We start from the raw sequence: 115,343 nt of genomic DNA, 5'->3' as shown, positions 1-115,343 counted from the left end.
GGTGGTGTGGCGGCCACGGCCCAGCCGCAGGCTGATCTCTCCAGTCTCCAGAAGGAGGCCGGGAACGATCCGATTGAGCAGGGTTGACTTACCCACACCCGATTGTCCGGCAAACACGCTGATTCCTCCTGCGAGCCGTCTGTGAACCTCCTCGCTGCCCGCACCTGTTAGCGAACTCGTTACCAATACTTCATAACCGATTTCTTCATACAGGGCCTTCACCGTGGCTGTCGCTTCATCGTCACCTGCCGCCAAATCCTGCTTAGTCAGCACAATTAGCGTATCCAAACCAGAATGCTCTATATGCACCAGGAATTTGTCGAGCAGGTTTAGGTTCATATCCGGCTCACGCAAAGAGAATAATAGCACAGCAAGCTTAACATTGGCCACAGGCGGCCGGATCAGCTCTGAATCCCGGGGAAGAATTTGATCTACCATGCCCTCGCCATTCTCCGTCAAACCATAAATCACACGATCGCCTACCAGAGGAGATATTCCTTTTTTCTTGAAGATTCCTCTGGCCCTACACTGCACCGACGTCTCCTCAGAGACGATGAGTCCGTCACAAAGCGGCTTTACATAATAATAACCGCTCAAAGCCTTAACAATTACACCTTCAGGCATACATAGTGAGCCTTCCTCTCCTGAAATTTACGAAAATGACCCAAGTTGTTATCCCCCGGGTCATCTCGCTCTGCCACTAGCTACTGACCTTTGGTCAGCTACTAATGGCCTCTATTATCTTTATGTTTCCAAGACTTATCTTTGTTCTTGCCATTGTTGCTGGCAACATGCTTTGCACTGTTTCCCTGCTGCCCATTGCCGGGCACGAAGCCCGTCTGATCAACATTCCCAGTTCCGTTCGAACCGTTCTCGCCACCGTTGTTACCAGTGCCGTTGCCGGTACTATTGCCCCCCTGCTCGGGAGCGATAGCCGGATCACTCGTCGGCTGCTCAGATGGCGGTGGTTCCGTAGGCGCCTGGGTCGGGTCTGGTGTTCGAGTCGGCTCTGGCAACGTTGGAACAGGAACCGTACCGTTCTTAGCATCCACATAAGACACAGGATACGTATCGTAAAGTTCACCATCACGATAAATCAAGACCACTCCATCTTTGTTCGGAGCGAGTAACATGTTAATCGAGAGTACTTGATTCTTAGTAATCGTCCGGGTACCCCACTCCTGCTTCTCACCATTGTTGCGGGCATCCGCATACTCAATACGGATTTTGGTCTTCTTACCCTCCTGGGTCGGCGCAACCGGAAGATTATACGTGTAGTTCAAGGCTTCTGGTGGGTATCCTGTACTCAAGGTAATGGTAATCTTTGTGCCAGGAGGAGTCGGAACCCCCTTATCATAAGGCCACTGCTTAACGACCTTGCCTTTGTCAACAGAGAAGCTCGCCTCTTCCTTGACTTCCTCCAGAACAAGCTTCACTGCCTCAAGCTTCGCTCTGGCTTCCTTCTCCGTCAAGTTGATGAGATCTGGCATCGTAACGCTTTCCTCACCTTTACTAAGAATCAGCGTAACCTGCACCGCCTCCGGGTCAAAGTCACTTGTAGGCAACGGATCTTGGGTAATAACCTTGCCAGCCGCCACATCAGAGCTTGTACGTGTATCCTGGGAAATGCGATTCTGGGCTACACCCAGATCAAGCAAAGCTTTGACAGCCTCATCAAAGGTATGGTTCGAGAGGTCCGGCATTTTAGTTAACGGCTTGGCCGTACTGACCGTGAGTTGAATCGTTGTATTCTTCTTGACCTTCGTATTCTCCTGTTTGCTCTGCTTGTAGACAATGCCTTCCCCGAAGTTAGGGTTATAAACCTCGGTGACCGGTTCTTCGACCTCGATTCCCACCTCGGACAGTTTCACCTTGGCATCATTCAGTGACAGGTTAATGACGTTTGGTACCGCCACCTCAGGGATAACCAGTTTCGCATTCACATACCACACTACACTCGCCATCGCGAGTAGAATCAGAAGTGTTAATCCGATCCAGAGTGCCGGACGGCCCCACTTCTTGTTGCCGCTAGATACCGGAACCTCCGGCTCGTCGGAATGGCGCATTCTATCTGCGTTCCCACCCCGGTTGCCTTGTGTTCTCTGAATCGGCTTAATGGCTGGAATAATCCGCGTCTTGTCCTCATCATCGTCATCCTGAAACTCGGCCTTCGGCTCGCTGCGCCGTTCAGGCAACAGACAGCTCTCCAGATCCTGCAGCATTTGTTTGGCTGACTGATAGCGCTCCTCCGGGTTCTTGCGCATGGACCGCAAGATCACGTTCTCCACACTTTGCGGAATCAGCGGGTTGAGCAGCCTCGGCTCCTCGAATTCCTCCTGAAGGTGCTTTAGAGCTACGCTGATCGGGCTTTCTCCCAGGAACGGCAAACTGCCTGTCAACATTTGATAGAGTACAATCCCCAGAGAGTACAGATCTGACTTTTCCCCTGTAGCTACTCCCTTGGCATGCTCTGGTGAGAAATAATGCACCGAACCCACTACGGAGCCTGTCTGGGTAATTGTTGTGGATGTAACCGCACGTGCAATACCAAAATCCGTAACCTTGACACGTCCGTTGCGCCCAATAAGTATATTATGAGGTTTGATGTCTCTGTGTATGATCTGATTCTGATGGGCGTGGTCAAGCGCATCGCAGATCTGGGAGGCAATGCGCACGGCCTCGTCTACCTGCAGCGGAGCTCGCTCCTTAATAATCTCATTCAGGTTCTTGCCTTCTACATACTCCATAACGATATAATGAATTTCATCTTCCTGCCCGACATCATAAATGCTGACCACATTCGGATGAGACAGCGATGCGGCAGATTGCGCCTCCCGCCTAAACCGGCGGATAAATTCCTCATCATGCACAAACTGACTGCGCAGCACTTTGATGGCGACGTTACGGTTCAATAAAATATCATGGGCCCTGTATACAAGCGCCATGCCGCCTCCACCGATTCGTTCGATGACTTGGTAACGGCCTCCCAACTCGTGACCGATCATCTACCCCACTCCTTTGTTTCGGGCACTGCGGCCTCTCCTTGATGTTCTAACATAGCGACGCTTATATTATCGCCGCCACCGGCAAGCAGGGCCAACTGCAGCAGGCGATCCGCCCGTTCTTCCAGCGAGATTTCATGGATTCCCGCTACCTTCGCCAAATGCTCTGTGCTGACGAAATTACTCAGACCGTCACTACACAGTAACAGCACTTCCCCTGCCTCCAGCTTGATAGGGGCCAAATCGACGGAGGTCTCCGCATCCGTGCCCAGCGCTCTGGTCAGCACATTCTTCCGCGGATGGTTGTCTAACTCCTCCAGGCTGATCTGGCCGTTCTTGAACAGCTCATTGACCAGCGTGTGATCCTCTGTTAGTTGGACTGCGTTACCGTCTCTTATCATATAGGCTCTGCTGTCTCCAATATGGCCAATAAAACCGTTTGACCCGTTCAGCAAGACAGCAACGACTGTAGTCCCCATATTATGGTACTTCTCGTCACTGGATGCCTCTTTGAAAACAGTATCATTGGCTTTCAGAATGGCTGAAGAGAGCGTCGCACTAAGTTCTTCGCCGGAAACATCAGGTCCCAGATTATTCAGGGTGTCCTTAATCGTTTCCAAAGCGAGCCTGCTTGCCGTGTCGCCCGCCAAATGCCCCCCCATTCCGTCTGCTATGATGCCAAGTGTGTAGCCGTAACGCGTAACGCCGATCCAGACTGAATCTTCATTGACAGAGCGCACCCGGCCAATGTCGCTGACATGAACTGTCCTGATCAAATATCCTCACCTCAGATCCATATGTTTAGCGCGCAATTGTCCACATGCAGCCGCAATATCATGGCCCTGTTCACGACGAATGGTAACATTCACACCATGATCGGACAATACACGTTGAAACTCAAAGATATCCTTACGGGATGTACGCACATACTTGCGCTCCGGCACATGGTTGATCGGGATCAGATTGACGTGGCACAGCATGTTCTTCAGTACGCCCGCCAATTCCGCAGCATGCTCAGGCTGGTCATTCACTCCGCCGATCAGGGCGTACTCAAAACTAATACGGCGTCCTGTCTTCGCCTGGTAGTAACGCAGGGATTCGATCACATCGTCAAAGGGGAAGCGGCGGTTAACCGGCATCAGCTTGGAGCGGAGCGCATCATTCGGTGCATGGATGGAGATCGCCAGATTGATCTGCGTATCCTCCTCGGCAAACTTGTAGATGTTTGGCACAATACCGCTTGTTGAGACCGTGATGTGACGCTGGCCGATGTTCAGGCCCTTCTCATGAATCATCAGACGCAGGAATCTCATAGTTGCGTCATAATTCTCGAAAGGTTCGCCTGTGCCCATAATCACAATACTGCTTACCCGTTCGCCACGAGTGTCAAGAATCTGCTGGGAGCGAACCACTTGTGCTACGATCTCACCCGCCGTCAAGTCCCGCTTCAATCCGCCAAGTGTTGAGGCGCAGAAGGTACAGCCAACCCGGCAGCCCACCTGTGTGGTAACACAGACGCTGTTACCGTAGTTGTGCTTCATAATAACGGTCTCGATGGCATGATCATCATGGAGACCGAACAGGAACTTCACAGTACCATCTTTCGATTCCAGCTTCGTAATTTCAGTTAAGACGTCAATCGAGAACTGCTCACTGAGCTTGGTCCGCAACCCCTTGGACAAATTACTCATGGATTCAAAATCATTCACACGCTTCACATACAGCCAATCAAAAATCTGTCCGCCCCGAAAAGCAGGCTCTCCGTTGTCTTTCGCCCATTGTTGCAACTCTTCCAAAGAAAAATCATATATTAAAGGTTTCATTCGTATTGGCACCTGTTCTTTCATAAGGATATGCTTATTATTTCTCATTCTTTCTAGTTTAACACAAATTTCGAAGGGGGCAAGTAGAACCGGCTTTGCCGTCCTTTAAGGGACGGTATCCGTTTCAGCGAGAAATATAAGGATGATTTATAGCGTAATACATATACATTCTTATATTTCAAAAGAAAACCCGCCACACCGGGCCCGGTGGGCGGGGTAGTAAAGGTTTTACCTTCGCCTCTACTATATTACAAGATTCGCTGAAGCCGGGCAATATAGAACCCGTCGCTGCCATAATGATGAGGCAGCAACTGTATGCCCTCTCCCGCAGCCAGCGCCGTCCCCTCCAGACGTTTCCAGACCTCTGAAGAGAAGGTTAACGGCGTAAAATCAGGGTTCTGCTCCAGGAAGGAGGTCACGACTTCCCCGTTCTCGGCTTTCTCTGTTGTGCAGGTACTGTACACCAGCACGCCTCCTGGTTTAAGCAGCCGGGAGACCGACTGGAGCAGCTGCCGCTGAAGCGCAGATACGCTCTCGATATCCTCCGGCTGCTTACGCCACTTCAAATCCGGCTTGCGGCGAATCACGCCAAGGCCGGAGCAAGGAGCATCGAGCAGGATTCTGTCGAAGGAACCGGGCTCGAACCTCTGCTCTAGATCTAGAGCGTCAGCACTTCCCGTCACGACACATTCCAGCCCAAGCCGCTGGGCTTGATCCGCAATCAACGCGGCTTTATGCGGATGCAGATCATTGGCATGAATCGTGCCTTCGTCTTTCATCAGCTCGCCCATATGTGAGGTTTTACCGCCTGGTGCGGCACAGCAGTCCAGCACCTTCATACCGGGTTCCGGAGCCACAACCTCAGCCACTAGCATGGAGCTTTCATCCTGAACGGACAGATAGCCGTCCCGGTACCAGGAAGTTAACGCCGGATTGCCGCCTCCCTTGATAACAATTCCGAAAGGACTGATCTTCGAAGGTGAGGCCTGCAGCCCCTCCGCTGTCATTTTCTCCAGCAGACGTTCACGGCTGATCATCGTTGTATTGACACGAACGCTGACAGCGGGAGGCTGATTGTTGGAAGCACACATCGCCTCTGCCGTCTCCACACCATATTCATCAATCCAGCGCTTTACCAGCCACAGTGGATGCGAGTGCCGAATAGAAATACGCTTCGCCGGACCCAGATTCTCCGGCAGCACCGGGAGGTCACCAGCGCGCAGCGCGCTGCGCAGGACCCCGTTGACCATCCCGGAAATCCCCTGATGTCCACGCTTCTTGGCGATATTCACAGCTTCGTTCACGGCTGCATGCGATGGAACGCGATCAAGATACATGATCTGATACAGACTCAGGCGAAGCAGATTCCGTACCCAGGGCTGCAGCTTGGCGATTCCCTTGCTGACGAACTCTTCCAGCACTTCATCCAGCGTGTTCATTCTGGAAATGGTTCCGTAGACTAGCTCGGTAGCCAGTCCCGTATCTTCCCGGCTCAGTGAAGATTTCTGCAAGCTGCTGTTCAGCAGCAGATTGCTATAAGCGCCCTGCTGCTCGACTCTTACCAGCACATCCAAGGCTACTTCACGGGCCGAGGCCGGTTTACCGCCGCCCTTCCCGCTACCTGCACCATTGGCATTGCCGGCAGTAGCGTTCCCTGCGGTTGCCACTTTCCCTGCGCCTACCGTTTTCCCTGCGACGGCGGCTTTCCCTACGTCCGGCGGACGGTTTCCGCTCTGGCGAGGTGAATGTCCGCGCTGGCCATTCCGGCCTGCGCTATTGCCACCGCCGCTCATCCTAGCACCGTGCCAGGTTTCATCGCTGCCCCGCGACTGAAGTCAGCGGCGCTCATAGCTTTTTTGCCTGCCGGCTGCACCGTCGTCAAAAGCAAGCTGCCGTCGCCGGTCTTCACCTCGACGCCTTGTGCTTCCACCGCCAGCACCGCGCCTGGTGCGGCCTGACCGACGTTCCTGGTAGAAGCCAGCGACGGATTAGTCGCTGCCCATACCTTGAACGTCTCCCCATTCCAGAGGGTAAACGCGCCGGAGAACGGCACGAGTCCACGGATGCGGTTATAGATGTCACGCGAAGACGTGTTCCAGTCTATACGCTCATCCTCGCGGCTCAGGTTCGGTGCGTAGGTAGCTTCACTCTCCTCCTGCACCACCGCGTCCACACGACCGGCCGCAAGACGAGGCATTTCAGCCTTCAGCAGATCACGTCCAGCCAAGCTCAGCTTCTCAAAGAGATCACCAGAGGTATCCCCGTCTTCGATCGGCACCTCGACACGAGAGATCATATCGCCGGTATCCAGCCCTTCTGCCATATACATCAGGGTTACACCTGTGACTTTTTCACCATTAATAATCGAGCGCTGGATCGGAGCACCGCCACGATACTTCGGCAAAAGTGAGCCGTGTACGTTCACACAGCCGTTCTGCGGCAGATCCAGAACCGATTTGGGCAGAATCTGCCCATAAGCTGCGGTAACAATCAAATCTGGCGCGTAAGTCGCCAGTTCAGCCACCGCTTCCGGACGGCGCAAACGTTCCGGCTGAAGCACTGGAAGACCCAGTGCCTGCGCCGCTTCTTTGACCGGAGAAGGGGTCAGCGTTTTTTTTCGGCCCTGTGGCCGATCCGGCTGAGTAAGAACGGCTACAACCTCGTAGCCCTCTTCCACCAGCATTTGTAGACTGGGCACGGCAAAAGCCGGGGTTCCCATGAATACTATCTTCATCAGATCACTCCTCGGATTCGCTGCGTTCAGCCGTATATTCGTATACCTTCTCGGCAATGTCTGTGAACAATACGCCGTTCAGATGGTCAATCTCATGTTGAAAAGCCCGGGCAAGCAAACCGCTACCGGTAATTGTAATTTCTTTACCTTCACGGTCAAGACCACGTACGGTCACTGTCTCCGCACGGCGTACATCACCATTAAGGCCAGGGATACTGAGGCACCCTTCTGGTCCAAGCTGCTCTCCCTCGGTAGAAACAATTTCCGGATTGATCATTTTGATCAGTCCATGCTCTTCATCTGCATCTACCACAATCAGCCGTTTCAGAATGCCGACCTGCGGTGCAGCCAGACCTACGCCTTCCGCGTCATACATTGTATCTGCCATATCATCAAGCAACTTTTGTACATTTGGCGTTACAGCCTTTACTTCTTTTGCTATTTTGTGAAGCACTTCATCCGGTTCTTTTACAATCAAACGTATTGCCATTTCAACAACACCATCCCTGTTCTGATACATGTTTGTATTTTTATAAAGATATATAAAAAGCATTTAAGAACACGACGTCATTTCGAAAATGACGCCGACGTCTAAATAACGGCCTTCTTGTATCCTACGGGCCACTTTGTAGCTGGAGGGCCACTTTGTAACCTAAGGGACAATATGAAACCTTCGCTCACAAAGATTTCACTCATTCAGGTGACTAACGCGCCGAAAAGCTCAGCTCCACTCGATAGGGGCATGGAAATAACAAGAATAACGGGAATAACTCCTGTTATTTTGATTTCATTCTCTTCTTTTCTTAAAATAACTGGAAAAACTCCTGTTAATCACCTCATAACTAGACAATTACGGTGAAAAAGAGGTTTTTAACGGGAGAAATTCCTGTTATTTATAACAAATAAGGTGAACGGAGAGAATTAACGGTATATTTTCCTGTTACCAAAGCACCTGTTAAGCTCGAACGTTAGCTCAGGCGAATATTCCCGTGAAGTGTGAACTGCGGTCGCTGTTGCTCCCCAATTCCGTCCAGAATGTTAGATTCTCAAGTTCACATTAATAGCCCTGCAAACATTCTTTTGCCTATTGTAACACGATCCAGCCTTACATCAACATTTGCGGATCTACATCAATACTGATTTGAAGCCCTGTATCCCGCGCGGAATCTTCCAGCTCAGCCGCTACCTGTCGCGCCAATCCTACCGCATCAATACTCCCGCGCCATTTGATCATACACTGGAACCGGTATCTGCCCTTCAGGCGCGGCAGCGGCGAAGCCACCGGACCCAGCAGATCGAGTGCATCTGCAGACAGCTTGTCCAGACTTCCGTACCATCGAAGCTGCCTCGCTTTGCCCTGAATATTCAGCGCATAATTCTCAGCCAGCCGCAGTAGCAGCGGAAGCTGCTCATGGGACAACGTCACCAAGATAAGACGGCAGTATGGCGGATAATGCAGGCCTCTGCGATGCTTCAGTTCGTCGCGGACGAAGGCATGATAATCATGCCCGCTAGCATGAATAATCGAATAATGCTCCGGCGTATACGACTGAACAACCACTTCGCCCGGGAGCTGATGGCGTCCCGCCCGACCGGCCACCTGTGTGAGCAACTGGAACGTTTTCTCGGCTGCGCGGAAGTCCGGTAGATTTAGCGCCGAATCCGCTGTGATGACACCAACAAGAGTTACATCTGGAAAATCTAGACCTTTGGCTACCATCTGCGTTCCCAGCAGCACATCAGCTTTTTTATCCCGGAACTGGCCCAGAAGCTTCTCATGCGAACCCTTTTCCGTGGTGGTATCCACGTCCATCCGAATGACCCGAATACCGGGAAAAAGCTTGCCCAGCTCTTCCTCGACACGCTGCGTGCCGGTCCCGAAGAAACGAATATGCTCACTTCCGCATTCTGGGCAGAGCTGCGGCGCCGGCTCGGCGTGACCGCAGTAGTGACAGCGCAGGTTGTTGCTGCGACTGTGGAAGGTCAGCGAAATATCGCATTCCGGACAGGTAGCTACATACCCGCAGCTCCGGCACATGACGAAGGTGGAAAAGCCCCGGCGGTTCAGCAGCAGCACGGTTTGCTCTCCCCGCTCCAGGCGTTCGGCCAGTGCTGCATGCAAACTACGGCTAAACATCGAGCGGTTGCCATCCTTCAGCTCCTCACGCATGTCCACAACCTGCACTTTCGGCAATGGGTTGCCGAGTGCACGACTGGGCATTTCCAGCAGCACTGGCGAGAAGTGAATGTCACTTTGCGATCGTGCGGCATGGTAGCTCTCCAGCGACGGTGTCGCAGAGCCCAGAATAACGGCAGCTCCGCATTGCTCCGCCCTGCGTACCGCGACATCACGGGCATGGTACTTCGGATTCTCTTCTTGCTTGTAAGAGGTCTCATGCTCCTCGTCCATGATAATCAATCCCAGGTTAGTAAACGGTGCAAATACCGCTGAACGCGCTCCGACAGCAACCGTTGCTTTCCCCTCGCGAATCTTGCGCCATTCATCGTACCGCTCTCCGGCTGACAAGCGGCTGTGCATTACAGCCACACCGCTGCCAAAGCGGCCTTTGAACCGCTCCACCATCTGCGGTGTAAGGGAAATCTCCGGTACCAGCACCACAGCCTGTCGATCTTGATCCAGACAGCGCTGTATGCATTGGAGATAGATCTCTGTCTTACCGCTGCCGGTTACACCATGCAGCAGGAATACCTCATGCTGCTGTTCATTCACTGTAGCCGCAATGCGCGAGTACACACTTTGCTGCTCCAGTGTAAGCGGCAGAGGTGCAGTTGGCTTGAAGTCACGTCCCTGGTAAGGATCACGGTACACCTCAATCTCACCGATCTCGATATATCCCTTTTCCTCCAGTCCTTTCACTGTGCCTGCCGTCACCTGCAAGACCGCTAGCACTTCCTTGAGAGGCAACGGCAGCATAGCAGCCATCTCAATCAGGAAGGTCAATACTTCCTTCTGCCGTGCAGACCTTGCCGGAAAACCGGCTAATGATTCACGAGCCGAATCGACATCCATAGTCAGGTCTACGACTTTTATCTTCTTCTTGCCCATCTTATCCTTAATGCTCTGACTCTCCGACAGGACACCCCGGCGCAGCATGAACTTCACCGTCTCCGCAGCATCCGGGAAGGACCGAGTCAACTGCTTCATGGATACTTCCCCGGCCCGCCGTACAAATTCGGTAATCTCCCGCTCTTCACTTCCTGTATCGGTAAACATCGAGAACAGCTCTTCTTCAGGGAAAAATCCGTCAGTTCCATCCGCTGAGGACAGATCATCAGCAGACTCGCCCAGTGAGATCAGCCGTTCGGCTTTGCCCTTCAAAGCGGTAGGCAGCATCGCCTGCAGAGAGGATATCCTCCTGCACGCATACTTCCGGCTCATCCAATCCGCCAGTTCAACCAGTTCCGGCGACAGTGGAGGGATGAGGTCCAGGACCTCCTGAATCGGCTTCAACCCTTGCAGTGAGCCGGTTTCTCCAGATTCCAGGGATACAACGAACCCTTGCACCGTACGATGCCCGAAGGGAACAGCAACACGGCTGCCGATTTCAATCCAGAGCTTCAGCGATTCGGGGATACTATAGTCAAAAGGCCGGTCAGTGCTGCGTACAGGTACATCGACAATGACCTTGGCTATATCCATTATAAAGAGGCTCCGGAGGTTCGTTCTGCCGCCAAAATAAGCAGTTGCTTAGCAACCTCATCCTTGGACAATAGTGGCAGCTCTTTTACCAGTCCATTCCGATCATAAATAGATACTATATTCGTATCCGTCCCAAAACCGGCCCCTGGGACAGCTACATCATTAGCAACAATCAAATCACAGTTCTTACGGACTAGCTTGTCCTTCGCATACATCTCCGCATTACCCGTCTCCGCCGCAAAGCCGATCAGGAACTGTTTGTCTTTCTTCTTACCCAGTGTTTCCAAAATATCCGTTGTTTTTACAAGTTCAAGCGTCATCGTGTCTCCGCTCTTCTTGATCTTGGTGTCTGCACTGAACTTTGGACGATAGTCTGAGACGGCTGCAGCCTTGATCAGAATATCGCAATTTTCCCAGTGCGCTATCACAGCATCATACATATCCTCGGCAGATTGCACCTGCACCACATGGATGCCTGCTTCTTGCGGCAGCGCTTCATCTGTACGGGCAGCAATCAGAGTGACTTCAGCACCCATAAGCCTTGCTGCACGGGCCAGGGCAAAGCCCATTTTCCCGGATGAATCGTTGGAAATATAACGAACTGGATCAATCCGTTCCACGGTCCCACCAGCGGTGATAACCACTTTTTTACCGGTTAGAGCTCCTGATGTCACCGTCTCCTGCTGGGCAAAAAAACGTTCAACACATTGCACAATCGTTTCCGGCTCTTCCAGTCTTCCTTTACCCACATAACCGCAGGCCAGCATGCCCTCACCTGGTTCAATGAACCCAACACCCCGACGGGCAAGAATATCAAGATTGTTCATAACAGCAGGATGCTGGTACATATGCACGTTCATAGCCGGAGCCACCATGATAGGGGCTGTTGTAGCCAGAAGTGTGGTAGACAGCATATCATCTGCCAGGCCATGGGCCATTTTACCGATAATATTGGCTGTGGCTGGCGCAACCAGCACCAAATCTGCGCTGCCGGCAAGATCTATATGCGCAAAGAGAGACGGGTCTCGCTCCTGAAACGTATCACTGTACACCAGGTTTTTGGATAATGACTGCATCGTCAGCTCTGTGATAAACTGTTTGGCCGAATTCGTCATAATAACATGTACATCGGCCCCTTTCTGGGCCAGCTTGCTAGTTAAAGCAGCCGCCTTGAAAGCAGCAATCCCTCCGGTTACGCCAAGTATAATCCTTTTCCCCTTCAAGCTATTCAAAATGATCCTCCTCCTCATACTCATCCTGCAATTGAACGATCATGTGAGCAAGTAGAAACGGCTCTGCCGTCCTTTAAAGGACGGCATCCGTTTCTGCGAGAAATATAAGGATGATTATTAGCGTAGAACATATACATCCTTATATTTAAAAAAATAACAACCTTCCGGTTGTCAGGAACAGCCCGGTCCGGGCTATTATCGCTAAATTGTCACTTCAACCTTTAGCTTCTTCACTCAGAAAAAAAACGGCAGCGCCCGCCTCTTGAGGAGGCGGCGTCCGTTTATGCTGAAGCTATTGGGGACTAGTTTTCTTCCCCTTTTGTTACGATAATACGGTCCTCATAGACTTCTTCAAGAGCAACCCCAACGAACTTATGGGATCTAGGAGATTTAATATCTGTCTTTCCGCCTTCGCGCAACTGTCTAGCACGGCGGGATGCAGCGACAACGAGCGAGTACTTGCTGTCCACTTTGTTCATCATTTCATCAATGGATGGATATAACACGTGAGCACCTCTTTATAATTTACTGTGGATAGAACCGACCTACAGTTCTCTGATCTTACAATGTTCGGCGATAATGATACTTTCTATTCGCTTGCAGGCCAGATCGATCTCATCGTTAACGACAGCATAGTCATAATGCTGCATCAGGCTGATCTCATCCTCTGCCACCGACATACGGTGATTGATGACATCGGGATGCTCCGTGCCACGGCCGCGAATGCGGTCCTTAAGTTCATCCATGGACGGCGGAAGCAAGAACACAAAGATACCTTCCGGGAACTTCTCCTTTACCTTCAAGGCGCCTTGCACCTCGATCTCCAGGATAATATCCTTTCCACTCTCGAGTGTCCGTTCCACAAAATCACGCGGAGTACCATAATAATTACCCACGTATTCTGCGTGTTCGAGCAATTGATCGGCTTCGATCATAGACAAAAACTGCTCTCTGCTTTTGAAAAAATAATTGACACCGTCTTCTTCACCTGCACGCGGGCTACGGGTTGTAGCCGATACGGAATAAATCAATTCCGGCATCTTTGGCCGCAGCGCAGTACAGACAGTTCCTTTACCAACACCGGATGGGCCGGATAATATGATCAGCAATCCTTTTGACATAGTACACTCCATTTAATCGTTATTCGTCGTTATCGTCGTCTTTGCTGGACAAGCGGTGCGCCACAGTCTCCGGCTGAACCGCAGACAGGATGACATGATCACTGTCCGTAATGATGACGGCACGGGTACGGCGGCCATAGGTGGCATCAATCAGCATATGCCTGTCTCTGGCCTCCTGAATGATGCGTTTGATCGGCGCCGATTCCGGGCTGACAATGGAAATGATACGGTTTGCCGACACGATATTTCCAAAGCCGATGTTGATAAGTTTAATGGCCATGTTCCGTTTGTTCCCCCCAATAAGTTACATCTTCGCTTGTGGATCAAGGCTTCGGTTACTCTAAATTCGCCGCCTGTTCCCGAATTTTCTCCAACTCCGCTTTCATTTCCAGCGCACAGCCAGCCAGTGTCAAGTGATTACATTTGGAACCGATGGTGTTCGTCTCCCGGTTCATCTCCTGAATGAGAAAATCCAGTTTACGCCCTGCCGGTTCGTTCTCTCTTAAAAGGCTTCTGCATTGTTCGAAATGACTGTGGAGTCGGGTCAGCTCTTCATCAATATTGCAACGGTCGGCAAAGATGGCGATTTCCATTCCGAACTTATGCTCATCAAAAGGGAAGGTTCCGTCATTCAGTTCGCCAAGTCGCTGACGCAGCTTGTCCCGATATTCACTTACAACCGTTGGAGCCAGCTCCACCATATCGGCATGAAGCTTCTCCAAATGGCTTAGTCGCTGTTCCAGATCTGCACCCAGATAGCCCCCCTCACGGACACGCATCTCCATGAGGGACTGCAGACTCTGATCCAAGCCCTGCTCAAGCATTTCAGACAGATCCTCGGGGGATACCGGGTCAAAACCCGCAGCTCCCTCCCTGCTTTCCATCACGCCAGGCAATGAGAGCAGGTCGCGCAGACTGAGTTCGCCTTTAAGTCCGAACGACTCTTGCAGCGTATCCGCAGCTTGAAGATAGGACTTCACTATGGACTGGTTCAGCACCAGTCCAGTAGAGGCTTCCTCGTCGCGCTCCCTGTTAATAACTACATCCACCCGTCCCCGTTTGATGTGCTGCTGCACCTTGCGCTTCAGTACATCCTCATAAACCATCCAATCCCGGGGCATCCGCAGCACAACTTCGCAGTACCGGTGATTCACCGATTTGACTTCGAACGTAATCTTGTAACCGCCGAATTGCAGGGACGATTGACCGTATCCGGTCATGCTAAATGACAACGGAATCACATCCATTACACTATTGTAATTGATTATACTTAACGAAACAAGGGGGACAATTTGCGCCCGGACTTCTGCCATACATACTCCAGCAGTTGTACGCTCATATCGTAGAACATGAAAGGCGTCATCAGGTAAATTCCGTTAAAATGCTCCGTAGCCGCATCTAGCAGCTCCTTGGCAATGGCCACACCCTCGGCTCGTCCGGCTTCCCCTTCCAGCCCACTCATCCGATTGCGAACTTCTTCGGATAGCTGAATACCCGGTACCTCATTGTGCAAATATTCAGCGTTACGGCCGCTCGCAAGTGGCATAATGCCGAGGAATACAGGCACGCTGAGATGTGCTGTAGCTTTGCCTATATTGGCAATCAGCTCTGGATCATAGACTGGCTGGGTCATGATATAATCCGCGCCGGATGCGATTTTTTTCTCCAAACGCTGTACCGCTTTGTCCAAATGCTTAACGTTAGGGTTAAATGCAGCCCCGATCACGAAATTAGCTTTCTGCTTCAGCGGCTTGCCCGAGAATGCGATGCCATCATTCAACTGCTTAATCATTCTTATAATTTCAAATGAGGTCAGGTCATACACCGAGCTTGATCCCGGCAGATCACCGAAGCGAGCAGGGTCACCGGTTACAGCCAGAACGTGGTTGACGCCTAGGGCATCGAACCCCATCAGATGGGATTGTGTACCAATCAGATTGCGGTCCCGGCAGGCAATGTGCACCAGCGGGCGCAGCCCCGTCTTGGCCTGGACCAGATGCCCTAAGGCCATATTACTCATACGTGTAACCGCCAGCGAGTTGTCGGCTAGCGTCAGTGCGTCTGCACCGGCGCGGCGCAGTGCTTCCGCGCCTTTCATGAACTTGTTAATATCCAGATCTCGCGGCGGATCAAGCTCCACTATAACAGTATGGCGTTCCTTAACGAGGTCAACCAGCGTCGGCTCTCCTCCGTCATGTCCTGTCTCGTCGCTCAAATGCTCTGTAATCGCAATACGCTCAACAGGCTTCACTGTCGGCTCCGGCAGCGCCTCCGGCTCGTAGCCCGCCAGCGCCTTCGAGATCTCGGCAATATGCTGCGGAGTTGTTCCACAGCAGCCCCCGATAATTCGGCTGCCCATCTCTGCAAAGGTCATCGCCATCTGGCCAAAATACTCCGGCGACGCCCCATATTTGTACTGTCCATCCACATAATCCGCTATACCTGCATTCGGGTATATAGAGACCGGCAGCGTCAGGCTCCCCTGGAGTGTGCCCAGAGCACGCTTGATCCCCATCGGGCCAGTACGGCAGTTGAAGCCAATAATATCGGCACCGTCTTGCTCCAGAATCCGAAACGCCTCCGGCAGCGTCAGCCCATCCAGTGTCCGGGCTGTATCATCCATGGCGAACTGGCAGATCACCGGCACCGAACTGTGTTTGCGGATCGTCTTGAGCGCTAAATGCATTTCCTCGACATCATAGAACGTTTCCAGCATAATGCCGTCTACATCTTCTTCCAATAATGCGGTAATCTGCTGTGTGAAATATTTTTTAAGCTCCGAAGAGGAGAGATTGGCCCGCTTCCCGGCACGGATAGAGCCAACGGCCCCAACAACATAGCCAGCCTCTCCAGCGGCACGCCGGGCAATCCTCACACCTGTCCGGTTAATTTCTTCGACCTTGGATTCCAAGCCAAATTTAGACAGTTTATCATAGTTAGCCGAATAGGTATTGCTCTCCAGCAGCACCGCTCCCGCCTGAATATAGCTACGGTGTACTTCCTCTATAACCTCCGGAGAGGTCAAGTTCAATTCTTCATAAGAGATCCCTACAGGGAAGCCTTTCTGATATAAAAATGTACCCATCGCACCATCGCCGACAAGCACTTTGTTTCCCCATGCGGAACGTAAATCCGGCTTCACCGCAAGCCCTCCCCTGACATTAGTTTCATACTAATGTAACATAAATCGGGATGAATGATAAGCTTTCGCAGTAAAGCAATTTCTCATCGCTGCTGAAGATGCATGTCCCTGCAGCAAATGCTCCATACTATCTGAAGCTAGAACAAGGGAGAGGTTCCAATGAAGAACAAAACAAGAAAGCTTCTACTTCGGAAATACGCAATCCTTCTGCTACTGTGTGGGCTGAGTCTGCTCTATCTGTATTTAGGAGACTGGATGTTCGGCTATGGCCTGGATAATATTTCGTATATCCTAAACTATTTGCTCTACACGACTTCCGAGAAGTTGACAGCTGTCATTATGCTGCTGTGTCTAGTCATTCCCGATATCAAACTGTGGATCACGGGACATCAGCCTGAGCGGGGCGGCGAACGGTGACCTCTTATGAGAGAGACCAGGATCAGAATGGCAGGGAACAGCAGCATAAAGAAGGGATATATCGTATACAGCAGCTTCCCTCCCTCCTGCAGATGCTCTGTAAAGCTGCGGGCGTCCAGCATGGAGCTGAATAGTATGATCAGAGAAACAGGATAGACCATTTTCCGGTAAGGTACCTTGAACAGCTCTGAGAGCCCTACCAGTGCTGCTGCGAAAAAAACCGCCATTTTGAAGAATACACCGATAATAAGCACCATCACAACCAGGATATCGACTCGCTGGATAAAATCCGAAATGGAAATTTTGCTGATGGTAGGCATCAGAGGAAGCGGAGACCGTTTTGCGATATCTGCGCCAAGCACCGAAATATTCAAAGCCATCGTAAAACTGAGCAGCAGGCCGGATAAAAACACCGTTGCACCGATGACCCACGGCCCTTTTTTACGGTTGCTTAAGTACGGCATTAGCATGGTGAAGCTGATCATTTCCCCAAATGGAAACATGAAATTCTGATGCACAACAGAAGACAGGACGGGCTGAATCCCATTTTCCAACACTGGTAACAAGTGGTTGATATTGATCGACCCGGACAGGACCAGCAAAATTGTGCAAAAAATTCCGATAGACAGGACAATTACCCCGAATATCAGCGATGTCCGCGCCAGCACCTCCACGCCCTTATGCAGCACATAGGCACAGGATAGAATCATGAGCACCGAAATAATAAACAACGGCGTCCGGTGCATGGTCGCCATAACGAGCATCGTACTTCCATCCCGCAAATCGCGCCCCGCCAGATTCATGAACAGAATAACGTACAGCACGGATACCACCGCGCCGATATATTTTCCGAGGAGCTCCCGGGTATAGCCCGTCAAGGGCAGCTTTGGATAACGCCTGTAGAGAAAAGCATACCCCGCAAAAACAAACAGACCGATGCAATCCCCAATCAGTATGGAGAGCCAGGCATCTTTTCCCGACTCCAAGCCAAGATTCACTACCAGTGCCGTCCCAAGCTCGAACAGCAGGGTCAGTGTAAAGATCTCGAATAAACCAATCTTGACGCTGCCTTTATTCATAATCTCCCCCCTTAATCTAGACTAATTTGCTTGAAAAGAGCTGCTGCGCATATCTGTATGTCTGATCACTGCATCAATCTCATACTTGACCCGGCATTTTTTGAATATCTGCTCCCAATGATTTTCGACCAGCTTCCAGCCCTTCTTGTTGTCTCTCTTCACGGCTTCCCCAAAGCCCAGAAAATCACTATTCATCCTGCGGGCTGCTGTCAGTGCCGCCGTCAGTTGCTTCTCCGTTTCTTGCTCCACTAGCTTTGAGAGGTCGTTCAGCACCTTGGGATTAGTGAGATCCAGGTTATTGGGAGATTCCTTGAGGCCTGCCTGCTGGGTGATTTTAATCGTGATCAGGGGATCTTCGGGATTGTCTGCCTCTGCCTCCACCTTGACCTGTGAGAGATAGACGTTAAACGCCACGTAGTTTCCCTGCCCTCTTTTGACTAGCAGTGGCATCTGTGTGATTTTGTTCTTTATCAACGCTGTGCCGACTGCTTCGCTGCCTTCGAGCCAGCCCACTAGTTTGTCTGCTTTAAAAGCGGCTATGCCCGTCACTTTTAGTGTTGCTTTAGGAGCAATGCTTTTCAGATTGTCATTGGTATCAGACTTCTTCTCATCCCCGGAGACCAGTACACCATTGATCAGTGGACCCCCTCCCGGAATCTGAAGCCCCCGGACCACATCGTCCACTTCCATCTTGAAGTTGTACCCAAACTGCCTGGAGGTGGTCTCAAGCTTCTCCACCAGATCATTAGCAGGAATCTTGCTAAACACCGTCATAGTGGTCATACTATCCTTTGCCGTCTGCCCTTTGGAGATGAACATAAAACTCGTCAGCCGTGTCTCGCTCTCCCTTTCCAGTACGTCCATAATATCTTTGATGCCCTCTCTCCCAAATTTCTCGGAGATAACCAGTACCCGGACATGGCCCAGTGACAGAAAGCGAGCGGTTTGACGGGAAGCATCGGCAAGGGCTTCGAACATGGAACGGCCCCTGCCGGTATATACGGCAACAGGTGAGGTGCCCCGGGCGTTTTTGCCGGAAATCTCATCCGCGACGACAACCTGGAAGGAAAGCTCGTATTTCTCCTCCTCCGATGGCCCCCTGTCAATAGCTACTCCGGTGACCACAGCCCTCCGGTTCAGCTCCACACTGTCCCAGCAGCCCGTCAGCCCGAGTAGTGTGATGCAAAACAGCATTGTCACTGCTACCCTTAGGAATCGTCTATTCATGCTGCTCCATCCCTTCCATGGGACCGGTTGTTTCGGCATGTTCCTCCGGGATCTTGGGCGAGAGATTCTCTTCATGTCCACTGTTGATCATCTTGCCTTGTGGAACGGATACCCCCGTCGTATGCTGTGATTTGCTAGCTCCCTTGGCCCACAGCGGAAGTCTTAAAATGGTGTCTTTGCGGGATTTCAATGAAGGTGGAACGATCGGCGACAAGTAAGGAATACCGAAAGAACGCAGGCTGTTCATATGTGCGACCAGAACAATCATGCCCAGTGTGATTCCGAAGAAACCGAACATCCCGGCGAGAAACAGAAAGACGAAGCGGATTAACCTACCCGCAATCGACATATTATAGGCGGGAATAGCAAAGCTTGCGATCCCCGTCAAGGCGACCACGATAACCATTACTGGTGTAATGATCCCTGCCTCCACCACGGCCTGGCCAAGAATCAAGGCTCCAACAACGGACACCGTCTGCCCTACTGCACGAGGCATGCGCACCCCCGCTTCCCGCAAAATTTCAATGGCTCCTTCCATCAACAATGCCTCTACAAAAGCTGGAAAGGGAACGTTCTCTCGCTGTGCCAGAAGGCTGATCAATAGCGTGGTGGGAATCATTTCATAGTGATAGGTAGTAAGGGCGATGTATACGGCCGGTCCAAGCATCAGCACGATAAAACTGATATACCGGATAATGCGCATTAACAGGGAAATATCAAACCGCTGGGCATAATCATCAGAGGATTGAAAGAACTGGGTAAAAACAGCTGGTAGTACCAGGATAAATGGCGTGCCGTCCACAATCAGCACCACACGTCCCTCCAGCAAATTTGCAACTGCGGAATCGGGTCGCTCCGTATTGTAGACCGTCGGAAATGGCGTGAAAGTCTTGTCCTGGATAAGTTCTTCGATGTACCCTGACTCTAGCACTGCGTCGATCTTGATCCGGTTCAACCGCAATTTGACCTCAGCCAGTAGCTTGTCATCCACTGTGTCCTGTATGTACATCAGAGCCACATAGGTTTGAGTAACACTACCGATCTTCATATATTCCAGCCTAAGCTTAGGCGATTTGATTCTCCGCCGGATGAGCGATACATTTGTGGCAACCGACTCTACAAAACTGTCTTTTGGACCGCGGACCACAAGCTGGGAACTAGGCTCGCCGACAGCGCGCCACTCTCCGCCCGTTGTCTCACAGGAAATCACTGTAGAATAGCCGTCAAGCAGGATCAGTGTCTCTCCCGAGAGAAGAGCCAGGAGTACCTCTTTCCACACTTCCATTCTGCTTGCCTGACCGATCTCCAAGGCTCGATTCAGTATACAGTCCGGTAGATTCGCGCTCCCTCCTTCATCATTCCTGAAAGTGTCAACTGAGACTTCCAGCAGTGACCCGATCACAAACTGGTTGACACTGTCCGCATCCGCCAGTTCGCTGAAATGAACAGCCGCTGCTTTGACTGGTACCGCTCCGGCGAGAAGGACATGGCGGATTTTAAGATCCGGGCTGTTGCCGAGCTCGCTTTTAATATTGTCCAACGTCTCTTCAAGTACGTCGCTAAGTTCAGGTGTACTACTGCTATTTCCATTTCCGGCATTTGAAGGCCCTGTCGACGACTTCCCCTCGCCCTCATGGCTACGCCAGAACCTGCCGTTTCTGTTCACCTGATCTCCCCCCTTTCTAAACACTGGAGCTTATTATTCACGGCGGACTCTTCCATTATTCGGCTGATTTCTGGCTGTATCATGACAAAAAAAGCCGTCACAATACGTGACGGCTTGGCTTACTACTAGCTCATATGGATGATTAATGGTTCACTTATGCTTCAACAGTACCTGTGTATACCACTTCAGCGGGACCTGTCATATAGACATGATTGTCTTCTTCATTCCATTCGATAAAGAGATCCCCACCCTTGAGGCTAATCCAGGCTGATCTGTCGGTCAGACCATTCAGTACGGACGATACAAGTGTTGCGCAGGCTCCGGTTCCACAGGCCAGTGTCGGTCCGGCGCCACGTTCCCAGACGCGCATATCCACCCGGCCCCGGTCGAGTACAGTCGCGAACTCCACATTGACTTTTCGCGGAAAGAGGGGATGCACCTCCAGCTTCGGCCCCCATGTCGCAAGATCAAAGGAAACCGCATCTTCCACGTAGATTACACAGTGTGGATTGCCCATGGACACCGCGGTGAATTTGAATGCTGCTCCTTCCGTTTCAATCGGCTGGTTCAGCACTGGTTCCGCATCAATCGCAACCGGAATCTGGAGACCGGACAGTACTGGCTCGCCCATATCCACGGTTACGGTCTCGACTATGCCGTCCTTAACCTTCAATGTAACTTTCTGCTCACCGGCTCCAATAGTCTCAATGACGATCTCCTCCGAGTCCACGAGGCCATGATCATATACATATTTGGAGACACAGCGGATCGCGTTGCCGCACTGCTCCGCTTCCGATCCATCCGAGTTCATAATACGCATCATATAGTCCCCGCGCTGGGAGGGCAGGATGAACACTAGTCCGTCCGCCCCGATCCCGAAGAACCGGTTGCAGAGCGTTACAGCCAGCTCAGAAGCATTGCTAGGAAGCTCTTGTTCCCCATAGACGATAATAAAGTCGTTGCCGAGTCCGTGCATTTTAGTAAATTCCATATTCAGGTCACTCCTTGAGAGATAGGCTGGTCATATTGGGCCATATTAGACTTCTGCCGATGTCCAGCACAGAAGCATACAGGCCTTAGCTGCAACAAGCATACCGTAAGGAATGAGCTTATGCTATTGACTTTATGCCGAAATTTTTGTACTTTTTATCACCGAGCGACCGCCTCTGTTCATGCTGTGACGGTTGCGTCTGCCCCCCCATACGCTGCCTGCTCCCATGAGGAAGGTAGGGATGCCGGCAGCTACCAGCACCAGGCACCATTCGCGGAAGTTTAGCGGCACTGTCTTGAAGACCGGTTGCAGCACCGGTAAGTACATGACGGCCAGCATCAGAATAATGGAAGATAATACGGCCAACACAAGATACTTGTTCTGGAACGGATTGCGATGGAACACCGAACGGGAACTACGGCAGTCGAACACATGGAACAGTTGGGCCATAACCAATGTGGCAAAAGCAACCGACTGCGCCCGGATCAATTGATCCGGATTCTGCGGCGCGATACGCAGTGTCAGCCAGAAGGCCCCTAACGTGCACAGGCCGATTAGTAAACCGCGGCTGATAATCTTCCAGCCGAGGCGGCGGGCAAAGATATTCTCTTTGGCGCCGCGCGGCTTGTGTTCCATGAGGTCCTTCTCCGGCTGATCGACGCCCAGTGCCATGGCTGGCAATCCGTCCGTGACAAGATTAACCCACAGAATCTGAATGGGCACGAGCGGCAGGGGCAGCCCTAACATCATGGCGAAGAACATCGTCAGAATCTCCCCGACATTGGAAGCCAGCAGATAGCGGATGAACTTGCGGATGTTCTCATAGATGTTCCGGCCTTCTTCAATGGCCGCCACAATCGTAGAGAAATTATCATCGCCAAGAATCAGCGAGGAAGCCTCCTTGGTCACATCTGTTCCGGTAATCCCCATTGAGATCCCGATATCCGCCGCCTTGATAGCAGGGGCGTCGTTGACTCCGTCACCCGTCATCGCTACGACGTGGCCATGTCGCTGCAGCGATTTGACGATCCGCAGCTTGTGTTCCGGCGACACGCGGGCGTATACAAACACGTTATCTGACACCTTATCCAGTTCATCATCATCCATCCGGCTGAGCTGCGTACCGGTCAGCACCGTACCGCCCCGCTGTAGAATACCGAGCTGATGGGCAATGGCTTCCGCCGTTGTCCCGTGATCACCGGTAATCATAACCGTCTTAATCCCTGCCCGGCGTGTAATACTGATCGCATCGCGTACCTCGCGGCGCGGCGGATCGATCATTCCCGCAAGTCCGACGAAGATTAACTGAGACTCCGCTTCCTTGTCCTCGCCCACGACCTCATTCGCACGCAGATCACGGTACGCCATGGCCAGCACTCGAAGTGCGCCTGAAGCCATCGCTTCATTGGCATCCATCACTTTCTGGCGCAATGTAGGCGTGAAAGGAACTACCGCACCCTCCCAGAGCAGGTAGGAGCAGCGGCTTAGCAGCACATCAGGCGCGCCTTTGGTGCAAACCATACGACCACCGGGATGCTCTACAACAACAGACATCAGTTTGCGCTCCGAATCGAATGGAAACTCCTTCTCACGGGTATATGTGCCCGCCAGAAACTGCGGAGTCAACCCCATCTTAGAGGATAGTGCAACCAAAGCCCCTTCCGTCGGGTCGCCCTTTAGCTCCCATACCGCCTGACCCTGCTGTTCCTTGTCCCCATCACTGTCCTTGCCTTTTTTGCGCTTACCCTGGTCCTCAGGAAAAGTCTCTACGATTTCCGCGTTATTGCAGAGCGCGCTGACCTGAAGCAGACGGCGCAGACTCTGATCATTCTTAAGCTCAACAGCCCGACCCTTCAGCAGAATCTGACCGGTAGGTGAATATCCCTCTCCTGTGACCTCCAGACTGCGTCCCCCACTCCAAACCTGGGTCACGGTCATCTTGTTCTGGGTCAGCGTACCGGTCTTATCGGAACAGATCACTGAGGCGCAGCCCAATGTCTCCACCGATGGCAGTTTACGCACAATCGCCTTGCGCTTGATCATACGCTGAACACCCAGTGCCAGCGCGATCGTGACGATAGCCGGCAAGCCTTCGGGAATGGCTGCAACCGCAAGACTGACGCCAGCCAGGAACATCGCCGTGGCGGGTTGTCCGTGCATAATACCGGCCAGCACAACCACAATAGTCAGACCTAGCGCAACATAAATCAGAATCTTGCCGAGCTGCTCCAGCCGATGCTGGAGCGGGGTTTCCTGGGCGTCCGTGTTCTGGATCAGATCAGCGATCTTGCCCATCTCCGTATCCATCCCGGTGCGTACAACAATAGCCTTGCCTGTCCCGCGTGTGACCATAGTTCCCATGAAGCCGATATTCTTCTGGTCACCTAGTGGGATCTCTTCAGCATGGATCGGCTGCGAATGCTTGGACACCGGCAGGGATTCCCCGGTAAGTGCAGATTCCTCCGCATAGAGCGCACTGCATTCCAGCCAGCGGACATCTGCCGGAATCCGGTCCCCGCTCTCCAGCAGAAGGATATCACCGGGCAATAGCATTTTGGCGGGAAGGGTCTGACTTTTACCATCACGAATAACCTTCGCTGTGGGCGCTGACAATTGCTTCAGCGCCCGCAAGGAGCGTTCAGCCCTGAATTCCTGCACGAAGCCCAGCACCCCGTTAAGCAGAATAATCGCAATAATAGTGATCGCATCCAGATACTCTCCGAGCAGGCCCGAGATAAACGTTGCCCCCATCAGGACAAGCACCATGAAGTCTTTAAATTGATTCAGCAGCAATGTCAGCGGAGAGATGGCCTTACCTTCAGTCAACTCGTTGTAGCCGTTCTCCTTGCGCCTTTCCGTGGCCTCCTCCTCTCGGAGTCCGGTCTGCGGATGAACACCGAAGATTTTCTGCAGTTCCTCTGCACCGAGCCGGTGCCAACTGTTTTGTTCCATGTCTTTTCTTTCCCCTCCCGGTCGTTTCTTGACTTCCGGCGGCGCACAGCTTTTCCACCTGTTCATGACCAAGTCTATTCGGGGTCGTCCCAAAATATCACCCTGCGAACTTCTCCTTTTGCACGAAGACCGCGAAGTGTGGCATCATAGAGGGATAACAATTTCAATTTTATGGCGACAGGAGATCTATATTATGGCATTGGACGGCATTGTTACCCGAGCTATCGTGCAGGAATTGCAAGCCTTTACAGGTGCACGCATAGGCAAAATATATCAACCCACCACTCATGACCTCATCTTTATTCTGAGAGGACAGGGCGGCGGTGGAAAGCTGCTTCTATCTGCGAACCCGACCTATCCCCGTCTGCATCTCACGGAGAGGAACAGCATCAATCCACCCGAAGCGCCAATGTTCTGTATGCTAATGCGTAAACATTGCGAGGGCGGAACTATAGAAAGTATCACCCAAGTGGGCATGGAGCGGATTATCCATATCCACATTAAACAGAGAGATGAGCTTGGTGATGTTTCCGCCAAAAAAATCATCATCGAGCTGATGGGCAGACACAGTAACATCATTCTCACAGATATGAATGGCACAATCGTTGACGGCATTCATCATGTTACGCCTTCTATCAGTAGCTACCGGATCATTATGCCGGGCTTCGCCTACACTGAGCCACCCCAGCAGCACAAGCTAAATCCTCTAGAACTTGGACGCGAGGAGTTCCTGGAGCTAGTTGCTTCTGCTGAGAGAGACGCCGCCCTTCAAGTCACTGATAGTGATGAAGTTGAGTCTAACGAACTCTCCCTAACCCCGCAAAAAGACGGTTCGGGCGGACCCGCACCTTCCGCCGACCCTATCGGGTGGATCGTGCATGCTTTTAGCGGCCTCAGCCCACTTGTCGCAGGCGAAATCGTGCATCGCTATCATCAAGTGGCAGCCGGTACAACAGAGGCAGAGCGCTTATGGGACGCCTTTCATTCGGTCATGGAGCCGGTACGGAATTTTTCTTTCTCGCCGATCTCCGGAGCCAATGCAAAAGGTAAGCTGATCTTCTCTGCAATTCCGCTTACTCTCTCTGATGAACAAGCGAAGCACTATGATTCCATCAGCCAGTGCATGGAAGATTATTATGGGGATAAGGCCGAACGGGATACCGTCAAACAGCGGGTCAGCGACCTCATCCGCTTCCTGGGCAACGAACGGACGAAGAATGTCAAGAAGCTGGCGAAGCTGCAGGAAGATCTGGAGGAAGCCCAGGAAGCAGATCGCTACCGGATTTGGGGCGAGCTGCTATTCGCTTCACTGCATGCAGTATCCAAAGGCGATAAGCAGGCGGTGCTGGTCAACTACTATGACGAGAATCAGGCAGAGATTACGATACCGCTCGACCCGCTCCTGAACCCTTCGGACAATGCACAGCGCTTCTTCAAGAAGTACAACAAGTACAAGAACAGTTTGCTGGTCATTGACGAGCAATTGATCAAAACACATGAAGAGATCGCCTACATGGAGAGCCTGCTGCAGCAGCTCGACCACGCCTCGCTGAATGATATCGAAGAGATCCGCGATGAACTAGTGGGACAAGGATATCTGCGGGACCGAAGCAAGAAGGGCAAGAAGAAGAAAAAAGCGACCCGTCCCACCCTTCAGGTGTTCACTTCTTCAGAGGGTATTGACATCTATGTCGGCAAAAATAATCTACAGAACGAGTACCTCACGAACCGGTTGGCCTCATCGAACGATACTTGGCTGCACACCAAGGATATCCCGGGTTCGCACGTCGTTATCCGCAGTGAGAGCTTCGGGGATGCCACGCTGGAAGAGGCTGCTCAATTGGCTGCGTACTTTAGCCAGGCTAAGCAATCGAGCAGTGTTCCTGTAGATTGCACCCTGATCCGCCATGTGCGTAAGCCGAGTGGCTCCAAGCCGGGGTATGTCATCTATGATCATCAGAAGACCCTGTTTGTGACCCCGGTAGAAGATACGATCAAGGCCCTACCGAATACACTGAGAAGCTAATTGTAAGAGATAGCACATGTCAAGATTGTAAGAGACAGCGCTTGTCATAAAAATAGAGCCTCCGGTCATCATCCATCAATATGTGAATGGGCCAGAGGCTCTTTTATTATTGCGCATACGTCTGGCTATAGCAGCCAGGGAATTCTTTTAACATAAACGCACTTGAGTTCTACCTTCTACCTATCAGATCCAGTACATCTACAGGGACGTTCACACTACCGAGTTCTCCATGAAAGACAACACCCTGACGTTCGCCGTGAAAGTCCGAGCCCCCGGTCACAGCTAGAATATAGTCCTGTGCCATCGTCAAATAGCGCGTTTCTTCCTCACGTCCATGATCCGAATGATAGACTTCGATGCCGGTGAAGGTCCCTTGCTGTAAAATGCTGCGCACCAGTTCATCATCACCATAGAGTCCCGGATGGGCTAGCACTGCCTTGCCTCCGGCTTCACCGATCCACGCGCAGGCCTCTTCCGGCGAAATACGCGGCGGCGAGACAAAGGCTGCGGCCCCTTCGGCCAAATACTTGTCAAAGGCCTCCCGCATATTCTGTACAACGCCCAGACGCACCAGTTCATCGGCAATATGCGGACGTCCAATACTCTCATCTGGCCGCAGTTCTCGCCCAATTCCCGCAACTACCTTTGCCAAAGTAATCTCGATGCCCAGTTCTCGCAGCTTGCCCACAATCTCTTCATTACGCCGGTCACGGGTCTCTCTAAGTCCAGCCAGGCGAGAGAGGAATCTTTCATCGCCTGAATCAACATAATAACCCAATACATGGATATCCTTTCCACCGGCACGAGTGCTGATTTCCACGCCCGGAACCACCGTGATCCCGTACTCCTTCCCTGCCTGAAGCGCTTCCGCAATGCCTGCCACGGTATCATGATCCGTGATCGCTACCGCCCCAAGTCCTTTCTCCCGCGCCAGTCTAACATTCTCTGCCGGTGGCTGCATGCCGTCCGAAGCCTGTGTATGCGTATGCAGATCACAGCGTCCCGCAAGAGCCGAACGCTCTGCCGCCTTGTCTTCCTTATGCTTTGTATCATTTCCCATACTGCCACTCCGTTCCAGGTTTATAGGTTCCTGCTAATCTAGCATTTCCGTCAATGTTCGCCAGCATGCTCCCGCAAAAAAGTCAGGAACGTGACTGCTGAGATTGGCAATAACGTTGATTTGAGATGGATCGCATAGAACTGTCTTTTAAAAGACGCGTCCGAGATATTCACAATTTTCAACAAACCCAGCGTAACTTCATGCTTCACTGAGGAGGTGGAGATCATCGTTATACCGAGTCCCGCTTCCACTGCTGATTTCACAGCTCCAGTGCTGCCCAGCTCCATTACAATTTTCATCGATGAGGGTTCGAGACCTTTGTCCAGAATTTGTTCCTCCATGACACGCCTTGTACCGGAGCCCTGTTCGCGCAATACGAATGGATAGGCCAGCGCTTCCGCAAGTGTGACCTCTTCCCTTACAGCCAGCGGATGGTCCCGATGTACAATCAGCTTCAGCTCATCACCCAAAACAGGCTCGATCACCATATCTGGATGGGTCACAGGGGCTTCAATCAGACCGAAGTTCAACTGATGCTTCGTAATCTCCTCTATGATCTGCGTGGTGTTGATCACTTTCATCATGATCGAGATGTGGGGATATTCCTTGGCAAAAGGACCCAGTAACCGGGGCAGGACATACTCCCCGATCGTCAGACTGGCGCCAAGCTGGAGTCGTCCCTCTAGCATATGAGTGAATGCCGACATCGCCTGATCGGTCTCGCGCATAAGTTCAAGGCTACGTAGAGCATAAGGCATGAGCGTCTGCCCCGCCTCGGTCAGCATTATTTTTTTGGTGGAACGATTGAACAGCTTGGCCCCAAAATAGTCCTCGAGCGCCTGCACCTGCATAGTGACCGCAGGCTGCGTCATATGCAGCGTCTGTGCAGCCGCCGAGAAGCTGCCCCGTTCGGACACGGCATAAAAAATATGCAGCTGATGAAAATTCATGCTCGCAACTCCTTCGTCCATCCTAATTCTGCCCTGCTAGCAGCTTATAAAAAAGACATGCGGCTTACACCGCATGCCCCCAGCTTTCTGTACCCGCTATCTTCGTTTACGGTTTTTTCTGGCCAGCTGCATGCGGCGGGAATGACGCAGCCATGAATAGTACTGCTGCAAGTCCCGCAGCTCGGGAGCTTTCGAGAGAGAGCCGAGAAACGAAATGACGTTCATGATATACAACGGATGACCGGAGACGGTTCGTTCACCCTCCAGCGCCGTGAATTCGGCTATGATCACCACGTCGTCATCAATGAGGTACGCGCTCTGCTCACTACCGGAATAGGCCCTCATCCGCTTCTGCTTCAGACACTGCCATAACCAGACAGAAATCTGACCAGGGTCGGCAGCCTCTTCGCTAATCCGGTCCAGGTAACGGCTTCTTGCATGATTCGTGATCACAATATCTGCGATCCTGTAGTCATTCAGCATGATGTGGAAGGGCTCATAGGTGCCCCACCGTTCCGTACCCTTGTCGCGCATCATCATCACACTCCACCGTCTAGGCATGCACTTATTGTTGTCATCTTACCTCATTTGCTGTAGCTTGTACAAGCGTCCTTGACCTCTGTGTGGAGAATGGCTCACGCCCTCTGATATAACTTTACTGTGACCGGTATTGTTCCTCACCCTGAGATTACTTTAAATGTACGGGCTCCGCATCATCGACATAGCAGCTTCCCGGCACCAGCTTGCATTTTTTCTTGACCCGTGCGGCTTCCCCGGCGATATCCTCAATGGAATCAAACTGCCGATACCGATTGGTTACCACCGCAACGGATATAGACACCAACGGAATTTCCCCGACAAGCCCCGAGCGATCCTCTGTCAGCACATATTTCTGAGCCAGATGCTGAGAATGATAGAAATCCTTAATCGCTGAATCAAACTCTTCAATGAGGATTCTACAAGCCTCGGTATAGTGATGGTTGTCTATGATAACGATAAAATCATCCCCGCCGATATGACCTAAGAAACCCTCCAGACGCAGCGCGCAGTGCTTCGCAATCTCGGCGGTGGCCTGAATCATCCGATCGCCTTCCTTGAAACCATATGTATCGTTATAGGCCTTAAAGTGGTCAAGGTCAATATAGAGTACACTGAAGCGCTCCTGATGCAGGCATTTGACCAGACATTCATTGATGCTCATGTTGCCAGGCAGACCTGTTAACGGATTAAGAAAGCTCGCCGCCATTGCCTGGATTTCGGCAAAATTCAGCAGCAGATCCCTGACACTTACGGCGCCAAACATTCTTCCTTCATGGGTGACGATGACATAGTCGTACAGATTCTCCACCTGCCGGTTCATGGCCAGCTTGCTCACCTCGGTGATCGGTGTCTTATATTCCACGATTAGCGGGTCCCTGTCCATCACCAGGGATACCGGTCTTCCCATATACAATGTATACCCGTACAAGGTACCGATCTGCTGATAGAATCGAATTCTCATAATCAGGGCCACCGGATAATCGTTGTCGATTACGACCACTCCCTGAAGCTGGGGATCACTTTTGAAAATATGATCCACGGTCTCGCATTTGCTGGCAGGAGAAATCTGCGTGATATGCTCCGCAATATCCCCTATCTGGAGCAGCATATATTCAAAACCTCCTCCCTAGGGTGACTTTCCCCCAGCATACACAGGTTATATTAACCCGAGATAAACTATGTAAAAAGAATCAACTCGCCGCCTCCGAAAGAGGCAGGTTACTACTCTCCGTAAAAACTTTCGGCTTAACGCCTCAATAAACCTCTATCGCTGTACAAAAAAACAGGCGCAAAGCGCCTGTCCATATCACAACAGTTACAGCCCGTAATAACGGCTCTTGTCCGGTCCGTTGCTGGTATATTCGGTCTTCAGTTCGTTACGGTAAGAACGTTCGATCTTCCGTACGTAGGAAAGTCTGCGGACGTTCTTCATCACTTCCTCGGCCCGATCCGAATTGACATACATTACTGCATAATGCATCTTCCGGGACACATAATGCAATGTGCCGTATTTCTCCAGATTGCGCGCCGCCTTAACGTCGCTGACCCAAACAATATATCCTGTACGTTCCGGAAACATAGTCTCATCCAACCTTTCTCTCTCTTCTGGTGACGCTATCCGCAGGAGCACTTCCCGCCGCTGCCACAGCCGCCGCCCTTCGGCGCCGGATCATTGCTTGGAACCTTGATGCTCTCCGATACGGAAAAAGCAATCGCTTCCGACATGGAATGAAGCATGTCATCCAGCGTCTTCTCCGCTGTCTTGAAGCGGACAACCTCCTCAAATTGTTCCAGCTCGGTTTCCACAATCAGCACCTCATCCTTGGCAGAATGATAGTTGGGATGAAAATGCCCGAACCGCTGGGTCTCTTCGAATAAATCCTTCTTGCTCTGGAGCTTTCTAACCATAACCTGGATCTGCGGGTTGGCATCAACCCGGCCTTTCCAGTATAGATAATCCGACACTTCGGCGGATTGATTAATCATATCGCCCAATTCATAGGCGTATGTCAGCACTTCGGCCATGTCAACCGTGTTAATCTCCGCTACGCTCATGAACTTCAACTCACTTCTATGTTAATGTTCTACCATCAGCAGTAGACTTTTCTATCATAACATAACCGGTTGCTCCAGCAGAAGAGGAATTTCTAGCAGTTGCCGGGAGAATAAGCTGTATTTCCTTCCACGCTGCAGCCGTGAGCTCCACTTCTTCCACTTCATGGTCCAGATTCCGCAGCAGATGACCGGTCACGCGCCACGGATTATGCTGGATACGGTGAGGAATGAAGTGACATTCCTGTTCCTGCAATGAAATACGTACCTTCACGCCCCAGCGCAATCCCTGCTCCATCACCTTCTCTGCCGTCGTGACATGATAGGCCCGCCATTCCCGGCTCCACATAGGTGATACCTGACCCTCATCCATAAGGAATGACGCCTCCGGCTCTGGATCAGCGAGAGGTAAATAACGAAGCGCATTTCCCGTCACCGCTGACAACAGTCCCTGCTCCCAGGGTGGCACGGCATAGGCCGTAGGTTTTTTTTCCCTTTCTCGATGATACAGCGGCATCTCTGCCGCCCTCTCCGGATCCCGCCCATTGATCGTTCCCTGCGGCGCGAGGCCTGCCTCCGCTAGCTCCTGACGTACATCCTCCTCCCGCACTCGCTGCACCAGAAAGTGCAGCGGACCAAGGCGGGTGAGTTTGTCCTGCAACCGGGGATGGGCGGCGATCATCTCGGCTTCTACTTCACTGAAGCAAGACAAGAGCCGGGCATCCTCAATGACTGTACGGCCAATCTCCCGGCCCCACTGCTCCAGTGAATACTCCACCTGCTCGGGGAGCCCACCGGGCGTATGGTCCTGCAGCCAGGAGAAAACCTCTCCGGGCGGCATCCCTTGAACCGCGGCATGCTCCAGCATCTCCCGGGTCAGGCGGAAGCTCCAGAGCACATCACACTGGAGCAGCTCTGCACAGGCTGCCAGCGTCCAGCGCATGGCATAAGGAACTTCGGGGGGCACCAGCACCTCGAAGTCGGGCTGGACGATAAAGGCGGCAGCCGGGGGCTGTTCTTCCGCAGCACCCGTAGGAGCTGGCAGGACGCCTTGAATCTGGGGCTTGGCGGCCGTCCAGCGGAAGCAAAGCTCCCCGGTTCGCAAGCTGCCCAGCTCGGCCCAGCCGAAGCCGGCCAGGGCGCGCAGCCAAGCCAGGCAGGCCGCTTCCAGGGCTGTCCGCTCTAGCAAGGCGGCGGGATTCATCGCCGCCAGCCAGTCCAGCACCCCGGCCAGAGCATACCACTGGCCGGGCAAGATGTCCTGGCGGGAGATCAGCAGCCGGAAATGCTGCTGGACCGGTTCCCGGCTGCCGTAACGTTCGGCTGCCGTTTCGTACAGGATGCTGACCATCTGCGGCTCCGGCAGTTGCAGCCAAGTCCTCAGAGCTTCCCGCTCTAGCACATAGCCCGTCACTTGACGGCTGATCAGCCCGAGACTCAGCATGAGGTCCATTATTAACGTCACAGCAAGAGGATAGGTACCCGTGGTTTGGCCTATGCTTCGCCCTTGCTTTCCCCCAAGTCCTTGATCTGCTGCTCTCCCTTGCTCCAGTGTCCGTCTATGTTCTACTACTCGACCTTGAACCAATGTCCGTTCGTGTTCTGCTGCTCGATCTTGCCCCAATTTCCGTTCGTGTTCTGCCGGTCGGCCCTGCCCCAGTGCCCGGCCTTGCTCTTGCGAATTTCCTCGGCCTTGACCCTGGTCCGAACTAAGAGCTGTCAAGCCTTGCAGATGCTCAGCTCCAAATGACAACTGCGCAGCAAGCCGGCTGACTTGCTTCTTGTGAATACTCCCCTTGGCCGTCACGGGCAGTCCTTCCCGGGCGGTGAACAGCAGCGCCCGGAACAGCTCGCCGGACAGTCCCGGTCCGGCTTCCATAGACAGGCTTACATCACCGGCTGCAAGCGAAGCCGGGCTATAGGGATAGAAGTGGAGGGACACAGCATCCAGTACCTCTGCCGGGATATGATACAACTTCTCCCCCCATAGTTTCTGCCGGGCCATAAGCAGCCCGGCCCGGCGCAGCTCGGAGAGCGCCAGCCGCTGCTCCGCCCGACTAAGATATGACGGCCGCAGTTGCTCTTCTTTCCCCTCTTCGAAAGGCTGGCCACCATACACGGCGCAGATTCTGCCCAGCAGCTCCAGCGCATCAGGCGTCAAATCCTTCATGTTATCTCCTCCCCGGGCTGGTGTTCGATTCGTACCTGATACTCATACCCCTGCTCCGTCAGGAACATCCGGCGTTGCCGGGCAAATTCCTGCTCCCGGCTGTCACCGGACACCAACGTATAGAAATACGCCTTGTTCTCCCCTGCCTTTGGCCGCAGGATGCGTCCCAGTCGCTGCGCCTCCTCCTGCCGGGACCCAAAAGCACCGGACACTTCAATAGCTACGGAAGCATCCGGCAGATTCACAGCAAAATTCGCCACTTTGGACACGATCAGCACGGGGAGGGTGCCTTCGTTGAATGCGGCGTACAGTTCCCCCCGCTCCCGCTGCGGGGTCTTCCCCGTAATAAGCGGTGCTCCCAGGGCAGCCGAGAGCTGAGTCAACTGGTCCAAATACTGTCCGATGACCAGTACACCCGCCCCCTGATGCGCCTCCAGCAGGCGGGAGGCCGCATCTATCTTGGCCGGATTCACAGCCGCAAGCCGGAATTTCTCCCGTTTCCCTGCATAGGTGTACTCCCTCCTCCATTCGGGGTTCATCGGGACCAGCATTTCCGTACACTCCACAGAGGCGATCCAGCCCTGCTGCTCCAGCACCTTCCAGGGAAGTTCATAGCGCTTCGGCCCGATCAGGGAGAATACATCCCCCTCCCGCCCATCTTCCCGGACAAGAGTTGCCGTCAGACCCAGACGACGCGTAGCCTGAATATCTGCTGTCGCCCGGAATACCGGGGCCGGCAGAAGGTGAACCTCATCGTAAATAATCAGTCCCCAGTTCCGTTCATTGAACAGGTTCATATGCAGGAACGGTCCGCCTTTGGAGCGGCGGTGGGTGAGAATCTGATAGGTGGCGACCGTTACCGGGCGCACCTGACGCTTTTCCCCCGAATATTCACCGACTGCATCTTCCGTCAAATTCGTACACCGCTCTAGCTCCTCTATCCATTGCCTGACAGAAGTGGTATTGGAGGTAAGAATCAGCGTCTCACACTGGAGCGCCTCCAGCACTGCCATACCCACGACCGTTTTGCCAGCTCCACAGGGCAGTACCACCACACCGCTTCCCCCGCTGCCGACTGTACCCTGAAATTGTTTCACCGCTTCTTGCTGATAATTCCGCAGCCGGAATGGGATGCCGTGCTCTCCCTCATCTCGCCATTTCACCTGCAGCGCCTGTCCTTCATGGTATCCAGCATAATCGAGAACAGGATATCCGAGCCGGGTCAATTCCTGCTTCAATTCACCCCGAAACACTGCCTTACAGGATAAGTCCAGAGCTCCCGTTCTCCAGAGCCCCACACCTTCCAGCCCTTCGCGCTCCATCAGCTCATCAAGCAGCAACGAATCTTCGCTTCTAAGGACGATATCCCCCGGATCTCGGGCTGAGCTGTGTAGTGTCAATTTTCCATACCGAGACAGAAGAAGCCTGATCTCCTCCTCTAATCCCGCCGGAATATCCCATCTGGAGAGCTTATGCAATTGTTCAATAATGTTATCGGCGGTAGCCCCAAGCGCCGCTGCATTCCACAGGGTCAAAGGTGTGATTTGGTAAGTATGATAAGCTGGCGGACTCTTGACCAACTCGGCGAACACTCCCAATTTCCGTCCCGCCGCCTGAGCGTTTGGATGAGCGCAATCCAACAGCACCGTTCGGTCCCTACGTACAATACAGGACCCTGTCTCATTCATGCCCTTCCCTCCTCGCATTTAACTATTCTATGGTCAGTATGTACGTACTCTGCTGTCTGATTAACAGGAAAAAGCCCACCTCCGCGAGCACGGACATGAGCTTCCTGTATGAGTATTTAATGCAAGGTCTGCTGCGAGATGCTGCTAAGCGCTTCTCCCGCTTCATTGGCAAAGATATTCCGTACGGCTAGGTCACCGATCGACACGATGCCGATCAGCTTCTTGTCGCTGACTACAGGCAGACGTCGAACCTGTCCCGCAGCCATAATTTCTGCAGCTTCATCTACAGAAGTATCCTCTGTCACCGTGCGCAGCTCCTTGCTCATCACCGTCTCTACAGCAGTGGAGCCTGAATGCTTGGCTGCATACCCCCGGATGACAAGATCGCGGTCTGTAATAACACCGATTAGTTGATTGCTGCCTTCTGAGTCGACTACGGGAATAAAGCCGGTACCATGGTCTCTCATTTTGACAGCAACCTCATAAATATTATCCTTCAGCGTAACCGTCACTGGTCCCGCTGTCATGACTTCCTTGATTGTCTTCAACTGGAATCCCTCCTAAATCTCGCATGTTTCGCGATTAGGTTGTCCAGCTGAGAGCTGCATTATTCTTCAGTAGTTTCTTTAAGCCGGGAATCCGTCATGGCAATGAGTAGCTTGATGCCGTGCAGCATAGCGTCCTCGTCAAAATCAAAGCGGCTGTGATGATGCGGATATATGGCATCCTTGTCAGGATTACCTGCCCCCACGAACATAAAGCAGCCAGGCACATGGTGCAAATAGTAGGCAAAATCCTCCGCTGGCATCAATTTCTCCAGCGTCACAACCTGAACCTCTTCACCCAGCGCCCCAGGTGCTGTTGACTTAAACCGGTTGAATTCCTGTTCGTCATTCACTAGCGGCGGGTAACCCGTCATGTACTCCATTTTCGCTTCGGCTCCATATGTAGCTGCGACGGCCAACGCTATCTCTTCAATTCTGCGCCGAATCAGCTGACGACTCTCATCATCAAAGGTTCGAACCGTCCCTGTTATCCGGCACTGCTCTGCAATAATATTCTGGGCGGTCCCGCCTTGAATGGTGCCCACAGTGACCACCGCTGGGCGTAGCGGATCAACGGACCGGCTAACGATGCTCTGGAGCTGTGTCACCAAGGCCGCAGCCGCGACAATGCTATCTACAGCGCGGTGCGGAATTCCGCCATGACCGCCCTTACCGATGATGTTGATGAAGAACTCATCGGTTGACGCCATCAAAGGTCCCGGGGCGCTACCGACGGTTCCCACAGGCAGTGGTGTCCACAGATGAAGGCCATAGACAGCATCTGCCCCTTCCAGCACACCTTCGGCAATCATGCCAACCGCGCCACCGGGACACACTTCCTCGGCAGGCTGGAAGAGGAAGCGAATCTCCCCTGCCAGTTCACTGCGCCGGCTGCTGTAGTAAGCTGCTGCCCCTAGCAAAATTGCTGTATGCCCATCATGACCACAAGCATGCATAACCCCGCTTTTGGTCGAGGCATATTCCACTTTATTCTCTTCCTGTATCGGCAATGCATCCATATCCGCACGGAGTACAACTATCTTACCGGGCCGAGCCCCTTTTAGAATTCCTATCAAGCCGTAACCCGAAGTACTTCTTCTAACTTCAATGCCTAAGCCTTCCAGCTTGGCCGCAACGTAAGCGGATGTTTCCTTCTCCTGATATGACAGCTCAGGATGGCTGTGCAGATGACGGCGCCACTCCACCATATCGTTCATCAATGCTTCAACTGTTGGCTGCTTCATGCCTGCTCCATTCCCTTCCTAGACAACCGGGCCTGACAAGAGATGACAGCGTACTGCATTGCTGCTACCTTGCCTAAGCGGCTATATTTCTTCTATTGTATCAGAAACCAAAAAAACTGGGTATGTATGGCTAAACCCTGTCTTGCAGAACCTCTGGAAACATACTATCATGAGAATGAACGTCTGTAAGCGGATAAACAAATTAATCATTATACTTCATAAGGGGGAAAAGTGCGCTATGATATTTGAGAACACGGGTCTCGTAGGCTTAAAAAGCGACCTTCTTTATCTGGACGAAAGTGCAGAAAAGGCCGGTTTCATTCGCTGGCAATGGGAATATTACCGGGCTACATACGACTGCAAGATTGAAGACCGGAATAACGGCGGAGAATACTTCCTACGTGTCAACACACGCGCAGTGGAGGGTAAGTTAGAGAAGCCCGATGCGGTTCTCGCCATTGAGGCTGTATACCTTGGCAAAGCAACCTTCCCTCATGGACTGGAATACGAATCACCGGTACCTCAGCCTGTACTGGACGTTGCTGCTGAACGGATCCTTGAACTGAAGCAGTTGCTTGAGGCTTGAGTAACCGTAAGGGAAAGACGAATGCCAAAGTCAACCTGCCCAAAAGAGGAACACCCGACTTCCTGTTATTGATTCTGACCCTGCTGCTTGTTGGCTTCGGACTGATCATGGTCTTCAGCGCAAGCTCCAGTCTATTCTTCAAAAATGATCCGCTCTACTTCGTTAAACGTCAGATCATCTGGGTTGTCTTGGGATTATTCGCTATGTTCGTGACAATGAATATCCACTACAGCAAGTTTAAAAAATGGTACGCACCGATGTTCCTGGTGACTCTCATTCTGCTTCTATTCGTAGCCTCTACCGAACGAATTAATGGCGCAAGTAGCTGGCTTAGCATCATGGGACTAGGGATTCAGCCTACCGAGTTAGCCAAAATAACGATCATTCTCTACCTCGCTGCCTTGATTACCAAAAAAGGGGAACGTCTTCGGGATCTCCGGACCGGTTACATCCCGGTTATGGTGATCGTTGGAATTGTAGCGGGCCTGATCATGATGCAGCCCGATTTCGGTTCATGTATGATCCTCGTTGCTACCAGCGGACTGGTCATCTATGCAGGCGGCGCCAGCATGAAGCATATTATGGGTTCGATTGCCCTGCTCGTGCTGGGTGTGGGAATTGTACTCGGAGCCAAGGCGGCTATCGATTCGCTGTCCCCGCCTGCACCTGAAACAAAATTGGCTACGAATTATAAAATGGGCCGTATCACTGCCTTCATAGATCCGTTCCAGGACCCAACCAAAGACGGATATAACATTATTCAATCCCTTACAGCTATTGGTGAAGGTGGTATTAGCGGAGCTGGACTGGGTAAAGGCGTGCAGAAGCTCCATTACCTTATCAATCCGCAGACGGACTTTATCTTTGCCGTCATGGGCGAAGAGCTAGGTTTTATCGGGACACTCGTGTTCCTGCTTATTTACCTCTTCTTCATTTGGCGAGGGATTATGATTGCCCTCAGGTGTACCGATCCGTTCGGGACGCTTGTCGGCATCGGCGTCATGGGGATGATTGCGATCCAGGCCTTTATCAACATCGGCGGGGTCACCAAGGCTATTCCGCTCACCGGTGTAACACTTCCCTTCATCAGCTACGGGGGCTCCTCACTGCTGATGACCATGATGTCTATGGGTATCATGCTCAACATCTCCCGGGAGACCAACCGGCCGGCTAAAGAGGAAGTCACCAAGTCTGTAACCACTGTAAGAAAACTCAGAGAAGTCCGTGGGCGCTAATTGCGTTGATTACGTATGAACTGTCAAGCAAACCCATCAACGGATATAAAAGTGTTCCTCAGCTCAGGACAAGCTGGCGGAACACTTTTTTTGCATCCATCGACATAAACATAAGAAAAAGGTCTCCCAAGCCTCATTCGGCTCGAAAGACCCTCTTTCTTTGGGCGATTATGCCCCTGAATACCCAAATCCTAATTAATGATTTACGGCGTTCTTACGAAATTTCGTCATTCTTGAACGCTACGCCTTCAACCTTGACGTTTACTTCAACAATGTGAAGGCCTGTCATGCTCTCCACAGCTTCGCGTACGTTCTGTTGCAGCATCCGGCACACTTCGTGAATCGGAGTTTCATAGAGGACGATAATCCGCAAATCGACTGCCGCTTCGAGCTGTCCGACTTCAACGGTAACACCCTTCTGCACGTTCTTGCCGCTCAGGCGCTTTCCCCAGCCTTCCGACAAACCGCCGGACATGGCCGCAATCCCAGGAGTCTCCAAGGCTGCCAGCCCGGCAATTTTCGAGACGACGTCGTTTGAAATCCGTATATTCCCATTTTCCAGTTGAAGTTGTTCTGCCATGCCATATCCCCCCTACACTCAATATCAATTATTGTAATTCCAAAACAGGCTAAAAAGCAAATGACTTTCTCGCATCTCCGTTTACAGAGTGGAACATTTTGGGTATATTGAGTATGAAATCAACATACATACGTAGACTGGAGAGTGCCAAATTGAAAAAATGGATATCCCCGGGGTTGCTGGTGGTGACTTTCCTCCTTAGCGCCATCGGACATTTTGCGGGCTGGGATCATACGCTGCAGTTCATTCTGTCGGCGGTCGCAGTCGTATTCGTGGCCGGTTTTCTGGGCCGAGCTACCGAAAGTGTAGCCCATTATGCCGGACAGCGGTTGGGCGGCTTCCTCAACGCCACCTTCGGCAATGCTGCAGAGCTGATCATCGCATTTTTCCTCGTGAAGGAAGGTCTGTTCGACATGGTTAAGGCAAGCCTCACGGGTTCCATCATCGGGAATCTGCTACTGGTACTGGGCCTCAGTATTTTTGCCGGGGGTATGAAGTTTAAAGTGCAGAACTTCAATGTCACCCTCGCCGGTATGAATGGCTCCTTGATGATTGTCGCGGTCATCGCCCTATTCGTACCTGCCATGTTCTTCAACACACATTCTATTACGGCAAAAGATACAGATGTCCTTAGCCTAGTGGTTGCTGGCATCCTGATTGTCTCTTACATCGCCTGGCTCCTCTTCTCGATGATCACACATAAGAAGTATTTGGCGGATGTCACCGAAGATAGAGCGGAAGAACTCCCCAATGAGCATGCTCCTGCTTGGTCCAAAGGCAAATCCATTATGTATCTGATTCTTGCCACCGTCATGGTCGCTTTTGTCAGTGAATGGCTCGTAGGCACCTTGGAGACCTTGACGGAGCGCTTTGGCTTCAGTGAGCTGTTCGTGGGCGCCTTCCTGGTTGCGATTATCGGAAATGCTGCGGAACACAGTGCAGCCGTTCTGCTTGCCATGAAGAACAAGATCGGCGCAGCCGTGGAAATCGCTGTTGGCAGCAGCCTTCAGGTCGCGCTGTTTGTAGCGCCGGTGCTGATTTTCGCCAGTTATTTCATGGGCAACACCATGGATATTGTCTTCTCCACCATAGAGATTGTAGCGATCGCTGTCGCTGTATTCATAGCCAAGTCTATTACGCAGGATGGGGCCACCAATTGGTATGAGGGGTTGCTCCTCCTGGCGGTGTACCTGATTCTTGGGGTTTCCTTCTATTTGGTGTAGAGACAAACCCTTTAGCTTCACTTATGCAACAAAAAAGCGCACAGGAGGAATCCCCTTTCCCTCGTGTGCGCTTTATCATTTTCGGATAATGATCTTGTCCGATAGAACGGCTGCAACCTATGACCCTAGTTAGCCTTATTGTTCAGAGCTTCATACAATACGGCCAGATTACGCTCCAGTTTGCTCACCAGCTGTTTACCAGTAAGTTCAGGCACCAGTCCTGCACGGACAGCGAAATCGACCTCTTTGGAGAAACCATACATTTGGGTATCCAGCACTTCCTCATAGAGAGGGCAGTACCGTGTGGCCAAATTCTCCATCTGCACTTCGATGAGCTTCTGAATTTTATCGGCATCTTCTTGTAGAAGAGTGATCGCTTTAAGGTTAAGCTGTTCCTGCAAATCTGATGAAGTCATGCATCTTCCCCCCCATGTCCAAAAGTTACTGCTGCTTTTGCCATTTTATTTAATATTAGTCGAAATCGGATGCCAATACAAGAATTCAGTTTGGTATATTCGAAAATCAGCCCTATTATATCAAAATACCTCCATAAAGTGGAGCCTGCTTTTTAGAAATATAAGAATATGTATAGATTGAACTTAGGATTCTCACATGGGTTTAGGTCGTCATTGCGGAGAAAGTTTGGACTTCCGGACGCTGTCGCTCCTACAGTTCCAAAATTCCCCTCCACTCCTCTTCCCTTTAGTTAAATTTTATAGTTTATTCTATACACATATAAAAAACGCCCCGCCGCTAACGGCAGGACGTCTTCAACCATCCATTATTTTACTCCGCGACTACTGAAAAGTTCAGACCGTGCTTCGCGAATACTTCACTCATTGCCTTCTTAGCTTCTTCAGCGTCCGTTCCATGGACATGAAGCTCATAGCTTTGGCTTGAAACCAAAGTAGTGAACAAACCAAGGATACTTTTAACATCAATGTACTTGTTGTCCGCTTGAAGAACGATGGAAGAGTTAAATTGGCTCGCCGTTTGGGCAATTTCCACGATTGCAGCATTGTTATTGGACATAGGAATCCCTCCGAAACTTATTATAAACTAAGTAATTACTAATCCATTCCATGATACCTTGAATCCGCTTACTCACGCAAGGAATTTTCTTGTTATTACATTTTATTTCAAGTTTTCTGGATTCAGACCTTCCAGCTCCGGAATGACAAAGATGCCATCCTTGCGGATCAGAACATCATCAAAGTAAATTTCTCCGCCGCCGTAATCCGGACGTTGAATTAGCACCAGATCCCAATGAATCGAGGAACGATTACCGTTATCCGTAACGTCATAGGCCTGACCTGGCGTGAAGTGCAGACTGCCGGCGATCTTCTCGTCGAACAGGATGTCCTTCATCGGGTGCAGAATGTACGGATTGAAGCCGATCGCGAACTCGCCAATATAACGCGCGCCCTCATCGGAATCGAGAATTTCGTTCAACCGGGCTGTATCGTTACTGGTAGCTTCTACAATTTTGCCGTTCTCGAAGGTGAACTTCACATTCTCAAACGTGACTCCATTGTAGATGGAAGCTGCATTGTAGCTAATTGTTCCGTTGACGGAATCGCGAACCGGGGCTGTATAAACCTCTCCGTCAGGAATATTCTTCTGCCCAGAGCATTTCTCTCCACCGATGCCTTTGATGGAGAAGGTAAGCTCCGTTTCTGGACCAGCAATGCGTACCTTGTCGGTTTTTTTCATAAGATCAGCCAGTGCGTCCTGCGCTCTGTCCATCTTGGCATAATCCAGATTACACACTTCGAAATAGAAGTCCTCGAATGCTTCTGTGCTCGTATTAGCAAGCTGAGCCATGCTGGCATTCGGATAACGCAGAACCACCCATTTGGTGTGCTTGACGCGCTGCTCGCTATGTACCGGGTGCGAATACAGGGAATTGTAGAGCTTCATATTTTCTTCAGGCACATCCGCCAAGTCATTAACATTCTCGCCGGCACGGATGCCAATATAGCAATCCATTTGCTTCATGCGGTTCAGATCAATCTCGGCCCAGGTCTGAAGACTTTCACGGGTTGCATATTTTAGCATGCTGCGCAGGACGGTACGGTCAGTCAATTGCACAAAAGCGTGACCTCCGGCTTTACCGACCTCCTCCACAACTGCTTTAATCAAATCTCTTTCGTTGCCAATCATTTCGACGAGCACGTTCTCGCCCGGCTGGACGTTCACGGAATAGCCTACAAGGTTTTCCGCCAGCTTTTGAATTCTGGAATCTTTCATTCTTTCTCTCTTCCTTCCTCTTCGAAGCGTAAATAAGCAAGCCTTACTATTGTAGCACGACCGTTATAGAGCGCAAGGCCTCATGTCATTTGCTGTCTTAACGATATCCATAGAAATTGACCTGGACTACCAAAGACTCTTGGTCCCCAGGTTTCTTCCCGTTGGCATAGCTAACGGTTCTGGTCCAGTCCAGCTTGCGGGGCAGATTCTGCTTCTTGTCCACAGTCAAATGATACACAGCCTTTACGTTAGCCTTGGCAAGCTGCCGCTCCATCTCATTGTTCTTCTTCTGCCATAGCGCCTCAATGGCCTTATCTGCTTTGGCCTGATTTCTATTCTTAGCCTTCACGCCGCTGTTAACAGGTCGGAGAGAATTCATTTCCTGTTCCAGTTCTCTCGACAGTAGCGCCCGCGCCGCTTCCGGGGTCAATTGTATTCGCAAAACCCTAGTGCCCCTGGCCGCACCAGTCTCTTCTGTAACCGTCTTGTCCACCTCTTTCAACTGCTCTAGCTGAAGCAGCGGGTTCAATCGGGGAAGCGGATTGTCTTGGTGGTTGCCGGAGGCTTTGGACAGCTCTTGCCACTGGCCCTCCCGTTTCTCAAGCTTACTGGAATAAGCCTTCTCGCCGGAATGAATATGTGTTGTCACACCATTTTTCTCCAGCTTCCGAATACCTTCTGTCGCGGCCGTTTTGGAAGTTCCTTTGTCTGGAAGCAGTGTGTACAGACTAAGCTGATTATGGTTCTCCATCTTACCTCCATAATACTGACTCAGCGCAGGCGTCGCCTCTCCCTCTCGAAGCAGCGCAGCTGATCCTTCGAAGCTGACCCCATCACTCCCGGCCATCCCAGCCAGCGCCAGCGATAAATCCTTTGGTGCCGGTTTATTGTTTACTTCCGTGCAGCCACTGCCCAGAATACCAACTAACATTACTGCGATCATTCCGCTATAAGCTATGCTTGTCCTCATGGTCTTATATCCTTTCATATTTGAAAGTGGATTGTTATCAGTAGTTAGGGTTCTCTCTGGCCCGCGGTCTTATGCCATTTATACAGAATTGTTCCTGATGCAAAAAGAATCCTTGAGGCAGGGCCTCAAGGATTCTTCAATCGTTCTTCCGATTTCTTCTTGTCCATCGCTACCCGATTACGACCACTGTTCTTTGCATCGTACAGGGCCATGTCGGCCCGGTAGAACAGCGACTCCACACTGACACGGTCATCCGTCCAGCTCCATTCAGCGATGCCACAGGAGACGGTGACGGCTGGTTCAGTCTCTTCCTGCACCCGTTTACGGATGCGCTCGGCCACATAAGCCGCCTGCTGCACGCCAAGCTGGGGGAGATAGACCGCCAACTCTTCACCGCCCCACCGGGCAGCTATATCGCCTTGGCGGATCGAGGATTTCACAATTTCACTGACCTGCTTCAGAATCTTGTCCCCTTGCTGATGGCCATAGGTATCGTTCACCATTTTGAACTGGTCGATATCTACCACGATCAGCGTTCCGCAGAAATCGGTAGTCTGCCTCTCCTGAATCACTTCGTCCAGATAATGCCGGGCATACAGACCGGTCAGGGTATCACGATTCGCTAAACGTCGTACCTCGGCATGCAGCCGGGCGTTGCCCACTGCAAGTCCAATATGACCCGCCATTGCTTGCAGCAATCTGTAGTTGTCATAAGAAAAATAGTGAGTCTCCCGGTGTGCCAGCATGATGGCACCACGGATCTCTCCGCCTACATATAGTGGTGTCGCAATCAGAGACTGTGAGCAGGTGGCCTCCATCAGTTTAGAGTTGACCTTCGGATTCTCCAGATAATCCGAGAGGATCAGAGACTCTCCAGTAGCATACACTTGGCCGCCGAGTCCTCCTCCTACATCCAAAATCTCATTCAGCAGCGGTGTATAGTTGCAGGCGATCACCTCAAGACCGCCTTTCTCTTCATTGAGATGCATGATGCAGCAGTAATCCGCCTCGAACATCTCCAGCAATTCCTCGAATGCAAATTGGAAAATGTCCCCGAGCCGCAGGCTCTGGTTCAACCGCTGAGTAAGTTCATTGCTCATGCGCAGCTCGCGAATGAGCTGGTTCGAGCGCTCATACAGCTTGGCATTCTCAAAAGCCGTTCCGGCCGTATCTGCCACCATGGAGAGAAACCGCACGTCAACATCGGGAAAATCCGGGTTATCCAGCACCATATGAAATACGCCGTATACCCCCTGTTTTCCACCGAGCGGAAGTCCAATCTCTACATAACGCCCGCCTTCTCCACTTGTATGAATAGCTACCCTGCCGTCTTTAAAAGCGATTGCACATACGTCGTCACTCGTCCAGAGCAGCGGCAGCGGCTTTACCTGCGGGTGACTGCTCCGGTGATCCTGTGACATGAACAAGTCCAGACGTGCACCCGGGTACATAGCAGAGATGCTGTTGATCACCTCGCTCAGCACTGCATCCACATCAATATTGTCATGCATCCGCTGGACGATCTGGAACAACAGGGAACGCCGGTTGCTCTCCCGCTCCGCATGCAAGTGAACTCCTGCCAAATCAGAGACAAATACATGCTCAAATTGGTGGTAAAAACATGTCCGGTAATGCTGCGCCATGGCTTCAGCAATATGCCTGCCTCCGGCTTCATATTGCGCTGTCGGCATCATACAGCCGAGCAGGGCGAAAATCTCCCCTCGAGTGCGCGTGACAACCGGGATCGTCAGGATGATCTTTTCTTCCCCATCCTCCTGGATGGAGAGGACCTCAGGGTGTCCGGAGGCAAGACTGTGCGCCCCCGTCTCCTCCCATACCACTCTCAGACGTTCCTGTTCTTCATTTATATTTTCTATCCATCTGGCTTCAAAATTCAGGACACACCACTCCCACTCAGCGGTAAATGGCAAGATAGCTTGTCCTCCCTGCCACTCATGGAAGCTGCCTATAATCAGATCGGCTGCATAAGGGAGATCGTGGGATACGATATCTGTGTCCCTTAGCCAGGCGGCAGGATCTTGCGAATCTCCACCTGATTGCACATTATCCTGTAAGAGCATACGATTGCTGCGGTGACCGCATGCTTCTTGTTCTGACATAAAGAGAATCCCCTTTGCAAATCAATTAAAATACGTACTTTCCGGTAACTTCTAAGTGGTTATATTTTACTCTCTTTTTCTCGGTAATGCATTATATTTTCCAGATTTCCGGGATTTTTTTTAGGACCAGAGAACTATCGACAAAGATTGACAAATTCACTTTTAATCTCTACTTGACTTTACCTGTTATTTTCATATAATATTTATTGTTGAACAAGACCGTAATGGTCTTTTACTTGGGCGTAACGTTGTGTCACCCTCACGCTTTTCGTTACTGTCGGGGCAGCGGCTGAACTTCCCGGGCAGTGTGGACCTATTAAACCTCCACTACATACGTTAAGCGGCGCAAATAGGCCCTAACCTGAAATTTCAATTATAAAGGAGTCTACTATAACATGGCACGTTACACCGGACCTAAATTCAAACTCAGCCGCCGTCTGGGCATTTCCCTTAGCGGTACAGGCAAAGACCTGAAACGCCCATTCCCACCAGGACAACACGGCGCTAACCAACGCAGAAAAGTAAGTAACTACGGAATGCAGCTTTTGGAAAAACAAAAACTGCGTCACATGTACGGCTTGGGCGAAAAGCAGTTTAAAACTCTTTTCACCAAAGCACAAAAGCTTCCAGGTATCGCGGGCGAAAACTTCATGTTCTTGCTTGAAAGCCGCCTGGACAACCTCGTTTACCGTCTTGGTTTTGCTAACTCCCGTGCTGGTGCACGTCAGTTGGTATCCCACGGTCACGTAACTGTTAACGGCAAAAAAGTTGACATCGCTTCTTACCGTTTGGAACTGGGCGACGTAATCGGTCTTCGTGAAAGAAGCCAAGGCTTGACTTCCATCAAGGAAGCTCTTGCTAACCGTTCCCACCTTCCTGGTTACCTGGAATATTCCGACGCTTCTTTCGAAGGTAAATTCATTCGTTTGCCAGAGCGTGCTGAACTGTCCCAGGATATCGATGAGAAACAAATCGTCGAGTTCTACAACCGTTAATATTTCGCTTACGGCGAGTATGCTGAAAGCCTCCGGATTTATCCGGGGGCTTTTTGTTATCTTAGGGAACCCGACGATCCCTATGTTTTAAGCACACACCTTGTTTTATGATCCTATCTTCTGTCTGCTCTCCTGTATTCGCTCCTCTCCTTAGACCAATGTCAGTTTCGCAAATTCCCATCTTCCCCACTTGTATTACACCACCCACCTGCACCGTAACATCAAATTTTGTATCCTTTAGCTTCGCTTTGTTCAGCTTCCGAAAACAGGTTACAACGGGAACGCATTCAAAATCGTCAATTTGTGCTATAATAGTTCCGTTAAAAGGAGGATTATCGTCGATGGTTGAGGAGAACAAGAAAAAAAACGCTAAGAAGCGTCCCGCCCGCAGATCCTGGCTTCGTAGATTTGGTTCTGTTGTGAAATGGATGTTCATTCTCGGCGTATTGGGTATTCTGTTTGCCGGAGGTGCGATGGCCGGTTACATTACATCAATCGTGAAAAGTGACCCGGTTCGCTCCGAGCAGTTTATCCAGCAGCAAGTCAGCCAGAATGCTATCACCGGATTTGCCTATTTCCGTGACGGCTCACCGATCGGCCAGCTTCGCACAGAAGAAGACCGAAGGCTGGTTGAGTACAATAATATTCCCCAGATTGTGATTGATGCGGTCCTCGCGATCGAGGATAATAATTTCTACCAACATAAAGGAATAGATCTCAACGGTACTCTACGTGCCATCAAGCAGAAGCTGCTGAACGAATCCGTTCAGACGGGTGGCAGTACGCTGACCCAGCAGCTGGCTAGACGCGTATTCCTTAATCTGGACAAAACAGAAGATCGCAAAGTTAAGGAAATTCTGCTCTCGCTGCGATTGGAGCGTTTCCTGTCCAAACAAGAAATTATAACAGCTTATCTTAATAAAGTACCATTTGGCAACGGGTCCAACGGATACAACGTATACGGGATCAAAGCCGCAGCCAAGGGAATATTCGGTCAGGATAATCTGGATAAGTTGAATATAGCTCAGGCAGCTTATTTGGCGGGACTTCCGCAGCTTCCTTCTGCCTATTCCGCATTCAGCGGCACTGGCGAGTTCAACGAAACTGCATTTAACCGGGCTATGGACCGTCAGCGGCTTGTACTGCGCCGTATGCTTGAGGAGAACAAGATTACAAACTCCCAGTATGAAGAAGCGCTGACCTTTGACATCAAGGGCTCACTTGCTCCGTATACTAAGAAGGCTTATGCTACCTACCCGTACCTGATGCTGGAGACTGAACGCAAGGCTTCGGAGATCCTTCTGTCACTGAATCAGAACAAGACGGATAACACAGGCACAAGCAAGACCCCAACAGACAACAAACAGCTTCTGGAAGCAGCAAGACAACAACTGATGACTGGTGGGTACCGCGTCTACACTACCATTGACAAGAAGGTCTACAGCGCGATGCATAGCATCTCCGAGGATAGTTCCAACTTCACCAAGGATAGTAAAACCAAGGGAGTCGAACAGACCGCGGGGATGATGATCGATAACAAGACCGGGGCCATCCTGGGGATGATCGAAGGACGCGATTTCAACATTGAGCAGATGAACTATGCTACACAGATGGTTCGTCAACCGGGGTCCACCATGAAGCCAATCGCTGCTTATCTGCCGGCTCTGGACGCCGGTTTGATTCAGCCAGCAGGGATACTGGATGATGCTCCGATTATTTTAAAAGATGGCGGGAAAGGCTTCCACATTCCCAAGAATGCTAATAATCGTTATCAGGGCCTTGTCACTGCCCGATATGCACTCAATAAATCGCTCAACCTGCCGGCCCTGAAGCTCTTCAATGAGAAGGTCGGAATTGATAATGCCTGGGCTTTTGCGAAGAAGCTTGGGATTACAACGATTCAGGAACAGGATTATAGTGCCAAAACAGGGGTTCTCGGCGGATTGCGCTATGGTGTATCGGTCGAAGAATTGACCAATGCCTATTCGGCAATCGGCAACAAGGGTGCTTTTAACGATGCCTATATGATCGATAAAATCGTCGATTCGGAAGGCAAAATCGTCTATCAACATAAGGTTAATCCCGAACAGGTATTTTCCGAGCAGACTGCTTATCTTATGACGGATATGCTGCGTACTGTGATTACAGACGGAACGGCCAGCACCGTCAAAAGCAAATACAAGCATTTCAAAGATATTCCGATCGTCGGCAAAACCGGCTCCACGCAAAATTATGCGGATGTTTGGTTTATGGGCTACACGCCTGATGTAACACTCGGAATGTGGGTCGGCTACAAAGAGCAGATTAACACACTGCAAGGCGACACTCAGAGGCGTCAGGCGCAATCCTTGTGGGCCAAGGTCATGAATGCGGTCATTGACAAACAACCTGATCTGTTCGTCACTGATAAATTTACACAGCCGGAAGGCATTGTGAAGAAAACAGTGTCTGCATATAGCGGCAAGCTGCCGACCAGCCTGACGGACCGGTTCAATACCGATTTATTCAATGCCAAATATGTGCCGACCACCAGCGATGACGGCATTTCCAAAGCCAGATATATCACCTATAATGGCGTCAACTATATTCCACATGATGGGACGCCTAATGATTTCCTGAAAGAAAAAATTGTTGTGAAACGCGAAAAGCCAATTCAAAATTTGGTTAAAGAACTGCTGGCTGCTTTCACAAAAATGAAAGATCATGAATCGCTGTCTTATTACATGCCAGCGGATGCGAAGAGCGATGTGCCAACTGAGGTAGATCCGCGTGTAGATGATGGCAATCCGCCAACCCCTCCGGGGAATGTCAATGTGTCTTACAGCACTGGCAAAGCAGTAATTTCCTTCACACCAAGCGGTTCACCGGATGTTGTAGGCTATCGCCTGTACCGTTCATTGAACGGCGGCTCCTTCCAGAAGCAGGCAGTACTCTCAGTAGGTGAAGGCACTGTATTCCAGTCAAGCACACCGGCTGGTGCCAATGCTTCCTTCTATGTCACTGCAGTAGACGTAGGCGGACATGAGACAGCTTCGGGTACTATTGCTGGCGGTCCGATCGCTACACCGGAACCGACGGATCTGCCTGAATCCCCGGATAACGGCAGTGAGCCTACTCCAGGCTCCGATAATCCGGAGGTAGGCAGTCCGGATGACCCCGGTGTGATTTTACAGCCACCGGGAAGTACGGACGTCCCACCCGCGGGAGGCACCAATACGGGGAATAATAGCGGAGCCAACTCCGCGGGCGGAACCGGCGCCAATACGGGTAGCGTGGCTACTCACTAAAGACCTCACTGCTTTTGCACCTGCTTTAATTACGGCAAGCCTTTCAGAGCATACCAAAAACACCGTTCCTGATTTCCAAAGGAGCGGTGTTTTGATGTGCAGCCAATATGTCCTAATCCTCGATCGTTGACAAGTCACCTGTGGGAAGATGTAGCTCCCAGGCTTTGAGCACCCGACGCATGATTTTGCCAGATCGGGTCTTGGGCAGCTTCTCCTTGAACTCGATCTCACGCGGCGCTGCGTGGGCTGAGAGCCCCGCTTTGACGAAAGCCGCGATTTCCTCCTTCAACGCCGCTGTAGGCTCGTAGCCTTCGCGCAGAGAGATGAAAGCCTTGATGATCTCGCCTCGTGTCACATCCGGCTTGCCGATGACACCAGCTTCCGCTACCGCCGGGTGCTCCACCAGCTTGCTCTCCACTTCGAACGGGCCGATCCGCTCACCCGACGAGTTGATGACATCGTCAATCCGGCCCTGAAACCAGAAATAGCCCTCCTCGTCCATGTAAGCCGAGTCTCCCGAGATGTACCAGCCCGGAATACGGAAGTATTCCTCATACTTGGCCTGATTGTTCCAAATGGTACTCATCATGGACGGCCAGGATGTCTTGATCGCCAGATTCCCCATCGAATACGGCGGCAGCACATTGCCTTTGTCATCCAGAATAGCAGCCTCTATGCCTGGCAATGGACGGCCCATCGAGCCTGGCTTGATGTCCATGGCCGGGTAGTTGCAAATCAATTGTGCGCCGGTCTCCGTCATCCACCAGGTGTCGTGAATACGCTGATTGTAGAACTTGTCGCCCCAGCGTACCACTTCTGGATTCAGCGGCTCCCCGACAGATAGAACATGGCGCAAACTGCTTAGATCAATGTCCTGCAGGAGGCTCTCGCCGGCTCCCATCAGCATGCGGAAAGCCGTAGGCGCACTGTACCATACCGTGACAGCATTGCGTTCAATCGTCTTATACCAGTCCTGCGGACTAAAGCGGCCGCCCCGGACCACATTCGTCACTCCGTTCAGCCATGGAGCAAAAATCCCGTACGACGTGCCTGTAACCCACCCGGGGTCTGCGGTACACCAGTAGATGTCGTCTGGACGCAAATCTAGCACTACCTGACCTGTATAATAATGTTGGATCATTGCTCGTTGTACATGGTAGACCCCTTTGGGCTTGCCCGTAGAGCCTGAAGTATAGTGCATAATCAAGCCATCATCCAGCGTTAGCCATTCCGGTTCCAGCTCCGGTGATGCTTGGGACATTTCTTCCTCATAGCGCAAGGTTCCCTCATAAGCATCCGTGCTGTCTCCCACCAGAATAATATGGCGCAAGCCCGGAAGTTCCTCCCGTTTCACCCGGTGAAGCAGACTGGGAGTTGTTACCAACGCTACGGCTCCGCTGTCTTCAAGCCGGTCCTTGACCGCCGTCTCCATAAACGCTTCAAAGAGCGGACCCACTACGGCTCCGACTTTTAAAATACCCAGCAGACTGAAGTACAGCTCCGGCTGGCGCGGCATAAAAATAAACACCCTGTCCCCTTTGCCGATTCCGTACTTCCGTAGCACATTTCCAAACCGATTAGATCGCTCCCGTAGATCAGCAAAGGTATACCTTTCCGCGCGTACAGCATCGCTATAGAGCAGCGCTGTGGCGTTTCCCCGTCCTTCCTGCACATGCCGATCCACCGCTTCATGGGCCATGTTGACCTTGCCTGTCTCGAACCAGGAGAACTGTCTGTGCACATCCTCCCAGCGAAAATCGGCTACTGCCCGGGCATAATCCGGCATATTGGAGCTTTGTACACGCCCCGGCAAAATTTCGCTGTGAACTTGACCCATCACTCTTGCCTCCCTCACTTCTTTGAATTAAGCTTTAAGGGTAAGACTTCTTTCATAATTAATGATGTCAATGCAGCATTTGTGAATATTTTATGTCTGAATCAGTATATCATAGCAAACGGTTACATTCCATATTTTATAATGTTTTTGAAAGGAGTCGGTTATGGAGCACCGCAAGATTCCGGTTAGCCATTCCCTAGATTATAACGGCAGAACACTAACTGTTAACGGTCCCCTATCGCCTGAAGCTATCAAAGAGCTCGACATCCACCGTGATCTGGATGCTTTTCGCAAGCCTTCGGAGCAGCTAGAAGCATTAATCGAAATTTCTGGACTGCCTGAAGGACGTATTGTTGCTGCAGTAGATCAAGGAGTTATCATAGGTTATGTAACTTTTCATTATCCTGACGAAATGGAACTGTGGTCTCAGGGCGGTATGAAAGATCTTGTCGAACTGGGGGCAGTTGAGGTTGCCGACGAATATCGTGGAGCCGGTCTTGGCAGGCTGATGATTTCCACCGCTTTTGAAGGGGAGCAACTGGAGAACTGCATTGTGTTCACTACAGAATATTATTGGCATTGGGATTTGAAAGGTAGCGGGCTGGATGTGTGGGGCTACCGGCAGATGATGGAGAGGCTGATGAAAACCGTAGATATGGTGTGGTATGCGACAGATGATCCAGAAATTTGTTCCCATCCGGCCAATTGCCTCATGGTGCGCATTGGCCGGGAGGTACCGATGTCCTCACAGGAAACCTTTGACCGCGTCCGTTTCAGACAGCGGTTCATGTATTAAGGGAGAGTAGAAATTACAGGGCTTGCAGCATTTGTGCCAGGATAGCATGAGAGCGCTGAGAAGCTTCAATGGTAAACTCTTTATAGTTAACCTCTGCAGAGCCATCGGCACGGTCAGACATGGAGCGGATAACAACAAAAGGTGTATCGTTCATGAAGCAAACCTGAGCAACCGCCGCTCCTTCCATCTCAACACAAGCGCCATCCATTTCTTGTCTCAGCGAAGCTACTACCTCTCTGCTGGCAATAAATTGATCCCCGGACAATACTTTGCCGATCTCGTAGTGGCATTTCAGCTCACGGCAAGACTTTTCAGCCAGTGCAATCAAGCCAGCATCCGCAGGGAATGAGGATACTTCCTGATCCGGGATGATCCCTCTTTGATAACCAAGCGGTGTGACATCCATGTCATGCTGCATACATTCCGAAGAGATCACAATATCTCCGATGTTCAGATCTGGGTGTACTGCACCGGCTACGCCTGTGAACAGGACTTTGGATACCCCGAAGGAATCATGCAGGATTTGTGTGGTTACTGCCGCATTGACTTTGCCGATTCCCGATCTACACAGAACTACAGATTTGTTGAAAATAGTACCCACGTGGTAGCTGATGCCTGCTTTGACCACTGTTTCACTGTCTTTAATTTCTTTCAACATCAACTCAATTTCTTCATCCATAGCCCCGATAATTCCGATAACTTCACTCATATGTAGATTCCTCCCGTAGTTCTATAAATTTTATAGTGTATAAAGCATAAAAAGCTCCAGAGGGAGCTTTCCATGCTATGAATATCCAAATCCGTAATTACTTATTCAGATGATTAACAGACAGCCGGAGAATCGTCTCATGCGGCAAAATAACACGGGCGTTCTCTACAGTCTCTTTCTTCATAAGCTTCGTTAAAAGTCTCATTGCTACCGCCCCCAGGTCATACATCGGCTGAGCTACGGTTGTTAGCAACGGACGGACCATGGAGGCCATCCGAATGTTGTCGACACTGATGATAGAGAAATCGTCAGGGACTTTCAGACCTTCGTCCTGAATACTATGAATGGCACCAATCGCCATTTCATCCGTTGCAGCAAAGATTGCGGTCGGCTTCTTCTTCAGTCCGAGGAAATACTTCATAGCCTCGACACCGGATTCGTAGCGGTAGTTACCAATACGTACCAGATCCTCCTGATACTCAATGCCAGCTGCTTCCAAGGCCTTCTTGTACCCCTGGAATCGAGCATAACCGTTGGCCGGGTCCTGCAGAGTGCCACTGATCATAGCAATCTCACGGTGTCCATGTCGGATCAAGGTGTTCACTGCGTCGAACGCTGCCGTTTCGTGGTCGATATCCACAGATGGATATGTGCCCTTCTCGTCACGGGTTGCACAGAGTACAATTGGCACAGCAGAAGTCTGGAATGCCTGAATATGCTCATCTGTTACTGTACCGCCCATGAAAAGTAGCCCGTCCACTTGTTTCTCAAGCAACGTGTTAATAACACGAATTTCCTTCTCTTTACGCTTGTCCGCGTTACAGAGAATGATGTTGTAGTGATACATGTTGGCAATATCTTCAATCCCGCGTGCAATTTCTGCAAATATCGAGTTGGAAATATCAGGAATGACGACACCGACAGTTGTCGTTTTCTTACTGGCAAGTCCTCTTGCCACGGCATTTGGACGATAGCCCAAACGTTCAATCGCTTCAAACACTTTCTTCCGGGTCTGCGGTTTCACGTTGGGGTTATTGTTCACAACCCGTGATACCGTAGCCATAGATACGCCTGCTTCTCGCGCTACATCGTAAATGGTTACCGTCAAATTACTCTCTCCATTGCGATAAATTTTATCGTTCGACTAATTAAAATTATGATACGACACTTTGTACATTTGTGCAATGATAACGCTTCATTTTCCTTTCAAAAATCTTTTCATAGCGGAAGGTTATCCCGGAACGCATACTACCTGCGTCCCTATTAGTGCAATCATGTAACCTCTTTCTATCGTAACAAAAAGTGCATGAAAAATCCAACTTTCGTGAAAAATTTTCATTGATTTTGCAGAAAAATTTCTTGAAAACAAGAAAACATCCACTGAGCATCCTTTTCCTGTAACTTATTTGGCAATTTGTGTCGATCGCAAGGTTAATTGTGATAATCGTTCACCTGTTTCCTGCATCCATTCAGCATCCCCGGAGTCTCCGGCGAACCTATAAGTATCCAGCAAAAGATCAATTCGACCCTGGAGCGTCTTGCGGATCTCCGCTTCAAGTTCCGGTAGGCTGTCACCACTAAATTTAGAGAATGTCTCTTTAAGCACAAAGGCCCACTCACTGCAATCCGTCAAGGAAACCTTACTGCCCGCAATCCCCTCTCTACCCAATTGCTGCACTAGTTCGCCCAAAGCCGGCTTGATGGCCAATAGCGGTTCATAACGTGAACAGCTCTCACAGGTATACACGGGGACGTCTGTGATTTTGATCTTTGTGTTGTACACTAGCGTGTGCATATGTATGGTCATGTCACCGCCGCAATTGCATGCTTTTTCCAATACGTCATCTTTCCACATCTGCCACACCTCAAGCATAAATTAAAAAGCACGCAGGTTCCGACTTTTTATTTCTATATTCGACTTCGCTCTACAGAATCCTTCTCATTTGCATATAATGATTTATTTGGCAATTGAACTATCCATATCCATCGCTTATGTGACTTAAAATTTTAAATTTGATAGAATAAAGAAGAATAGATGATGGATGCAGGAAGGAGACCCCAATAATGAGACTCGACGGCAAGAAGGTCATTGCATTAGTGGATGATGAATTTGAGGATTTAGAGCTTTGGTACCCTGTCTACAGGGTGCGGGAGGAAGGCGCGGAGGTTCATCTGGCCGGACTTGAAAAAGACAAGACCTACATCGGCAAATATGGCGTTCCCGCCAAAGCCGAATATTCCTGGGACGAGCTTGACGCCGCCGATTATGACGGCATTCTGGTTCCGGGCGGCTGGGCGCCCGATAAAATCCGCCGCTACAGCAAAGTGCTGAAGCTCGTGCAGGATTTCCATGCAGCCAAGAAACCGATCGGGCAGATTTGCCACGCCGGCTGGGTGCTCATTTCAGCAAAAATCCTGGAGGGTGTGACCGTTACTTCCACTCCCGGAATCCGCGATGATATGGAGAATGCAGGCGCCATCTGGAAAGACGAGCCTGTTGTGACGGACGGACATATTATCTCCGCACGTCGTCCGCCTGATTTGCCACCATACGGCAAAGCCTTTTGTGACGCGCTGGCTGGGGAATAAGGCCTGACCGTCAATAAGAATACATAGCAGGCCCTGCTCTCAAGTTTCTCTTGAGGAATAGGGCCTGCTATTCTTTTCAGCATCAATCAGCGCAGCGGGATGGTCTTTACGTCCTTAATGGCGTTCGGATAGCTGTCCAGGGTAAAGGTCAACGGCTGCGGGAGTTTGTCTTTCCCTATAAAATACAAATTATTACCAGCCACTGTCGGTCCATCCTTTTGGGGTATCAACAAATCATTAAGGTTAAATTGGTTAGGGGATTGATCATATTCATGTATTCCTCCCTTACCATCCTTGAATAAGATGTTCAATACTAAATTACCGTCACTGTTTAATTTATTAGTATCTGTCCAATGACGCTTCAATACGATTACCCTATGCCCATCGGAAGCCTCTTCTACGTTTACTGTGAGGGTATCATCAGGAGCCTTCATAATTTGCTGCTTATCTGTGTCAATAATTAATTCTCTTTTCGAAGACTCCAAGGCGTAGATTCCATCAACAGTCAGACGCAGCGGCGCTTTAGGCTTGGTGCTATCATTTTTGAATACGTTGAATGTTCTCCCCTCTTTCTGGACTTGCTTCGGTAGATAGAACCCTTCGGAATCCCTGTCATCTCCTAACAAAATTCGCGGCTTAAGCATTCCGAAAATGTCTTGTGTATTGTTTTTATTATAGGCTGTTTCCAAATAGATGCCGGTACTACCCGTATACATCTGCTTGAGATCTATCGTTTGCCCTGCAACTACTAATGCTCGATTGAGTGTAATGGATTGCCCAGCCTCTTCCATGGCTTTCTTGTCTAGTCTGATGGGTACGGATAGATTTATAAGCTCCTCCGGATTTGCAGAATACGAATTGTCTCCGGCGTTCGTGGAAACCGCAAGCAGGACCTCCACCTCTTCCGGCAAATCCTTAGCTTCACCTCCCCATGTCAGGCGCGTTATATTCATTGTGCTGCCTAACTCGAGTTTCTCGCGCATTTCAATTACCTCTGAACCTTTAATCGTCCCCGTATTATCTGTTAATGACAGATGATCGACCCGCGTTGTGTGTTCTGTTTTGTTGTCTACCGAATACAGAATAATGATTCCCATCTCATCGGCTATCATGCCATCAACGGTCAGCACATGCCCCTCCTTCTCCATAGAAGAGACACCTACCTGTTTCATCAACCTCGCCTCATAAGCCGACCATACTGTCGTATCCTGAATTACTAAGGGAAGATATGCTTCCAATCGACTCATCTTCGAAAAAGGCTTTAGGGCATTCCGCAGCCCGCTCCCTTCCCCCATCCATGATCCCGCAGAAACTAGCAAGAGCACTGTAATTACCACAGCAGTTGTGGCTGTCCACAAGCGCTTTTTCCATAACTTCCTGACATGTTGTGACCCCCTGTTTAGGGCAAGATGAACATTCGCATGAATCCGAGACTCCGGTACCCGTTCCGCTTCCAATGACAACTCGTTAAAATAATCTTCAAGAAGTTTCTCCTCGCGCAGAGACATATCATGCATCCCCCTTATTTTTCATCTTGCCACGCAAATGCTTCAGACCTTTGTTCAGCCAGGTTTTAATCGTGCCCTCCGGCCGATCCAATACTTCCGCGATCTCTGTTACGGTCATGTCCCTGTAATACTTAAGTACAAGAACCTGCCGGTATTTTGGCTTCATCCCATCTAATGCCAATTCCATATCCAGCCTAAGATCACTTTTCATTTCCATCATGTCGCTAACCGATCCTGTAGGCTTCACGGTCAGCACCCGTTTTCTCCGTTTAAGCTCATCATTACAGCAATTGATGACTATCCGAATGAGCCAAGGGGTGAACCGTGCCGGATCTTTCAGACTCCTGCGTTTGATCCATGCCCGGCAGGTAGCCTCTTGCAGCACTTCAAGTGCATCCACTTCACTTCGCAAATAGCTGTAGGCTATACTGTAAAGAAGTCTTTGTTGCTCCTTCACCATTAGCATGAACGCTTCCGCTTCGCTTGTATCCACTGTTTTAGCTTTCATAATACTCTCCATTGCCCGGCGCTCCTCCCTCCATGCAGAATTTTCGCCACGCCTTCTGCATTGTGTTCTCCTATGTAATGACTGTGCTAGGCCACAAACGGTTTTTCTATTTGGAAAAATAAACCTTTAATCAATATAAACAGGGGATTGTTCCAAAAGCGAACGCTCCCCTTCAAGCAAGACAGCAAAAAAATAAATGCCCCTTGAACAGAGTTAATCCTAGACGAAAACGCTCCTTTCACGCTAAACAGATATAATTATAACCCCCACTACTCCAAGGGGAACTTTATCATACTAATTCAAAAAGTGGATGCGGTAGAGCAGGTACCAGTTCAAACGCAAGACCAGAAGCTCAGGAACTGCAAATGGAACGAGACCTTGAACCGCCGTGCGCATGTCGTGCAGCATGATGGACTGATCAGAGCCCGGTTTAGTTCCTCACGCTCTAGCTTGGAAGCTTGGCTCTGATTTAACAGGAAAATGTACCGTTAATTCTCCTCTTTCAAAGGTTTTACTCGAATTAAAGGGAAATTCTCCAGTTATTCTTCCTCTTATAAGAGAATCGAGGGGGATTCTATAGAATAACGGGTGTTTTTCCAGTTATTTTTGGAAACACTTCTTTTTCCGAATCAATAACGGGAGTATTTCCAGTTGTTTAAGCGCTGTATAACATTCACTTTTATTGTACCGGATCTGCACACCTGATGACCGAGTGGCTTTGGTTTGCCTATCCTATCCCTTGCTCCAGAAGGTGGTCGTCGAACACAAAAAGAACATGGCGGGTTCAGGAATTCTCCTGAACACCGCCATGTTCTTTTTTCGCATTATTTTTAAGCAAATGGTCTTCTCATCAAGGAATATACCTTTTATAGGAGAGTCCCTTAATCAAGTCTCTCTATTTGTTGCTGACGCTGCACAGGGGATTCAGCAGCCTCAGGAGGTCTTCTCCTTCGCTTCCGAACTGCTGCCAAATGCACTTCCGCTAACCTTGGCATATGCACTGAGTTTCGCTTCCGTCTCCGAGCTTGTACGCATCCGGAAGCAAGCCTTTGCCACTTCCCGAGCCTCAGCGGCCACGGTGTTCAGCGTGCGGTGCTTCACCTTCAGCAGCGCTTGTGGGGACATGCTGAGATTGTTAATGCCAAGCTCCAGCCACAGCGGCAGCGAACGCTCGTCCGCAGCCATTTCCCCGCATACGCTAACCTCAATTCCAGCATGCTTCGCCGCTTCTACCGTCATACGGATCAAGCGGAGAACCGCGGGATGGTAAGGATGATACATATGGGCGATTTGCTCGTTCATACGGTCTACTGCCAGTACATACTGAACCAGATCATTCGTGCCGATACTGAAGAAATCCACTTCCTCGGCCAAAATATCCACGATCATGACTGCCGCCGGTACTTCGACCATAATCCCGACCGGAATATCCCGGTCAAACGGCACGTCCCGCTGTTCCAGCTCCTCCATGACTTCGGCCAGCACGGCTTTGGCTGCCTGCACCTCTTCTAGAGAAGAAATCATGGGGAACATCATCTTGACCTTTCCATAGACGCTAGCCCGCAAAATCGCGGTCAACTGGGTCTTGAACATGTCCTTCCGGTCTAGGCTAATGCGGATCGCGCGATACCCCAGGAACGGATTCTGCTCCTCCGGCAACTGGAAGTAATCCAGATGCTTGTCGCCCCCGATATCAAGGGTACGGATCACCACCGGATGATTGCCCACCTTCTCCGCCACCAGTTTATACACCTCGAACTGCTCTTCTTCACTCGGGAAGGAATCGCGATCCATGTAGAGGAATTCCGTGCGGAATAATCCAACACCTTCCGCGCCGTATTTCAGCGCCAGATTCAGTTCTTTCACCGAACTGATATTACCAGCCAGACGCAGGTTCACCCCGTCTCTTGTCACAGCCTCCACCGTCGCCAGCAGTTCTAGCTGCTCCCGCTTTTTATGCTGTTTATCCCGGATAGAAGTGTAATCGATCACCATAGCCTCGTCTGGATGTAGTTGTACCGATCCGTTATCTCCGTCAATGACCAGCATATCCCCCGTCTGAATTGGGTTTGAAAGTTTGTTCTCGAGCCCTGCTACTAGCGGAATCCCCAAGGCCCGGGCCATGATCGAGGAATGCGACGTTTTGCCGCCCATCATCGTCACAATGCCAAGGACGTAGGTAGGATTCAAATGAGCCAGCTGGGATGGAGACAACTCCTTGGCGACGAGAATATACGGCTGAGTGTCGGACGGGAGGGTGACCTCAGGCGCGCCTAGCAAATGCTTCAGAAGACGATTGCCGACATCCTTGATGTCCACCGCTCGCTCCTTCATATATTCATCGTCAAGCAAGTCGAACATGGCTACAAAATGATCAATGGCTTCCTTGACCGCCACTTCCGCCGCCTTGTACTGACGTTCAATAATCCCTCGGATCTCACTCATGAACACTGGATCATCAAGGATAGCAAGGTGAGCGTCGAAAATACTGGATTCTTCCGGTCCGACGACTTCCCTGAACTCTCTTTTGATAAACTCAATTTCATCCTTGGAGGTGCGGATACCTTCGTATAAACGCTCAAATTCTTTAGCGAGATCTACCGGATTGACCTGCGTATCCGGCAGACTCCATTCCCAATTGGGCAGGACAAAAGCCTTCCCGATGGCAACACCTGCTGCGGCGCCTATGCCTTGTATCATGCTTCAATCCCTCCAACATTGCTTTCGTGTAATACAACGGACATTACAGAAGTTTGCCCCTTTTTCACATTTTTGAATGGAGCATAGCTCCAGGATTTGACACGGTCAGGGTTCGTGATTACCATCGGTGTAGCGAGTGAAGCCGCATGCTCCCGCAGATAGCCAAGGTCAAATTTGACCAGCAGCTGACCTGGTTCCACGCTGTCTCCCTCCTGCACAACCGCCTCGAACGGACCTTTTAGTTGCGAGGTATCTATACCGATGTGCATAAGCACCTCCAGCCCTTCCGGTGTTGAGATGCCCACGGCATGCATCGTTGGGTACACGTGCATGACCTTCCCGAAGACCGGAGAGACCAGCTCGCCCTTTTCCGGGAAGAAAGCCACCCCGTCGCCAACCAGCTTGGCCGCAAAAATATGATCCGGTACTTCCTCAATCGGCAGCATCCGGCCCTGCATCGGGGCACTGAACAGCACCTGCGGCAGATCGCGTAGCAGCAGCTTATTGATCTCCTCGCGGATCAACTCCGAGTAGGTACCAAATACCACCTGCACATTGCCGCCACCGAGCTTGATGATCCCGGCAGATCCAAGGCCTTTGAGCGCCCCGGCATCCACATAACGGTCATTATGGACAGTCAGACGCAACCGGGTGATGCACGCCTGTACCTGTACGATGTTCTCCTTGCCCCCAAGCGCTTCCAGAATAAGAGGAGCCTGATACGGTATATTACCCGCCCAATCGCCAAGCTCCGAGCCTTCCTCACGGCCAGGTGTCGGGATCTGAAAGCGGCGGATCGCCCAGCGGAACAAATTATAATACACAATGCCGTAGCCGATTCCGATCGGGATCAACAGCCACGCCCGTTGGGATAGGTGCAGGTTAAGGAAGAAATCTATAGCCCCGGCGGAGTATGAGAATCCGTGATGAATACCAAGTGAATAAGTCAACACCATAGCGAGACCCGACATTACGGTATGTATGGCGAACAGATACGGCGAAGCGAACAGAAAAGCAAATTCGATCTGCTCTGACACCCCAGTCAGAAAGCAAACCAGTGCCGCACGTAAAAAAGTCTTCTTAATCTTCGGCTTTAAGTCCTCGCGGGCTTCTTGAATGATTGCAAATGCAATGGCCGGGAGCGCAAACATCATGATCGGGAATAACCCCGCCATAAAAATCCCCGCTGTAGGGTCACCTGCGAAAAAGCGCGGCAGATCGCCCTGTACAACAGCACTTCCGTCAGGCGTCGTGTACGTGCCCATCTGGAACCAGAACACATTGTTCAGGATATGATGTAGCCCAAAGGCTGTCAGCACCCTATACAGCACCCCGTACAGGAATACGCCATAACCGCCGGTCCTTAGAATTCCCTGAAACAGGTGATCCAGCCCGCTCTGAAGGAGCGGTGCAATCCCGAGCATTACCCAGGCGAACAGGGCGGAGAACAGCCCCATGAACAGCAAAACAAAGCGCGACCCGCCAAAAAACTGAATCGCTTCTGGAAGCTTAATATTTTTGAACCGGTTATGTGCTACCCCGGCGACAATCCCGAGCAGAATTCCGATAAGTGTTGCGGGCTGAACATGGCCATCCCCCATCCCCGACACGATCCGGTCGTAGGTGAACATGCCTGCGAGAGCGGCCAGCCCTGCCGGCCCGGCCTGGTTAGATAATCCCCAAGCCACCCCTACTGCAAACAGATAGGGCATAAAGTAGAATACCCCTTGCCCAGCATATGTAGCCACTTCGGATACTGAAGAAAGTCCCCATGCAGACCATGGCAGGCTGCCCAGACTCAGCAGAATGGCTGCTGCCGGAAGCACCATGGTAGGAAGCATTATGGCTCTGCCCAATTGCTGCAGTGATCCGAGCCAATTCAAGGCGACCCTCTCCTTTCTTACTATAATAAATGGTACGCGCTGTGGCAGGTTTTGTCAAAAGAATACATTTAGCATTTCCTAGATTGCTCACAGACATCTATTATACTGAATGTCCGCTTGTTTGTGCAGCGTTTATTTATCTAAAAAACGTCCTTCACCACAAATCGCTTGCGGTAGAAGGACGTTTTCAGGCCTACTCAGATTCCATTGAGCTTGATGCAGTGCTTACGCGCGGCTTCGCCCGTGCATCGTGATGGCTTCCTCCACCTTGATACAACGATCCATAATGGCCGTCATACCGCTTCCTACCGCGATATCGGCCGCTTCCTGGTTGATGATACCTTGCTGCAGCCAGAGCACACGTGCGCCGATGTCAGCCGCTTCCTGCGCGACCTCTGCACAATACTCACTGCGACGGAAGACATTGACGATATCTACCTGTTCAGGAATCTCCGCCAGCGTGTGGTAACACTTCTCGCCAAGGATTTCTCCATCTACCGTAGGATTTACCGGGATAATCCGGTATCCTCTGCTCTGCATCGCCCCTGCCACCATATAAGAGGTACGATCAGTTTTATCCGACAGCCCTACCACCGCAATGTTCCCCGCAGAGGCCAGAATATCTCCGATCTGCTCCCGGGAAGGATTCTCAAATCCCATGTTCATAACCCCTTTCCTAAGTAAGGTATAGTTATTTTACCCATTCCACATCGGCACCAAGCGCCTTCAGATGGTCAAAATATTGCGGGTACGACTTGGCCACATGGTGCGCATCCTTGATCCGCAGCGGCTGGCGTGCCCGCAAGCCTACAACGGTCAGCGCCATGATTACTCGGTGATCGTAGTGAGCGTTAATTGTCACTCCACCCTCAACCCCGTCCGGCTGTCCGTGTACAATAATCTCGTCGCGGCGCTCCTCGACCTTCGCTCCAGCGCGAGTCAACTCTGCCAGATAGTCAGTGATCCGGTCACATTCCTTGTAACGCAGATTCTCTACATTGTAGAAACGGGAAGTTCCTTCCGCAAATACAGCAGCAGCTACCATAGCCAGTACAGCATCCGTCGCCGCATCTCCATCGAACTCAACAGCCTTTAGGATGCCGTTACCCTGTACATGTACAACGTCATTCTCATGGGTAAGAGGAACTTCCATCATTCGCAACACATCGACAATGGCTCTTTCTCCCTGCTTACTCTTCTCCGCAAGACGCTGAATCGTCACGTCGGATTTCGTAACTGCGGCAGCAGCAAGAACAGCTGCAGAGCCCGGATAGTCTCCCTGTACCGTGTAAGTCTTGGCAGCATATTTCTGACCGCCCGGTACCTTGAACGACATGTAGTCATCAGCAGCATGCACTACGATTCCCGCCTGCTCCAGAACTTCCAGCGTCTGTCCTACAACCACCTTCGATTTCAGGTCATCCAGCACGATAATCTCGCTGTCCTCTTCCAGCAAAGGTGTCAGGAAGAGCAGTGCACTGAGATACTGGGAGCTGACCGCACCGGAAACAGTGATTTTTCCACCTTTTGGCTTGCCGCCGCGAATGGTAATTGGTAGTTTACCTTCGTTATGCTCTACCTCTACGCCAATCTGGCCGAGAGCGGTAATGAGATCGTCATGCGGGCGCTTGCCCAGAGAATCTGGATACGTGTTCACGAATGTCACTTCAGGGCTAAGCGCAGCGACAGCCATCAGGAAACGCAGCACCGCTCCGGCATTGCCTACATTCAGTTCCTTAACGTTACTCGGGCGTGCACCGAAGCCCTGCACTACAATCTTCTCGTCATCTTCCGTCAGCACTGCGCCGAGATCGGCGATACAGCGGCGGATAGCATCGCTGTCCTCACTGTGAGCCGGATGATAGATTGTGCTGATTCCTTCGGAAAGGGCAGCAACCAGCAGGTAACGGGTCGTGTAGTTTTTAGAAGAGAGGGCTCCGATTTCACCTTGCAAGTTTGGCGTAGGTCTGACAATAACGTCCATAGTAATTAGCGCTCCTTTTATTATAATAAGTCTATGTATGGCTCCGTTTGACACGGTATTCCATGCTTGTGTTATCATTAAACCATTCTTCTGACGAAAAGAGGTCACATCCATGAATCCTATAACCCAAATTACAGCACAGGAATTGCGGCAGCGTCTAGCCACTGGCGAAGACCTTGTCCTTATCGACGTGCGTGAAGATGATGAGGTTGCCTTCGGCATGATTTCCGGCGCACAACATATCCCGATGGGCGAGATTCCGCAGCGGACAGAGGAAATTCCCGCCGATGCCGAAGTCGTCTTCATTTGCCGTTCCGGTGCCCGCAGCCAACGTGTCTGCGAATACCTGCAGCAGTTCGGCTATAACTCCGTTGCCAACCTGAGCGGTGGCATGATTGATTGGAATGAAACCGCGGAGGACTAAGCCTCACCAATATACTTAAAAGCTCAACCGCGGTGATGTATTAAAATATGCTGAGACACTTCTACAGCAGTAAGACCCGTTGTATCGACCGTGCAATGCGCAAAACGGTAAGCATCCCGGCGTTCTTGCATGATGCGTGCAATCCGTTCCTTCGCGTTGCCGGCGAGCAGCGGACGATCCAGATTTTCACTGACCCGCGCCAGAATCTCTTCCTCGTCAGCTGTGAGTGCCACTACCAAGCCGTTAGCCAGCATTAGTTCGGCATTTCCAGCAACAAGTACAGCGCCTCCGCCTGTGGAAATCACTCGTTTCTCCCCTTGCAGCATACGCTCCAGTGTTTCTGATTCAAGTCTTCTGAAGTAGCCTTCGCCTTCTTCTGCGAATATCTCTGGGATACTCCGGTCTTCGCTCTCGGCAATGACATGGTCGAGGTCGACCAGTTCATAGCCCAGTTCCTCTGCTAAAATAGCTCCAACCGTAGACTTTCCCGTGGCCATCATGCCTACTAAAATAATGTTATTTGAAGTCATTGCGTTCCTCCAAGCCGCGACATTTGTCATATCATAACACAGGGTTAAAAGATTAGACAATCGGCTTTCCTTGTTTCGCCAAGCGGAATATCATGTGGGATAAAATATATAGTTTTAAAAAAAGCCCGGAAGGCTCCCCTTGTTGCAGGGCCTTCCGGGCCGCCCGTTACGGCTATGCCAATTGTCTTACTCAGCAGACAACCAGTTGTGGTGGAACACGCCTTCTTTGTCCACACGTTTGAAGGTGTGAGCGCCGAAGTAATCGCGTTGTGCTTGCAGCAGGTTCGCAGGCAGACGCTCTGTGCGGTAGCTGTCGTAGTAAGCCAGCGCGCTGGAGAAACCAGGAACGGGAACGCCAAGAGTAACCGCAGATGCGATAACTTTACGCCAAGCATCTTGGTAAGAGCTCATAATGTCCTTGAAGAACGGATCAAGCAACAGGTTCTTCAGATCCGCATTGTTTTGGTAAGCATCGGTGATGTTCTGAAGGAAACGGGAACGGATGATACAACCGCCGCGCCAGATTTTAGCCAGCTCGCCGTATTTCAGATCCCAACCGTATTCATCAGAAGCTACGCGCAGTTGAGCAAAGCCTTGAGCGTAAGATACGATTTTACTTGCGAACAATGCTTTGCGCACGTTCTCGATGAACTCCGCTTTGTCACCTTGGAATGGAGTGGTCTCAGGTCCGCTCAGCACTTTGCTGGCTTCAACACGCTCATCCTTCATCGCAGACAAGAAGCGGGAGAATACCGATTCAGTGATCATGGACAATGGCACGCCGAGATCCAGTGAGCTTTGGCTTGTCCATTTACCTGTACCCTTTTGGCCAGCGGAATCAAGAATAACGTCCACCATTGGCTTGCCGGTTTCTGCATCATATTGTGCGAAGATGTCGGTAGTGATTTCGATCAGGTAGCTGTCCAGCTCACCGCTGTTCCAGTCCTTGAAGATGCTGTGCAGTTCTTTTGCATCCACACCAAGTACATCTTTAAGCAGTTGGTAAGCTTCACAGATCAGCTGCATGTCGCCGTACTCGATACCGTTATGCACCATTTTCACATAGTGACCAGCACCGTCCGGTCCGATATATGTAGAGCAAGCCTCTCCGTCCACTTTGGCGGAAATAGCTGTCAAGATTGGTTCTACGAGCTTATACGCGCTCTCTTGTCCGCCTGGCATGATGGAAGGTCCTTTAAGTGCGCCTTCTTCACCACCGGATACCCCTGCGCCGATGAAACGGAAACCTTTTTCTTCCAAATCTTTACTGCGACGAACAGTATCAGGGAAGTAAGCATTACCTCCGTCGATGATGATATCGCCTTGGTCAAGATGTGGCAGCAAGGACTCAATTGTCGCGTCAGTTGCTTTACCAGCTTGTACCATGATCAAAATTTTGCGCGGCGTTTCTAAGGAAGCTACAAACTCCTCAACGGAGAAGGCACCTGTCAAATTCTTGCCTTCCGCTTCTTTCAGAAGCTCATGAGTCTTCTCAGGCGAACGATTGAATGCCGCTACGGAAAAGCCTTTGCTCTCGATGTTTAGAGCCAAGTTCTTACCCATTACCGCCAAGCCAATAACGCCGATTTGTTGTTTTGCCATCTGGTCCTCCACCCTTTGCACCCTATATTTTTGTGAAATCCATTTTCTCGCAGAATCGAGAAGAAACGACATTGTCTCCCTTTGTAGGTACTGCCTGTCCGTTCCTGTCGAAATATAGACAAGCTTGACTTGCCTATATGTAAGAATACCACCCTTTGCCAGAGACTGCAAAGCACATGGCGAAATAGAAAAGCGTTTTATTCTCATGCTCTCGGCAGGAATAGATTCACAATGACTATTTTAACGTTTTTACGCACAGAAGTGAACCCCCTGGACGTATAAATTCAGCACAAACAGAAGACACCCCCAACCACAGGGTGCCTCCGGATCTGCTCTTGGTGTCCGCATTCACCATTCCAGCATGTTCAATTCCTTCGTCAATAAAGCAAGTTTCTCCTTGCACCGGGCAGCCTGTACGGTGTCTCCGGCAGCCAGCGCCTCATTCAGCAGATCCAACTGCTCGTCAACCTCAATCCGGCAAGAACGAATCCGCTCCTCTCCTTCTACCGAGTAGAACAGCTTCGTCAGCTCCTGATCGGACAGCAGCGGACCCTTCTGGTACAGCACACGCTGCTGATAGCCGGAGATTTCCACAAGTCGGATCACTTCACCGAATAAAATATTCTCAATGATAATCTGCCGGTCGCGGAACCGCTTGACGATGGCGTGACCCCGCTTGTCACCGATCAGCTTCTCCATCCACTCGGACAGGCGGGCATCGCGGATCATATAGTCTCCGACCAGTTTGTAGCCCTCCTTGATCCGCTGAAAGCGCAGCTTCACTAGCTTGCGTCCCGTACGCACCGATATAACAAAGACACTCTCGTTCTCGCTCCAATACAGGGAATAGCCTTCTTGAATCAAATCCTTAATCAGGTCCTGGATATGCTCTCTCTCAAACCTCAGCTCCAGATTGCAATACTCCACCTCGTCGTTTTTGTTCATGGCACTCCCCCCTGACTGCTTTGCTCCGGCAAAGCCAGCTTCACAAGCCTAAGCTACGTTGATGCGGAAGCAACAATGACCGCAGAACCTCTACTGGCAACAAAATGCGTTTTGCGTTCGTCTTACACTTATTTTATACTCCAGTTTATGTAGCGGTAACTTGGTTTATTGACTATTTTTACCCGCAACGGCCCTGCTCCAAACGTTTTTTCTTACAATTTAGAATTCCTTTCAACTTCATCTGCTCTAATATGTATAAAAAGCCGCCTGTTGTACGGAAGTCATCCGTGCAACAAGCGGCTAATTTATGTTTTTAACCTGCCTGATCTAACAGCTGATCAGAGCGCCTGAACCTTCCTACCCGTTCTACGAACGATAAGCAGGTGTAAACCGAACAACAGCAGCATCACAAAAGCGCTGACCAGGAAGGGCACTCCGTGGCCTACCGAATCCCAGAGCTTGCCCGATAACACCGGGCCGGCGACCATTCCGGAACCTTGGAGGGTCAGGAACAATCCCCATACCGTCCCGCGTTCCCCCTTGGGCACCTGCTTGGCCAGGAAGGCGTTCCAGGCCGGGAGGATAAGCGCATAGCTGATACCGACCAGAGCCACGGCGCCGAAGACAAATGGCAGCCAGCGTACCATTGAGAATAGTGTCATAGAGAACGCAGCCAGCAAGAAGCCGATGTTTAGAAACAGGGTGGTACCGATACGGTCTACAAGGCGTCCTGCCGGAATAAGCGTCAGCACCGTGATCCCACCTCCGGCAATGAGCAGGAGGCTGAACTGATTCGGCGAGACATGTAGCTCTGTACGCGCGAACAGCGTGACTACCGGTGTCATTAGTCCGATGGCGAACGCCTGCAGAAAGAGAGCCGGGTAGAGCAGCCTGCTCACCTTGAGGGTGGTTTTGAGCTGCGTAAACGTACGCTTTAGGCTCTGCAGCGGGTTCATCTGTTTGGATGATGATCCTCCGCCGTCCACTGCATTGGTATCCTTGACGGGTGACGGATGAGCTGGATCGATCCGTTTAGGCAGTAGAAGAGCCACTGCAACGACAGCCACTGCGCAGGCCAGCAGAACGAAAAAGGTCGTGCGGTAACTGTATCCGCCATGATCCATGAGAAAGTTCACGGTAATAGGACCGATGCCAGTCCCGGCCAGAGAGGCCATTTCCACGGCGCCCATAGCTGCGCCGCTGCTGCCACTTTGCGTAGAGCCGGCCAACTCCGTTACACCAGTCATGACGCAAGGCCAGAGCGGAGATGTGCCGATCCCCAAAATGAGGCAGGCCAGCGACAGCCACGCCGCATTTTTAGCAACGATAATCAAGGTTAACGCAAGCAGAATCAAGAGCAGCGCGCCGGTCATTGTCCAGCGGTACCCGATCCGTTCCATCACCCAGCCTGAAGGACTGCGGAACAAGTTATCCCCGAGATATTGCAGCGCGAAGGAAAAACCGACGACGGTGACCGACAGTCCCAGAATATGCTCCATATAGACAGGGAGCAAGGCAACCAGCAGAGATCCTTTTACAAACTCCACTAAAAAGATGATAACCCACATTTTCACGATAAACGGCGAAGTCAAACTAATATGCATTCGCTGTGCTTTGCCGGACATTCTATCACATCCTAGTATTATGGTCATTGATTTGTTATACTGATGTCTGCTTGAAAAATTACTCTTCACGAAAGGTTGTGACAGCATTAAATGAATCAACACCGTACTCCCCTCTTCAGCGCTCTAAAAAAGCATGCCGCCGGCAATCCCGTTCAATTCCATATTCCGGGGCATAAGAAGGGGCAAGGAACCGATGCCGAATTCCGTGAGTTTATCGGCGATAATGCTCTATCCATAGACCTGATCAATATTGCGCCACTTGATGATCTTCATCAGCCCAAAGGCGTGATAGAGGAAGCTCAAAAGCTGGCTGCACAAGCTTTTGGCGCTGATTACACGTTCTACAGCGTACAAGGCACGAGCAGCGCCATCATGACGATGATCCTCTCTGTATGCTCGCCCGGTGATAAAATCATTGTGCCACGTAACATTCACAAGTCTATTATGTCGGCCATTATTTTATCCGGAGCCAAGCCTGTGTTCATCTCTCCTGTTCAGGATGAGAATCTAGGGATAGATCACGGCATAACCACCAGCGCCCTGGAACGGGCCTTGAAGCGTCACTCGGACGCCAAAGCTGTTCTGGTCATCAATCCAACGTACTTTGGCGTATGTGCCGATCTACGTTCCATTGTGAATCTGGCCCACAGTCACGGTATTCCCGTACTAGTGGACGAGGCGCACGGAGTACTGATTCATTTTCATGAAGATCTGCCGATCTCGGCCATGCAGGCCGGTGCGGATATGGCAGCAACCAGCGTACACAAGCTGGGCGGCTCCATGACACAGAGCTCAGTGCTGAATGTCAATGCGAAGACTGGTCTCATTAACCCTCAGCGGGTGCAGACCATTTTCAGCATGCTGACTACGACATCAACTTCCTACATTCTGCTTGCCTCTCTGGACACGTCCAGACGAAATCTTGCCCTGAACGGGCACAAGATCGCAGCGGAAGCCATTCGTTTGTCCAATTATGCCCGCGATGCTGTCAACGGCATTGATGGTCTGTACAGCTTTGGCAAAGAAATTCTCGGTACGGAAGCAACCTTTGATATTGACCCCACTAAATTAAGCATTCATGTCCGCCATCTCGGAATTACCGGTTATGAAGCGGAGAACTGGCTGCGCGATAAGTACAACATCGAAGTCGAGCTTAGCGACATGTATAATATTCTTTGCCTGATTACCCCTGGTGATACCCAAGAATCTGTGGACAAGCTCATTGCTGCCCTCCGGGTATTGTCCGCCATTCATTACAGTAAAGGTGAAATCTACGAACTCAAGGTACAGGTGCCGGAAATTCCGCAGCTTGCCTTGCTTCCGAGAGATGCGTTCTACGCAGATACTCAGATTGTTCCATTCCGGGAATCAGCCGGATATATCATCGCGGAATTTATTTATGTATACCCGCCAGGTATTCCTATTCTGCTCCCTGGTGAAGTAATTACCCAGGATAACATCGATTATATCATCGATCACGTAGAAATCGGTCTGCCGGTTAAAGGTCCCGAAGATCGCAACATCAACTTCGTCAAGGTCATCGTGGAGGCTGATCCGATCTCTTGATCGGTTCCTCACTCCCCGGGCCCGCTGACAACCATACAAAAACCCGATACTGCAAAGTATCGGGTTTTTGCTTATGAGAATCAACTGCCAGGAAAATCCTGGAACAGTCCTTTTCTATCACCGAAAATCTATTCTTGCTGGGCAAGCAGCTCGTTGTATGCTTCTTCAACAGCTTTCCATTCAGCTTCATCTTCGATATTGTAAAGCACCGTTTCTTCATTCTCTTCTTCCAGACGCAGAATAATACCATCCGCCTCAGGGTTTTCGCGTTCCAACAGCAGCGCGTACAACTTCTCGCCTACGTCGAACGTTTCTACTAGTACCATCTCTACATCTTCGCCCTGCTCGTTCGTCAAGGTCAGCACAAACTCCTCGTGCTCATGGTCGTGATCATGTCCGCAACCGCATGCTTCCCCATGTTCATGGCCATGCTCATGTTTGTGATCGCTCATTGAAATACCTCACTTTGAATTGTATTAGCCTACAAATCGTATCGTAACACGTAGGACAACTTCAGGTCAATTTTGGGAGTAGTCAAACATTATTAATTTAGCGCAGTTATGACTTTCTCCGACACAAGAACATAGTCTCCATTCTTGGTTGGTCTGATATAGAAGCCTACCCGGTATTTTCCCGTTTCCTTGAAATCATACGTAATCTCGGAGCTGGAGAACCAGAAATCCTCTTTCTTCGTTCCTTCCATGTTGCGGGAGTCGATGTCTTTGCTATTTCCTGACGGGTCCGTGATCGTCACCTTGACCGAGGAAATCTCGTCTGTCAGACTATCTACCTGCGAAAGCACCTTAAACTTAAGCTTGCCCAAATTCACATTGCCGAACACTGTGTCTCCCTTGAAGAGGACAATATGCACATTCGGTTTGAGAATGGTTACTTTACCGGAGCCATCCCAGATTACAACTCCGCCTGCCTCCCGTGCAGGAATGTACGTCTTCCCGTCAATCAGATATCCGCCGTCCGTAATTTCTTTTCCGTTGCTCCAGACTTTAATCTTCTGGCTCACCGAATCAGCGAATAGTAACGAGCCGCCCATCAGGGAAAAGACGAGCACACATAAAGCTATTTTTTTCCATCTCATCGCTAGAAACCCCCAAGTAATTCATACTGTTAATGTATACTAGCTTCTTACCTGCAAGTTGCGCTTGTGGCAGGAAAAAGTTTCATTCCTGTCCCTCATCTAGATAACATCACGCAAACAAACCCATGATATAGTATGTCTATCCCTTACTATTGGAGGTTCTTCCGATGAGTATAAGCCTGCAGATGCTTGGCACCGGCAACGCCTTAGCCAAAAACTATTTCAACAACAACGGGCTTCTCCTGGACAAGAATTATACCTTAATGATTGACTGCGGCGTTACGGCCCCGCTGGCAATGCACGAGCTGAACAGATCCTTCCGGGATGTCAACGCCACCCTGATTACCCATATCCATGCCGACCATGTCGGAGGACTGGAAGAACAGGCCCTTACACTGAGGCATAAATATAATCGCAAGATGACCCTGCTTTTGCCGGAAGCTCTGGTGGAGCCCTTGTGGGACCATACGCTAATGGGCGGCATGTATCAGCAAGGCGTTGTGTCCTCACTGGAGGATATCTTCGAGGTTAGACCGCTATGTCCCGGTATCCCCCACCGTCTGTCGGAAGATATTGTGCTGGAGTTGCTACAAACCCCACATGTACCGGGCAAAGATAGCTATTCCCTGATCGTGAATGACAACACTTTCTACAGTGCAGATATCATATTTCAGCCCAAACTGCTGATCGACATGGTACGGGAACAGGGCATCCGCCGGATTCTGCACGACTGTCAACTCGCCGGAACTGGACATGTTCACACGACGCTGGAAGAATTGTTATCCTTGCCGGAAGATGTCCGCCGGGTGATCCACCTCATGCACTATGGCGATGAGAAGCCGGATTATGTAGGCCATACCGGAGAGATGCAGTTTCTGGAGCAGCATGTGATGTACACCCTATGAGCATGGTCCTATGTATAATAAAAAGGCCGAACAGCAACGTCTTTCGAGAAGACGCCTGTCCGGCCATGACATATCACCGCTAAAATAACGGAAGCTGATCCAAATTGTTGGTCGGGTCACCGTCCGCATCTCCGCGGATATGCAGAGCACCGTCCTTGCTTTTAAATACATTGACTCCGGCAATTCTGCCAGCCTGTACTTCCTGCAGAGCCTGCTCGTAACCAAGCACCCGCCCGGACGAGGTCTGAAAGCTCGTCAGATCCCCATCCCCATTCTTCTGGGTCGCTATAAAACGTTCGCGTTCATCGCTGATCGTCACGCAAGATCAACTCCTTGGACATGGATTTGCCATCATCAGGCAACCTTTAGCATGTCCGCAGCATCTTTGAAATATGCGCTTGGCCAGGCTGACACTAGAGTGTTTTTTGCATCCGCACATGCAGAATGCCTGCATCGTAGAACGGCTCTGTTGAGATCACTTCATATCCCAGCTTGCGATAGAAATTCTCAGCCTGGCATTGTCCGTCCAGAATGGAGTATTCTAGTCCCAGCTCACGCGCAAGCTCTTCCAGCGCCAGGAGCAGCACCCGTCCATATCCCTTGGAGCGGTAATCTTTCATCACAGCGATCCGTTGCATTTTGGCCGTAGCTGCTTTGTAATAGATCAATCGGCCTGTCGCCACCGGAATTCCGTCATCTATCAATAGGATATGATGCACATCCGGGCTAATCACATCATACTCATCGATCTCTTCTTCTTCCGGCACCTTCTGTTCTTCCACGAACACTTTCATGCGAATATCAAACCCCTGCCGGAGCTGTTCTTCATTCGTTACACGTACGATTTCTGCCGCCATGACCTAAAAACTCCTCTCTATGTAAAAGACAATAGTCGGTCTATTATACAGAATATTCGTTTTTCTGTATAGTTAAGGCCTAGCTGGCAGCACTGGCAACACGATATAGACTAATCGCCGGAATAGACCTCCTGCGGGATCGAGCGGTCGTAGACATCTATCAGCACCGGCGAAGGTTCCGGGGAGTGCTCAAGCTCTCCATCCAGCGTAGATAACTTGTTGACCTCTTGGTATCTCAAAGCCGGCGCATCCGTACTGCACCCGGTTAATCCGATAAGCGCAGCAGCGCATAGACCTAAGCACCACGCTGACAGTCCCCTACGCCGATAAAATTGTGTATTCATTGGTATTCTCCTTTCGCCCTTTCCTGCAGCTCTTTCTCTACAGTTTTGACGATTCAGAGGTTTTTATAACAAGGCCCTATTAAGTGACATTAAATTCAAACAGAAGATCATATAAGACGAACTTACGGTTCCCACTCAAGGCTTGGCCGTCACCTCTGTGAATGTTTGGAATTCCGGTTGCTGTTGTACCCAATCTCCTGTACCCGTCTTCTTAGCAGTGGAAAATAGTCCATCTTCCCAACTAAGAGCATTTTTGTACCTTAATTTCCAAAAATCGTGCTAAAAGAGGCATTACGGAGGATTTAACATACAATATTGCACTTAATTCCCACTAATCCTTAGCTACAGAGTATTTAGGGTACAAAAATGCCGTTAATTGCACTTCGGGAATCCTTATTACTGCCCGTTCTATAGAATGGATTAGCGGGTTCGAATATGAGGTATCAGTAAACCGTGCTATAACTTCTCAATGGGGAAAAATAAAGACCAATCACCGTTATAATCTTGCCTAAAACAAAACCCCACCCTCCGCTTGCAATCGAAAAATGGGGTTCAGCTCATATTGCATTTCTTATCTATATATGTATATCTGCAGTCGAATTTCTTCTATCCTTCTGACCATGTAATCGTGATTTCAGTGTATCCTGCCTTGGATGCAGACAATCCCCCGATGATCGACACCGGGCTTTTCCCGCCCAGCTTACCGGTAATCACCAGCGAACTTTTGTCTATAACCTTCGAGGCTTGGGTGATGTTCTTGCCATCGACGTAATCGGTATACTTTTTCCCCAGAGTCTCAATACTGTCCTTCGTCAAATAAACCAGTACAACCTTTTTCTTACCATCCACTACACTATCGGTCAAATCTGTAATGATGGCATCCCCGGCTACCGGAAAATCTGCAGGCAGATTCTTCGATTTCTTGACACTACTTGTCGGTGAACCGCCTGTAGTTCCCAAGTCACTGCCGATGATCACTTTGTTGGCTCCTGCATCATAAGACACGGGAACCCCAAGCGCTCCGGCAATAGCACGGGTTGGCAGATAGGTCAGACCTTCATAAGTAATTGGCGTGAGCTTCTTGCCGCTACTATCTACTGGTGCATAAGCAGTCCCGTTGACCTGAATAGCGATGCCATAATTGAGAAAGGCTTTAATCTGCTGCAGATTGCTGCCAGCATATACGCCTGCCGAACCTGTAACAAGCATACCGACAACCGCGGAAGCGATACCCCATATTTTTTTCAACAAAAATCATCTCCAGACGTTAATCATTGTCGAAACATAATCTATTAACCGTTCTGGAGATTTTCAAACCTCTGAATTCCTCTTACCGTTCCATTAAATATTCACATTCCCCACCAGGTGTACCATATACATCATGCCGCCCAGGAAACCCGCCAGCGCAAAATAAGCTATTCCGTACTTCCAGCGAGTGGCGGCAGGCACATCATAATATTTATCATTTTCAAAAGGCGTACATTCAATCTCACAGCTCATCTTCAGATGCAGCCCATTCTCCAGTTCGACCCGCTCCAGTTGAGTGACCTTCACCTTCTCAAGGATGACCTGCTGCGGCAGCATAGCTGTACCATAATAATCCAGACTATCCCACTTCACCCCGATGTATTGCTGGTGGTTCAAATCGCTATAAGTTGTAAAGGGTAGCTCCCGCTTGTGTTCCGGCCCCGGAATCATATACCCTTCCTGGATAAGACGCTCCACAGGAATCATGAAGCTACGAGTTACGAACTGTCTCTTACTCTGCTTGCGCCGTTTAATGTATTTGGTATACAAGTCATAGGCGAACAAGCCCCAGATAATCAAAAACAAAATGGATTTCAGATAAATAATGACCGCAAGTCCGCCCACAAGTCCAACGAGCCATAACCAGCGTGTAACCGCCGTGACAATACGTCCGCCATCCAGCGGATGAATCGGCAGCAAATTAATCAGATTCAGCAAAAATCCCACGTAAGCCAAGGAGTACAGCAAGGGGCTATCCAAGTAATACGCGGCCCCGAACACGGCTGTCGCCCCAACGCTGCCCAGTATAGGACCACCGAAGGCAATGTACGCTTCGCTCTTGGCGTCAAGCGGCTGCCGTTTCAACGCGATCAGAGCACCCATAAACGGAATAAATAACGGTGCGCTGACGGGGAGCCCCATCCGCTTAGCCGCAAACACGTGACCCAGCTCATGGACGAGCAGTAGCAGGACGATACCAATCGAGAAGCTCCACGGATAAATGAACGCATACGCCCAAATGGACACCATCATCGAAAGTAACGGGCCTGCAATCTTGCCTATCTTCAACAGCGACAGAATCGCCTTTCCCTTCAATAGGATCATTGCTGCCCCACCGCCCAGCCATTTTAGCGGAGTGGAAGATTTTTTGTTCGGCACATTTTGCGGCAACAGTCTCGAGCTCCTTTGTCGTTCTAGTATGAATGATAACCACCAAATTCCGGATACAACACGTATATTTATGTATTTTAACATAATTATCTGGGAACTCCTTCTATTATAGAGGAGCAATTATATGCGTATCGGGTAATACGGTGGGGATGGAGAAAGGGTTTCAGTCTGGAGCTCCGAAAATGACGATGATGGATGGTAGGAATACTTTCAATTTTATAAAATCACAAGGACGGGACGAGCTATGATGGAAAACACAAGGCCTATGATGATTCACATGAGACCTATGATAAAACGTATCTTGACCATGTTGCTAAGCTGCAGTCTTTTATTATGTGTTACTGCAAGTGTGGGGAGAAAAGTTGATCATCTTTTTTACAGCGAGCTCCTTTTGTCTACTCTAAATCCGGCCATCCAGAGCGCTGTTGCCACTTATTATGGTTCTCCGAGATTATACGGACTCTATGATGCCAAAATACTGGATGTTGAACGGTTGCAGCCGGGCCGATTCGCATTCAAGGTTACTGTACAAGTCAATACATTTGTAGGACCGCATAACCCTCCTTACGGCGTAGAGACTATGACCATCGCAGTGAACACGGGCTCTTCCAAGGTAATTCAGTATCGGCATGAAGATGAAGAAAGCACGGTAAAATCCGATCCTACAACCCCGGTAAGATCCGGTGGTGCAGGCAGTTATCTGAACAGCTCCCCCTCTGATCAGGATGTACATGTCAGCGTCATTATTCGCCTATCGTAGGGTTCTGTTCTATTAAAGCTTGCTTCTTTCCCGTGCCAACTGATACATATTTTAAAAAATAGTAAATATCACCTTATTTCAGTATAATCATTAACATCATATATAGGGGGCAAAATAGAGATGTGGATGTTTATCGGTATCTTAGGCTTTCTTTCGGCTGTAGTGTTTTTAATACTAGGGCTGGTAGCAAGAATAAGAAAGCAAAGCACGACAAAAAAGTATTTTATTATTGCCGGATTGTCTTTAATCATTATGATACTCGGGGTTGCAAATGATGATTCAACGACAACAGAGGTAGCCGATCCAGTAAGCACTGAAACTGCTGTTCCAACGACAGCGCCTACAGCGGAGGTTACATCAGAATCAACACAGGTAAAAGATGCGGACCAAGTCCCCTTATCAAAAGACGATGTTCTCGCGTATGCCGCAAACCTTACTGGTGGAACATTCATCCAAAAAGTTGATGTGGGAACAGATAACATTAGAGTTGAATATTTTTCAAATTTCAAAGAATTCCAAGATGCTAAACCTAATTCAAATATCACAAAAGAACGTTATGAGGACTATTTTTCTACTGGCGATAAGATCAATAAGTTGCTAATGGAGGAAACAAGCCGCTTATTCAAACAGTTCCCTGGCGCCGCTTCGATTGACATGATAGTACCATTCGCCGGAAAAACCTATTCTGTTGCATTAACAAAAGGTGAAGTAGAAAGCTTTTATAATGTGGATTTCAGTACACTTACCTCAAATGAAATCTGGAGAGAAAAAATTAGTGATCCCCACTTTAAGAAGGCCGACAGACAAAAATTCGCAGATGCATTCGTGAAAGTAAATTAAGCACAAGAGCTCCGGGTATATCCGATCAAATGAACTAGCTTGATTATCGTCGTTGTGTCATGTTACTGGCAGTTAAACAGAAAGAGCTGACTCATAACCATGAAGGGGGGGTGAGTCAGCTCTTTGTTTCGATCTGGGATGCCACGCTTCTCCATGTCTGCGAAATATTCACTCGTCACTTTGCGGAAAAGATGATTATTAACATTCTTTATGACCAAAGAACTCTTCCGAAAATCTTCTCCAATCTGGTAATTGTCTCCTCATAAGATTTCTTCGAGGACTCGGCGCTAATACCTTGAAAGCTAATCGCGTTTATCGCCAATTGTTTAACTGCTTCAAAAATTTCTAATTCTGCACTTGAATGAACTGCTGGATTCTCCGGATTAGCATATTCTCCGATTCGTTTTGGAAGAGTCCTAACTGTAAATAGAAATAACATGATAATTATTAATACTGGTATTACTTTTCGCATGACCTAGTCCCCTTACAGAAATAATTATGTAATCATTCAACACTATGATAGAACCAGTTTTAACTAATACCCACCTCCGCTGAATAAAATATAAATGTTTATTAGCATTTCATATCCCTTATAAGGAATGTGTAGCAATGGTTAAAATGCAACTATCTTTTCTTTTTTAAAAAAACAATTGCATTCTTTGCCCAATCTATGATATATTATTTCTTGTCGCAGGACGGTAGCTCAGCGGGAGAGCACTATCTTGACAGGGTAGGGGTCATGGGTTCGAACCCCATCCGTCCTATATTACACGCTGTACAAGGGTTTAAACGCTTTATAAGGTGTTGATTAGATAGTGTTCATGTCAGGACACTTTTCCAATCCAAGAAGCCACTTACTTATCAGGACATCAAATTCTGATTAAGGAGTGGTTTTTTTGTTACTTAAATTTGCTGTTCAGGAGTTTAAGGATGATCGAGAATACAAAAATCTATCCCCTAAAACAGTTGCCGCCTACTTCCTTACGTTAAAAGAGTTTCAAACTTTTTGCGGTCAGCAGGAAATTGTTAATGCTGAGGATGTTACTCCATCGGTTATTAAGTCCTACCTGCTGTATTGTCAAAAGGAACGTGAAAACAATCCTACAACCAGAAACTCTAAACTCCACACAATCAAAATTCCCTTCAATTATCTTGAAGAAGTTGAGATTCATCGAACCCAAACAAAATCCGATTAAACGTCTTTCCTATGTCAAAGAAGACATAAAAATTGAAGCATTTAGTGATTATCACATTACTCAAATGCTAAATTACTATCGTCGTATCAATAACAGGAACAGAACGTTCCACGCCTACCGTGACTCCGCTATAATATATTACTTTGTTAGGCACTGGTGTACGTTTAGGCGAATTAATCAATCTGAAATGGAATGATATTGATTTCAAATCTGGCACAGTTACGGTTTACGGCAAAAAACGTGAACAGTCCTCTATTCCGCTCACTGATAAGTTGATCAAAAAATTATCTGAATACCAAGTGTTCTGCCGCCAAGAGTTTAAAACATTATCTGAATATGTCTTTACCAGCAACAAGAAGAATGAACAACTTAAAGTTGAATCTGTTAAATCACTCTTCAGACGATTGAAAGCAGCGATGAATTTTAAGGATGTCCGACTTTCTTGTCATACGTTCAGACACACATTCTCTCATAGAAAGTTAATGAACGGATGTGATGTATTCACTTTGCAAAAGATGCTTCGTCACAGTCAAATTAATATCACTCAAAAGTATCTTAGTATTTGGGGAACGGCCCTGCGTGACCAGAATTCCAAATTCAATCCGCTGAACAACTTGGATATATAGTCATGCCAAATCTAATGAATAATCTCATGTATTCACAAATTTCCATAAATAGTTTATCATGGATTTCAGATGATTAAACCGCTGACTCTCTCCTATTGCTTACACAAGCCCATTTAAGACTGGTACAGGAAGCAATAGAACCGTCTTGTCATGGTGATAGGAAAGGCGATAGAGGGCGAGATGCTAGCCCTAATAATGTTGAGAGAAAGCATTATCCAACAGTTTGAAAAAACTATATGCAACTACAATCTGAGGAGTGATTTGGATGGTTAATATGCAATGGGTTAAAGAAAACCTCTCCGAAATTGGTTATACAACATGTACTGGAAAGCCAAATAATTTAGTGAAAACTTTACATTTAAAAGATGAAAAATTGAGTTACGAAGGTTCATTCGATGAACTACAAATATTTCTCACTTCTCAAAACTTCATTCGTATTGATCGTGGAGTTGTCGTAAACATTGATCAAGTTAGTTTTGTTGATTTGAAAAAGAGAGAGGTTAATTTAAAGGATATGGCAGATATTTTACAAGCAACTGTATTAACAAGTAAGATGTTGGCAAAAAAATTAGCAATTTAAAACTTGAAAGGCACGGATAATCTCCCTGTCTTTTTTTGATTTCACGACTATTGAGTACTCTCTATTCCACTCCAAAAGAGCCATTTTCAAGGGCGTTTTTAAGCAAAAATACCACACTTTAAAATAAAAATATGTATTTTTCCCTTATGACGTATTAAAAACCCAGGCAATATCAGAGCCGTGCAATTAGATGTTCGATTTGATACTTTTAAACGAAAATACCTCATCAGTCGCCTGAGATGTTATGTTAATAGGGCACGACGACAGGCCTACTGCATCAGACGTTAATTAAATACCTTCTATTAAATTGATCATCTTGGCTGTAATTCCTGATCTGCCATCCACTGAGGTAATACGTGTGCTTACCGATCTTCGCATTCTTGCCGACAGGGTTGAACCCCACGACTATTGATGAGGTCGCTGATAGAAATGGAATACGATACCGTGTCCTCAGATCTGATACGTTTGGTCTGATGGTCACCGCCTGTAACGTCAACGACAAATAAAGAAGCCTTGCTCTAACTCTCCGACATATTCCCTCTGTAATCTCAATCAAATTCCTATCCGGATCATCCAGCATAAAGCAGTAATACGGCTGCACAACATTGATATATAGAATTTCGGTTACGGTCCCAATATTTAATGACTGAATTCGCTCATACTCTTCCTGCAAGTCAGGAACATTGAAGTTTAAAATCACATTATTACCATATTGGGTAGCGTGATCTTGTTTAAATTTCAAATACGCTTCATTAAAATGAGAAGGTACATCCCCACTGTTCTTTAGAAGTTCTTAGTCGTACTCCAGATTCCACAGGGCAATGGTATTCCGCAATGAAATTGTGCTCATGTCCTTAACAACTAAATAAGTACATCCTAATTGCACTCCACATCATCTCCATATGTTTTCTTCCAAGTATTTACTTTGAATAATAGCGAACATACGATCCTATTACAAACTAAAAAAGGCCCGACCAATGGGTCCGGCTTTAATCACGTTTAGCCTCCTACTTCCTAACATAACTACTCTCTTTTTTCCTAAAATCCCTTTAAGCCAACACCTGCAGCACATCATCAATCTTCCTTCTATGCGACAACACCCCATAATTCATCCAGCTGAGAAAATCCACCTCGTACACGCGCTTATTCCGGACCGCGGGCAAGCTTTGCCATAGCTCCGTCTGGAGCAGTTCCCGGCCCTCCCCTTCGCCTTTGTCAAAGGTAATGAACAGGTGATCGGCATCCAGCCGGGCTAACAAGTCTGGCGGAAGGTTGATGCGTCGCTCGCCCCGGGCTAACTGCTGCACCAATGGGTGCGGCTGGAGGCCCAAGTCCTGGTGCAGTACGCCTGCCGTGTAGCCCAAGTCTTCGCTGCCATACAGCGTAATCCCGCAAGCCGAAAGTCGAAGAAAGGCTACTGTCTCATCGCTAACAGAACGGATAAGCAAGTGTCTGGCTTCCCGGGCTTTGCGCTCGTAGCTGCTGATGATCTCGTCTACCTGGCCGGTTCTTCCGAACACAGAAGCCACGGTCATCAGGGTGGAGCGCCAGTCCTCACTGCTCATCATCGGCACCTTGAATAGTGGAGCTACGGAGCGGCATTGCTCCAAGCTCCAGCGTTGGTACCCGTCATTCAGCAGGATCAGCTCAGGCTCATAACGGGAGAGCGACTCCCAGTTCCCTGACGAAATCTCGAACGGCGGAACCTGGTGCAGGCCGAGATAGTCTTGCACGCCCCACTGGGCGTGTGCATACTGGGCAACGGGAATGATACCAAGTGCCAGCAGATAGTCCTCCATAAATGGGGCGAACACGCGGATATTCTCCTGATGGGTGCGGCGGTATTGTCCTGGTGTAACCCCTACTGCCCCTTTAAATCGCCGGTTAAAATAATACTCGTTGCTGTAGCCTACCGTCTGGGCAATGTCGTAAAGACGGTCATTCGTCATCAACAATAGTTGTTGCGCACGATCAATACGCAGATCATTCAGGTGATCCAGAGGGAATTGCCCCGTAATCTCCTTGAACATTTGGGTGTAACGGGAACGTCCAATCTTGGCTATGTCTGCCAAACGGTCTACCGTCCAGACCTCATTATAGTGCTGTTTTAAATGCTCAATAGACTGCTCTACAGCACTTCGAACGGTATGCTCATGCTTGTCCGTTGTCCTCTGCCGATAGAGCAGCAGCAATAGCTCCAGAAAGTGAATATGACCCATAAGACGGGCAGCCTCTCCGCTGCTGGCCTGATCTTGGTGAAGGGTCTCCAGCAGCAAAAGGCACTTAGAGAACGGTTGGCAATCCACTGGTCCAGGCACTACCAGTTCTCCAGCTTCCGCCAAGCTAACCCGCCTATATCCCACCTCACTTTGCCCAATCACTTCAAAACCAATCTGATAATAGCGGAGTCCCCGCGCCCCGCATTCCAATCCCCCCGCCATGCCAGGAGAAAGCAGAAATCCGGTACCTTGCTTTAGAGAAAATCCCGTTCCATCTGCAACCAGCCTTCCCTGTCCTTCTACTGCCACCACTAGGGTCCATTCCTGAAAGAATTTAGGCATATCTTTGGAATGTGCAGGTCTGTTTAACAGTTCTATTTGGTTCAAAGCGTATAACAACGCCTCCTTGTCCGGTGGCTCTCTATGATCCACGGCGTTCTTCCGCCCTTCTTAATTGAGAATGATTTTCACTAATTCAGTGTAAAGCAAAAAAGAAAGCTCTTCAACCGGAATCGAGAGCTTTCTTCTGATATTTGTTTTACTTCACCATGTATTTCAACAGGTCGTCCAATTTCATAGAGTTCGCGGTGATGGCGCCCGTTTGCCAGTGGGAACGCTCCATTTTATACACTTTGCCATTTTTGATCGCCGGGATGTTTTTCCATAGCGGACCTTCCAATGTCTTGTAAGCTTCCTGATTCTCCGGGTCTTCCCAGGTTCCGTTGGCAGGGAATACGATAAGATGATCTGCTCCCAGCTCAGGAATAACCTCTTCAGAGATAATCGCTTGATAATCCGTCATGTTAGCTGCCATAGGTATTGGAGTAAGTCCAAAATCCTTGTAAATCACGCCAGTAAATCGGTTCTTAACCCCGAACAGAGCCAGTGTCTTGTCAGCAACATTCAGCCGGATGACCGCCACGGTTTCTTTTCCAACCGCCTGTTGCAGCTTAGTCTTTCCGTCTTCCACCTTCTGCTTGTATTCGGCCAGCACTGTCTCCGCTTTCTCCGGGATGCCCAGTACATCTGCAACAGCCTTCAGGATCTCCGTAGAGTCCTGCAGAGTTGCTTCCTTCAACCGGTAGGTGGGTGCTATTTTGGAATACTGATCGTACTTCTCCTTGTCTACGCCCCCATCCACGATGATCAGGTCAGGGTCCTGGTCCAGCAGTGCTTCCAAGTTGCCGCTAAAATCAAACAATGGAACATCCAGATGAAGATAATCCTGTTTGCCCCAGGTCGGATGATACCATTGGACCACCGGTGTGACACCCAGTGCTTTTAGATAATCTTCAACATATAGACCGACTACACGCTTCGGATGGACCGGAATTTCCACCTCTCCGAATTCATCGGTTACTGTCCGTGTTGCATTGTCTTCAGTTGTGTTCTCGGCCTTGCTAGCCGTCTCAGCACTTGGCTGAGTCTTCTCTGTATTATTCGTTGCAGCCGCTTCTTTAGGCGTATTATTGGCCCCGCAAGCTGTCACCCCAAGTACTGCTACCATTAACAAAGCTGTCCATGCAGCCTTTTGACCCCATCTAAGCATCCTTCTCCACCCCAACTGTAATTGATTATCATTCTCATATGATGACAAGAACAATGGTAACCTACAGCTGATCCTTTGTTCAATGCACTTTTTCTCCCGATTTCTTATACAAACGATCGTAATGTCAACATGAGATCAGACCCGTTCATCTGTGAAGCACGCTTCAAATAGTCCGTAACCTTATATCATTGCTCCTGCTTGACGACGGTGGCGTCATTATGTTGTGGTTGGGCTACATTCTCGTGTTCTGCCAGCCTCAACCGCCTGTCAGAACACGAAATTCATACAACTCCCGGCTGTATGACAACCCACGGATGCGAACACAATTAGGGGTATACTCGCAGATCCGTCCGCCAAGCTCCAGAATATCCTCTGCTTCTCCGCCTTTGACAGCCACTGCTACAAGCGTCTCGGACAGCGCCGAGGCTAGTAGGTCGATATCACTTTCCAGCACTTTATATGTAAAATCCATCTTCTTCTATTCGCTCCTTGACCTTACCGCTCATTTAATAGTAATTATTACTATTAATAATATAGCCTCATTTATCCACTGCTGCAAGCCTTAAATTCCCTCCCTCCGTATAGTGGAATAAAACAGTTGTTGCCGGACAAGCTATTTACACGATCATAAACTATTTATAAAGGAGCAATACGCAATGGGCATTCTAAGTGGCAATCCCAAAGACGAACCCATGCACTATGGCGAAATATTCGGTGTGTGGCAATTTTCCGCCAAAGCAAAAATGACGTTATCCGCCCTCCAGGCTTACCATTATCATGCAGGCGATCAGGATTTGAAGAAAATTATTGATGACCTGATGGATCAGGCCCAGAGGGAGATCAAGGAATGTGACAAGCTCCTTAAAACCAGCGGCGTCTTCCCTACCCCTACGCTGCCGGATCGACCTTCCACCAAGCTCGCAGATATTCCTGCTGGGGCCCGTTTTTCCGATCCCGAGATTGCCGCTGCGCTGTCTGCCGGGGTGGCCATGAGCCTCGTCGAATGCAGCCAGATTATGGGCATGTCTATCCGTGAGGATGTCGGCGCCCTTTTCATGAAGATTCACGCCGCCATGGCCTCCCTTGGACTCGCACTCCTGCGGATCAACAAGCAGAAGGGCTGGCTCATCCCGCCCCCGCTGCAGCTTAAACGTCAGGAACCCGTTCCGGTCTAATCCCTTTCTTCTGATCCTGCGCAAGCAGGGTCTTTTTCCATATTAGAAGGTGTTCGCTGCTTACGCGTCCCATGGTAATAACAGGTTCACGGTAAGAGTTTTTCTTCTTTCACAAGCAATTTTTTACCAATGACAAGCATATTCATATGACATGCCTAAATGTGGAGATGTTGAATATGAGGTCATGGTCCAAATACGCCATCATTTTGCTGGGAAGTTTGCTTATTGCCGCAGGGACCAACTTTTTCCTCGTCCCTTATAAAGTTCTGGATGGCGGAATTATCGGCATAGCTCTCATTATCAACTATTTGTATGGTATCAATATCGGAATCGCCATTGTGGTCTGCAGCCTGCCTGTGTTTTTGCTGGCCTGGCTCAAGAACCGCGATGTCTTCCTCAATAGCCTGATTGGTCTGCTGTGCTCATCCCTGCTCATTGAAATCGTGGCCCCGTTCCAGTATTACTTCCTCTATTACATAGAACTTGGACCCATCTCAAGTGCAATTATCGGCGGATTCCTGATGGGACTCGGCCTGGGGCTGATGCTGCACTTTGAAGCCAGTACTGGAGGCACAGATCTGCTTGCCCACTTTATTACCCGTTATGTGCCACTGAACGTCGGGGTCATCATCTTTGTGACGGATGCTATGATCATTGGCGCTGGCGGCCTGCTAATCTCCAAGGAGACCTTTGTTCACTCCCTCTTCACCATCGCCTCCGGCGCAGTCGCTACCGGACTTTGCACCCTGCAAGACTGAAACGAATGGAAATAAATATGCATATACACGACCATATGTTCGTATTATAATAACAATCAACGATCCCGCCCGTCAAAATAACGTCTCTGCGTATCTGCTTCTACTGCCTTTACCTGGAGAGTGACGAATATGAATAAAGAACGCATCATTATGCTGTCCGACTGTCAAAGCTTCTATGCCTCCGTGGAAAAGGCCGCCAATCCCCAATACAACGGCAAACCCCTCGCCGTTGCCGGAGACCCGGCCAGACGTAGCGGTATTATTCTCGCCGCCTGTCCCTTAGCCAAGCAACTGGGTGTAAGCACTGCTGAGACACTGAAGGAAGCTCTGGCCAAATGCCCTGAACTCATCGTGGTCCGGCCCCGCATGCAGCATTACATTGATGTCTCCGCCCAAATCACTGACATTCTGCGCACCTTCAGCGACCTCGTGGAGCCCTACTCCATCGACGAACAGTTTATAGATATTACAGGCAGCACCTCCCTGTTCGGCAGTCCGCAGCAGATTGCAGCCGCTATTCAGGACCAAATCTCCAAAGAAACCGGCGTATATGCGCGGATCGGCATCAGCTACTCCAAGGTCACGGCCAAGATGGCCTGTGATTTGTGGGCTAAAAAGATCAAGGGCGGCCTCTTCACCCTGGCACGCGAGCAGCTCCCGGAACTGCTCTGGCCGCAGCCTATCGGCAACCTGTTCATGGTGGGCCGCCGCATGTCAGCTCATTTTCACAGCATGGGCCTCGCAACGATCGGCCATCTCGCCCAAATACCCCTGGCAGAACTGAAATGGCGCATGCGCGAGAAGTTCCACAAGAACTGCGATATTGACGCAGAGCTGTACTGGCGAATCGCCGGTGGGATCGACGATAGCCCCGTGCATCCGGCGACCTACGAGGCTCCGCCCAAGAGTGTCGGTCATCAGATGACACTGCCCCGCGATTATTACACGCTAGGAGAGATCAAGACCGTGCTCTTGGAACTGGCGGAGCTGGTATGCAGACGCTGCCGCCGCCTCGCGGTGAATGGCGCCGTCGTATCTGTTGGCTGCCAAGGTGCCAGCTTCGAAGCGCCGGCCGGCTTTTCCAGACAAAGCAAAATGAGTGATCCCACCAACGCCACAAGCCTTGTATACGAAGCGGCTGTCGCCCTCTTCCGGCGGCATTGGGACGGCCAGCCTGTACGCCGGGTGAACCTCAGTTTGTCTGAGCTTAGCGATGAGAACCAGTACCAGCTGACTTTGTTTGAGTCCCGCCCCCGGTACCGGGAGCTGGAGCGGGCCACCGACAACCTGAAGAACAAGTACGGTGACACGATTATCGGGCGGGCGGCTTCCTTCACAGACTCCGGACTGATCAAGGACCGGGCGGGCAAAATCGGCGGACATTACAAGTGATCCCTCTGCCTCGGAGATATGCCAGAAATTAAAATTCGTAAATACGTATTTTTAGGGTTGATATTTTCCGGCGATGAGGCGACAATCGGATATATATCATTCCAGGGGAGGATCACAGAAAGTTGGAAAGTACAGGCATCATCAGCAACAGTTCCACCCATGAAATTATCGACCTTTGTCTGTTAGCTGGCAAAATCATGCTGCAAAGCGGCGCAGAAACCTACCGTGTCGAGGATACGATGATCCGCATAGCTGATGCTCTAGGATTTCCGAATGCGCACAGTTATGTGACACCAACCGTGATCGTATTCGCGACCAGCCGGACGGAACCCGCCAAGCTATTCCGCATTGCCGAGCGGACCACCGATTTGCAGAAGGTATCGGAGGTCAATGACATCTCGCGCCGCCTCTGCGAACGGCAAATCACGGCAGAGGAAGCACGAACGCGGCTTGGGGTAATAGACAATGCTGCCCATGCCTATCCCATATGGATGCAGATCATTGCCGCGGCACTGACAGGCGCCAGCTTCACCGTAATGTTCAAGGGCAGTCTCTGGGACGCGCTCCCCGCACTGTTCGTCTCGGGCCTTGGTTATGCGGCAGTCATCTACCTGCACCGGCTCGTCCAGGTCAAATTTTTCGCGGAATTCGGCTCGGCCTTCCTGATCGGTTTATCGACCTTCTTTTCGGTCAAATATGGCGTGGGACGCGAAATGGACAAGATCATTATCGGCTCTGTCATGCCGCTGGTACCGGGTCTGCTTATTACCAATGCAGTCCGCGACCTTATGGCCGGCCATCTGGTCTCTGGGCTGTCCAAGGGTGCGGACGCCTTTTTAACTGCGTTTGCGATCGGGACAGGTATCGGACTTGTGCTGTCAATGCTATAATCACCTTTTGAAAGAGGTTAGCGACTCATGATTTTGCAACTGATTACCAGCTTTATTGCCGCCGCCACCTTCTGCATCCTGTTCAATGCGCCACGGCGTGCGCTGCTGCAATGCGGAACTTCTGGTATGGTGGGCTGGCTGGTGTACTTATTATTAGACAAACAATGGGATACGGTGATTGCCACCTTCTTCGCGACGGTCGTAGTCGGTGTGGTCAGCCAGATTTTTGCCCGCTCCTTCAAGATGCCTGTCATTATCTTTAGTGTCGGGGGCGTCATCACGATGGTGCCCGGTGGCATGGCTTATGATGCAATGCGCAAATTCGTGGAGAAAGACTACATTGATGCCGTGCAGATTGCTACGCAGGTATTGATGCTCTCAGGAGCCATCGCTACAGGCCTTGTGTTAAGTGAGGTGCTGGGACAAATGTTCCGTCGAAAGAGAAAGCAAGGACTGTAGGGGGACAACATATACAAAGAGCCGCACGGGCTGTCCCGGCGGCTCTTTGTGTTTTACATTAATCCTCCCATATTGAAGCTTCTAAATGGTCTACAAAATGACGCAATCTGCCCGCAACCTTCCGGTTAATCGCGCCCTCCTGGTACATCTGCTGCACCTTATCGCGCTGCTCCTGAATGGCTTTCAGCTTCACTTCCAGCTTTCGGGCATCCACCAAACCATCTGGGGTCCATCCACTGTCTCCACCAAGCCTTGCCACCAGCATCTCATATCTGTCGATAACATGCTGGGAGGCTTCACGGTTCTCCTCATTCATATGGTCCCGGATCGCTGCAACGGCAGCCTGCGACATGACCAGTTTGGCTTTGCAGGAGACTTCCTTATACTGCGCGGCGGCAGCCTGCCAGCCTTCCACTTGACCACGCTGCCCTGCGAACATGCCAGAGAATACCCGCCCTACCTCAGACAAGGACAGCCGAATCTGCGAGTTCAGATGCTTGGCGAAGAAGGCTTCCGTATAATCCAGCATCTCCATCATTTTCTCCGCTACACCCGCCGGAACCTCTTCCTTCTCCATCAAAGTATTCAACGCCTTGCGCTCAGCATGCAGCCCGACGATGCGTGCCTCCATGCCCAGTTGACGCATTCGTTCCGCTGCAGGATCATCATCCTGCCCCGGCAGACTCATTTTCTGAATTTTCTCCCTGAATTCGTTCAAAGCAGGCTGAGCCGAATCCCGCGAATCCCCATCCATCATACTGCGCATCATCGCCATTCCGGCATCAATGACCACTGACTTCGCAGCCTGCTCAGAGCCTTCTTCCGAGCCAGCGCCTTCTTCTCCTTTACCCGCCAAAGCCGGCAAAAAGATGCTGGCGATCAGCAGCGACATCAGAATACAGCCTGCCGCCAGGAAAATCATCAGGTTCCGTTCGGGGAACGGCGAGCCATCACCCAGCACCAGCGGAATCGAGAAGGCACCCGCCAGCGTAACCGCCCCGCGCACTCCGGAAATCGAGGTGATCAACACCTCTTTGAGAGATCTCTTTTCAGCCTTTTCCCCGCGATGCATCCATAGCGTAAATCCATACACCCATAGGAACCGCAGAACAATGAGCAACACAGTAATAGCAAGTACATAACCAAAGACCATCCAGTTATCTACGGCGCTGTCACGGTAGACTACGCTGATCACATCTGGAATGGATACCCCGAGAATAAGGAATACCATCCCGTTGAGGATAAACAATAGGACCGACCAGGTACTGGCTGACACGAGCTGAAGCTTATACTGCGGCGATACCGCCCGGTCTTTCTCAATGGCATGGATAACACCACCCGCAACAACGGCAAGGATACCAGACAGGCCTAGTTCCTCACTCACGAGATAAATAATAAAAGGAGTCAAAATTTGTAGCAATGTATGTACTGTTACATCTTCCATACCCAGTTTACGAATAAACACGCTCAGACGAATAAGCAGGAACGCCAGCACCGCACCCGCCACCAGCCCGCCAGCCGCAATCAGAATGAAGCTGAATGTCGCTTGGCGTAGGGAGAACACACCAGTTACCGCTGCCGCAATCGCAAATTTGAACGCCACCAGACCAGAAGCGTCGTTCATCAACGACTCACCTTCAAGCACCCTGTGAATACTCTTCGGCAGGTGAACACGTCCGGCAATAGCACTGACCGCCACCGCATCGGTAGGCGACAGAATGGCTGCCAGGGCAAAAGCCGCTGCCAGTGGAATGCTCGGAATCATCCAGTGGATGGCATAGCCCGCTACCAGAACGGTTGCAAATACCAGACCCAGCGCCAGCATCAATATCGGCGCCCGCAGATTCCACAGTTCGGCCCGCGGCGTACGCCTTCCGTCATTGAACAGTAATGGTGCAATGAATAATACGAAGAACAATTCAGGTTCCAATTCCATATGTATCCCCGGTGGGATCAATACAACGAGTACCCCGAGGCCAATTTGTATTAGGGGAATAGGTACGAACGGTATAAACCGGTTCACAATATTGGATACTGCAATTAACCCAAGCAGCACCAGTACAGCAAGTAAAGTCTCCAAGTTGATCATCTCCTCCAAGTAATCCCATTATTATAGCGTAAACTTAACTTCTGGCAAAATCGCAGGCCGGGGCAGATTCGTTTTAGAGTGAAAGTTCTCCCCTCCTAAGATCAGAGTCTCCTAAAATGCTCTCGGGCCACCCCTCTCAATAAATGTAAAAATACTTTGCATTTTCCGACCTGAGAATGCCTTTATTGAACATTGACAAAAATATTTATTTGTGGTATGATTTAGTATTTACATATTGAATTTAATGTTCAAAATGCTATGATATGCATTAGCCACACGGCAGTACTCTTATCCATAAACGGAGGGATACCATGCATATTGCCAAAGGAATAGACATGCTGGAGATCACGGCACAGATTATGGGCGGAAGTGATACACTCTACCCTGTTCTGCTCCATGACGAGAACACTGCGGTATTGATCGATACCGGATACCCGGGTCTACTGGAGAATTTCCAGGTGGCCTTCGACAAGGCTGGCGTTCCCTGGTCCAAGCTTGGCACCATCTTAATTACCCATCAGGATCTGGATCATATCGGAAGTCTACCCACCATTCTGACCAGCCTCGGAGAAGCACCAACTGTTCTGGCCCACGCCTTAGAGAAACCCCATATCGAGGGTGAAAAAATGCTGCTCAAGCATACGCCGGAGGCGCTCGCTGCCGCCGAAGCTATGCTCCCGCCCCATGTGCCCGCGGAATGGCGGCAAGCCTTTCTGTCCGTATTGAAGAACCCGCCGAAGGGGAAAGTAGATGACACGCTTACAGACGGTGAACAGCTCCCTCTAGCGGGCGGAATCACTGTCATTCACACACCAGGACACAGTCCCGGACATCTTTGCCTATACCATCAGGCCAGCCGGACACTTATTGCGGGTGATGCCCTGATCGTCCGGGAGGGTGAGCTTCATGGACCGGATAGCTCGTCTACCCCTGACATGGCAACAGCGGTGGCTTCTTTATCCAAGCTGGCCGATTATCCCATAGACACAGTGATCTGCTACCACGGCGGGATATATCGCGGGGATGCCAGTCGGAGGATTGCTGAATTGTCCGAAGGACAACAGTAAACGCAGGGTCAGCAACAGTAATTACAGGGTCAGCAAAAAGGCAGGACCGGAATTAGCCGGCCCTGCCTTTTTTTCAAAACTAATCAGTCTTATTGATCCACGATCAATCTTATTGCTTCACGATCAATCTGATCCCGATATTCCACGGGTCCTTGATTGCTGGCACGCCAGCTTGCTCTTCCACAGCATATCCTGCCTGACGGACACGTTCTACTACAGCGGCCCGTTCCTCTTCGCTAGGCAGCAACAAAGTGAAATAATCAATGTTCGGTGCATCCGCTGGCGCTGCTGGCGCGCCTTCTCCAGCCCAAATATTTAGTCCGATATGGTGATGGTAACCTCCAGCCGAGATGAACAGTGCCGCGTCGCCATAGTGAGCCACCTGTTCGAATCCCAGCAGATCTATATAGAACTTCCGCGCCTTATTCAGATTTCCCACATGAAAGTGTACATGCCCGATCACTGTACCTGCAGGAAGCCCCTCCCAGGGCAGACCTTCCGAAGCAGCCAGTAGGCCGTCCACATCAACAGCATCGGTGGTCATGATATAGTTTCCTTGCGGATCCCGTTGCCAAGTCTCGCGAGGACGATCCCGGTATAGCTCAATTCCATTATTATCAGGATCCTGAATATACAACGCCTCGCTGACCAGATGATCTCCCTGTCCTACATGAGTCTCGGATGCAATCAGGTTGCGTAGAACGAGGCCCAGGCTCGGACGGTCTGGCACCAGAATCGCAAAATGGTATAGTCCTGCTGCCGAATTACGACGAAGCACTTTGGCATTCTCAATCTCCCTCAGAATAACCAGCACGGTCTCCCCGTCAGCTGTCAGTTCAGCCTCATGCGCTGTCTGCCGCAACACCTTGAATCCGACAACATTTTGATAAAATGCAAGGGAACGCTCCAGATTACTGACCCTGATCTGTACAAGTCCAATTTCGGTATCCTGATGCAATATTGCTGTAGCAGTCATATCAATTCCTCCTAAAGGTACGGTACGAAGCCTATCTCCATAAGTATTCTTTCCAGTTTTCTCAGCTCGCTCGCTTCACATTCATATTTGTAACCAACAAAGTTACATATTAACTATAATTAGTATAGTAACATTCCATAAGTTTGTCAATTACCTCCACGAAAACATGCAAGTAGAAACGGCTTTTCCGTCCTCTGAGGAACGGCGATTAGAATTTATCTACACTTCCTCAAGAGGACACGCTAGAAATCTTTCCGCACAAATTCCATCGTACGCCTTTCCTTGAAGCCAAGACTGTCATACAGATTTCTGGCATCATTCCCGACGACACACCAAAGGGTAACGTCTGCGTTGCCACGACGGTAAATTTCGTTGCATAAATACATCACAAACTTTCTTCCTATCCCTAGCCCCTGTAAGTCTGCACGAACGGAGACACTGCTGATTTCATCACCGCAGATATGGCTATAAGCGACAATTTCCCCATTCATGATGTAGACAAAGCGATCTTTTGCATCCTTTTCCCATACACTTCGTTCCTCTTCTCTCGGCTTGGCAATCACAGAATCAGGAAAGAACCCGACACGAACACGCATTTCATGAAAAGCCGTGGCATACAGCAACTGACTCGCCATATAGTCACCATCCACATACGCTCTCACAGGGAGCTCGTCAAGAGAGAAGGGATCACCGATTACTCTCAACCCTTTCTATTCTGAAATTTCATCACTTGCCGCAGGCTTCTTCAATCCATCCCTCAGCGTAAAAAAGACCAGCGCTATGTTCGCACATATCGCTGGTCTTACGCGTACCCATCTCTACTCCAAATGCTCAGATAACCGGCATTTCACTGGCAATCTCGGCGAGCGTGACGCCCTGCAGCACACTCTCCATCGCTGTTTGCGCACGGCCAAAGACCGGTACAATCGCTCCGGCGATGTTCTTTCCAACCGGGCAGTCAGGGTTCGGATGCTCATGGATGGCAAACAGAGAACCTTCTTCCACGGCATTTACCGCTTTATAAATCTCAAGCAGGGTAATCTGCTCAGGATCGCGCGCCAGCTTGGCACCCGCCACTCCCGGGCGTACATCCACAAGACCCGCTTTATTTAGCATCCCTGTGATCCGCCGGATCACCACGGGATTCGTGTTGACACTGCTGGCAATCCACTCTGAAGTGCTTTTGCCATCCTTGTTGCTGTCAATCAAAGTCAGAATATGAATAGCAACCGCAAACCGGGTGCTGATGTTCATGTTGATCTCTCCTCACAGTAGCATTCTCAGATAAGGGCGTCCTTTTCAATGCAACAGTAATAGTTACATTCTACTCCATTGTTAACCTTATGAGAAGAGACGTCCATGGCTGTTAAGCACGCGTCAGGATCACCGGCTCACCCTTGGTTACAATAATCGTATGTTCATACTGCGCCACTCGGCTGTCATCTGCGACACTGAGTGTCCATCCATCCGCTTGCGGATCTACATACTCTACACCGGTAGAGAGGAACGGTTCCACAGTAAGGACTTGCCCATCTTTTAGAACGGTGGTTATACGAGGCTCATAATATGGCAGAATTTCATTCGGCTTATCATGCAGGGATTTCCCAATTCCATGGCTGCAAAGATTACGGATCACTCTGTATCCACGCTTACGCGCCTCGCTCTCCATGACTCTGCCGATCTCATTGACCTTCATGCCGGCCCGGAGGTGGTTGATTACGCTCATCATCGTTTCTTCGGTGCTGCGGCACAAATGCTGAAGCTTCTCATTATAAGGCGGGAGTTGGAAGGACACTCCGGCATCTCCGTAATACCCGTTCAATTCTGCGGACACATCAATGTTGATAAGATCCCCGGCCTGAATCACTCTGGAGCCAGGAATACCATGAGCTACCTCCTCATTAACGCTGATACAGGTCGCTCCTGGAAAATTGTACGTCACTTGGGGAGCCGACGCCGCCCCGGCCTCTTTCAGAATTTTCGCGCCAATCTCATCAAGTTCACGCGTGGTCATTCCCGGCACAACACTCTTTTTCATCTCGGCAATGGTGTGGCCTACCACTTTCCCTGCTGCCTTCAGGCCTTCCAAGTCTTTCGCTGTATTACATATCATTAGTTCACATTCCTCTCGCACACTAAAATCTCTTTATGTTGCAGCCATTGCTCGTCAAGAATTCCTCTCCTGCGGCTGCATTCCTGCTTTATCCCATCATATGCGGCAATACTCCATGTTTGCCTTCTGCTTGAGCGAATCCTTCCATTTAACCTTATGTATGGAGACAAGAATCCTACAGTCTGCGTTATGGATCGACACGCTGAAATTCAGTCCCATTCCACTGGTACAGGGTATGAAGCTCCTGTCCGACCGAATTGTCGTAATACGTTGTCTTGAAGCTACTCTTATCCACTTGGTCCAGCTTAACAGAATATCTCTCTGGACTGCTGATAAACATCTCGCCAGTTGGCTGGATGGGGAGTTCCCGGATGACATGATTCTCTCCCAATGAGAACAGCTTGAAGATGTAACCATTGCTCGAACCATACTGTCCGATCGTGAAATCAGGATCGCCATCGCCATTGTAATCACCGAACTCCAGCTGAAAAAAATCACCGAATTCCAAATCCTCTTGAAAATGACGGCTCAGTGGAAATGTGCTTAGTACCTTGTCCTCCGCATCAGTAACAACCAGCTCAAACGTTCCACTCCAATGTCTTCCCCAGAGCGGCCCCAGTGTAGCCCAATCCTCATTATACTGTCCTTGAAGAAGGCGCAGATTCAGGTACTCCTCCCGTCCCGTTAACGGGAACAGCTCATTTCGTGATAGGGTAACGGGGCCTGTCACGACAACAGCAGCTTGAACGGATTTCGCAGCCGGTTGTTCACCGTCTGTACTGACTGCCCCATATATCATGTCCCGGAGTTTGTCAGCATGCTTCGCTGGTATCGAATAACCTTTACCGCTGTTAACGCTAGCAACGAGCAGCCCGTTATGTCCCTTCTCTTTTCCAAGGCCGAGGGCATATTCTTCAGTATATCCGTCCCCGTAAACCAGCTTCATTGTAAAATCAGGGGCATAATCAAGCTCTCCCTGGAGCCGCTTGCTCTTGTTCATCGCCTCCGCTACCGTCTTTATCAGGGCTGCATCGGAAATGGGCTCCGGCTCAACCAGCGCTGCTTGCTGCTCCGGTTGTTGGTCCAGTTGATGATAGGTCAGGTTGATCTCATGAATCCACTTCGCATTAATATATCCAAAAGCATTCTGGCACCCGCTTAACACCATCACTGCAAGAAGGGATACGCTCAGAAAGAAACGACGAATGAAAAATCACCTCCAAAAAACTGTACAATCCATTATAAACGATAACACTCCATGAATGAAATTTTGTACGGCAAAATGTTATCGGCAGCATCAAAAAAAGACTGAATCGGTCAATTGGCCCGAATTCAGTCTTTCATTTATGAGTTCATATGTAGTTCGGATGCAACAACCCGTCTGCTCTGTGATTATTCCGCGCCAACGGTCTTCAACCAGGCATCGGCAATCAGTCCATGACCCGCGGAAGACGGGTGAACGCCGTCCGGCGCCCAGTATGCAGGCTCAGCTGTGGCCGATGCTGCAGCGAACAGGCCATCAAGTGGCACCAGCAACGCTTCGTATTCACGGGCAAGCTCACGTACCACATGAATTTTAGGGTCCAGGTCCTCGCGCCAGCCCTTGCGGTCTTCCGGCACAGGCAGTACAAACGGCTCAACCAGCACCAGCTTCGCGTCAAGCGTCTTCTTCGTACGTTCAATCAAATCACGATAGGAAGCTTCAAACTTCTCCGCCGAGGTCGCATCCCCGGAATCATAGCGGCGCCAAGTGTCATTAATCCCGATATAAATAGAGACCCAGGTTGGCTTCAGTTCAAGACAATCCTTGTCCCAACGTCCCTGCAAATCTGCGGCACGGTGGCCGCTAATGCCCCGGTTAAGGAAGGTGAGATTCTTCTCTGGATAGAGATGTCCAAGCCGACTGGCGATCAATAAAGGATAGCCGTAGCCCAGCGATAAAGCGTCTTCATAAACACGCCCTGCGTCTGTAATACTGTCGCCCTGGAACAGGATGACGTCATTTTTCTGAAAAGCCATGAATATAATCCTCCTCTGACTGCATCTGTAGCGTAGCGTGACCACCCGTCCTTTCCTTACAGCCGATCACCTCTAACGAAATCTATTATAGCAGACCCTTGTCAAAAATGTCATACGCTTTCATAGTGAGTCTTATGATTTCATCATTGACGAACAATAAAAGGTGTGATACTTTAAGCAAGTAACTATTAGTAAGTTTATTATTTAATACTAGCTGTTGATTATTAACCACTACATATATCTTTGGAGGCGTTCAATATGAGTACATTTACAGATTTGGTTCAATCCCGCAGATCGGCTAACAATTTTGTGGAAGGCATCAAGATTCCCCAGCATGAACTGGAGGAAATGTTCTCTCTAGCCCGCCTAGCTCCATCTGCGTATAACCTGCAGCACACCCACTACAAAGTCGTTGCCAGCGAAAAGATAAAAGAACAGATTCGCGAGGCAGCCTACGGTCAGTACAAGACCCATACGGCATCTGCCGTCATCGTCGTGCTGGGTGATAAACATGCCTATCTCCAAGCTCCGGAAATCTATGGCGGTCTTAAGCTTCTCGGTGCGATGTCAGAAGATGAATATAATGAGCAAATCGAGTCCATTAACGGTGCGTATATTGGCAATGAGGCATTCCAACGTGACGAAGCCATCCGCAATGCTTCCCTATCTGCTATGCAGTTCATGTTGATTGCCAAAGACAAGGGCTGGGATACATGCCCGATGATCGGGTTCGATCCGGCCGCTGTAGCACAAGTCCTGAATCTGCCGGACAACCTCGTTCCGGTGATGCTCATTACCATCGGTAAGGACAACCAGCACAAGATCAGACCCCGCGGCTACCGTAAGCCGGTCAATGAGTTTGTTGAATTTTTTTGAGCCGATAGCTTGAGGTAACGGGATTAGCTTTAAGTAATTAAAAAAGACCCGCAGACAGAGAGACTCTTACAAAGTCCTCTGCTCTGTGGGTTTTATGGACTTCAGACGCTTCGTTACAGCTTAATCGCTTTCCAACAAGCTTCTAGCGTCTCCTTCTCCCTCTTTTCATCCAGATCATATTTTTGAATATAATAGCCCTTTAATACCGAAGCTACAATCCCATAGGTAATCTGATGACACAACGGGGCATCCATATCCCGGATCAGACCTTGTTTCTGCCCTTCGGACAAGATGGACATAATCTCCTGGATCTCACCTGTTTCATCCATATTACGCAATTCCGGTGGTATATACGGCGAAAAGGAATAGCTGTCGCTGAACAGAAATTCCTTACGGTATTTCATTCCAAAGCGTATTCGATTCCGATGAAGACTGGTAAAGCGCTCATACAGACTGGCATTGGAGTCATAGCCCTCCAGCAGACTATAGCCCATCTTATTTCTTGCTAATCTGTATACTTCGTGGACCAGCTCGTCCTTGGTTCGAAAATAATTAAATAGCGTGCCCGATCCTACCTTTGCCTTTTTCAAAATCTGGGCAATGGTAACCGACTGCAACCCCAGTTCGTCAATCAAATCGAGCGTGGCGTCGGTGATATCTTCTCTTTTCCCCAATTCCATACATCCTTTCCATTCCTCGCACAAACTCAATATTTAGATTCGCTTTGTTCGCACAAGTAGTCAAGCACTGGATTTCAACTTCAACTTTAAGGTTTATAAAAATAATAACAGCTTTAGCCCATTTATACTTTAATTATTCTGAATTAACTTAATTTGAACTGACGCCAGAAGGGTACACCCTATAACTGCAAGTGGAAACATTACCGAGGAAGGGCCAGCAGATATAAAAAGATGACTTCCGAAATATCGGAAGTCATCTTTTTGGCCTCACCTAAAGTTTGGCTGTATCAAATTACCCTTGCACTTTTCTAAAACGCCAGAGCAAGCTTTGGAAGTCTCCGTGAAGATCAGGCAGTGGCAATCCGGCATACATAAGCAGGTCCCCGCCATATACGCCGCCGCCTTCAACCCACTCATAATCCGCCTCAGGGTCAAGTCCCTTCAGACGCAGGTAGTGAAGCGGATCATTCGGCTCGGCAAGTACACGCGCATACACCACTACAGCTTCAGATTTATCCTCAGCAGCAATCATCCAGGCGGTCTCATTGCCTTCAAAAGGACTTAGCAGTCTGTACTGCTCACCGAACTGAACCAGGGAACGCAGCTCTTTATAGAGCGCTACTTGTTCCTTCACAGCAGCCTTCTCTTCTTCGGTAAATTGGGTCAGATCCAGCTCATACCCGAAGTTACCAGACATCGCGATATGCCCGCGCATTTCCAGAGAAGTAGAGCGGTGCACCTGATGGTTCGGAACCGCAGAGACGTGGCTGCCCATAGAACTAATCGGGTAGACGATGCTGGTTCCGTACTGGATTTTCAGTCTGCTGACGGCATCTGTATTGTCGCTTGTCCAGGTTTGCGGCATGTAATACAGCATCCCTGGGTCAAAACGTCCGCCACCACCGGAGCAGCTCTCGAACAGGATATTCGGGAATTCAGAAGTAATCCGCTCCAGCATGCCGTACAGACCCAGCATATAACGGTGCGCTGTCTCACGTTGTCTTTCCGGTGGCAGCAACGCAGAACCAATCTCGGTCATGTTGCGGTTCATATCCCATTTAACATAAGTGATCGGTGCACTACGCAGCACTTCCACGATCTGGTCGCCAATAGCCTGGCAAACATCCTCACGGGAGAAGTCCAGCACCAATTGGGTACGGCCCAGGGTACGGCGACGGTCCGGCACATGCAGACACCAGTCTGGATGCTCACGGTACAGTTCGCTGTCCGGGGAGATCATCTCCGGCTCGAACCAGAGGCCGAATTGCATGTCCAGCTTATTCACGCGTTCTGCCAGATCTCCGAGACCTTCCGGCAGCTTCTTCCGGTCAACGAACCAGTCGCCGAGCGAGCTGCGGTCATTATCACGGTGTCCAAACCAGCCGTCATCTAGTACGAACAACTCGATTCCCAGTTCAGCGCCAGCACGAGCGATATTCTCGATCTTCTCCGCATTGAAGTCAAAATAAGTTGCTTCCCAGTTGTTAACCAGCACCGGACGGGTGCGATCACGGTAAATCCCGCGGGCCAAGCGGGTACGATACAACTTATGGTAGGTTCTGGACATCGCTCCGATACCATCTGGGGAGAATACCAGTACCGCTTCCGGGGTCTGGAACGACTGTCCAGCTTCCAGCAACCAGTTGAAATCGAATGAATTAATCCCCATAGACAAGCGGGTCGTCTTGTAAGAGTCCACTTCTACCTGCGCGGAGAAGCTTCCACTATATACGAGGCTGACACCGTACACTTCACCGTGGTCTTCATCTGCGCCATGGGACAGCAGGGCTACGAATGGATTTTGGTTATGACTGCTTGATCCTCTGCGGCTCTCTACTGCCTGCATGCCAGAAGCAAGCGCTCTGCGCTCTATATACCGCTCACGTGTCCATGTGCCAGACAAATGCAGCAGTTCGTAATCCGAAGTACGGAAATCTACGCTCATACTATATCCACGCAGCAGGTTGAGAGAGGCTTGTCCTTCATTCACAAAACGAACAGAACGAGTAACCGCGTTCAATTCCTCAAATACGGTATAGGATAAAATAATGCGGAGCCCTGCAACAGCGTCTACCAATTCAAGCTCCAAGGTCTCGGCTTCATCTTCATGTTCTGTATACGTAGCCGGGAGTCCTTCCAGTGCCGGTTTCCCTTTGTAAATGCGGTGTTTATCATACAGAGCCTCAGAGGCAGTAGTTCCATTCTCAGCCTGAATCTGATAGGCCGGATTGCGGAAATCGCCTACACCGTATGATGGATATTCCTGAGCAAGCGTATCATAGGAAAGCGTCATATCGTCCGGAAACGGACTTGGTGAGAAAGAACAACGCTCTGTGCGTTTCAGAATGGATGACAACGCACCGGAACGAATCTTGCGGCCCCAATACACATGTGCCGGGATTCCGGTGTGGAGAAGTTGAATGACATAGCTGGTTTCTTTACTCTGTAGATGAAAAATACGTTCTTCTGCAAGATATTGAATTCCCATTATACCCTCCGTAGGTGTTACGCTAGTAATAAATCAACCTTCATTATATTATGAAATCGCTTCATTTACGATATAGTAATATTTCACTTGGCATATTGTAATATTGCAATGGCTGCACGTTCACGCCGCGCCGGATCAGGGCTTTTCAGTGCTTTTTTCAGGATATCAAGGGCTTCAGCTACTGTCTCTTCATCTACACAAACCCCTTTATTCAAGAGATTTCCGGACGTCTCAGTGTCCCTGATCCAAAGATCCAGACGCGCTGCGGCAATGGGTTCTTGGAACATTGAGACTATTGCCTCTTCAGCGAGCAGTGCTTTTACAACAGGATTCAAAGCCGCATATGGAATGCTCGTCAGCCACGTCACCCCGCGCCGGTGGCATCTGCCATCTCCCTCTATATCAAATCGTTCATCGTAAAAATAGTCGCCTAGATCGCCTAGATGTACCCAGTCTCCGTCCGCAACGAGTAGATAATCCCCATCTTGCATCGTATGGACAAATAGGTTGACGACCTCTGCATGCCCTACCAGCTCCTGCCCCTGAAATCCGTATGCCTGCTGTAGTCTTTCATCTAGCTCATCCCGGTCAATTCCCTCCAGGTCCCCAAGACCCGAATAACCGATGCATACATAATGATCTTCCAAAAAGGCCTTCAGCAACTCTACTTCTTCTGACTTCAGCTGGAATAAATTCATCCCTGTCGCTCCCCTCTTCGTTCTCCTTAATAGTATCCAGGGGCATTGTTACAGTTTAATGAAGATTAATTTGAATATCCCCAGGTAGTTATTAGAGCCATCCAAGACAGGCAGCTTGAAAATAGAGAACAAAATGTAGTTCTCCCGTTCTGTGACCGAGTTAAGCACAGGCTTGCCGATCATATTGGCGATTCCCGCTCCCAATTTGCCGCCGCTCTCTTCGCTTATATTTTTGATGGCATAATCCACAAAATCCTCTTTACCAGGATTCGTAGCGAGCAAAGCAACTAACAACACAATAAGGAATAAAAAAAATCTTCCCGCCCCGCCTCTTCTGGTGCTTCTTCCCGTGTAAGGCCGATCAAACTCGTTCATAGTCATCCCTCCTATCTGAACAATAGAGCATTTGGGACAATCTGTAAATCAAAACCAACTCCAATCTTCCACCAATCAAGAAGCTGCAGGCTACTCCTGCAGCTCTTGACGTAAAAAATGGTATAGCTTAGCGCTGGAGCGTATCAATGGATATTCTGCAGTCTTACACAGGAGTCCGCAGCTCATATCAATGTGGGCTCCTGCAAGTTGCCGGGACACCGTACCGGTCGGCACCGAATTGAGCATTACCGCCGGCACGAGGGCGATTCCAAGACCAGCTGCAACATAATCTTTAAGCGCTACCATGCTTCCGATGACCATTGTATCCAGTGGAGGGCCACCGGATTCCTGCAGAACACTCTCCAGCTTTTTGCGGTAAGGGCAATGGGCTGCGGTAATCAGAATACGGTGTTCCCGGAGGTCTTCCGGGGTAATGCGCGGACTAGTAGCCAAAGGATGTCCTTCCGGCAGAAGCAGCAAGAATCGCTCTGTGAACAGCGGCTCAAAATAAAGTCCGGTGCCCAGCTCCGGGGCAGAACACAACGCCCAATCCAGCTCTCCACGCAGCAGTCGCTCACTGAGCGCCAGTGTTCCGGCAATCTCCACCTCGATCTTCACCTTGGGGTGTCGGTTAAGGAACGTCTTCAGCAGACCCGGCAGCCGGTAGGTGGCCGTCGGGTCTGTAACACCCATCCGTATGCTCCCGGCATCGCCAGTATGCAGCTCCGCCAAGTCGCTTTCCAGCCGTTCTATATCCTTAAGAATCTGCCGTCCTTGTTCATGGAATAGCCGCCCCGCCTCGGTCAGCACAATCTGTTTGCCGCGTTCAAGCAACTGCACACCCAGCTCGGCCTCCAGCTTCTGTATTTGCATAGTGACTGTCGATTGGGCATAATTCAGCTCCTCGGCTGCACGGTTGAAGCTCCCGGCACTGACTATAGCTTGAAAGGTTTTGTATGCTTTAATATCCATCTGGCTCCCCCGCTATTCCACAGTAATGAATTCAAAAAAAATGAACGAACTATTCATATCATTCAATTATACATAATCTCAACGCAGTTATAAAATAATAGGTATCCACAACAATAACAAGGAGAGAACCCAACATGGAATTAAAACATAAAATAGCCATTGTAACCGGAGGCGGAACGGGTATCGGCAGGGCCACCTGTCTGGAACTGGCGCGACGCGGCGCAACGGTTGCCGTCAATTATAGCCGCTCCAAGGCTGAAGCCGAGGAGACTGTACTATTGATTACCAATCAGGGAGGTCAAGCTTATGCCATACAGGCCAACGTCGCGAGTGATCAGGAAGTACGGGGTATGGTAGCAGATGTCGTAGAGCGATTCGGGACCGTTGATCTTCTCGTCAATAACGCCGGGATCACTAGGCATATTCCATTTCCTGACCTGGAAGCCGCTACCGAGGAGGTATGGGATGAACTCTACGACACCAATGTCAAAAGCATGTTCTTCTGTGCCAGAGCCGTGTCCACTTATATGGTGCAAAACGGCCAGGGCGCCATCGTTAATCTCGGTAGCATTGCCGGTGAGACCGGCTTCGGGTCCTCTCTGCCCTATGCCGTATCTAAGGCGGCCGTACATGGGCTGACCAAGTCTCTGGCCCGGGCCCTCTCGCCTCATATTCGCGTCAACTGTGTCGTACCGGGAGCTGTCGCAACACGGTGGTGGAATGGGCGGGAAGACCAAATGCAGAAGTTAGCTCCCAACCTCCTCCTGCAGCGGATTGCGGAACCCGGAGATATCGCCATCTTGATCTGCGCTGCTCTGGAGCAGGAGGCGATGACCGGGCAGATCATCACCGTCGACAGCGGCCAAACCTTATAAAAATACAATCATCTAGCCCCCACTACTCCCTGTATGTTACATTCAAAGGTAAAGGGAGAGATGAAATGGGGATCAGTATATTGAAAATCATAGGAGGGCTCTGTCTTGCCCTCGTGTTGGCGCTTGGCTGTTTTCTAGTCTATGTTACGGTGACCGATTACAAGCCCGCCGAAGTTACACCGCTCACAGTCTTCAACAACAGTGGATCTGTGCTACAGCAAGGGCAGCCTTTACAGGTAACGACCTTTAATATCGGTTACGCCGGACTGGACGCGGGTCAGGATTTCTTTATGGACGGCGGCAGCATGGCCCGCTCCAGCAGCAAGGCCCAGACGGTGAATAATCTTGAACAGATCACGTCTTTTCTGAAGACTTCGACTTCGGATATCTACCTGCTGCAAGAAGTAGACGTGAAGTCTTCCAGAAGCTACAAGGTGAACGAGGTCTCCTATATTACCTCAGAAATGCCGGATTACAGCCATGTTTTTGCCTTGAATTATTTAACGCCGTGGGTTCCGCTTCCGGTCCTTCATCCGATGGGTTCTGTACAGAGCGGGTTGCTAACCTTGGCTAAGCCCAAAAGCAGCAGCCAACTCCGTTATGATCTGCCGGGCAAAGAAAGCTGGCCTTATCAGCTATTTGAGCTGGATCGTGCGTTCATTGAGAGCAGGTTCCCAGTGGACAACGGTAAAGAATTAGTAATACTCAATGTTCATCTGTCCGCTTATGACAAGGGTGGCCACATCCGTAAGCAACAGTTGGAATATCTTAGTGCTTATATCGAAAAAGAAAGCCAGCACGGCAATTATCTTATCATCGGCGGGGACTGGAATCATACCTTGCCCGGCACAGATTCAGAGCTGTTCGAGACCACTCAGGGATGGCCGGCTTGGCTTCAGCCTTTTCCAGCAGACTTCCTTCCGGAAGGTTTTCATTGGGCGGTTGATCACGCAACGCCTTCTGTCCGCACCCTTGATGTACCTTACAGCGAAGGTGTGAACTTCCGGGCCGTCATTGACGGTTTTCTCGTCTCGCCGAACGTAGAAGTCACAGTAGTCCAGGGTCAGGAGCTGAATTTTGCGAATAGTGACCATAACCCGGTGACCGCGCAGTTTGTGCTTAAGTAGGTATATGTATGACAAAAGGACCCTGACGGGTCCTTTTGTTTTTTTGCATTCCCGCGAAAAGGAAGATTCAGCGATCTCCCTTCGCAGAATTCAATTTCAATCTGTCTCATGCCATGCTCGTTAAACAGCCTATAGAATCGACCTTTAGCTTGCTCCTATTATCTTATTCCGTCTTGAACCTGGCGGACGACTTCGCCAGATCCTTGGTCAGCAGGTCAATGGTTTCCACCATTTCGGCAAGCTGCTGCACCATCGCGGACTGATCATGCATCGTCGCTGTCACTTCCTGGACAGAAGCAGAGACCTCTTCCCCGGAAGCAGACAGGTTCTGCGAGGATTCCAGCATTTCTTCTTTATCCTGCTGCATACGGGATACTTCATCCGCCATTCCAATGATCTGTGCATTGATATCTTGTACATTCTTATACACAGTACGGAAGGCCTCTCTGGTTTTGCCTACATATTCATCTTGCTGGGAGGTGATATCTTTAATTTCCTGTACACTTTGATGATTCTCTTCCACGAACGCCAGGTTTTGTCCGATAATTTCGTTAATTACGCTTGCTTGTCTAGTACTTTGTTCCGCGAGCTTGCGAATCTCGGCAGCCACTACCGCGAACCCTCTGCCGAACTCTCCGGCTCTGGCAGCCTCGATGGACGCATTCAAGGCAAGCAGATTGGTCTGTTTCGCGATATTATTGATGGCGCCAGTAATTTTACTGATGTTATTAGAGCTTTCCTGCAGCTTCAGGGTGATAGCTGAGATTTTTTGCACTTCCGTTCCATTCTTCTCGCTAATCTTCCCAAGTTCCTGTACGATCAGACCGCTGGTATGGAAGACTTCCACGATTTCATCCGCCCGCTCTTTAGCCGATTGGGCTTTTTCATTCATAGAGACAAATTTCTCGCCGAAGCCGACGAACTTGTCTACGATCAGTTCGGTATCATTGGCCTGCGATTCCATCGCCTTGGCAATTTCCGTCGAAGTAGACGTCGTCTCGGAGATGGATTGCGCCGCCTGTCTGGAGGCATTGTCCAGATCGTGGGTACTTTCATTCAATACATTTATCGAAATGTTCATATTGGAGATCAATTCCTTGTTCTGCCGTACCATTTCATTGAAACTATCCGCCAGTTCTCTGAATTCACTATCGTAGCGCCCCGTTGCCGTTACCGACAAGTCCCCGGAAGATAGCTGGCGGAACAGCTTACTAAGTTGGGAAACCGGTCTTGTGATCGAGCGGGAAATTAGAAGTCCGCAAACGATAGCCAGTATAATCGCAAGCGCCGTTACCACAATGAGCTGATTCAGCATCAATGCAATCGGTTTCTTGATATCTTTATAGGTGTCGACAACGGCTACGATCCAATCCGAATCCGGAATTTTGTTATAGCGCACATATTCATTATCCGCATCAACTACACCTGTTACGATATCGCCTTCGGGCTTGATCGCCAACAGATCCTCAACGCCTTCGATCTTGGTTCCGATCAGCGACTCGTCCTTGGAGTTATATAGTTCTATACCACTGCGGCTTACAATTTCAATCATGCCTTCCCCGTTGATTTGAATCTTGCCGAGTTTCTCCGTGAAGAAATCGGAGGCAACCGTGGATGCATAGACACCGATCACCTTCCCATCAGGCCCCTTAACCGGCTGGGAGAAGACAATCACGATCTGGCCCGAGCTCTTAGACTTGATCGCATCACTGATAAATGCCTGCCCTGTAATAGCCTGCTGGTAATATTCCCGCTCTGATAAGTTACTGCCAATCAATTCCTTGTTGTTCCCAGCGACCATAATTCCTTTGGCATCCAGCAGAATCATGGACTGGTTGCCCGTGGTCTCCTTCTGGATCTTGATCAATTTCTCATTAGCAGAAGTCAATAGTGTGTTCTTGTCAGAGAAAAACTCCGTGTCTGATAAGGTGCCCGATGCTCTGAGCTTAAGTAGATCACCTAAGAGACTGTCCGTCGATATCAGGTACGAAGCCTGCTTCTGCAATTGAGCAGCCGTCCACAGTCCTTCCCCGATACGATCGGCGCTTGCAATAATTTCATCCTTGCTTTTCTTCAGCAGTAAGTTTGATCCCAAACTGTACACAGCCATCGACAGTGCGAACATGGCGATGATGACCAACCCGGTGATCAGTGCAGGAAGTTTGATCCGAAGAGACATGTTTCTGATAGTAAAGACCCCTTTTTTTAACTGGTTCACTTTGGTTAAACTCCCTCTTCTTCAGATGTGCATACATTTTTATGCTATTTCTTTCATTTTTATCGGAAGAAATTGATCTTAATTTAAGAGGAGTTTTTATTTAATACACAAAATTAAAATAAACCCTGACGCCATGTAGGACATCAGGGTTTATGAGGGATACAAATAGTGTATTGAGAGCGTGCGCTTAGGCCTGGCGGCGTCTGAATAGTCCAATGACTGCCAGAATCAAGGCCAAAATAGAAGCAATTAAAGCAATATATCCGACTGGAGAAGTAGATGATTCCGTAGCCGAATCAGTATTCTCTCCCATATCCATGTCCATGCCGTGGGAATGGCCGCCTGCCGAAGCAGTACCGGAGATTTCTGTAATGGAATGCGGACTCTCGCTGCCTTCTTCACCGGACCATTGTACAAGGGAACCATCTGCATAATGCTGATAAGCATCCCAAGCTACTTTGCCAGCCTGATCCGGATTTTTGGCGGTAAACGTGAAGCGCTGGAACTGCCCGGACTGAATGCCGTCTCCTGTAGCGATCCAGCTCACTTTATTACCGTCAATGCTTACTTTCCAACCTGGAGTGGTCTCATATTGCTTAAATTCCACGCCTGCCGGCATACGAAGATCTATTTGCACAGTGGGTGAATCTTTCTCCACAGGTACCTTTAAGGTGTAAGTCTCCCATGCGCCTACGCCCGATTGGGATGGGGAAACAGTAACATGCGCGCTCGCTACAGCTGCGAAGAGCAGTACAAGTGCGACGGATGGTGCGATTAGAGTCATTAGTTTGCGATAAAGATTTTTCATAGTAGCCCCTCTTCTAAATCGTGTGATATTTATGATTTGTCTTTGGGAAATTGCAAGGATCGTGATGCCAGTCCCTGCTCTAATGCGTATCTGGTCAACTGGGTCCGGTTCTGGAGCTGAAGCTTTTGCAAAATATTCTTCAAGTGGTTCTTCACCGTATGCTCCGATATGCCCAGAATGACACCGATCTCCCTATTCGTGGAACCGGACGATACACAGTCTAGTATCTCCTTCTCCCGTGCGGTTAATGCCTCTCTCTCCTCTATCACAGAGGGAACAGCAAATTCCTTAAGGATCTGCACGGCCAGCTCCCGACTGAGCGGGACCTCTTCATGCATAATGGACTGCAAATATTGAATCCAAGTCGACGGCGCGAGATTTTTCAGCAAATATCCCTGTGCGCCCTGCTTCAAGGCTTCGAACAAATAGGAGATTTCATCCGAGACGGTGACGATCACGATTTTCACATAAGGATATCCCTGTTTAATTCGCCGGGTAGTCTCCAGCCCGTCCATCTCTGGCATCTGAATATCAATCAGAATGAGGTCAGGCATCCACTGCTCTGTAAAAGCTATGGCTTCCGCCCCGCTCGCCACCACCCCTATGACTTCAAAGCTATCATCCATGGATAAAATCTCACTCATCGCCTCACGCGCATGAGCATGGTCATCTACGATCAGAACCCGGAATCGCTTCATGCCGGAACGCCTCCTTTGGTAATCTCCACCACGGTTCCCCCGTCTCCTGAATCTACCCGCAGTCCCCAGCCCATGCCTTCCGCACGTTCCTTCATGATCTGGAGACCATAACTGCCGCTCACCTCAAACGGATTATGCCGGAACCCTTCGCCATCGTCGATCACCGTCACTCGCCAATGGTCCTTGTCGCCCTCGCCGGAGATCGACACCCTGGCTGCCCGCGTATGCTTGCGTACATTAATGATGGCTTCACGGATGCATGACAGCAGCTCGGCTTTCTCTTTGGCAGTGAACGCCTGATCCGGTAGCCTCCAATCCAAAGAGACGTCGATCATGACCTCGCCTGCAATTTGTTCCAACTGACCTTTGACAGATTGCTCCAGCGAGAATGGAACTTGGTCTGAGACCGGAATTTTGAGATTGGCTATCGCCTGACGGACGTAGCGGTCCACTTCATGTACCGTCTTCGTAATCTGACGCACACTGTCCTCGCTGACCTCACCATTCTTGCGGTTGTTTTCCAACCGATCGATTTTAACCGACAGCAGAAATAGCGATTGCGCCATTCCGTCGTGCAGCTCCTTGGCCAATCTTTCCCGCGCCTCCATGGCGTTCTTGACCGCACGTTCCTGTTCCAGCTCCCGTTGACTCCGCTCCATGATCGAGAACAACGGGACCAACAGCACAATGCTTAGCAGAAACACAAGCACCGGTGTCAAGTAATTTCCCATATCCATAGAGATGTAATCCATCAGAAATTGATGGCGGACAATCTCCCAGACCCCAACCATAATCGTCGGAAGCAGCAAGATCATCAGCTTGATTCGTTTATACGTGGCTGTCCCCTCCCAAAAACCTTAATATCTACCATATCACCGCAGGGATGTCGTCGGCATGACTCGAAAGGGCTATACGGTCCCTATAATTGTTACAATTTTAAGTATTTAAAATAAAGCAAAGTTAAACATCAGCTGTTGGCGCTGGGTGAGGCCGCTGCGGGTTCGGGGGGTTCTTACGATCGCTGTTAAAGCCCGATTACTGGATTGTAAAAGGAGTTAACGGTTGTAATCGGGCTTTAAAGGCGACCACTATCGTTTCTTCAGAATCCCCCCGACCCTCCGCTCTGTACGTGCATCTCAAAATGATATTAAATAGAGCCTTAATAATTGGGGCTTTTTATAAGTAGGCTATTTTCAAAAGGACTTATCTTCTATTCCGATTCATCCATTCTAAGGCGTAATCAACCATTTCTCTCTGCGGTATCAGATAACTCTTAGCTTCTCCTACTAGTCCCTCTTTTACCAAGTCACTGTTGGACTTGAAGTCATCAAAAATCTGACCGAAATCGTCAGATTCATTATTAATGTCATCATAAGTAGACCACTGTTCAACTCCATCCACTAACATTTTCACTCCCCAGACTTTCGGTCGAATAAAGGTATTCTTCTGTCTGTACTCCGCTAGATGTAATGAAGTATTCGTATCCGCTGGAACGCCAAGGAATAGAATATATCCCTCTAATTCATAGATCCTACCCAGGGGAGAGATCTCGCTTAACCCATAATCCAAACTATGACTGTCCGTTATGCGCTTAGCATTCTTCCCCCACGCAGCAAATGAAACATGAGGATGTGAACTTCGGAGCACTCCGTTTTGTTTTCTAAACGTTTCAGGAATGAATCCCATATATGAAGTTGGCGTAATATCAGGGTAATAGATAGGCATATTTTCTTTTATTATTTGTATTTCTTCTTCAGTCAAACCATCATTATACTCCATCGATTCACACAAATGTTCAGTTTGTGTCGGCATAACAATATTTCCATTCAGCCCTACTGCTTCTTCCAACGCTAATATAACAGTGACAGGTCCCCCTACAACTTTTCCTAAAGCTTTCAGGGAAGCATGGACGATCAATGTCATGCCCTCTTTAACACCGATTTGTTTTAGATCTTTAATGATTGAATTTTTCGTTTGCAAAGCATGGGAGGGTTGCATTTTTGGCTCCTTGAAAATGTATTTAAAAGTAAAGCGGGATTGTCTGATAATAGAATATGTTTATTGTATCATCTAATGGGAGGATGTTATGCGGGATACTATAGTTAAAACAAAAAACTCCTGCTGTGTAAGCAGGAGTTCCTGTAATAGATGATTCATAGAAGTATCTCATCGATGAGGAGAACGTGTAGAGTATAACTAGCCCTACTCAACAGATAATAAGACAGGTGTTATTCTCCTATTTTAACATTATCAAAAATATTTTTCCAAACAAAAGAACCGATTCACTGGATAATGTACGTATTACAACAAGTACCCTTAAACAATCTAGCCTGTTCTACCATAATATGACGTTTAAGTGGAGTCCTAATCTTCCCGAGTTGGCTTAATATAATCAATGATTCTTGAAGCAACAAAAGCCAGTACCACAATTTCAAAGGCTTTTGAAATAACTACATGAATCATGTATAGTAATTGAATTGAATTTTCATTTGTAATAATATTTCCATACTCTTCTATTGTCTTACTAACTGGTAGAGAATAGATAAGAGAAAAACTAAAATAAATGGATTCAAAAAGTGTGATATTTTCTGCCTTAGAAACAATTCCCCAAAATGAATAAATTAAAGCAAATACTAAATGAGGTATTGTAATAAAATAAACCAAATAAAAAAATAGTCTGAGTCTTTCTATTGTTGCATTATTAGTAGTCTCATAAAGTATCTTCCGTATGCCCTTAATTGCACTAGTTATCAAAATAAAGAATAAAACTAAACTTGCACTTGTAATTGTTAAATAGAACAAAATCCATCCCCAAACATCAAACTTATTATAAAACATTGGATAAATATTGTATGCAGTTACAGCAAACAATAATTGTAATAGAGGTGAGTAATATAAGAGTAATTTAATTGGCCCTCTTAAAAAAAACACTATAATAACTGGAAGAAATACTGCTAGTAAACTAAAAAGTAATGATAGTATGCTTTGCAAAATCATATCTTACCCCCATAATACTAAGTTTTCACATAACTTTTTTATGTATTCCTGACCCGTTAGTTTATTTGCCGATCTCTACTTTTCGCAATAATATCTGCAGCCAAGGAGTGAATACGACTAAGCAGGAGTATCCTATTATATGCCCTTCCTTTTCTACTATTTCTTCTAGTGTCAAAAATCTAAAGTGCAGAGACTTATGAAGTTCGTTGCTTTTCTTTTCGGTTATTTTTATTGTTCCCTAGAATCTAAATTGATTCTATCAAATTCAATGATCTATAGCTTAAAAGGCTTCCAGTTTGGGTTTCATAATAAAAAAGCACCTCAAGAACTTCCTGTAGAACTAAAACTTCAATATATTTATTTGTTTTTTTGCTTTGAGGTATTTTTAAAACTTTGATTTACTTAGTAATATATAAACGTCTTATTCCCTACAACTTGACCCTCTGGGAGTTTTCTTGAAATTTATTTTTTCTGTTTTCATAAACCGTCAAGCCCGCCGCGTGAGTATCATACTATACACGCAGGCTCGACTTCTTTGAAATCACCTTCGAATTCCAGCTCATTTACATCCCGCTTGTTATTCTTCCTTTTCAGTGTCACTTTCAAATTCCTTAGGATTATAGTTTCTTATTTCAATTCCTGCCTTTCGTAATTTTTCTAGATCTCTTTTCCAATATGAAAACCAATTTTCACCATTCCCAGACTTACTATAAGGATGTAAATGATAAATATTCTCTCCTATTCCGGCTAATAACACATCCTCAAACCTAGAAAGTTGTCCTTGACGCGTTCCCCAAATAACTCTACTAATTAAATCATCGTTTAATCCATTAATACAGTCATCTATTTGTTTGAAGTTAGTAAAACCCATCTTGATTAATATATTTGCCTCGTGTTTATAAGAGAAAGAATTAATACGACCGTCTGTCCCAAATTTCTTGTTAAGATACTCTTTTAGGGCATCTGGCGTAATTTCCACATCTTCTAAACGCCCTTCTTGAACATTTGTTCTAGATTGATATCTAAGTCTTTCATCCTCATCTTGAATTGATTGAAATTCACGGTCAGCTATTTCAATTAAACCTGCCAAATCCATAAACCTACGCTTTATGGTTCTAGGTATAGCAACATTAGATTTATATTGAATATCATGCTCAATTTCAGCCCATGCGTGTTGTAGGATAGTCCTAACTTGGATTTCAGCTAACAAACCATGAAAATTTTTGTATTCAGCAAGACTATTTCGAGTTGTATTAAGCTTTATTAGATAATGTATACTCTGATATCCTAATCTTTCATCCAACAATTCACTTTTATCACTTCGTTCAATAACTTCAAATTCACTATTTATCAACTCGTCAACAAGTTTAACTGTTTTTGGGAAGAAAGTGATAATTCTAACCCCGGCTAGATCAGTAATTTCTTTAAGAGGGTCTTTATATTTGGGCTTGCGAGGATCTTCATTAGAAGGCTTAAAAGCCTTTTTCCCAAAACTTTCAACCTCTTTGGATCTCGACTCAATTGAATGATAATACACATCATTAATTTCAAGACAATTTCTCAATATACTGTCTAACGCTATGCTAAATGCTTTGTAAAGTGGTTGAATCTTCATGTATTCGTATTCTGCCTTATGTCTATGCTCTTCAAAATTAAAACCAATTGTTTCTAAGCTTTCGTTATCCTCTAACATTTTCTGGTCTCCCTTACTTGTATATTTAATTACTTGACATAGTTTTCTTGGGGTTACGTATAACGCAATAGTTTGAATTTCGCCTGAAATCGTTAGTAGTTAAAAAAGCAGATATATTCGTCAACGGCTTGATGGATCTCTGTTTGTGACTTACCCTGGTAAAGATACAATTTTTCTGTCTTCAGATGTGAAAAGAAAGATTCAATACAGGTGTTATTCAAGCAGGTTGCTTGCGAGAATGGCTACCCTGACCCTATCGTGTGTTGTACGCCTCAGACGTGTATTGGAGGTCAGGGTCCGAATGGAGTACGGCTTCCAATACATCTCTTTTTCGTGCCCATTGCTCAATCGTATCCAGTGCTAGCTTTAACATCATTACGTTTATATACTCGCCAAGAACTCAATCTCATTCTTAAAGATATCCTGAACAACGGATAGGTAATAAAAGTGAGTACCATTCAAGGGATACGTGATATCCGTCATAAGCTTCTGCTGATTAGCTGTTGCATGCAACTGGTGCTTTAATCGGTTAGAATAAAACACGGAAGAAGCATAGTTGGAGCGATTCCTTTTCTTTCGAATGACGGACTGAATCGAGAGCTCTCTCATAAGCCGCCATACCTTCTTATGGTTAACAGAGATCGCCTGCCTCCCACAGGGGTGTTCGCATTCGGGGATATCCAAAATAGGAATGGACTAAGTGAATGGTCACCATATGCTCTTTATAATTTCTTGC

Annotated in this window: 105 protein-coding genes, 1 tRNA gene and 1 pseudogene (1 of these 107 cut by a window edge); 26 read left to right on the top strand and 81 right to left on the bottom strand. The window is 49.5% G+C overall.

All coding sequences use genetic code 11. From position 1 onward, the window contains the following. The 14 genes from rsgA to ACFVRY_RS01275 form a co-directional block, all read right to left on the bottom strand. A protein-coding gene (gene rsgA / locus ACFVRY_RS01340; RefSeq protein WP_387496275.1) for a ribosome small subunit-dependent GTPase A crosses the window boundary here: on the bottom strand, nucleotides 1–624 show its 5' portion. It extends 282 nt beyond the left edge of the window; the window shows 624 of its 906 coding nt (coding positions 1–624); its start codon is at nucleotides 622–624; its stop codon lies beyond the left edge, outside the window. A 101-nt stretch (nucleotides 625–725) separates the two neighbouring features. After that, nucleotides 726–3,005, bottom strand: a complete 2,280-nt coding sequence (pknB, locus tag ACFVRY_RS01335) for a Stk1 family PASTA domain-containing Ser/Thr kinase (protein ID WP_387496272.1) — start codon at nucleotides 3,003–3,005, stop codon at nucleotides 726–728. After that, nucleotides 3,002–3,778, bottom strand: coding sequence for a Stp1/IreP family PP2C-type Ser/Thr phosphatase (locus tag ACFVRY_RS01330; RefSeq protein WP_387496269.1), 777 nt, complete (start codon nucleotides 3,776–3,778; stop codon nucleotides 3,002–3,004). Before ACFVRY_RS01330 ends, pknB begins: the two co-directional genes overlap by 4 nt. Nucleotides 3,779–3,784: 6 nt before the next feature. Next, nucleotides 3,785–4,825: a dual-specificity RNA methyltransferase RlmN gene (gene rlmN, locus ACFVRY_RS01325; RefSeq protein WP_387496266.1), complete on the bottom strand. Its 1,041-nt coding sequence runs from the start codon at nucleotides 4,823–4,825 to the stop codon at nucleotides 3,785–3,787. 248 nt (nucleotides 4,826–5,073) lie between these two features. Next, nucleotides 5,074–6,618 (bottom strand): 16S rRNA (cytosine(967)-C(5))-methyltransferase RsmB, encoded by a 1,545-nt coding sequence (rsmB, locus tag ACFVRY_RS01320; protein ID WP_387496263.1) that lies wholly within the window; start codon nucleotides 6,616–6,618, stop codon nucleotides 5,074–5,076. Further along, nucleotides 6,615–7,559, bottom strand: coding sequence for a methionyl-tRNA formyltransferase (fmt, locus tag ACFVRY_RS01315; RefSeq protein ID WP_387496260.1), 945 nt, complete (start codon nucleotides 7,557–7,559; stop codon nucleotides 6,615–6,617). Before fmt ends, rsmB begins: the two co-directional genes overlap by 4 nt. Nucleotides 7,560–7,563: 4 nt before the next feature. Further along, nucleotides 7,564–8,049: a peptide deformylase gene (gene def, locus ACFVRY_RS01310; RefSeq protein ID WP_379201767.1), complete on the bottom strand. Its 486-nt coding sequence runs from the start codon at nucleotides 8,047–8,049 to the stop codon at nucleotides 7,564–7,566. A 615-nt stretch (nucleotides 8,050–8,664) separates the two neighbouring features. Next, nucleotides 8,665–11,220 carry a primosomal protein N' gene (gene priA, locus ACFVRY_RS01305; protein ID WP_387496257.1) on the bottom strand — a complete coding sequence of 852 codons (2,556 nt, stop codon included), beginning with the start codon at nucleotides 11,218–11,220 and terminating at the stop codon, nucleotides 8,665–8,667. After that, nucleotides 11,220–12,470 carry a bifunctional phosphopantothenoylcysteine decarboxylase/phosphopantothenate--cysteine ligase CoaBC gene (gene coaBC, locus ACFVRY_RS01300; protein ID WP_387496254.1) on the bottom strand — a complete coding sequence of 417 codons (1,251 nt, stop codon included), beginning with the start codon at nucleotides 12,468–12,470 and terminating at the stop codon, nucleotides 11,220–11,222. Before coaBC ends, priA begins: the two co-directional genes overlap by 1 nt. 284 nt (nucleotides 12,471–12,754) lie before the next feature. After that, nucleotides 12,755–12,958: a DNA-directed RNA polymerase subunit omega gene (gene rpoZ / locus ACFVRY_RS01295; protein WP_387496252.1), complete on the bottom strand. Its 204-nt coding sequence runs from the start codon at nucleotides 12,956–12,958 to the stop codon at nucleotides 12,755–12,757. Between the two features lie 39 nt (nucleotides 12,959–12,997). Further along, nucleotides 12,998–13,573 carry a guanylate kinase gene (gene gmk / locus ACFVRY_RS01290; protein WP_387496249.1) on the bottom strand — a complete coding sequence of 192 codons (576 nt, stop codon included), beginning with the start codon at nucleotides 13,571–13,573 and terminating at the stop codon, nucleotides 12,998–13,000. Nucleotides 13,574–13,592: 19 nt separating this feature from the next. After that, nucleotides 13,593–13,853 (bottom strand): extracellular matrix/biofilm regulator RemA, encoded by a 261-nt coding sequence (gene remA, locus ACFVRY_RS01285; RefSeq protein WP_006209218.1) that lies wholly within the window; start codon nucleotides 13,851–13,853, stop codon nucleotides 13,593–13,595. Nucleotides 13,854–13,908: 55 nt separating this feature from the next. Next, a complete protein-coding gene (locus ACFVRY_RS01280) occupies nucleotides 13,909–14,805 on the bottom strand; it encodes a YicC/YloC family endoribonuclease (RefSeq protein WP_387496246.1) in 897 nt (298 codons plus the stop codon). A gap of 38 nt (nucleotides 14,806–14,843) precedes the next feature. Beyond that, nucleotides 14,844–16,715, bottom strand: a complete 1,872-nt coding sequence (locus tag ACFVRY_RS01275; protein ID WP_387496243.1) for a bifunctional homocysteine S-methyltransferase/methylenetetrahydrofolate reductase — start codon at nucleotides 16,713–16,715, stop codon at nucleotides 14,844–14,846. A gap of 159 nt (nucleotides 16,716–16,874) precedes the next feature. Between ACFVRY_RS01275 and ACFVRY_RS01270 the strand changes: the two genes are divergently transcribed. Beyond that, on the top strand, nucleotides 16,875–17,132 hold the full coding sequence (locus tag ACFVRY_RS01270) for a hypothetical protein (RefSeq protein ID WP_387496240.1): 258 nt from the start codon (nucleotides 16,875–16,877) through the stop codon (nucleotides 17,130–17,132). On the opposite strand, the gene ACFVRY_RS01265 is transcribed toward ACFVRY_RS01270, so the two are convergent. From ACFVRY_RS01265 to ACFVRY_RS01245, 5 genes are all read right to left on the bottom strand, one after another. Then, a complete protein-coding gene (locus tag ACFVRY_RS01265; RefSeq protein ID WP_387496237.1) occupies nucleotides 17,105–18,211 on the bottom strand; it encodes a GerAB/ArcD/ProY family transporter in 1,107 nt (368 codons plus the stop codon). The genes ACFVRY_RS01270 and ACFVRY_RS01265 overlap by 28 nt on opposite strands. Nucleotides 18,212–18,232: 21 nt before the next feature. Continuing rightward, the gene (locus ACFVRY_RS01260; protein WP_387496234.1) at nucleotides 18,233–19,438 is read right to left on the bottom strand and encodes a Ger(x)C family spore germination protein; all 1,206 of its coding nucleotides are present in this window, start codon (nucleotides 19,436–19,438) and stop codon (nucleotides 18,233–18,235) included. Further along, nucleotides 19,431–21,104: a spore germination protein gene (locus tag ACFVRY_RS01255; RefSeq protein WP_387496231.1), complete on the bottom strand. Its 1,674-nt coding sequence runs from the start codon at nucleotides 21,102–21,104 to the stop codon at nucleotides 19,431–19,433. Before ACFVRY_RS01255 ends, ACFVRY_RS01260 begins: the two co-directional genes overlap by 8 nt. A 154-nt stretch (nucleotides 21,105–21,258) precedes the next feature. Then, entirely contained in the window at nucleotides 21,259–22,095 is an 837-nt protein-coding gene (gene dapF, locus ACFVRY_RS01250) for a diaminopimelate epimerase (RefSeq protein ID WP_387496228.1), read from the bottom strand. 132 nt (nucleotides 22,096–22,227) lie between these two features. Further along, complete coding sequence (locus ACFVRY_RS01245; RefSeq protein WP_387496225.1) at nucleotides 22,228–25,047, bottom strand: calcium-translocating P-type ATPase, SERCA-type; 2,820 nt, start codon at nucleotides 25,045–25,047, stop codon at nucleotides 22,228–22,230. Nucleotides 25,048–25,240: 193 nt separating this feature from the next. Between ACFVRY_RS01245 and ACFVRY_RS01240 the strand changes: the two genes are divergently transcribed. Continuing rightward, entirely contained in the window at nucleotides 25,241–27,073 is a 1,833-nt protein-coding gene (locus ACFVRY_RS01240; RefSeq protein ID WP_387496222.1) for an Rqc2 family fibronectin-binding protein, read from the top strand. A 169-nt stretch (nucleotides 27,074–27,242) separates the two neighbouring features. Here ACFVRY_RS01240 and ACFVRY_RS01235 read toward each other — a convergent pair whose 3' ends face one another. The 10 genes from ACFVRY_RS01235 to ACFVRY_RS01190 form a co-directional block, all read right to left on the bottom strand. Continuing rightward, complete coding sequence (locus tag ACFVRY_RS01235; RefSeq protein WP_387496219.1) at nucleotides 27,243–28,133, bottom strand: PHP domain-containing protein; 891 nt, start codon at nucleotides 28,131–28,133, stop codon at nucleotides 27,243–27,245. Between the two features lie 50 nt (nucleotides 28,134–28,183). Beyond that, complete coding sequence (locus tag ACFVRY_RS01230) at nucleotides 28,184–29,083, bottom strand: selenium metabolism-associated LysR family transcriptional regulator (RefSeq protein WP_387496216.1); 900 nt, start codon at nucleotides 29,081–29,083, stop codon at nucleotides 28,184–28,186. A gap of 96 nt (nucleotides 29,084–29,179) precedes the next feature. Further along, a complete protein-coding gene (locus tag ACFVRY_RS01225) occupies nucleotides 29,180–29,617 on the bottom strand; it encodes a hypothetical protein (RefSeq protein WP_387497713.1) in 438 nt (145 codons plus the stop codon). Between the two features lie 154 nt (nucleotides 29,618–29,771). Next, the gene (locus ACFVRY_RS01220) at nucleotides 29,772–30,731 is read right to left on the bottom strand and encodes a GGDEF domain-containing protein (RefSeq protein ID WP_387496213.1); all 960 of its coding nucleotides are present in this window, start codon (nucleotides 30,729–30,731) and stop codon (nucleotides 29,772–29,774) included. A gap of 207 nt (nucleotides 30,732–30,938) precedes the next feature. Next, nucleotides 30,939–31,202: a YlbG family protein gene (locus tag ACFVRY_RS01215; RefSeq protein ID WP_066372879.1), complete on the bottom strand. Its 264-nt coding sequence runs from the start codon at nucleotides 31,200–31,202 to the stop codon at nucleotides 30,939–30,941. 35 nt (nucleotides 31,203–31,237) lie between these two features. Continuing rightward, on the bottom strand, nucleotides 31,238–31,678 hold the full coding sequence (locus ACFVRY_RS01210) for a YlbF/YmcA family competence regulator (protein ID WP_066370779.1): 441 nt from the start codon (nucleotides 31,676–31,678) through the stop codon (nucleotides 31,238–31,240). A gap of 16 nt (nucleotides 31,679–31,694) precedes the next feature. Further along, nucleotides 31,695–33,845: a helicase-associated domain-containing protein gene (locus ACFVRY_RS01205; RefSeq protein WP_387496210.1), complete on the bottom strand. Its 2,151-nt coding sequence runs from the start codon at nucleotides 33,843–33,845 to the stop codon at nucleotides 31,695–31,697. Further along, a complete protein-coding gene (locus ACFVRY_RS01200) occupies nucleotides 33,842–35,533 on the bottom strand; it encodes a DNA repair helicase XPB (RefSeq protein ID WP_387496208.1) in 1,692 nt (563 codons plus the stop codon). The genes ACFVRY_RS01205 and ACFVRY_RS01200 overlap by 4 nt, the downstream gene beginning before the upstream one ends. Nucleotides 35,534–35,649: 116 nt before the next feature. Next, nucleotides 35,650–36,081 (bottom strand): CBS domain-containing protein, encoded by a 432-nt coding sequence (locus ACFVRY_RS01195; RefSeq protein WP_387496205.1) that lies wholly within the window; start codon nucleotides 36,079–36,081, stop codon nucleotides 35,650–35,652. Between the two features lie 59 nt (nucleotides 36,082–36,140). Beyond that, on the bottom strand, nucleotides 36,141–37,322 hold the full coding sequence (locus ACFVRY_RS01190) for an amidohydrolase (protein ID WP_387496202.1): 1,182 nt from the start codon (nucleotides 37,320–37,322) through the stop codon (nucleotides 36,141–36,143). Nucleotides 37,323–37,560: 238 nt separating this feature from the next. Between ACFVRY_RS01190 and ACFVRY_RS01185 the strand changes: the two genes are divergently transcribed. Next, the gene (locus ACFVRY_RS01185; protein ID WP_387496200.1) at nucleotides 37,561–37,908 is read left to right on the top strand and encodes a YugN family protein; all 348 of its coding nucleotides are present in this window, start codon (nucleotides 37,561–37,563) and stop codon (nucleotides 37,906–37,908) included. Continuing rightward, nucleotides 37,905–39,143 (top strand): putative lipid II flippase FtsW, encoded by a 1,239-nt coding sequence (ftsW, locus tag ACFVRY_RS01180; RefSeq protein WP_083205204.1) that lies wholly within the window; start codon nucleotides 37,905–37,907, stop codon nucleotides 39,141–39,143. Before ACFVRY_RS01185 ends, ftsW begins: the two co-directional genes overlap by 4 nt. Nucleotides 39,144–39,357: 214 nt before the next feature. On the opposite strand, the gene ACFVRY_RS01175 is transcribed toward ftsW, so the two are convergent. Next, on the bottom strand, nucleotides 39,358–39,723 hold the full coding sequence (locus ACFVRY_RS01175) for an Asp23/Gls24 family envelope stress response protein (RefSeq protein ID WP_066370800.1): 366 nt from the start codon (nucleotides 39,721–39,723) through the stop codon (nucleotides 39,358–39,360). A gap of 152 nt (nucleotides 39,724–39,875) precedes the next feature. Here ACFVRY_RS01175 and cax point away from each other — a divergent pair, with 152 nt between their 5' ends. Continuing rightward, complete coding sequence (gene cax / locus ACFVRY_RS01170; protein ID WP_387496196.1) at nucleotides 39,876–40,946, top strand: calcium/proton exchanger; 1,071 nt, start codon at nucleotides 39,876–39,878, stop codon at nucleotides 40,944–40,946. A 125-nt stretch (nucleotides 40,947–41,071) separates the two neighbouring features. On the opposite strand, the gene ACFVRY_RS01165 is transcribed toward cax, so the two are convergent. The 5 genes from ACFVRY_RS01165 to ACFVRY_RS01145 form a co-directional block, all read right to left on the bottom strand. Continuing rightward, a complete protein-coding gene (locus tag ACFVRY_RS01165) occupies nucleotides 41,072–41,362 on the bottom strand; it encodes an Fpa/YlaN family protein (RefSeq protein WP_066370804.1) in 291 nt (96 codons plus the stop codon). Nucleotides 41,363–41,732: 370 nt separating this feature from the next. After that, nucleotides 41,733–41,978 carry an HPr family phosphocarrier protein gene (locus ACFVRY_RS01160; protein WP_066370813.1) on the bottom strand — a complete coding sequence of 82 codons (246 nt, stop codon included), beginning with the start codon at nucleotides 41,976–41,978 and terminating at the stop codon, nucleotides 41,733–41,735. 102 nt (nucleotides 41,979–42,080) lie between these two features. Continuing rightward, nucleotides 42,081–43,196: an aminopeptidase gene (locus ACFVRY_RS01155; RefSeq protein WP_387496193.1), complete on the bottom strand. Its 1,116-nt coding sequence runs from the start codon at nucleotides 43,194–43,196 to the stop codon at nucleotides 42,081–42,083. Between the two features lie 97 nt (nucleotides 43,197–43,293). Beyond that, complete coding sequence (locus ACFVRY_RS01150) at nucleotides 43,294–44,166, bottom strand: hypothetical protein (RefSeq protein WP_387496190.1); 873 nt, start codon at nucleotides 44,164–44,166, stop codon at nucleotides 43,294–43,296. A 125-nt stretch (nucleotides 44,167–44,291) separates the two neighbouring features. Beyond that, a complete protein-coding gene (locus ACFVRY_RS01145) occupies nucleotides 44,292–46,286 on the bottom strand; it encodes a sensor domain-containing diguanylate cyclase (RefSeq protein WP_387496187.1) in 1,995 nt (664 codons plus the stop codon). A 395-nt stretch (nucleotides 46,287–46,681) separates the two neighbouring features. On the opposite strand from ACFVRY_RS01145, the gene rpsD reads away from it, so the two are divergent. Next, nucleotides 46,682–47,281 carry a 30S ribosomal protein S4 gene (gene rpsD / locus ACFVRY_RS01140; RefSeq protein ID WP_066370830.1) on the top strand — a complete coding sequence of 200 codons (600 nt, stop codon included), beginning with the start codon at nucleotides 46,682–46,684 and terminating at the stop codon, nucleotides 47,279–47,281. Nucleotides 47,282–47,622: 341 nt separating this feature from the next. Then, nucleotides 47,623–50,568 (top strand): transglycosylase domain-containing protein, encoded by a 2,946-nt coding sequence (locus ACFVRY_RS01135; protein WP_387496184.1) that lies wholly within the window; start codon nucleotides 47,623–47,625, stop codon nucleotides 50,566–50,568. Between the two features lie 112 nt (nucleotides 50,569–50,680). On the opposite strand, the gene acsA is transcribed toward ACFVRY_RS01135, so the two are convergent. After that, the gene (acsA, locus tag ACFVRY_RS01130; RefSeq protein ID WP_387496181.1) at nucleotides 50,681–52,405 is read right to left on the bottom strand and encodes an acetate--CoA ligase; all 1,725 of its coding nucleotides are present in this window, start codon (nucleotides 52,403–52,405) and stop codon (nucleotides 50,681–50,683) included. Between the two features lie 163 nt (nucleotides 52,406–52,568). On the opposite strand from acsA, the gene ACFVRY_RS01125 reads away from it, so the two are divergent. After that, nucleotides 52,569–53,201, top strand: a complete 633-nt coding sequence (locus tag ACFVRY_RS01125; protein ID WP_387496179.1) for a GNAT family N-acetyltransferase — start codon at nucleotides 52,569–52,571, stop codon at nucleotides 53,199–53,201. 13 nt (nucleotides 53,202–53,214) lie between these two features. On the opposite strand, the gene ACFVRY_RS01120 is transcribed toward ACFVRY_RS01125, so the two are convergent. From ACFVRY_RS01120 to ACFVRY_RS01110, 3 genes are all read right to left on the bottom strand, one after another. Next, on the bottom strand, nucleotides 53,215–53,910 hold the full coding sequence (locus tag ACFVRY_RS01120; RefSeq protein WP_387496177.1) for a 5'-methylthioadenosine/adenosylhomocysteine nucleosidase: 696 nt from the start codon (nucleotides 53,908–53,910) through the stop codon (nucleotides 53,215–53,217). Between the two features lie 97 nt (nucleotides 53,911–54,007). Continuing rightward, nucleotides 54,008–55,018 (bottom strand): catabolite control protein A, encoded by a 1,011-nt coding sequence (gene ccpA / locus ACFVRY_RS01115; protein WP_066370851.1) that lies wholly within the window; start codon nucleotides 55,016–55,018, stop codon nucleotides 54,008–54,010. A 294-nt stretch (nucleotides 55,019–55,312) separates the two neighbouring features. After that, complete coding sequence (locus ACFVRY_RS01110; RefSeq protein WP_387496175.1) at nucleotides 55,313–55,717, bottom strand: hypothetical protein; 405 nt, start codon at nucleotides 55,715–55,717, stop codon at nucleotides 55,313–55,315. A 257-nt stretch (nucleotides 55,718–55,974) separates the two neighbouring features. Between ACFVRY_RS01110 and ACFVRY_RS01105 the strand changes: the two genes are divergently transcribed. Continuing rightward, entirely contained in the window at nucleotides 55,975–56,499 is a 525-nt protein-coding gene (locus tag ACFVRY_RS01105; protein ID WP_066370856.1) for a type 1 glutamine amidotransferase domain-containing protein, read from the top strand. A gap of 86 nt (nucleotides 56,500–56,585) precedes the next feature. Here ACFVRY_RS01105 and ACFVRY_RS01100 read toward each other — a convergent pair whose 3' ends face one another. The 6 genes from ACFVRY_RS01100 to aroA form a co-directional block, all read right to left on the bottom strand. Beyond that, nucleotides 56,586–58,007 (bottom strand): hypothetical protein, encoded by a 1,422-nt coding sequence (locus tag ACFVRY_RS01100; RefSeq protein WP_387496172.1) that lies wholly within the window; start codon nucleotides 58,005–58,007, stop codon nucleotides 56,586–56,588. A 1-nt stretch (nucleotide 58,008) separates the two neighbouring features. Beyond that, nucleotides 58,009–58,527, bottom strand: coding sequence for an RNA polymerase sigma factor (locus tag ACFVRY_RS01095; protein WP_387496170.1), 519 nt, complete (start codon nucleotides 58,525–58,527; stop codon nucleotides 58,009–58,011). 921 nt (nucleotides 58,528–59,448) lie between these two features. Beyond that, on the bottom strand, nucleotides 59,449–61,215 hold the full coding sequence (ptsP, locus tag ACFVRY_RS01090) for a phosphoenolpyruvate--protein phosphotransferase (protein WP_387496168.1): 1,767 nt from the start codon (nucleotides 61,213–61,215) through the stop codon (nucleotides 59,449–59,451). After that, the gene (locus tag ACFVRY_RS01085; RefSeq protein ID WP_387496165.1) at nucleotides 61,212–63,098 is read right to left on the bottom strand and encodes a glucose PTS transporter subunit IIA; all 1,887 of its coding nucleotides are present in this window, start codon (nucleotides 63,096–63,098) and stop codon (nucleotides 61,212–61,214) included. The genes ptsP and ACFVRY_RS01085 overlap by 4 nt, the downstream gene beginning before the upstream one ends. 225 nt (nucleotides 63,099–63,323) lie before the next feature. Further along, nucleotides 63,324–63,758: a CoA-binding protein gene (locus ACFVRY_RS01080; RefSeq protein WP_387496162.1), complete on the bottom strand. Its 435-nt coding sequence runs from the start codon at nucleotides 63,756–63,758 to the stop codon at nucleotides 63,324–63,326. Nucleotides 63,759–63,789: 31 nt separating this feature from the next. Next, nucleotides 63,790–65,082: a 3-phosphoshikimate 1-carboxyvinyltransferase gene (gene aroA / locus ACFVRY_RS01075; RefSeq protein ID WP_175374523.1), complete on the bottom strand. Its 1,293-nt coding sequence runs from the start codon at nucleotides 65,080–65,082 to the stop codon at nucleotides 63,790–63,792. Nucleotides 65,083–65,194: 112 nt separating this feature from the next. Between aroA and ACFVRY_RS01070 the strand changes: the two genes are divergently transcribed. Then, the gene (locus ACFVRY_RS01070) at nucleotides 65,195–65,506 is read left to right on the top strand and encodes a rhodanese-like domain-containing protein (protein ID WP_387496159.1); all 312 of its coding nucleotides are present in this window, start codon (nucleotides 65,195–65,197) and stop codon (nucleotides 65,504–65,506) included. A gap of 23 nt (nucleotides 65,507–65,529) precedes the next feature. Here the strand turns inward: ACFVRY_RS01070 and ACFVRY_RS01065 are convergent, their stop codons facing one another. From ACFVRY_RS01065 to ACFVRY_RS01050, 4 genes are all read right to left on the bottom strand, one after another. Beyond that, nucleotides 65,530–66,036, bottom strand: coding sequence for a shikimate kinase (locus ACFVRY_RS01065; protein ID WP_387496157.1), 507 nt, complete (start codon nucleotides 66,034–66,036; stop codon nucleotides 65,530–65,532). A gap of 186 nt (nucleotides 66,037–66,222) precedes the next feature. Beyond that, nucleotides 66,223–67,638: an NADP-dependent phosphogluconate dehydrogenase gene (gene gndA / locus ACFVRY_RS01060; RefSeq protein ID WP_387496154.1), complete on the bottom strand. Its 1,416-nt coding sequence runs from the start codon at nucleotides 67,636–67,638 to the stop codon at nucleotides 66,223–66,225. A 348-nt stretch (nucleotides 67,639–67,986) separates the two neighbouring features. Then, a complete protein-coding gene (locus ACFVRY_RS01055) occupies nucleotides 67,987–68,583 on the bottom strand; it encodes a hypothetical protein (RefSeq protein WP_387496152.1) in 597 nt (198 codons plus the stop codon). A 338-nt stretch (nucleotides 68,584–68,921) separates the two neighbouring features. Further along, nucleotides 68,922–70,208, bottom strand: a complete 1,287-nt coding sequence (locus ACFVRY_RS01050) for an MFS transporter (RefSeq protein WP_387496149.1) — start codon at nucleotides 70,206–70,208, stop codon at nucleotides 68,922–68,924. A 90-nt stretch (nucleotides 70,209–70,298) separates the two neighbouring features. On the opposite strand from ACFVRY_RS01050, the gene ACFVRY_RS01045 reads away from it, so the two are divergent. Continuing rightward, nucleotides 70,299–71,774, top strand: coding sequence for an aminotransferase class I/II-fold pyridoxal phosphate-dependent enzyme (locus ACFVRY_RS01045; RefSeq protein WP_387496146.1), 1,476 nt, complete (start codon nucleotides 70,299–70,301; stop codon nucleotides 71,772–71,774). A gap of 128 nt (nucleotides 71,775–71,902) precedes the next feature. Here the strand turns inward: ACFVRY_RS01045 and ACFVRY_RS01040 are convergent, their stop codons facing one another. Both ACFVRY_RS01040 and ACFVRY_RS01035 read right to left on the bottom strand, forming a co-directional pair. After that, complete coding sequence (locus ACFVRY_RS01040) at nucleotides 71,903–72,226, bottom strand: DUF1292 domain-containing protein (RefSeq protein WP_066370888.1); 324 nt, start codon at nucleotides 72,224–72,226, stop codon at nucleotides 71,903–71,905. A 92-nt stretch (nucleotides 72,227–72,318) separates the two neighbouring features. Then, nucleotides 72,319–72,870 (bottom strand): copper amine oxidase, encoded by a 552-nt coding sequence (locus ACFVRY_RS01035; protein WP_066370890.1) that lies wholly within the window; start codon nucleotides 72,868–72,870, stop codon nucleotides 72,319–72,321. 167 nt (nucleotides 72,871–73,037) lie between these two features. Between ACFVRY_RS01035 and ACFVRY_RS01030 the strand changes: the two genes are divergently transcribed. After that, nucleotides 73,038–73,775, top strand: coding sequence for an MBL fold metallo-hydrolase (locus tag ACFVRY_RS01030; RefSeq protein WP_387496142.1), 738 nt, complete (start codon nucleotides 73,038–73,040; stop codon nucleotides 73,773–73,775). A 79-nt stretch (nucleotides 73,776–73,854) separates the two neighbouring features. Here the strand turns inward: ACFVRY_RS01030 and ACFVRY_RS01025 are convergent, their stop codons facing one another. The 5 genes from ACFVRY_RS01025 to ACFVRY_RS01005 form a co-directional block, all read right to left on the bottom strand. Further along, nucleotides 73,855–74,088, bottom strand: coding sequence for a DUF3892 domain-containing protein (locus ACFVRY_RS01025; RefSeq protein WP_387497711.1), 234 nt, complete (start codon nucleotides 74,086–74,088; stop codon nucleotides 73,855–73,857). Between the two features lie 100 nt (nucleotides 74,089–74,188). Continuing rightward, on the bottom strand, nucleotides 74,189–74,632 hold the full coding sequence (locus ACFVRY_RS01020) for a GNAT family N-acetyltransferase (RefSeq protein ID WP_387496140.1): 444 nt from the start codon (nucleotides 74,630–74,632) through the stop codon (nucleotides 74,189–74,191). Between the two features lie 110 nt (nucleotides 74,633–74,742). Further along, nucleotides 74,743–74,976, bottom strand: coding sequence for a hypothetical protein (locus tag ACFVRY_RS01015; RefSeq protein ID WP_387496138.1), 234 nt, complete (start codon nucleotides 74,974–74,976; stop codon nucleotides 74,743–74,745). A 606-nt stretch (nucleotides 74,977–75,582) separates the two neighbouring features. Then, nucleotides 75,583–76,224 carry a stalk domain-containing protein gene (locus ACFVRY_RS01010; RefSeq protein WP_387496136.1) on the bottom strand — a complete coding sequence of 214 codons (642 nt, stop codon included), beginning with the start codon at nucleotides 76,222–76,224 and terminating at the stop codon, nucleotides 75,583–75,585. A 93-nt stretch (nucleotides 76,225–76,317) separates the two neighbouring features. Beyond that, the gene (locus tag ACFVRY_RS01005; RefSeq protein WP_387496134.1) at nucleotides 76,318–77,394 is read right to left on the bottom strand and encodes a site-2 protease family protein; all 1,077 of its coding nucleotides are present in this window, start codon (nucleotides 77,392–77,394) and stop codon (nucleotides 76,318–76,320) included. 244 nt (nucleotides 77,395–77,638) lie between these two features. Between ACFVRY_RS01005 and ACFVRY_RS01000 the strand changes: the two genes are divergently transcribed. Both ACFVRY_RS01000 and ACFVRY_RS00995 read left to right on the top strand, forming a co-directional pair. Continuing rightward, nucleotides 77,639–78,154 carry a DUF3888 domain-containing protein gene (locus ACFVRY_RS01000; RefSeq protein ID WP_387496132.1) on the top strand — a complete coding sequence of 172 codons (516 nt, stop codon included), beginning with the start codon at nucleotides 77,639–77,641 and terminating at the stop codon, nucleotides 78,152–78,154. A gap of 120 nt (nucleotides 78,155–78,274) precedes the next feature. Beyond that, nucleotides 78,275–78,994, top strand: coding sequence for a hypothetical protein (locus ACFVRY_RS00995; RefSeq protein WP_387496129.1), 720 nt, complete (start codon nucleotides 78,275–78,277; stop codon nucleotides 78,992–78,994). A gap of 208 nt (nucleotides 78,995–79,202) precedes the next feature. Here the strand turns inward: ACFVRY_RS00995 and ACFVRY_RS00990 are convergent, their stop codons facing one another. Next, nucleotides 79,203–79,466 carry a hypothetical protein gene (locus ACFVRY_RS00990; RefSeq protein WP_387496126.1) on the bottom strand — a complete coding sequence of 88 codons (264 nt, stop codon included), beginning with the start codon at nucleotides 79,464–79,466 and terminating at the stop codon, nucleotides 79,203–79,205. Nucleotides 79,467–79,686: 220 nt separating this feature from the next. Between ACFVRY_RS00990 and ACFVRY_RS00985 the strand changes: the two genes are divergently transcribed. The 3 genes and pseudogenes from ACFVRY_RS00985 (at nucleotide 79,687) to ACFVRY_RS00975 (ending at nucleotide 81,396) form a co-directional block, all read left to right on the top strand. After that, nucleotides 79,687–79,758, top strand: a tRNA-Val gene (locus ACFVRY_RS00985). 132 nt (nucleotides 79,759–79,890) lie between these two features. Further along, a pseudogene (locus tag ACFVRY_RS00980) lies at nucleotides 79,891–80,816 on the top strand (tyrosine-type recombinase/integrase). Nucleotides 80,817–81,081: 265 nt separating this feature from the next. Continuing rightward, on the top strand, nucleotides 81,082–81,396 hold the full coding sequence (locus tag ACFVRY_RS00975) for a LytTR family transcriptional regulator DNA-binding domain-containing protein (protein WP_387496124.1): 315 nt from the start codon (nucleotides 81,082–81,084) through the stop codon (nucleotides 81,394–81,396). Between the two features lie 1,049 nt (nucleotides 81,397–82,445). Here the strand turns inward: ACFVRY_RS00975 and ACFVRY_RS00970 are convergent. The 3 genes from ACFVRY_RS00970 to ACFVRY_RS00960 form a co-directional block, all read right to left on the bottom strand. After that, nucleotides 82,446–84,047, bottom strand: coding sequence for a helix-turn-helix domain-containing protein (locus ACFVRY_RS00970; RefSeq protein ID WP_387496121.1), 1,602 nt, complete (start codon nucleotides 84,045–84,047; stop codon nucleotides 82,446–82,448). Nucleotides 84,048–84,153: 106 nt separating this feature from the next. Continuing rightward, nucleotides 84,154–85,164 carry an ABC transporter substrate-binding protein gene (locus ACFVRY_RS00965; RefSeq protein WP_387496118.1) on the bottom strand — a complete coding sequence of 337 codons (1,011 nt, stop codon included), beginning with the start codon at nucleotides 85,162–85,164 and terminating at the stop codon, nucleotides 84,154–84,156. Nucleotides 85,165–85,420: 256 nt separating this feature from the next. Beyond that, nucleotides 85,421–85,636 carry a hypothetical protein gene (locus tag ACFVRY_RS00960; RefSeq protein ID WP_066370982.1) on the bottom strand — a complete coding sequence of 72 codons (216 nt, stop codon included), beginning with the start codon at nucleotides 85,634–85,636 and terminating at the stop codon, nucleotides 85,421–85,423. Between the two features lie 184 nt (nucleotides 85,637–85,820). On the opposite strand from ACFVRY_RS00960, the gene ACFVRY_RS00955 reads away from it, so the two are divergent. From ACFVRY_RS00955 to ACFVRY_RS00935, 5 genes are all read left to right on the top strand, one after another. Further along, nucleotides 85,821–86,339, top strand: a complete 519-nt coding sequence (locus tag ACFVRY_RS00955) for a DUF3231 family protein (RefSeq protein WP_387496115.1) — start codon at nucleotides 85,821–85,823, stop codon at nucleotides 86,337–86,339. A 176-nt stretch (nucleotides 86,340–86,515) separates the two neighbouring features. After that, nucleotides 86,516–87,097 carry a YitT family protein gene (locus ACFVRY_RS00950; protein ID WP_387496112.1) on the top strand — a complete coding sequence of 194 codons (582 nt, stop codon included), beginning with the start codon at nucleotides 86,516–86,518 and terminating at the stop codon, nucleotides 87,095–87,097. A 129-nt stretch (nucleotides 87,098–87,226) separates the two neighbouring features. Next, complete coding sequence (locus ACFVRY_RS00945; protein ID WP_387496109.1) at nucleotides 87,227–88,489, top strand: DNA polymerase IV; 1,263 nt, start codon at nucleotides 87,227–87,229, stop codon at nucleotides 88,487–88,489. Between the two features lie 122 nt (nucleotides 88,490–88,611). Further along, complete coding sequence (locus ACFVRY_RS00940; protein ID WP_387496106.1) at nucleotides 88,612–89,379, top strand: threonine/serine exporter family protein; 768 nt, start codon at nucleotides 88,612–88,614, stop codon at nucleotides 89,377–89,379. Nucleotides 89,380–89,406: 27 nt separating this feature from the next. Then, nucleotides 89,407–89,838 carry a threonine/serine exporter family protein gene (locus tag ACFVRY_RS00935; protein ID WP_175374499.1) on the top strand — a complete coding sequence of 144 codons (432 nt, stop codon included), beginning with the start codon at nucleotides 89,407–89,409 and terminating at the stop codon, nucleotides 89,836–89,838. A 58-nt stretch (nucleotides 89,839–89,896) separates the two neighbouring features. On the opposite strand, the gene ACFVRY_RS00930 is transcribed toward ACFVRY_RS00935, so the two are convergent. Further along, nucleotides 89,897–91,918, bottom strand: a complete 2,022-nt coding sequence (locus ACFVRY_RS00930; RefSeq protein ID WP_483875142.1) for a Na+/H+ antiporter — start codon at nucleotides 91,916–91,918, stop codon at nucleotides 89,897–89,899. A gap of 320 nt (nucleotides 91,919–92,238) precedes the next feature. On the opposite strand from ACFVRY_RS00930, the gene ACFVRY_RS00925 reads away from it, so the two are divergent. Further along, nucleotides 92,239–92,994: an MBL fold metallo-hydrolase gene (locus ACFVRY_RS00925; RefSeq protein ID WP_387496102.1), complete on the top strand. Its 756-nt coding sequence runs from the start codon at nucleotides 92,239–92,241 to the stop codon at nucleotides 92,992–92,994. 109 nt (nucleotides 92,995–93,103) lie between these two features. On the opposite strand, the gene ACFVRY_RS00920 is transcribed toward ACFVRY_RS00925, so the two are convergent. The 6 genes from ACFVRY_RS00920 to ACFVRY_RS00895 form a co-directional block, all read right to left on the bottom strand. Next, nucleotides 93,104–93,970: a VOC family protein gene (locus ACFVRY_RS00920; protein WP_387496100.1), complete on the bottom strand. Its 867-nt coding sequence runs from the start codon at nucleotides 93,968–93,970 to the stop codon at nucleotides 93,104–93,106. Between the two features lie 242 nt (nucleotides 93,971–94,212). Beyond that, the gene (locus ACFVRY_RS00915) at nucleotides 94,213–94,632 is read right to left on the bottom strand and encodes a GNAT family N-acetyltransferase (protein WP_387496097.1); all 420 of its coding nucleotides are present in this window, start codon (nucleotides 94,630–94,632) and stop codon (nucleotides 94,213–94,215) included. Between the two features lie 169 nt (nucleotides 94,633–94,801). Further along, nucleotides 94,802–95,224, bottom strand: coding sequence for an Rrf2 family transcriptional regulator (locus ACFVRY_RS00910; RefSeq protein WP_387496094.1), 423 nt, complete (start codon nucleotides 95,222–95,224; stop codon nucleotides 94,802–94,804). A gap of 112 nt (nucleotides 95,225–95,336) precedes the next feature. Beyond that, a complete protein-coding gene (map, locus tag ACFVRY_RS00905; RefSeq protein WP_387496091.1) occupies nucleotides 95,337–96,083 on the bottom strand; it encodes a type I methionyl aminopeptidase in 747 nt (248 codons plus the stop codon). A gap of 187 nt (nucleotides 96,084–96,270) precedes the next feature. Further along, complete coding sequence (locus ACFVRY_RS00900; RefSeq protein WP_483875144.1) at nucleotides 96,271–97,251, bottom strand: YhfM domain-containing protein; 981 nt, start codon at nucleotides 97,249–97,251, stop codon at nucleotides 96,271–96,273. 224 nt (nucleotides 97,252–97,475) lie between these two features. Then, a complete protein-coding gene (locus tag ACFVRY_RS00895; RefSeq protein ID WP_387496086.1) occupies nucleotides 97,476–98,102 on the bottom strand; it encodes an SGNH/GDSL hydrolase family protein in 627 nt (208 codons plus the stop codon). 258 nt (nucleotides 98,103–98,360) lie between these two features. On the opposite strand from ACFVRY_RS00895, the gene ACFVRY_RS00890 reads away from it, so the two are divergent. Next, nucleotides 98,361–98,978, top strand: a complete 618-nt coding sequence (locus tag ACFVRY_RS00890) for a nitroreductase family protein (RefSeq protein WP_387496084.1) — start codon at nucleotides 98,361–98,363, stop codon at nucleotides 98,976–98,978. A 113-nt stretch (nucleotides 98,979–99,091) separates the two neighbouring features. Here ACFVRY_RS00890 and ACFVRY_RS00885 read toward each other — a convergent pair whose 3' ends face one another. The 5 genes from ACFVRY_RS00885 to ACFVRY_RS00865 form a co-directional block, all read right to left on the bottom strand. Further along, nucleotides 99,092–99,652 carry a TetR/AcrR family transcriptional regulator gene (locus tag ACFVRY_RS00885; protein WP_387496081.1) on the bottom strand — a complete coding sequence of 187 codons (561 nt, stop codon included), beginning with the start codon at nucleotides 99,650–99,652 and terminating at the stop codon, nucleotides 99,092–99,094. A gap of 298 nt (nucleotides 99,653–99,950) precedes the next feature. Then, the gene (locus ACFVRY_RS00880; RefSeq protein WP_387496078.1) at nucleotides 99,951–102,146 is read right to left on the bottom strand and encodes an alpha-galactosidase; all 2,196 of its coding nucleotides are present in this window, start codon (nucleotides 102,144–102,146) and stop codon (nucleotides 99,951–99,953) included. An 83-nt stretch (nucleotides 102,147–102,229) separates the two neighbouring features. After that, nucleotides 102,230–102,844 carry a hypothetical protein gene (locus tag ACFVRY_RS00875; RefSeq protein WP_387496076.1) on the bottom strand — a complete coding sequence of 205 codons (615 nt, stop codon included), beginning with the start codon at nucleotides 102,842–102,844 and terminating at the stop codon, nucleotides 102,230–102,232. 48 nt (nucleotides 102,845–102,892) lie between these two features. Further along, the gene (locus ACFVRY_RS00870; protein ID WP_387496073.1) at nucleotides 102,893–103,219 is read right to left on the bottom strand and encodes a hypothetical protein; all 327 of its coding nucleotides are present in this window, start codon (nucleotides 103,217–103,219) and stop codon (nucleotides 102,893–102,895) included. Between the two features lie 90 nt (nucleotides 103,220–103,309). Next, nucleotides 103,310–104,191, bottom strand: coding sequence for a LysR family transcriptional regulator (locus ACFVRY_RS00865; RefSeq protein WP_387496071.1), 882 nt, complete (start codon nucleotides 104,189–104,191; stop codon nucleotides 103,310–103,312). Nucleotides 104,192–104,325: 134 nt separating this feature from the next. Here ACFVRY_RS00865 and ACFVRY_RS00860 point away from each other — a divergent pair, with 134 nt between their 5' ends. Further along, complete coding sequence (locus tag ACFVRY_RS00860) at nucleotides 104,326–105,066, top strand: SDR family NAD(P)-dependent oxidoreductase (RefSeq protein WP_387496068.1); 741 nt, start codon at nucleotides 104,326–104,328, stop codon at nucleotides 105,064–105,066. A gap of 65 nt (nucleotides 105,067–105,131) precedes the next feature. After that, the gene (locus tag ACFVRY_RS00855; protein ID WP_387496066.1) at nucleotides 105,132–106,193 is read left to right on the top strand and encodes an endonuclease/exonuclease/phosphatase family protein; all 1,062 of its coding nucleotides are present in this window, start codon (nucleotides 105,132–105,134) and stop codon (nucleotides 106,191–106,193) included. Nucleotides 106,194–106,356: 163 nt separating this feature from the next. Here ACFVRY_RS00855 and ACFVRY_RS00850 read toward each other — a convergent pair whose 3' ends face one another. The 9 genes from ACFVRY_RS00850 to ACFVRY_RS00810 all read right to left on the bottom strand — a co-directional run bounded on the left by ACFVRY_RS00850 (nucleotide 106,357) and on the right by ACFVRY_RS00810 (nucleotide 115,291). After that, nucleotides 106,357–108,411 (bottom strand): methyl-accepting chemotaxis protein, encoded by a 2,055-nt coding sequence (locus tag ACFVRY_RS00850; protein ID WP_387496064.1) that lies wholly within the window; start codon nucleotides 108,409–108,411, stop codon nucleotides 106,357–106,359. 187 nt (nucleotides 108,412–108,598) lie between these two features. After that, nucleotides 108,599–109,219: a YcnI family copper-binding membrane protein gene (locus ACFVRY_RS00845; RefSeq protein WP_387496061.1), complete on the bottom strand. Its 621-nt coding sequence runs from the start codon at nucleotides 109,217–109,219 to the stop codon at nucleotides 108,599–108,601. Between the two features lie 29 nt (nucleotides 109,220–109,248). Next, entirely contained in the window at nucleotides 109,249–109,917 is a 669-nt protein-coding gene (locus ACFVRY_RS00840; protein ID WP_387496058.1) for a response regulator, read from the bottom strand. Next, a complete protein-coding gene (locus tag ACFVRY_RS00835) occupies nucleotides 109,914–110,732 on the bottom strand; it encodes a sensor histidine kinase (RefSeq protein ID WP_387496055.1) in 819 nt (272 codons plus the stop codon). The genes ACFVRY_RS00840 and ACFVRY_RS00835 overlap by 4 nt, the downstream gene beginning before the upstream one ends. A gap of 388 nt (nucleotides 110,733–111,120) precedes the next feature. Further along, nucleotides 111,121–111,915 carry an AAC(3) family N-acetyltransferase gene (locus ACFVRY_RS00830; RefSeq protein ID WP_387496052.1) on the bottom strand — a complete coding sequence of 265 codons (795 nt, stop codon included), beginning with the start codon at nucleotides 111,913–111,915 and terminating at the stop codon, nucleotides 111,121–111,123. 366 nt (nucleotides 111,916–112,281) lie between these two features. Then, entirely contained in the window at nucleotides 112,282–112,914 is a 633-nt protein-coding gene (locus ACFVRY_RS00825) for a hypothetical protein (protein WP_387496050.1), read from the bottom strand. A 577-nt stretch (nucleotides 112,915–113,491) separates the two neighbouring features. After that, nucleotides 113,492–114,607: a GTP pyrophosphokinase gene (locus ACFVRY_RS00820; RefSeq protein WP_387496047.1), complete on the bottom strand. Its 1,116-nt coding sequence runs from the start codon at nucleotides 114,605–114,607 to the stop codon at nucleotides 113,492–113,494. Nucleotides 114,608–114,699: 92 nt separating this feature from the next. Further along, the gene (locus ACFVRY_RS00815) at nucleotides 114,700–114,828 is read right to left on the bottom strand and encodes an IS3 family transposase (protein ID WP_387496044.1); all 129 of its coding nucleotides are present in this window, start codon (nucleotides 114,826–114,828) and stop codon (nucleotides 114,700–114,702) included. 160 nt (nucleotides 114,829–114,988) lie between these two features. Next, complete coding sequence (locus ACFVRY_RS00810) at nucleotides 114,989–115,291, bottom strand: IS3 family transposase (protein WP_387496041.1); 303 nt, start codon at nucleotides 115,289–115,291, stop codon at nucleotides 114,989–114,991. Between the last annotated feature and the right edge of the window lie 52 nt (nucleotides 115,292–115,343).

It is taken from the genome of Paenibacillus sp. NPDC057934, from assembly GCF_042887565.1.
Classification (GTDB): domain Bacteria; phylum Bacillota; class Bacilli; order Paenibacillales; family Paenibacillaceae; genus Paenibacillus_AQ.
The sequence above is the reverse complement of the archived record's forward strand: the minus strand, read 5'-3'. Positions and strand labels throughout refer to the sequence as shown.

Excerpts from the sequence above, each read along its gene's own strand:
- pknB (WP_387496272.1), bottom strand. The coding sequence starts at position 3,005 with ATGATCGGTCACGAGTTGGGAGGCCGTTACCAAGTCATCGAACGAATC.
- rlmN (WP_387496266.1), bottom strand. The coding sequence starts at position 4,825 with ATGAAACCTTTAATATATGATTTTTCTTTGGAAGAGTTGCAACAATGG.
- rsmB (WP_387496263.1), bottom strand. The coding sequence starts at position 6,618 with ATGAGCGGCGGTGGCAATAGCGCAGGCCGGAATGGCCAGCGCGGACAT.
- fmt (WP_387496260.1), bottom strand. The coding sequence starts at position 7,559 with ATGAAGATAGTATTCATGGGAACCCCGGCTTTTGCCGTGCCCAGTCTA.
- def (WP_379201767.1), bottom strand. The coding sequence starts at position 8,049 with ATGGCAATACGTTTGATTGTAAAAGAACCGGATGAAGTGCTTCACAAA.
- priA (WP_387496257.1), bottom strand. The coding sequence starts at position 11,220 with ATGGATATAGCCAAGGTCATTGTCGATGTACCTGTACGCAGCACTGAC.
- coaBC (WP_387496254.1), bottom strand. The coding sequence starts at position 12,470 with ATGAGGAGGAGGATCATTTTGAATAGCTTGAAGGGGAAAAGGATTATA.
- gmk (WP_387496249.1), bottom strand. The coding sequence starts at position 13,573 with ATGTCAAAAGGATTGCTGATCATATTATCCGGCCCATCCGGTGTTGGT.
- remA (WP_006209218.1), bottom strand. The coding sequence starts at position 13,853 with ATGGCCATTAAACTTATCAACATCGGCTTTGGAAATATCGTGTCGGCA.
- ACFVRY_RS01270 (WP_387496240.1), top strand. The coding sequence starts at position 16,875 with ATGAAGAACAAAACAAGAAAGCTTCTACTTCGGAAATACGCAATCCTT.
- ACFVRY_RS01265 (WP_387496237.1), bottom strand. The coding sequence starts at position 18,211 with ATGAATAAAGGCAGCGTCAAGATTGGTTTATTCGAGATCTTTACACTG.
- ACFVRY_RS01260 (WP_387496234.1), bottom strand. The coding sequence starts at position 19,438 with ATGAATAGACGATTCCTAAGGGTAGCAGTGACAATGCTGTTTTGCATC.
- dapF (WP_387496228.1), bottom strand. The coding sequence starts at position 22,095 with ATGGAATTTACTAAAATGCACGGACTCGGCAACGACTTTATTATCGTC.
- ACFVRY_RS01245 (WP_387496225.1), bottom strand. The coding sequence starts at position 25,047 with ATGGAACAAAACAGTTGGCACCGGCTCGGTGCAGAGGAACTGCAGAAA.
- ACFVRY_RS01240 (WP_387496222.1), top strand. The coding sequence starts at position 25,241 with ATGGCATTGGACGGCATTGTTACCCGAGCTATCGTGCAGGAATTGCAA.
- ACFVRY_RS01235 (WP_387496219.1), bottom strand. The coding sequence starts at position 28,133 with ATGGGAAATGATACAAAGCATAAGGAAGACAAGGCGGCAGAGCGTTCG.
- ACFVRY_RS01230 (WP_387496216.1), bottom strand. The coding sequence starts at position 29,083 with ATGAATTTTCATCAGCTGCATATTTTTTATGCCGTGTCCGAACGGGGC.
- ACFVRY_RS01225 (WP_387497713.1), bottom strand. The coding sequence starts at position 29,617 with ATGCGCGACAAGGGTACGGAACGGTGGGGCACCTATGAGCCCTTCCAC.
- ACFVRY_RS01220 (WP_387496213.1), bottom strand. The coding sequence starts at position 30,731 with ATGCTGCTCCAGATAGGGGATATTGCGGAGCATATCACGCAGATTTCT.
- ACFVRY_RS01215 (WP_066372879.1), bottom strand. The coding sequence starts at position 31,202 with ATGTTTCCGGAACGTACAGGATATATTGTTTGGGTCAGCGACGTTAAG.
- ACFVRY_RS01210 (WP_066370779.1), bottom strand. The coding sequence starts at position 31,678 with ATGAGCGTAGCGGAGATTAACACGGTTGACATGGCCGAAGTGCTGACA.
- ACFVRY_RS01205 (WP_387496210.1), bottom strand. The coding sequence starts at position 33,845 with ATGAAGGATTTGACGCCTGATGCGCTGGAGCTGCTGGGCAGAATCTGC.
- ACFVRY_RS01200 (WP_387496208.1), bottom strand. The coding sequence starts at position 35,533 with ATGAATGAGACAGGGTCCTGTATTGTACGTAGGGACCGAACGGTGCTG.
- ACFVRY_RS01190 (WP_387496202.1), bottom strand. The coding sequence starts at position 37,322 with ATGAAGCAGCCAACAGTTGAAGCATTGATGAACGATATGGTGGAGTGG.
- ACFVRY_RS01185 (WP_387496200.1), top strand. The coding sequence starts at position 37,561 with ATGATATTTGAGAACACGGGTCTCGTAGGCTTAAAAAGCGACCTTCTT.
- ACFVRY_RS01175 (WP_066370800.1), bottom strand. The coding sequence starts at position 39,723 with ATGGCAGAACAACTTCAACTGGAAAATGGGAATATACGGATTTCAAAC.
- ACFVRY_RS01165 (WP_066370804.1), bottom strand. The coding sequence starts at position 41,362 with ATGACTTCATCAGATTTGCAGGAACAGCTTAACCTTAAAGCGATCACT.
- ACFVRY_RS01160 (WP_066370813.1), bottom strand. The coding sequence starts at position 41,978 with ATGTCCAATAACAATGCTGCAATCGTGGAAATTGCCCAAACGGCGAGC.
- ACFVRY_RS01155 (WP_387496193.1), bottom strand. The coding sequence starts at position 43,196 with ATGAAAGATTCCAGAATTCAAAAGCTGGCGGAAAACCTTGTAGGCTAT.
- ACFVRY_RS01150 (WP_387496190.1), bottom strand. The coding sequence starts at position 44,166 with ATGAGGACAAGCATAGCTTATAGCGGAATGATCGCAGTAATGTTAGTT.
- ACFVRY_RS01145 (WP_387496187.1), bottom strand. The coding sequence starts at position 46,286 with ATGTCAGAACAAGAAGCATGCGGTCACCGCAGCAATCGTATGCTCTTA.
- rpsD (WP_066370830.1), top strand. The coding sequence starts at position 46,682 with ATGGCACGTTACACCGGACCTAAATTCAAACTCAGCCGCCGTCTGGGC.
- ACFVRY_RS01135 (WP_387496184.1), top strand. The coding sequence starts at position 47,623 with ATGGTTGAGGAGAACAAGAAAAAAAACGCTAAGAAGCGTCCCGCCCGC.
- acsA (WP_387496181.1), bottom strand. The coding sequence starts at position 52,405 with ATGGGTCAAGTTCACAGCGAAATTTTGCCGGGGCGTGTACAAAGCTCC.
- ACFVRY_RS01125 (WP_387496179.1), top strand. The coding sequence starts at position 52,569 with ATGGAGCACCGCAAGATTCCGGTTAGCCATTCCCTAGATTATAACGGC.
- ACFVRY_RS01120 (WP_387496177.1), bottom strand. The coding sequence starts at position 53,910 with ATGAGTGAAGTTATCGGAATTATCGGGGCTATGGATGAAGAAATTGAG.
- ACFVRY_RS01110 (WP_387496175.1), bottom strand. The coding sequence starts at position 55,717 with ATGACCATACATATGCACACGCTAGTGTACAACACAAAGATCAAAATC.
- ACFVRY_RS01105 (WP_066370856.1), top strand. The coding sequence starts at position 55,975 with ATGAGACTCGACGGCAAGAAGGTCATTGCATTAGTGGATGATGAATTT.
- ACFVRY_RS01100 (WP_387496172.1), bottom strand. The coding sequence starts at position 58,007 with ATGTCTCTGCGCGAGGAGAAACTTCTTGAAGATTATTTTAACGAGTTG.
- ACFVRY_RS01095 (WP_387496170.1), bottom strand. The coding sequence starts at position 58,527 with ATGGAGAGTATTATGAAAGCTAAAACAGTGGATACAAGCGAAGCGGAA.
- ptsP (WP_387496168.1), bottom strand. The coding sequence starts at position 61,215 with ATGATACAAGGCATAGGCGCCGCAGCAGGTGTTGCCATCGGGAAGGCT.
- ACFVRY_RS01080 (WP_387496162.1), bottom strand. The coding sequence starts at position 63,758 with ATGGGATTTGAGAATCCTTCCCGGGAGCAGATCGGAGATATTCTGGCC.
- aroA (WP_175374523.1), bottom strand. The coding sequence starts at position 65,082 with ATGGACGTTATTGTCAGACCTACGCCAAACTTGCAAGGTGAAATCGGA.
- ACFVRY_RS01070 (WP_387496159.1), top strand. The coding sequence starts at position 65,195 with ATGAATCCTATAACCCAAATTACAGCACAGGAATTGCGGCAGCGTCTA.
- ACFVRY_RS01065 (WP_387496157.1), bottom strand. The coding sequence starts at position 66,036 with ATGACTTCAAATAACATTATTTTAGTAGGCATGATGGCCACGGGAAAG.
- gndA (WP_387496154.1), bottom strand. The coding sequence starts at position 67,638 with ATGGCAAAACAACAAATCGGCGTTATTGGCTTGGCGGTAATGGGTAAG.
- ACFVRY_RS01055 (WP_387496152.1), bottom strand. The coding sequence starts at position 68,583 with ATGAACAAAAACGACGAGGTGGAGTATTGCAATCTGGAGCTGAGGTTT.
- ACFVRY_RS01050 (WP_387496149.1), bottom strand. The coding sequence starts at position 70,208 with ATGTCCGGCAAAGCACAGCGAATGCATATTAGTTTGACTTCGCCGTTT.
- ACFVRY_RS01045 (WP_387496146.1), top strand. The coding sequence starts at position 70,299 with ATGAATCAACACCGTACTCCCCTCTTCAGCGCTCTAAAAAAGCATGCC.
- ACFVRY_RS01040 (WP_066370888.1), bottom strand. The coding sequence starts at position 72,226 with ATGAGCGATCACAAACATGAGCATGGCCATGAACATGGGGAAGCATGC.
- ACFVRY_RS01035 (WP_066370890.1), bottom strand. The coding sequence starts at position 72,870 with ATGAGATGGAAAAAAATAGCTTTATGTGTGCTCGTCTTTTCCCTGATG.
- ACFVRY_RS01030 (WP_387496142.1), top strand. The coding sequence starts at position 73,038 with ATGAGTATAAGCCTGCAGATGCTTGGCACCGGCAACGCCTTAGCCAAA.
- ACFVRY_RS01020 (WP_387496140.1), bottom strand. The coding sequence starts at position 74,632 with ATGGCGGCAGAAATCGTACGTGTAACGAATGAAGAACAGCTCCGGCAG.
- ACFVRY_RS01015 (WP_387496138.1), bottom strand. The coding sequence starts at position 74,976 with ATGAATACACAATTTTATCGGCGTAGGGGACTGTCAGCGTGGTGCTTA.
- ACFVRY_RS01000 (WP_387496132.1), top strand. The coding sequence starts at position 77,639 with ATGATGGAAAACACAAGGCCTATGATGATTCACATGAGACCTATGATA.
- ACFVRY_RS00995 (WP_387496129.1), top strand. The coding sequence starts at position 78,275 with ATGTGGATGTTTATCGGTATCTTAGGCTTTCTTTCGGCTGTAGTGTTT.
- ACFVRY_RS00990 (WP_387496126.1), bottom strand. The coding sequence starts at position 79,466 with ATGCGAAAAGTAATACCAGTATTAATAATTATCATGTTATTTCTATTT.
- ACFVRY_RS00975 (WP_387496124.1), top strand. The coding sequence starts at position 81,082 with ATGGTTAATATGCAATGGGTTAAAGAAAACCTCTCCGAAATTGGTTAT.
- ACFVRY_RS00965 (WP_387496118.1), bottom strand. The coding sequence starts at position 85,164 with ATGCTTAGATGGGGTCAAAAGGCTGCATGGACAGCTTTGTTAATGGTA.
- ACFVRY_RS00960 (WP_066370982.1), bottom strand. The coding sequence starts at position 85,636 with ATGGATTTTACATATAAAGTGCTGGAAAGTGATATCGACCTACTAGCC.
- ACFVRY_RS00955 (WP_387496115.1), top strand. The coding sequence starts at position 85,821 with ATGGGCATTCTAAGTGGCAATCCCAAAGACGAACCCATGCACTATGGC.
- ACFVRY_RS00950 (WP_387496112.1), top strand. The coding sequence starts at position 86,516 with ATGAGGTCATGGTCCAAATACGCCATCATTTTGCTGGGAAGTTTGCTT.
- ACFVRY_RS00945 (WP_387496109.1), top strand. The coding sequence starts at position 87,227 with ATGAATAAAGAACGCATCATTATGCTGTCCGACTGTCAAAGCTTCTAT.
- ACFVRY_RS00935 (WP_175374499.1), top strand. The coding sequence starts at position 89,407 with ATGATTTTGCAACTGATTACCAGCTTTATTGCCGCCGCCACCTTCTGC.
- ACFVRY_RS00925 (WP_387496102.1), top strand. The coding sequence starts at position 92,239 with ATGCATATTGCCAAAGGAATAGACATGCTGGAGATCACGGCACAGATT.
- ACFVRY_RS00920 (WP_387496100.1), bottom strand. The coding sequence starts at position 93,970 with ATGACTGCTACAGCAATATTGCATCAGGATACCGAAATTGGACTTGTA.
- ACFVRY_RS00910 (WP_387496094.1), bottom strand. The coding sequence starts at position 95,224 with ATGAACATCAGCACCCGGTTTGCGGTTGCTATTCATATTCTGACTTTG.
- map (WP_387496091.1), bottom strand. The coding sequence starts at position 96,083 with ATGATATGTAATACAGCGAAAGACTTGGAAGGCCTGAAGGCAGCAGGG.
- ACFVRY_RS00900 (WP_483875144.1), bottom strand. The coding sequence starts at position 97,251 with ATGGTGTTAAGCGGGTGCCAGAATGCTTTTGGATATATTAATGCGAAG.
- ACFVRY_RS00895 (WP_387496086.1), bottom strand. The coding sequence starts at position 98,102 with ATGGCTTTTCAGAAAAATGACGTCATCCTGTTCCAGGGCGACAGTATT.
- ACFVRY_RS00890 (WP_387496084.1), top strand. The coding sequence starts at position 98,361 with ATGAGTACATTTACAGATTTGGTTCAATCCCGCAGATCGGCTAACAAT.
- ACFVRY_RS00880 (WP_387496078.1), bottom strand. The coding sequence starts at position 102,146 with ATGGGAATTCAATATCTTGCAGAAGAACGTATTTTTCATCTACAGAGT.
- ACFVRY_RS00875 (WP_387496076.1), bottom strand. The coding sequence starts at position 102,844 with ATGAATTTATTCCAGCTGAAGTCAGAAGAAGTAGAGTTGCTGAAGGCC.
- ACFVRY_RS00870 (WP_387496073.1), bottom strand. The coding sequence starts at position 103,219 with ATGAACGAGTTTGATCGGCCTTACACGGGAAGAAGCACCAGAAGAGGC.
- ACFVRY_RS00865 (WP_387496071.1), bottom strand. The coding sequence starts at position 104,191 with ATGGATATTAAAGCATACAAAACCTTTCAAGCTATAGTCAGTGCCGGG.
- ACFVRY_RS00860 (WP_387496068.1), top strand. The coding sequence starts at position 104,326 with ATGGAATTAAAACATAAAATAGCCATTGTAACCGGAGGCGGAACGGGT.
- ACFVRY_RS00855 (WP_387496066.1), top strand. The coding sequence starts at position 105,132 with ATGGGGATCAGTATATTGAAAATCATAGGAGGGCTCTGTCTTGCCCTC.
- ACFVRY_RS00845 (WP_387496061.1), bottom strand. The coding sequence starts at position 109,219 with ATGAAAAATCTTTATCGCAAACTAATGACTCTAATCGCACCATCCGTC.
- ACFVRY_RS00840 (WP_387496058.1), bottom strand. The coding sequence starts at position 109,917 with ATGAAGCGATTCCGGGTTCTGATCGTAGATGACCATGCTCATGCGCGT.
- ACFVRY_RS00835 (WP_387496055.1), bottom strand. The coding sequence starts at position 110,732 with ATGATCTTGCTGCTTCCGACGATTATGGTTGGGGTCTGGGAGATTGTC.
- ACFVRY_RS00830 (WP_387496052.1), bottom strand. The coding sequence starts at position 111,915 with ATGCAACCCTCCCATGCTTTGCAAACGAAAAATTCAATCATTAAAGAT.
- ACFVRY_RS00825 (WP_387496050.1), bottom strand. The coding sequence starts at position 112,914 with ATGATTTTGCAAAGCATACTATCATTACTTTTTAGTTTACTAGCAGTA.
- ACFVRY_RS00820 (WP_387496047.1), bottom strand. The coding sequence starts at position 114,607 with ATGTTAGAGGATAACGAAAGCTTAGAAACAATTGGTTTTAATTTTGAA.